This is a genomic window from Actinomadura pelletieri DSM 43383 (assembly GCF_003634705.1).
Taxonomy (GTDB): domain Bacteria; phylum Actinomycetota; class Actinomycetes; order Streptosporangiales; family Streptosporangiaceae; genus Spirillospora; species Spirillospora pelletieri.
This window is the reverse complement of the sequence record NZ_RBWU01000003.1, coordinates 170,654-285,996: the sequence shown is the minus strand read 5'-3', so window position 1 is coordinate 285,996 and position 115,343 is coordinate 170,654. Positions and strand designations below refer to the sequence as shown.

The 115,343-nt window shown below is 70.3% G+C and carries 96 protein-coding genes, 1 tRNA gene and 2 pseudogenes (2 of these 99 running past the window's edge); 59 read left to right on the top strand and 40 right to left on the bottom strand.

Features of this window, described 5'->3' with window-relative positions:
- The 4 genes from BZB76_RS14470 to BZB76_RS14455 form a co-directional block, all read left to right on the top strand.
- Positions 1 to 483, top strand: the 3' portion of a protein-coding gene (locus BZB76_RS14470; protein WP_121434890.1) for a hypothetical protein. Its footprint begins 309 nt before the window's first position; the window shows 483 of its 792 coding nt (coding positions 310–792); its start codon lies beyond the left edge, outside the window; the stop codon is at positions 481 to 483.
- An 11-nt stretch (positions 484 to 494) separates the two neighbouring features.
- Positions 495 to 1,595 carry a hypothetical protein gene (locus BZB76_RS14465; RefSeq protein ID WP_121434889.1) on the top strand — a complete coding sequence of 367 codons (1,101 nt, stop codon included), beginning with the start codon at positions 495 to 497 and terminating at the stop codon, positions 1,593 to 1,595.
- A 192-nt stretch (positions 1,596 to 1,787) separates the two neighbouring features.
- Complete coding sequence (gltB, locus tag BZB76_RS14460; protein ID WP_121434888.1) at positions 1,788 to 6,380, top strand: glutamate synthase large subunit; 4,593 nt, start codon at positions 1,788 to 1,790, stop codon at positions 6,378 to 6,380.
- A 19-nt stretch (positions 6,381 to 6,399) separates the two neighbouring features.
- Entirely contained in the window at positions 6,400 to 7,863 is a 1,464-nt protein-coding gene (locus tag BZB76_RS14455) for a glutamate synthase subunit beta (protein WP_121434887.1), read from the top strand.
- Between the two features lie 4 nt (positions 7,864 to 7,867).
- Here BZB76_RS14455 and BZB76_RS14450 read toward each other — a convergent pair whose 3' ends face one another.
- Positions 7,868 to 9,295 (bottom strand): pyridoxal phosphate-dependent decarboxylase family protein, encoded by a 1,428-nt coding sequence (locus BZB76_RS14450; protein WP_121434886.1) that lies wholly within the window; start codon positions 9,293 to 9,295, stop codon positions 7,868 to 7,870.
- Between the two features lie 324 nt (positions 9,296 to 9,619).
- Between BZB76_RS14450 and BZB76_RS14445 the strand changes: the two genes are divergently transcribed.
- Positions 9,620 to 10,498, top strand: coding sequence for a hypothetical protein (locus tag BZB76_RS14445; protein ID WP_121435482.1), 879 nt, complete (start codon positions 9,620 to 9,622; stop codon positions 10,496 to 10,498).
- A 470-nt stretch (positions 10,499 to 10,968) separates the two neighbouring features.
- Here BZB76_RS14445 and BZB76_RS14440 read toward each other — a convergent pair whose 3' ends face one another.
- Complete coding sequence (locus BZB76_RS14440) at positions 10,969 to 11,670, bottom strand: DUF6597 domain-containing transcriptional factor (RefSeq protein WP_121434885.1); 702 nt, start codon at positions 11,668 to 11,670, stop codon at positions 10,969 to 10,971.
- A gap of 67 nt (positions 11,671 to 11,737) precedes the next feature.
- Here BZB76_RS14440 and BZB76_RS14435 point away from each other — a divergent pair, with 67 nt between their 5' ends.
- Positions 11,738 to 12,295 (top strand): type 1 glutamine amidotransferase domain-containing protein, encoded by a 558-nt coding sequence (locus BZB76_RS14435; RefSeq protein ID WP_121434884.1) that lies wholly within the window; start codon positions 11,738 to 11,740, stop codon positions 12,293 to 12,295.
- Between the two features lie 107 nt (positions 12,296 to 12,402).
- Positions 12,403 to 13,833: a pyruvate kinase gene (pyk, locus tag BZB76_RS14430; protein ID WP_121435481.1), complete on the top strand. Its 1,431-nt coding sequence runs from the start codon at positions 12,403 to 12,405 to the stop codon at positions 13,831 to 13,833.
- A 137-nt stretch (positions 13,834 to 13,970) separates the two neighbouring features.
- On the opposite strand, the gene BZB76_RS14425 is transcribed toward pyk, so the two are convergent.
- Positions 13,971 to 14,043 (bottom strand) — tRNA-Leu (locus BZB76_RS14425).
- 118 nt (positions 14,044 to 14,161) lie between these two features.
- On the opposite strand from BZB76_RS14425, the gene BZB76_RS14420 reads away from it, so the two are divergent.
- From BZB76_RS14420 to BZB76_RS14395, 6 genes are all read left to right on the top strand, one after another.
- The gene (locus BZB76_RS14420; RefSeq protein ID WP_246007019.1) at positions 14,162 to 14,788 is read left to right on the top strand and encodes an ANTAR domain-containing response regulator; all 627 of its coding nucleotides are present in this window, start codon (positions 14,162 to 14,164) and stop codon (positions 14,786 to 14,788) included.
- 287 nt (positions 14,789 to 15,075) lie between these two features.
- Positions 15,076 to 16,251, top strand: a complete 1,176-nt coding sequence (locus tag BZB76_RS14415) for a branched-chain amino acid ABC transporter substrate-binding protein (RefSeq protein WP_211343015.1) — start codon at positions 15,076 to 15,078, stop codon at positions 16,249 to 16,251.
- Positions 16,252 to 16,360: 109 nt separating this feature from the next.
- The gene (locus tag BZB76_RS14410; protein WP_121434882.1) at positions 16,361 to 17,326 is read left to right on the top strand and encodes a branched-chain amino acid ABC transporter permease; all 966 of its coding nucleotides are present in this window, start codon (positions 16,361 to 16,363) and stop codon (positions 17,324 to 17,326) included.
- Positions 17,323 to 18,498, top strand: a complete 1,176-nt coding sequence (locus tag BZB76_RS14405) for a branched-chain amino acid ABC transporter permease (RefSeq protein ID WP_121434881.1) — start codon at positions 17,323 to 17,325, stop codon at positions 18,496 to 18,498. Before BZB76_RS14410 ends, BZB76_RS14405 begins: the two co-directional genes overlap by 4 nt.
- A 17-nt stretch (positions 18,499 to 18,515) precedes the next feature.
- Positions 18,516 to 19,286, top strand: a complete 771-nt coding sequence (locus BZB76_RS14400) for an ABC transporter ATP-binding protein (protein ID WP_121435480.1) — start codon at positions 18,516 to 18,518, stop codon at positions 19,284 to 19,286.
- Entirely contained in the window at positions 19,276 to 20,058 is a 783-nt protein-coding gene (locus BZB76_RS14395; RefSeq protein ID WP_121434880.1) for an ABC transporter ATP-binding protein, read from the top strand. Before BZB76_RS14400 ends, BZB76_RS14395 begins: the two co-directional genes overlap by 11 nt.
- Before the next feature lie 106 nt (positions 20,059 to 20,164).
- On the opposite strand, the gene BZB76_RS14390 is transcribed toward BZB76_RS14395, so the two are convergent.
- Together BZB76_RS14390 and BZB76_RS14385 are read right to left on the bottom strand one after the other, a co-directional pair.
- Positions 20,165 to 20,722, bottom strand: a complete 558-nt coding sequence (locus BZB76_RS14390; RefSeq protein WP_121434879.1) for a DUF4352 domain-containing protein — start codon at positions 20,720 to 20,722, stop codon at positions 20,165 to 20,167.
- A 264-nt stretch (positions 20,723 to 20,986) separates the two neighbouring features.
- A complete protein-coding gene (locus BZB76_RS14385) occupies positions 20,987 to 21,406 on the bottom strand; it encodes a PaaI family thioesterase (protein ID WP_420534789.1) in 420 nt (139 codons plus the stop codon).
- 14 nt (positions 21,407 to 21,420) lie between these two features.
- Here BZB76_RS14385 and polA point away from each other — a divergent pair, with 14 nt between their 5' ends.
- The gene (polA, locus tag BZB76_RS14380; RefSeq protein WP_121434878.1) at positions 21,421 to 24,111 is read left to right on the top strand and encodes a DNA polymerase I; all 2,691 of its coding nucleotides are present in this window, start codon (positions 21,421 to 21,423) and stop codon (positions 24,109 to 24,111) included.
- 1,115 nt (positions 24,112 to 25,226) lie between these two features.
- Here the strand turns inward: polA and BZB76_RS14375 are convergent.
- Positions 25,227 to 26,633, bottom strand: a complete 1,407-nt coding sequence (locus BZB76_RS14375) for an MFS transporter (protein ID WP_121434877.1) — start codon at positions 26,631 to 26,633, stop codon at positions 25,227 to 25,229.
- 81 nt (positions 26,634 to 26,714) lie between these two features.
- On the opposite strand from BZB76_RS14375, the gene BZB76_RS14370 reads away from it, so the two are divergent.
- The 7 genes from BZB76_RS14370 (at position 26,715) to BZB76_RS14340 (ending at position 34,198) form a co-directional block, all read left to right on the top strand.
- Complete coding sequence (locus BZB76_RS14370) at positions 26,715 to 27,245, top strand: winged helix-turn-helix transcriptional regulator (RefSeq protein ID WP_121434876.1); 531 nt, start codon at positions 26,715 to 26,717, stop codon at positions 27,243 to 27,245.
- A 249-nt stretch (positions 27,246 to 27,494) separates the two neighbouring features.
- Entirely contained in the window at positions 27,495 to 28,571 is a 1,077-nt protein-coding gene (locus BZB76_RS14365) for a polysaccharide deacetylase family protein (RefSeq protein ID WP_121434875.1), read from the top strand.
- Between the two features lie 237 nt (positions 28,572 to 28,808).
- On the top strand, positions 28,809 to 30,299 hold the full coding sequence (rpsA, locus tag BZB76_RS14360) for a 30S ribosomal protein S1 (protein WP_121434874.1): 1,491 nt from the start codon (positions 28,809 to 28,811) through the stop codon (positions 30,297 to 30,299).
- 136 nt (positions 30,300 to 30,435) lie between these two features.
- Positions 30,436 to 32,400, top strand: coding sequence for an endonuclease/exonuclease/phosphatase family protein (locus BZB76_RS14355; protein WP_246006948.1), 1,965 nt, complete (start codon positions 30,436 to 30,438; stop codon positions 32,398 to 32,400).
- A 37-nt stretch (positions 32,401 to 32,437) separates the two neighbouring features.
- On the top strand, positions 32,438 to 32,929 hold the full coding sequence (locus BZB76_RS14350) for a GNAT family N-acetyltransferase (protein WP_121434873.1): 492 nt from the start codon (positions 32,438 to 32,440) through the stop codon (positions 32,927 to 32,929).
- 17 nt (positions 32,930 to 32,946) lie between these two features.
- Entirely contained in the window at positions 32,947 to 33,537 is a 591-nt protein-coding gene (coaE, locus tag BZB76_RS14345) for a dephospho-CoA kinase (RefSeq protein WP_121434872.1), read from the top strand.
- A gap of 241 nt (positions 33,538 to 33,778) precedes the next feature.
- Positions 33,779 to 34,198, top strand: a complete 420-nt coding sequence (locus BZB76_RS14340; protein ID WP_121434871.1) for an SSI family serine proteinase inhibitor — start codon at positions 33,779 to 33,781, stop codon at positions 34,196 to 34,198.
- Positions 34,199 to 34,211: 13 nt separating this feature from the next.
- Here BZB76_RS14340 and BZB76_RS14335 read toward each other — a convergent pair whose 3' ends face one another.
- Positions 34,212 to 40,055 carry a WD40 domain-containing protein gene (locus tag BZB76_RS14335; RefSeq protein ID WP_121434870.1) on the bottom strand — a complete coding sequence of 1,948 codons (5,844 nt, stop codon included), beginning with the start codon at positions 40,053 to 40,055 and terminating at the stop codon, positions 34,212 to 34,214.
- 149 nt (positions 40,056 to 40,204) lie between these two features.
- On the opposite strand from BZB76_RS14335, the gene BZB76_RS14330 reads away from it, so the two are divergent.
- Positions 40,205 to 41,428, top strand: a complete 1,224-nt coding sequence (locus BZB76_RS14330) for an ArsB/NhaD family transporter (protein ID WP_246006947.1) — start codon at positions 40,205 to 40,207, stop codon at positions 41,426 to 41,428.
- Between the two features lie 7 nt (positions 41,429 to 41,435).
- Here BZB76_RS14330 and BZB76_RS14325 read toward each other — a convergent pair whose 3' ends face one another.
- From BZB76_RS14325 to BZB76_RS14315, 3 genes are read right to left on the bottom strand one after another with little or no spacing between them, the layout of a single operon-like run.
- Complete coding sequence (locus BZB76_RS14325; RefSeq protein ID WP_121434868.1) at positions 41,436 to 42,296, bottom strand: inositol monophosphatase family protein; 861 nt, start codon at positions 42,294 to 42,296, stop codon at positions 41,436 to 41,438.
- The gene (locus tag BZB76_RS14320) at positions 42,293 to 43,075 is read right to left on the bottom strand and encodes a hypothetical protein (RefSeq protein ID WP_211343014.1); all 783 of its coding nucleotides are present in this window, start codon (positions 43,073 to 43,075) and stop codon (positions 42,293 to 42,295) included. Before BZB76_RS14320 ends, BZB76_RS14325 begins: the two co-directional genes overlap by 4 nt.
- 46 nt (positions 43,076 to 43,121) lie before the next feature.
- Positions 43,122 to 44,141, bottom strand: coding sequence for a hypothetical protein (locus BZB76_RS14315; protein ID WP_121434867.1), 1,020 nt, complete (start codon positions 44,139 to 44,141; stop codon positions 43,122 to 43,124).
- A gap of 184 nt (positions 44,142 to 44,325) precedes the next feature.
- Between BZB76_RS14315 and BZB76_RS14310 the strand changes: the two genes are divergently transcribed.
- Positions 44,326 to 45,477: a sensor histidine kinase gene (locus tag BZB76_RS14310; protein ID WP_121434866.1), complete on the top strand. Its 1,152-nt coding sequence runs from the start codon at positions 44,326 to 44,328 to the stop codon at positions 45,475 to 45,477.
- A 93-nt stretch (positions 45,478 to 45,570) separates the two neighbouring features.
- A complete protein-coding gene (uvrB, locus tag BZB76_RS14305) occupies positions 45,571 to 47,697 on the top strand; it encodes an excinuclease ABC subunit UvrB (RefSeq protein WP_121434865.1) in 2,127 nt (708 codons plus the stop codon).
- 356 nt (positions 47,698 to 48,053) lie between these two features.
- Here the strand turns inward: uvrB and BZB76_RS14300 are convergent, their stop codons facing one another.
- The gene (locus BZB76_RS14300) at positions 48,054 to 48,629 is read right to left on the bottom strand and encodes a hypothetical protein (protein WP_246006946.1); all 576 of its coding nucleotides are present in this window, start codon (positions 48,627 to 48,629) and stop codon (positions 48,054 to 48,056) included.
- A 519-nt stretch (positions 48,630 to 49,148) separates the two neighbouring features.
- Between BZB76_RS14300 and BZB76_RS14295 the strand changes: the two genes are divergently transcribed.
- The 3 genes from BZB76_RS14295 to BZB76_RS14285 are packed head-to-tail and all read left to right on the top strand — an operon-like array spanning position 49,149 to position 51,779.
- The gene (locus BZB76_RS14295) at positions 49,149 to 49,661 is read left to right on the top strand and encodes a GNAT family N-acetyltransferase (protein WP_246006945.1); all 513 of its coding nucleotides are present in this window, start codon (positions 49,149 to 49,151) and stop codon (positions 49,659 to 49,661) included.
- A gap of 56 nt (positions 49,662 to 49,717) precedes the next feature.
- On the top strand, positions 49,718 to 50,752 hold the full coding sequence (locus BZB76_RS14290; protein ID WP_121434863.1) for an SGNH/GDSL hydrolase family protein: 1,035 nt from the start codon (positions 49,718 to 49,720) through the stop codon (positions 50,750 to 50,752).
- A 58-nt stretch (positions 50,753 to 50,810) separates the two neighbouring features.
- Entirely contained in the window at positions 50,811 to 51,779 is a 969-nt protein-coding gene (locus tag BZB76_RS14285; RefSeq protein ID WP_121434862.1) for a CapA family protein, read from the top strand.
- A gap of 9 nt (positions 51,780 to 51,788) precedes the next feature.
- On the opposite strand, the gene BZB76_RS14280 is transcribed toward BZB76_RS14285, so the two are convergent.
- The 11 genes from BZB76_RS14280 to pip form a co-directional block, all read right to left on the bottom strand.
- Complete coding sequence (locus BZB76_RS14280; RefSeq protein ID WP_121434861.1) at positions 51,789 to 52,700, bottom strand: SDR family oxidoreductase; 912 nt, start codon at positions 52,698 to 52,700, stop codon at positions 51,789 to 51,791.
- Positions 52,697 to 53,293 (bottom strand): TetR/AcrR family transcriptional regulator, encoded by a 597-nt coding sequence (locus BZB76_RS14275; protein ID WP_121434860.1) that lies wholly within the window; start codon positions 53,291 to 53,293, stop codon positions 52,697 to 52,699. The genes BZB76_RS14280 and BZB76_RS14275 overlap by 4 nt, the downstream gene beginning before the upstream one ends.
- A 127-nt stretch (positions 53,294 to 53,420) precedes the next feature.
- Positions 53,421 to 54,293, bottom strand: coding sequence for an ectoine/hydroxyectoine ABC transporter ATP-binding protein EhuA (ehuA, locus tag BZB76_RS14270; protein ID WP_121434859.1), 873 nt, complete (start codon positions 54,291 to 54,293; stop codon positions 53,421 to 53,423).
- Positions 54,280 to 54,933 (bottom strand): ectoine/hydroxyectoine ABC transporter permease subunit EhuD, encoded by a 654-nt coding sequence (ehuD, locus tag BZB76_RS14265; protein ID WP_211343013.1) that lies wholly within the window; start codon positions 54,931 to 54,933, stop codon positions 54,280 to 54,282. The genes ehuA and ehuD overlap by 14 nt, the downstream gene beginning before the upstream one ends.
- The gene (gene ehuC, locus BZB76_RS14260) at positions 54,933 to 55,652 is read right to left on the bottom strand and encodes an ectoine/hydroxyectoine ABC transporter permease subunit EhuC (protein WP_121434858.1); all 720 of its coding nucleotides are present in this window, start codon (positions 55,650 to 55,652) and stop codon (positions 54,933 to 54,935) included. The genes ehuD and ehuC overlap by 1 nt, the downstream gene beginning before the upstream one ends.
- A gap of 3 nt (positions 55,653 to 55,655) precedes the next feature.
- Positions 55,656 to 56,549 carry an ectoine/hydroxyectoine ABC transporter substrate-binding protein EhuB gene (ehuB, locus tag BZB76_RS14255; protein ID WP_121435475.1) on the bottom strand — a complete coding sequence of 298 codons (894 nt, stop codon included), beginning with the start codon at positions 56,547 to 56,549 and terminating at the stop codon, positions 55,656 to 55,658.
- A 101-nt stretch (positions 56,550 to 56,650) separates the two neighbouring features.
- Positions 56,651 to 57,559, bottom strand: coding sequence for an ectoine hydroxylase (thpD, locus tag BZB76_RS14250; protein WP_121434857.1), 909 nt, complete (start codon positions 57,557 to 57,559; stop codon positions 56,651 to 56,653).
- Positions 57,556 to 57,951 (bottom strand): ectoine synthase, encoded by a 396-nt coding sequence (locus BZB76_RS14245; RefSeq protein ID WP_121434856.1) that lies wholly within the window; start codon positions 57,949 to 57,951, stop codon positions 57,556 to 57,558. Before BZB76_RS14245 ends, thpD begins: the two co-directional genes overlap by 4 nt.
- Before the next feature lie 79 nt (positions 57,952 to 58,030).
- Entirely contained in the window at positions 58,031 to 59,293 is a 1,263-nt protein-coding gene (gene ectB / locus BZB76_RS14240; RefSeq protein ID WP_121434855.1) for a diaminobutyrate--2-oxoglutarate transaminase, read from the bottom strand.
- A 50-nt stretch (positions 59,294 to 59,343) separates the two neighbouring features.
- Complete coding sequence (gene ectA, locus BZB76_RS14235) at positions 59,344 to 59,892, bottom strand: diaminobutyrate acetyltransferase (protein ID WP_121434854.1); 549 nt, start codon at positions 59,890 to 59,892, stop codon at positions 59,344 to 59,346.
- 625 nt (positions 59,893 to 60,517) lie between these two features.
- The gene (gene pip / locus BZB76_RS14230; protein ID WP_121434853.1) at positions 60,518 to 61,486 is read right to left on the bottom strand and encodes a prolyl aminopeptidase; all 969 of its coding nucleotides are present in this window, start codon (positions 61,484 to 61,486) and stop codon (positions 60,518 to 60,520) included.
- A gap of 354 nt (positions 61,487 to 61,840) precedes the next feature.
- Here pip and BZB76_RS34775 point away from each other — a divergent pair, with 354 nt between their 5' ends.
- From BZB76_RS34775 to der, 13 genes are all read left to right on the top strand, one after another.
- The gene (locus BZB76_RS34775; RefSeq protein ID WP_170180635.1) at positions 61,841 to 63,499 is read left to right on the top strand and encodes a coiled-coil domain-containing protein; all 1,659 of its coding nucleotides are present in this window, start codon (positions 61,841 to 61,843) and stop codon (positions 63,497 to 63,499) included.
- A gap of 433 nt (positions 63,500 to 63,932) precedes the next feature.
- A complete protein-coding gene (locus tag BZB76_RS14215) occupies positions 63,933 to 65,627 on the top strand; it encodes a CTP synthase (RefSeq protein ID WP_121434851.1) in 1,695 nt (564 codons plus the stop codon).
- Positions 65,624 to 66,253, top strand: coding sequence for an NUDIX domain-containing protein (locus tag BZB76_RS14210; protein ID WP_121434850.1), 630 nt, complete (start codon positions 65,624 to 65,626; stop codon positions 66,251 to 66,253). Before BZB76_RS14215 ends, BZB76_RS14210 begins: the two co-directional genes overlap by 4 nt.
- A gap of 5 nt (positions 66,254 to 66,258) precedes the next feature.
- Entirely contained in the window at positions 66,259 to 67,326 is a 1,068-nt protein-coding gene (locus BZB76_RS14205) for a site-specific tyrosine recombinase XerD (protein ID WP_121434849.1), read from the top strand.
- A gap of 145 nt (positions 67,327 to 67,471) precedes the next feature.
- Positions 67,472 to 68,338 (top strand): ParA family protein, encoded by an 867-nt coding sequence (locus tag BZB76_RS14200; RefSeq protein ID WP_121435474.1) that lies wholly within the window; start codon positions 67,472 to 67,474, stop codon positions 68,336 to 68,338.
- Positions 68,339 to 68,486: 148 nt separating this feature from the next.
- Complete coding sequence (locus BZB76_RS14195) at positions 68,487 to 69,017, top strand: SecDF P1 head subdomain-containing protein (protein ID WP_121434848.1); 531 nt, start codon at positions 68,487 to 68,489, stop codon at positions 69,015 to 69,017.
- A gap of 136 nt (positions 69,018 to 69,153) precedes the next feature.
- On the top strand, positions 69,154 to 70,038 hold the full coding sequence (locus BZB76_RS14190) for a segregation and condensation protein A (RefSeq protein ID WP_246007018.1): 885 nt from the start codon (positions 69,154 to 69,156) through the stop codon (positions 70,036 to 70,038).
- Positions 70,031 to 70,606 (top strand): SMC-Scp complex subunit ScpB, encoded by a 576-nt coding sequence (gene scpB, locus BZB76_RS14185; protein WP_121434846.1) that lies wholly within the window; start codon positions 70,031 to 70,033, stop codon positions 70,604 to 70,606. The genes BZB76_RS14190 and scpB overlap by 8 nt, the downstream gene beginning before the upstream one ends.
- Positions 70,603 to 71,334 (top strand): pseudouridine synthase, encoded by a 732-nt coding sequence (locus BZB76_RS14180; protein WP_121434845.1) that lies wholly within the window; start codon positions 70,603 to 70,605, stop codon positions 71,332 to 71,334. Before scpB ends, BZB76_RS14180 begins: the two co-directional genes overlap by 4 nt.
- A 41-nt stretch (positions 71,335 to 71,375) precedes the next feature.
- Positions 71,376 to 71,738, top strand: coding sequence for a chorismate mutase (gene aroH / locus BZB76_RS14175; RefSeq protein ID WP_121434844.1), 363 nt, complete (start codon positions 71,376 to 71,378; stop codon positions 71,736 to 71,738).
- A 116-nt stretch (positions 71,739 to 71,854) separates the two neighbouring features.
- Positions 71,855 to 72,973, top strand: a complete 1,119-nt coding sequence (locus tag BZB76_RS14170; RefSeq protein ID WP_420534778.1) for a prephenate dehydrogenase — start codon at positions 71,855 to 71,857, stop codon at positions 72,971 to 72,973.
- Positions 72,974 to 73,025: 52 nt separating this feature from the next.
- Positions 73,026 to 73,688 carry a (d)CMP kinase gene (cmk, locus tag BZB76_RS14165; protein ID WP_246006944.1) on the top strand — a complete coding sequence of 221 codons (663 nt, stop codon included), beginning with the start codon at positions 73,026 to 73,028 and terminating at the stop codon, positions 73,686 to 73,688.
- Positions 73,689 to 73,725: 37 nt separating this feature from the next.
- Entirely contained in the window at positions 73,726 to 75,114 is a 1,389-nt protein-coding gene (gene der, locus BZB76_RS14160) for a ribosome biogenesis GTPase Der (RefSeq protein WP_121434843.1), read from the top strand.
- Positions 75,115 to 75,125: 11 nt separating this feature from the next.
- On the opposite strand, the gene BZB76_RS14155 is transcribed toward der, so the two are convergent.
- Complete coding sequence (locus BZB76_RS14155) at positions 75,126 to 75,731, bottom strand: hypothetical protein (RefSeq protein WP_147449434.1); 606 nt, start codon at positions 75,729 to 75,731, stop codon at positions 75,126 to 75,128.
- A gap of 107 nt (positions 75,732 to 75,838) precedes the next feature.
- On the opposite strand from BZB76_RS14155, the gene BZB76_RS14150 reads away from it, so the two are divergent.
- From BZB76_RS14150 to soxR, 7 genes are all read left to right on the top strand, one after another.
- Positions 75,839 to 76,987 (top strand): nucleoside 2-deoxyribosyltransferase domain-containing protein, encoded by a 1,149-nt coding sequence (locus BZB76_RS14150; protein WP_121434841.1) that lies wholly within the window; start codon positions 75,839 to 75,841, stop codon positions 76,985 to 76,987.
- 94 nt (positions 76,988 to 77,081) lie between these two features.
- Positions 77,082 to 77,486 carry a TOBE domain-containing protein gene (locus BZB76_RS14145; RefSeq protein ID WP_121434840.1) on the top strand — a complete coding sequence of 135 codons (405 nt, stop codon included), beginning with the start codon at positions 77,082 to 77,084 and terminating at the stop codon, positions 77,484 to 77,486.
- 14 nt (positions 77,487 to 77,500) lie between these two features.
- Positions 77,501 to 78,280: a molybdate ABC transporter substrate-binding protein gene (gene modA, locus BZB76_RS14140; protein ID WP_121434839.1), complete on the top strand. Its 780-nt coding sequence runs from the start codon at positions 77,501 to 77,503 to the stop codon at positions 78,278 to 78,280.
- Between the two features lie 115 nt (positions 78,281 to 78,395).
- Positions 78,396 to 79,196 (top strand): ABC transporter permease, encoded by an 801-nt coding sequence (locus BZB76_RS14135; protein WP_121434838.1) that lies wholly within the window; start codon positions 78,396 to 78,398, stop codon positions 79,194 to 79,196.
- Positions 79,193 to 80,272, top strand: a complete 1,080-nt coding sequence (locus BZB76_RS14130) for an ABC transporter ATP-binding protein (protein WP_121434837.1) — start codon at positions 79,193 to 79,195, stop codon at positions 80,270 to 80,272. Before BZB76_RS14135 ends, BZB76_RS14130 begins: the two co-directional genes overlap by 4 nt.
- Positions 80,273 to 80,448: 176 nt before the next feature.
- Entirely contained in the window at positions 80,449 to 82,266 is a 1,818-nt protein-coding gene (locus BZB76_RS14125) for a phosphoenolpyruvate carboxykinase (GTP) (RefSeq protein ID WP_246006943.1), read from the top strand.
- A 133-nt stretch (positions 82,267 to 82,399) separates the two neighbouring features.
- The gene (gene soxR / locus BZB76_RS14120) at positions 82,400 to 82,939 is read left to right on the top strand and encodes a redox-sensitive transcriptional activator SoxR (RefSeq protein WP_121434836.1); all 540 of its coding nucleotides are present in this window, start codon (positions 82,400 to 82,402) and stop codon (positions 82,937 to 82,939) included.
- 109 nt (positions 82,940 to 83,048) lie between these two features.
- Here soxR and BZB76_RS14115 read toward each other — a convergent pair whose 3' ends face one another.
- Complete coding sequence (locus tag BZB76_RS14115) at positions 83,049 to 85,448, bottom strand: glycoside hydrolase family 65 protein (RefSeq protein WP_246006942.1); 2,400 nt, start codon at positions 85,446 to 85,448, stop codon at positions 83,049 to 83,051.
- On the bottom strand, positions 85,445 to 86,191 hold the full coding sequence (locus BZB76_RS14110; protein ID WP_121435469.1) for an HAD family hydrolase: 747 nt from the start codon (positions 86,189 to 86,191) through the stop codon (positions 85,445 to 85,447). The genes BZB76_RS14115 and BZB76_RS14110 overlap by 4 nt, the downstream gene beginning before the upstream one ends.
- A 141-nt stretch (positions 86,192 to 86,332) precedes the next feature.
- Between BZB76_RS14110 and gndA the strand changes: the two genes are divergently transcribed.
- The 4 genes from gndA (at position 86,333) to BZB76_RS14090 (ending at position 90,813) form a co-directional block, all read left to right on the top strand.
- Positions 86,333 to 87,754, top strand: a complete 1,422-nt coding sequence (gene gndA, locus BZB76_RS14105; protein ID WP_121434835.1) for an NADP-dependent phosphogluconate dehydrogenase — start codon at positions 86,333 to 86,335, stop codon at positions 87,752 to 87,754.
- Between the two features lie 191 nt (positions 87,755 to 87,945).
- Positions 87,946 to 88,827, top strand: a complete 882-nt coding sequence (locus tag BZB76_RS14100; RefSeq protein ID WP_121434834.1) for a helix-turn-helix domain-containing protein — start codon at positions 87,946 to 87,948, stop codon at positions 88,825 to 88,827.
- Positions 88,824 to 89,021, top strand: a complete 198-nt coding sequence (locus tag BZB76_RS14095; protein WP_121434833.1) for a DUF397 domain-containing protein — start codon at positions 88,824 to 88,826, stop codon at positions 89,019 to 89,021. The genes BZB76_RS14100 and BZB76_RS14095 overlap by 4 nt, the downstream gene beginning before the upstream one ends.
- Before the next feature lie 214 nt (positions 89,022 to 89,235).
- Positions 89,236 to 90,813: an alpha/beta hydrolase gene (locus tag BZB76_RS14090; RefSeq protein WP_121434832.1), complete on the top strand. Its 1,578-nt coding sequence runs from the start codon at positions 89,236 to 89,238 to the stop codon at positions 90,811 to 90,813.
- Here BZB76_RS14090 and BZB76_RS14085 read toward each other — a convergent pair.
- Together BZB76_RS14085 and BZB76_RS14080 are read right to left on the bottom strand one after the other, a co-directional pair.
- Positions 90,785 to 91,579 carry an SDR family oxidoreductase gene (locus BZB76_RS14085; RefSeq protein WP_121434831.1) on the bottom strand — a complete coding sequence of 265 codons (795 nt, stop codon included), beginning with the start codon at positions 91,577 to 91,579 and terminating at the stop codon, positions 90,785 to 90,787. The two genes, BZB76_RS14090 and BZB76_RS14085, sit on opposite strands and share 29 nt — an antisense overlap.
- Positions 91,576 to 91,761, bottom strand: coding sequence for a hypothetical protein (locus tag BZB76_RS14080; RefSeq protein WP_121434830.1), 186 nt, complete (start codon positions 91,759 to 91,761; stop codon positions 91,576 to 91,578). The genes BZB76_RS14085 and BZB76_RS14080 overlap by 4 nt, the downstream gene beginning before the upstream one ends.
- Positions 91,762 to 91,905: 144 nt before the next feature.
- Between BZB76_RS14080 and BZB76_RS14075 the strand changes: the two genes are divergently transcribed.
- From BZB76_RS14075 to BZB76_RS14060, 4 genes are all read left to right on the top strand, one after another.
- Positions 91,906 to 96,084: a wHTH domain-containing protein gene (locus tag BZB76_RS14075; protein ID WP_147449433.1), complete on the top strand. Its 4,179-nt coding sequence runs from the start codon at positions 91,906 to 91,908 to the stop codon at positions 96,082 to 96,084.
- 9 nt (positions 96,085 to 96,093) lie between these two features.
- Complete coding sequence (locus tag BZB76_RS14070; protein ID WP_121434828.1) at positions 96,094 to 96,690, top strand: HD domain-containing protein; 597 nt, start codon at positions 96,094 to 96,096, stop codon at positions 96,688 to 96,690.
- A 302-nt stretch (positions 96,691 to 96,992) separates the two neighbouring features.
- Positions 96,993 to 99,500 (top strand): DEAD/DEAH box helicase, encoded by a 2,508-nt coding sequence (locus tag BZB76_RS14065; RefSeq protein WP_121434827.1) that lies wholly within the window; start codon positions 96,993 to 96,995, stop codon positions 99,498 to 99,500.
- Positions 99,501 to 99,521: 21 nt separating this feature from the next.
- On the top strand, positions 99,522 to 100,322 hold the full coding sequence (locus BZB76_RS14060; protein ID WP_121434826.1) for a carbon-nitrogen hydrolase family protein: 801 nt from the start codon (positions 99,522 to 99,524) through the stop codon (positions 100,320 to 100,322).
- 9 nt (positions 100,323 to 100,331) lie between these two features.
- Here BZB76_RS14060 and sigJ read toward each other — a convergent pair whose 3' ends face one another.
- The 6 genes from sigJ to BZB76_RS14030 all read right to left on the bottom strand — a co-directional run bounded on the left by sigJ (position 100,332) and on the right by BZB76_RS14030 (position 105,973).
- Positions 100,332 to 101,273: an RNA polymerase sigma factor SigJ gene (gene sigJ / locus BZB76_RS14055; protein ID WP_121434825.1), complete on the bottom strand. Its 942-nt coding sequence runs from the start codon at positions 101,271 to 101,273 to the stop codon at positions 100,332 to 100,334.
- Between the two features lie 90 nt (positions 101,274 to 101,363).
- Positions 101,364 to 102,743 carry an FAD-binding oxidoreductase gene (locus tag BZB76_RS14050; protein WP_121434824.1) on the bottom strand — a complete coding sequence of 460 codons (1,380 nt, stop codon included), beginning with the start codon at positions 102,741 to 102,743 and terminating at the stop codon, positions 101,364 to 101,366.
- A 38-nt stretch (positions 102,744 to 102,781) separates the two neighbouring features.
- Positions 102,782 to 103,327, bottom strand: coding sequence for a Clp protease N-terminal domain-containing protein (locus tag BZB76_RS14045; protein WP_121434823.1), 546 nt, complete (start codon positions 103,325 to 103,327; stop codon positions 102,782 to 102,784).
- A gap of 4 nt (positions 103,328 to 103,331) precedes the next feature.
- Positions 103,332 to 103,565, bottom strand: coding sequence for a helix-turn-helix domain-containing protein (locus BZB76_RS14040; protein WP_121434822.1), 234 nt, complete (start codon positions 103,563 to 103,565; stop codon positions 103,332 to 103,334).
- A gap of 60 nt (positions 103,566 to 103,625) precedes the next feature.
- Positions 103,626 to 104,639 (bottom strand): hemolysin family protein, encoded by a 1,014-nt coding sequence (locus tag BZB76_RS14035; RefSeq protein WP_121434821.1) that lies wholly within the window; start codon positions 104,637 to 104,639, stop codon positions 103,626 to 103,628.
- Entirely contained in the window at positions 104,636 to 105,973 is a 1,338-nt protein-coding gene (locus BZB76_RS14030) for a hemolysin family protein (RefSeq protein ID WP_121434820.1), read from the bottom strand. Before BZB76_RS14030 ends, BZB76_RS14035 begins: the two co-directional genes overlap by 4 nt.
- A gap of 168 nt (positions 105,974 to 106,141) precedes the next feature.
- Between BZB76_RS14030 and BZB76_RS14025 the strand changes: the two genes are divergently transcribed.
- Positions 106,142 to 107,101 (top strand): MBL fold metallo-hydrolase, encoded by a 960-nt coding sequence (locus BZB76_RS14025; RefSeq protein ID WP_121434819.1) that lies wholly within the window; start codon positions 106,142 to 106,144, stop codon positions 107,099 to 107,101.
- A 243-nt stretch (positions 107,102 to 107,344) separates the two neighbouring features.
- Here the strand turns inward: BZB76_RS14025 and BZB76_RS14020 are convergent, their stop codons facing one another.
- Both BZB76_RS14020 and BZB76_RS14015 read right to left on the bottom strand, forming a co-directional pair.
- Positions 107,345 to 107,674, bottom strand: a complete 330-nt coding sequence (locus tag BZB76_RS14020; RefSeq protein WP_121434818.1) for a histone-like nucleoid-structuring protein Lsr2 — start codon at positions 107,672 to 107,674, stop codon at positions 107,345 to 107,347.
- Between the two features lie 16 nt (positions 107,675 to 107,690).
- Positions 107,691 to 108,047 (bottom strand): histone-like nucleoid-structuring protein Lsr2, encoded by a 357-nt coding sequence (locus BZB76_RS14015; RefSeq protein WP_121434817.1) that lies wholly within the window; start codon positions 108,045 to 108,047, stop codon positions 107,691 to 107,693.
- Positions 108,048 to 108,415: 368 nt separating this feature from the next.
- Between BZB76_RS14015 and BZB76_RS36675 the strand changes: the two are divergent.
- A pseudogene (locus BZB76_RS36675) lies at positions 108,416 to 108,744 on the top strand (catalase); the annotation flags it as partial.
- A gap of 43 nt (positions 108,745 to 108,787) precedes the next feature.
- Positions 108,788 to 108,877: pseudogene (locus tag BZB76_RS36670) on the top strand (catalase); the annotation flags it as partial.
- Positions 108,878 to 109,252: 375 nt separating this feature from the next.
- Here BZB76_RS36670 and BZB76_RS14005 read toward each other — a convergent pair.
- From BZB76_RS14005 to BZB76_RS13995, 3 genes are all read right to left on the bottom strand, one after another.
- Complete coding sequence (locus tag BZB76_RS14005) at positions 109,253 to 109,639, bottom strand: nuclear transport factor 2 family protein (protein ID WP_121435468.1); 387 nt, start codon at positions 109,637 to 109,639, stop codon at positions 109,253 to 109,255.
- Positions 109,640 to 109,734: 95 nt separating this feature from the next.
- Positions 109,735 to 110,922 (bottom strand): zinc-dependent alcohol dehydrogenase, encoded by a 1,188-nt coding sequence (locus BZB76_RS14000; RefSeq protein ID WP_121434816.1) that lies wholly within the window; start codon positions 110,920 to 110,922, stop codon positions 109,735 to 109,737.
- Between the two features lie 105 nt (positions 110,923 to 111,027).
- On the bottom strand, positions 111,028 to 111,480 hold the full coding sequence (locus tag BZB76_RS13995) for a YbhB/YbcL family Raf kinase inhibitor-like protein (RefSeq protein WP_121434815.1): 453 nt from the start codon (positions 111,478 to 111,480) through the stop codon (positions 111,028 to 111,030).
- 150 nt (positions 111,481 to 111,630) lie between these two features.
- Here BZB76_RS13995 and ctaD point away from each other — a divergent pair, with 150 nt between their 5' ends.
- The gene (gene ctaD, locus BZB76_RS13990) at positions 111,631 to 113,343 is read left to right on the top strand and encodes an aa3-type cytochrome oxidase subunit I (RefSeq protein ID WP_121434814.1); all 1,713 of its coding nucleotides are present in this window, start codon (positions 111,631 to 111,633) and stop codon (positions 113,341 to 113,343) included.
- Here ctaD and qcrB read toward each other — a convergent pair.
- Both qcrB and BZB76_RS13980 read right to left on the bottom strand, forming a co-directional pair.
- Positions 113,267 to 114,892, bottom strand: a complete 1,626-nt coding sequence (qcrB, locus tag BZB76_RS13985) for a cytochrome bc1 complex cytochrome b subunit (RefSeq protein ID WP_121434813.1) — start codon at positions 114,890 to 114,892, stop codon at positions 113,267 to 113,269. The genes ctaD and qcrB overlap by 77 nt on opposite strands.
- Before the next feature lie 80 nt (positions 114,893 to 114,972).
- Positions 114,973 to 115,343, bottom strand: the final stretch of a protein-coding gene (locus BZB76_RS13980) for a PrsW family intramembrane metalloprotease (protein WP_121434812.1). It continues 718 nt past the right edge of the window; 371 of the gene's 1,089 nt are visible here — the last part of the coding sequence; its start codon lies off the right edge, out of view; its stop codon occupies positions 114,973 to 114,975.

The following is a 115,343-nucleotide window of genomic DNA, read 5'->3' as shown; positions in this document are numbered from 1 at the left end:
TCCGCCAAGAGCCTGAAGTCCGGGGCGTACTCCTTCACGCTCGCCGCGTCCGACCTGACGTCCGACTGCAAGGCCGCGACATGGGGCGCCCGGTTGCAGGGCGACCTCGCCAAGTACGGGTGCACCCAGATCGCCCGCGCCGCGTACGTGAGCTCGGACAAGAAGCACGTCGGCCACTTCGTCGTGATCAACCTGGTGAGCCAGGAGGGCGTCACACAGATCCTGCGCGACCTCGACCCGCGCACCGAGGCCGGCTGGCCGACGCTGCTGAAGGCGCCCGGTGTGCCCGCGTCCGGGGCCGGGTTCAGCGCCGCCTACGCCAAGACCTACGGCCACTACGCGGTGATCACGCTGGTGGAGCGGGCCGGTGGGACCCGGCCCGGCTCGCTCAACGAGATGATCGACGTGAGCCTGGCCGTGGAGAACGCCGCGGACTTCCTGTACGGGCGGCTCAACCTGGCCACCGGGAAACCCGGCCAGTAGCCGGCGCGTCCGTGGACCCCGACGAGCACCGCCGCGGCGGCGGCCCCCGGCGAGCGCCGGGCGGCCGTCAGGGCGGCCCGTCCTCCCGGGGGCGGTCCGGTCCGCGCCGCGCGGCCCCCGGGCGCGCGGGCACGTCCCGCCCGCGTACCCCGTCCCGCCGCCCGCAGCGACCTGAACGCACCCCTCCACCGCCGCCGTACCTGGCCGCAGAGGACGAGATCGGCGCGTACGACCCGCCCAGGGACGCCCCGCCGCCACGCCCCCGCAAGACCCGCAAGGGTCGGCGCAGGGGTGGGTTCGGACCGAAGCTCTACTTCGGCGCGGCGGCCGTCCTCGGCCTGCTCGTGCTCGCCGGCCTGGGCGCGGTCGTCCTCCAGGGCGACGAGGACGGCGCCGCGCCACGTCCCACACCCCACGCGAGGATCGGGAAACCGGTCGGGAACGGGCCGTCGCCGGACTCCTACTCCAACTCCCCCTCGACCTCGGCGTACGCGGGCATCGCGTCCCGCGGTTCGGACGCCGCGCCGCTGACGGTCGGGGAGGCGTTCCCGGCGTCGGTCGCGGAGCTGTCCGCCCCGGGCGGTGACGGGGAGAAGACGGTGACGGTGAAGCTGCGCGCCACCCGGCTGGACGCCGACTGCGCCGCCGCCGTGTGGGGCACGACCATCGGGAACGTCCTGGGCAAGGGCGGCTGCACCCAGGCCGCCCGGGGGATCTACTCCGACACCAAGAACGGTTACGCGCTGGCCGTCACGGTGTTCAACCTGGCCGGGTCGGCGGACGCGGACCGGTTCGTCGCGGCGCTGGAGGAGACGCTCGGCGCCGGTTTCGTCCGGCCGCTGGAGGCGCCCGCCCCGCTGGACGGGTTCGGCCGCGGCTACGGGATGGCGCGCGGTCTGGCCATGGGCCACTTCGCCGTGATCACGTGGGCGGAACGCCTGAACGACGAAGGCGGCGAAGGTGGCGGAGCGGGCGAGCGCACCGGCAGTCCGTCCGCCCAGGCCACGGACCAGGTAAATATCGGGGCAAGGAACGAGACTCTGCTCTCGCTGCTCATCGAGGGCGGCAAGGCTCCCGCGGTGCTGGGTAGGGCCGCCCGCGCTTCAAACTGACCTTCCCGGGTAGAATGGTCTAAACCATTGTGAGATGACGCACCGTCGGATCGACGCCTGGAAGTTTCGCGATCTGGGGCGGTCGGGCATGATCCCGGCAGTGCTGTAATGTCATCTCACCGCAGCAGGGCCAACGTCGTCCCGAGCCTGCACTGACATCGAAGCAGTGACACGACGACGACGGGAGGGTTGATGGCCTCTGCTGCCCTCACACCTGCTGCCCGCACGCCCGGCGCTACGGCCCGTCCCCGCGCCCAGGGCCTTTACGACCCGGCGAACGAACACGACGCCTGCGGCGTCGGCATCGTGGCCGACCTGCACGGCCGCAAGAGCCACGACATCGTGCAGAACGCCCTGACCGTTCTTAAGAACCTCGACCACCGCGGCGCCGTGGGCGCGGAGCCGGACGACGGCGACGGCGTCGGCATCCTCGTCCAGATCCCGGACGCGTTCTTCCGCGAGGTCTGCGACTTCACGCTCCCCGAACCCGGCTCCTACGCGGCCGGTACCGCGTTCCTGCCGCGGGACGGCGCGGAGCGCGCCGCCGTGACCGCCCACATCGAGGCGCTGTGCGCCGAGGAGGGCCTGACGGTCCTCGGCTGGCGTGAGCTTCCGCACGATCCCGACTTCACCGGCCCCGCCGCCCGGCGGGTCATGCCGCAGTTCGCGCAGCTGTTCGTCGCCGCCGCCCCGGACGGCCCGCACGCCGGCAAGACCGGCCTGGAGTTGGACCGTGTCGTGTTCTGTATGCGCGAGCGCGCCGAGCAGGACGTGCCGGTCTACTTTCCGAGCCTGTCGAGCCGGACGATCGTCTACAAGGGGATGCTGACGACCCCGCAGCTGGAGCCGTTCTTCCCCGACCTGTCGGACCGCCGCTTCACCAGCGCGATCGCCCTCGTCCACTCCCGGTTCTCGACCAACACGTTCCCCGCCTGGGAGTTGGCGCACCCGTACCGGTTCATCGCCCACAACGGCGAGATCAACACGGTGAAGGGGAACCGGAACTGGATGCGGGCCCGGGAGGCGCTGCTGGCGTCGGACCTGATCCCCGGCGACCTGTCCCGGATCTACCCGGTGATCGACATCGAGGCCAGCGACACCGCCTCGTTCGACGAGTGCCTGGAACTGCTGCACCTCGGCGGCCGGTCGCTGCCGCACGCCGTGCTGATGATGATCCCGGAGGCGTGGGAGAACCACACCGAGATGGACCCGGACCGCCGGGCCTTCTACGAGTTCCACTCCACGCTGATGGAGGCGTGGGACGGCCCCGCCAGCGTCAGCTTCACCGACGGCACGGTCGCCGGCGCCGTCCTGGACCGTAACGGGCTGCGCCCCGGCCGGTACTGGGTGACCGACGACGGCCTGGTCGTGCTGTCCAGCGAGGCGGGCGTCCTGGACATCCCGGCGGCCAAGGTCGTCCGGAAGGGCCGCCTCCAGCCCGGCAAGATCTTCCTGGTGGACACCGCCGCCGGACGGATCGTCGAGGACGACGAGGTCAAGGCCCAGCTGGCCGCCGAGCACCCGTACGGCGAGTGGCTGCACGAGGGCCTCGTACGGTTCGAGGAGCTGCCGCACCGGGAGCGGGAGATCCCGACGCACGAGACGCTCGTGAAGCGGCAGCAGTCGTTCGGGTACACCCTCGAAGAGCAGCGGATCATCCTGACGCCGATGGCGCGGACCGGCGCCGAGCCGATCGGGTCCATGGGCACCGACACGCCGATCGCGGTGCTGTCGGAGCGGCCGCGGCTGCTGTTCGACTACTTCAAGCAACTGTTCGCGCAGGTCACGAACCCGCCGCTGGACGCGATCCGCGAGGAGCTCGTCACCTCGCTGCAGTCCACGCTCGGCCCGGAGGGCAACCTCCTGGACCCCGGCCCGGACTCGTGCCGGCGGCTGGTCCTGCCGACCCCGATCCTCGACAACGACGAACTCTCCAAGATCATCCACATTGACGACGAGGGATCGCTGCCGCATCTGCGCGCCCATGTCGTCCACGGCCTGTACGACGTCGCGGGCGGGGGAGCGGCGCTGGCGGCCCGGCTGGAGGAGATCAACGCCGAGGTGAGCCGGGCGATCGAGGCGGGCGCCCGGATCATCGTGCTGTCGGACCGCGGCGCCGACCCCGGCCGCGCCGCCATCCCGTCGCTGCTGCTGACCGGTGCCGTCCACCACCATCTGATCCGCGAGAAGACCCGCACCCGGGTCGGTCTGGTGATCGAGACGGGCGAGGCCCGCGAGTGCCACCACATGGCGCTGCTGATCGGGTACGGCGCCTCCGCGATCAACCCGTACCTGGCGATCGAGACCGTCGAGGACCTGGTCCGCGGCGGCGCCGTCGACGGCCTCGACCCGGCGCAGGACGTGGGCCGGGCCGTCCGCAACCTCGTCAAGGCGTACGGCAAGGGCGTCCTGAAGATCATGTCGAAGATGGGCGTGTCCACGGTCGCGTCCTACACCGGCGCGCAGATCTTCGAGGCGATCGGGCTCGGTGAGGAGGTCGTGTCCCGCTGCTTCACCGGCACCACGTCCCGGCTCGGCGGCGTCGGCTTCGACGTGCTGGCCCGGGAGGCGGCCGAGCGGCACGCCCGCGCCTACCCGCCGGGCGGCAACGACCTCGCGCACCGGACGCTGGAGGTCGGCGGCGAGTACCAGTGGCGCCGGGAGGGCGAACCGCACCTGTTCGACCCGGAGACGGTGTTCAAGCTCCAGCACGCCACCCGCACCCGCCGCTACGAGATCTTCAAGGAGTACACCTCCACGGTCGACTCGCAGGCCGAGCGGCTGATGACGCTGCGCGGTCTGTTCCGGCTGAAGGAGGGCGAGCGGGAGCCCGTGCCGCTGGACGAGGTCGAACCCGTGTCCGAGATCGTGAAGCGGTTCTCCACCGGCGCGATGTCGTACGGGTCCATCTCCGCGGAGGCCCACGAGACCCTCGCGATCGCGATGAACCGGCTCGGCGGCAAGTCCAACACCGGCGAGGGCGGCGAGGACCCCTCCCGCTTCACCCCCGACGCCAACGGCGACCTGCGGCGCAGCGCCATCAAGCAGGTCGCGTCCGGCCGGTTCGGGGTGACGTCGGAGTACCTCACCAACGCCGACGACATCCAGATCAAGATGGCGCAGGGCGCCAAGCCCGGCGAGGGCGGCCAGCTGCCCGGCCACAAGGTGTACCCGTGGATCGCCAAGACCCGGCACTCCACGCCCGGCGTCGGCCTCATCTCGCCGCCGCCGCACCACGACATCTACTCCATCGAGGACCTGGCGCAGCTCATCCACGACCTGAAGAACGCCAACCCGGCGGCGCGCGTGCACGTCAAGCTCGTCGCCGAGGTCGGTGTCGGCACCGTCGCGGCCGGGGTGTCCAAGGCGCACGCCGACGTGGTGCTGATCTCCGGGCATGACGGCGGCACCGGCGCGTCGCCGCTGACGTCGCTGAAGCACGCGGGCGCGCCGTGGGAGCTGGGCCTCGCCGAGACGCAGCAGACGCTGCTGCTGAACGGGCTGCGTGACCGCATCGTCGTGCAGACCGACGGGCAGATGAAGACCGGCCGGGACGTCGTCGTCGCCGCGCTGCTCGGCGCGGAGGAGTACGGCTTCGCGACCGCGCCGCTGGTGGTGTCGGGCTGCGTCATGATGCGGGTCTGCCACCTGGACACCTGCCCGGTCGGCGTCGCCACCCAGAACCCCGTCCTGCGGCGGCGGTTCTCCGGCAAGCCGGAGTTCGTCGTCAACTTCTTCGAGTTCGTCGCCGAGGAGGTCCGCGAGTACCTGGCGGCCCTCGGGTTCCGGTCCCTGGACGAGGCGATCGGGCATGTCGAGATGATCGACACGCGGGACGCCGTGGAGCACTGGAAGGCGGCCGGGCTGGACCTGTCCCCGATCCTGCACGCGCCCGAGGTCACGGACGGCGCCGCGCTGCGCCGCACCACCGACCAGGACCACGGTCTGGAGAAGGCGCTCGACAACACGCTGATCCAGCTCTCCGAGGGCGCCATCGAGCACGGCACCCAGGTGAACCTCGAACTGCCCATCCGCAACATCAACCGCACGGTCGGGACGATGCTCGGGCACGAGATCACCCGGGCGCGCGGCGCGGACGGGCTGCCCGACGACACCATCAACATCACGTTCACCGGCTCGGCGGGCAACTCGTTCGGCGCGTTCGTGCCGCGCGGGATCACGCTGCGGCTCGTCGGCGACGCCAACGACTATGTCGGCAAGGGCCTGTCGGGCGGGCGGCTGACGCTGCGTCCACCGGCCGACGCCGGGTTCGCCGCCGAGGAGCAGATCATCGGCGGGAACGTCATCCTGTACGGCGCGACGTCCGGTGAGCTGTTCGCCCGCGGGATCGTCGGCGAGCGGTTCTGCGTCCGCAACTCCGGCGCCACCGCCGTCGTGGAGGGCGTCGGCGACCACGCCTGCGAGTACATGACCGGCGGCCGTGCCGTGATCCTCGGCCCGACCGGACGTAACCTCGCGGCCGGGATGTCCGGTGGCATCGCCTACGTCCTGGACCTGGTGCCCGAGCGGGTCAACGGCGAGATGGTCGACCTGGAGCCGCTCGACGGCGGCGACGTGGAGTTCGTCCGGACGCTGGTCGAACGGCACCTCGCCGAGACGGGTTCCACGGTGGCGCGCCGCCTGCTGGACGACTGGGACGCCGCCGCCACCCGCTTCACCAAGATCATGCCGCGTGACTACCGGCGTGTCCTGGACGCCATGGCCAGGGCCGAGGCCGAGGGACGCGACGTGGACGAGGCCGTCATGGCCGCCGCGCAGAGCTGAGAGAGGGGGACTTCCTTCAATGGCCGACCCGAAGGGTTTTCTGACCGTCCGGCGGGAGCTCCCGAAGCGCCGTCCGGTCGACGTGCGGATCCGCAGCTGGTCCGAGGTCTACGAGGACTTCGGCCGCGACCGCGTCGAGAAGCAGGCGAGCCGCTGCATGGACTGCGGCATCCCGTTCTGCCACCAGGGCTGCCCGCTCGGCAACCTCATCCCCGAGTGGAACGACCTCGTCTACCGCAAGGACTGGCACGAGGCGATCGAACGGCTGCACGCCACCAACAACTTCCCGGAGTTCACCGGGAGGCTGTGCCCCGCCCCGTGCGAGAGCGCCTGCGTCCTCGGCATCAACCAGGACCCGGTGACCATCAAGCGGGTCGAGGTGGAGATCATCGACCGGGCGTTCGCGGAGGGCTGGGTGCGCCCGCAGCCGCCCACCGTGCGGACCGGTAAGACGGTCGCGGTCGTCGGCTCGGGGCCCGCCGGCCTCGCCGCCGCGCAGCAGCTCACCCGCGCCGGGCACGAGGTCACCGTGTACGAGCGCGCCGACCGCGTCGGCGGCCTGCTGCGCTACGGCATCCCCGAGTTCAAGATGGAGAAGCGGCACCTGGACCGGCGCCTGAACCAGATGCGCGCCGAGGGCACCGTCTTCCGGACGTCGGTGAACGTCGGCGTCGACATCACCGCCGACGAGCTGCGCGCGGGGCACGACGCCGTCGTCCTCGCGGGCGGCGCCACCGCCTGGCGCGACCTGCCCGTCCCCGGACGGGAGCTGAACGGCGTCCACCAGGCGATGGAGTACCTGCCGCCGGCCAACCGGGTGCAGGAGGGCGACTTCGACGAGTCGCCGATCTCCGCGACGGGCAAGCACGTCGTGGTCATCGGCGGCGGCGACACCGGCGCCGACTGCATCGGTACCGCGATCCGGCAGGGCGCCGCGTCCGTCACCCAGCTGGAGATCATGCCGCGCCCGCCGCGGACCCGGCCGGACGCGCAGCCGTGGCCGACGTACCCGATGCTGTTCAAGGTGGAGAGCGCCCACGAGGAACTCGCCGACCTGGGCGGCGACCGCGTGTACGCGGTGTCCACCACCGAGTTCGTCGACGACGGGAACGGCAACGTCCGCGCGCTGCGGCTCGTGGAGGTCGGCGGTCCGCAGACCGGGTTCCAGCCGGTCGAGGGCACCGAACGGGAGATCCCCGCCGAACTGGTCACCCTCGCGATGGGCTTCGTCGGCCCGGAGCGGGAGGGGCTGCTCGACCAGCTCGGCGTGGACCTGGACCAGCGCGGCAACGTGGCCCGCGACCGCGACTACGCCACGTCCGTGGACGGCGTGTTCGCCGCGGGCGACATGGGCCGCGGCCAGTCGCTCATCGTGTGGGCCATCGCCGAGGGCCGCGCCGCCGCGCACGCCGTCGACGCCTACCTCACCGGCCACACGTCGCTGCCGTACCCGATCCCGCCCACCGCCCGTCCCATCGCCTGACCGTTCAGCCGTTCAGGTCCGCGCCGAGTTCCCGGACGACGTCGACGAGGAGTTCCACGTCCGACTTCGTCGTCCGCCAGTTCAGCGGCGCGGGCCTGAACACGGTCATGCCCCGGTAGGTGCTCGTCCCCGCGAAGACACGGCCGTCGGCGAGGAGGGCCTCGCCGAGGCGGGCGTTCAGCTCGTTCAGTCGATGCTCCGGGACGCCGTCCGGACGGTACCGGAAGCACACGATGCACAGCTGCACCGGCGCGAGCAGCTCCAGGTCCGGTGCCGCCTCGACGAGTTCACCCAGGTGCAGGGCGACGTCCAGGTGCCGCTCCACCATCGCCCGGTAGCCGTCGCGCCCGTACGCGCGCAGCGTCGCCCAGATCGGCAGGGCCCGCGCCCGCCGCGACGACTCCGGGCCCAGCATGTTGTAGTTGATCCGCTCGTCGTCCGCGTCCGGCAGGTACGCCGCGCCCCACGCGCCGAACGCGCGGGACAGCAGCTCCCCGTCCCGGACGAACGAGAAACCGCTCTCGTACGGCACGTTCAGCCACTTGTGCCCATCCGCGGTCACCGAGTCGGCACGTTCCACACCACGCGCGAGATGCGCCGTCCGCGGCGACAGCGCGGCGAACATCCCGAACGCGCCGTCCACGTGCAGCCACGCGCCGTGCCGCTCCGCCAGGTCGGCGAGCTCGTCGATCGGGTCGGAGTCGCCGGTGTTGACCTCACCGAGGTTCGCCACGATCACCGCCCGGCCGCCGACCCGTTCCAGCGCCTCCTCCATCGCGGCGAGATCGACCCGGCCCGCGTCGTCCCGCGCGAACGTGCGGAGCGTGTCCCGGCCGCAGCCGAGGATCTGCAGTGCTTTACGGGTGCTCACATGCACCAGCCCGCTGCTGAACACCGGCATCACCGGGAGCCCGCCGAGGCCCCGTGACGTCACGTCCACGCCGTAGCCGTCCGCCCACCAGTACCGGGCGCACGCCAGACCCGTGACGTGCGCGAGCGTCGCGCTCGGGGTCAGCACGCCCCCGAACGAGGCGGGCAGCCCGAACAGCTCCTTCAGCCAGCCCAGCACGACCGTCTCCGCCCGCGCGGCGAACGGCGACAGCACCCACAGGCCCGCGCCCTGGTCCAACAGCGACGTCGTCCAGTCGCCCGCCATCGCCGCCGGGGTCGCCCCGCCGACCACGAAGTGGAAACACCGCGGCCCGGACGAATGCGTCGCCGCGCCCGTCCCCACCCGCACCAGCCGTTCCAGGGCGGCGACCGACCCGTCGCCCTCCTCCGGGAGCGGGCCGCCGAGTTCGTCCAGCAGGACGTCCTGCGCGGGGTCGTGGACCGGGCGCTCGCCGAGCCCGTCCAGGTACGGGCCCGCCGCCCGCGCCACCACGGCGAGCGGCTCGTCGGCCACGTCACGTTCGTCAAGCGGATCACTCATGTCGGACAGCAGACCACATACAGCCCCTCTCCGGGAACGGGGTCCACCACTCGTGCAACCAGCAGATCACGGACACATCCGGCCACCCCGCACCCACTTGTGGACTGCCGGTCGGTCGACTACCGTCCGGCCCAGGTTCACCGAACGGCGGCCGGACGGCCTGAGCCTTGTCACGCCACCGCGAACCGCCTGCTCCCGCCCCATACGCGGGACATCAGGGGCCTGGCCACTCACCGCTGGGGTGGCCGGGCCCACCCCCTGACCGGGATACCGGTGTCCGTTTCCTGCAAGACCGGCCGGATGCGGCCGTCCTACGGTGACGGCATGAAGGTTCTGCCCGACAGCGGCGTCGACCGTGCCGCCGAGTTCCTGCGCCTCAACGGCCGTCTCATCGACCGGCGCCGTTTCGCCCTCCACTTCCGCGGCGGGCCCGCCGGACCCGTCCTGGCGGCCCTGCACGCCTACGAGAACCCCGACGGCGGATACGGGCACGCCCTCGAACCCGACCTACGCGGCGAGGGCAGCCAGCCCGTCCCCGCCCAGCACGCCCTCGACGTCCTGCACGAGTGCGGCGCCGACGACGACCCGGCGGTCGAGCGCATCGGCGACTATCTGGCGTCCATCACCGCGCCGGGCGGGGGAGTTCCGTTCGTGCTGCCGAGCGTCCGCGACACCCCGCACGCGCCGTGGTGGCAGACGCCCGACGACCCGCCCGGCTCCATCAACCCCACCGGGACGCTCGCCGGAATGCTGCACCGCGCGGGCTCCCGTCACCCCTGGCTCGGCCCCGCCACGGACTTCTGCTGGCGTTACCTGGAGAACGCGGACGCCGAACCGGGCCCCTACGACGCCCTGTCCATCCTCACGTTCCTCGACCACGTCCCCGACCGGGACCGCGCCGAAGCCGTCTTCACCCGCCTCCGCGACGCCCTCGCCGCACCCGTGACCCTGGACCCGCACGCCGCCGGAGCCCAGCACTTCCCGCTCGACTTCGCCCCGACCCCGCACGGGTACGGCCGCCGCCTCTTCACCGCCGACGTCATCGACGCCCACCTCGACGCCCTGATCGACGCGCAGGACGACGACGGCGGATGGAACGTCCCCTTCCTCATCTGGACGCCCATCACCCGCCCCGAATGGCGCGGCCTCATCACCGTCGAACGACTGCGAACCCTACGCGCCCACCACCGCCTCAAGCCCTAGGGGCCTTTTCGAGAAGGCCTCAGCCCACACCCAAACACGTGACCCACCCGGCGCAGCAACGCCGAAGACAAGCAAAACCGCGCGGCTCACGAGCGATGTCGCGTTCGCCCCAGGAACGGTCACGTAGCGAGCCGCAAGGCGAGCGCAGTGGGCGGGAACCTCTAGGGCCTGCCCCGCCTGGTGCAGCGATGCCGGAGGCGAGGAGCGCAACCTGGCGGATCGCTTAGCGATACCGCGTTCACCCGAGCCCGGTCACGTAGCAAACCAAGGCGAGCGCAGTGGGCCGGTCCTGCAAATAACGCAGCGACCTCAGCCCGCGCGCGAACGCGTTACCCGCCCGGTGCAGCGACGCCGAAGGCGAGCGGAGCCGGGCGGATCGCGAAGCGATGTCGCGTTCGCCCCAGGAACGGTCACGTAGCGAGCCGTAAGGCGAGCGCAGTGGGCCGTTCCTGCAATAAACACGCCTGTCATTAACACAGGAGGTTGCGAACGGGTTCGCCCGCGAGTGCGCGGACCTCGTGCGCGAAGTGCGTCTGGTCGGCGTAGCCCGCCGCGAACGCCGCCCCCGCCAGGGGCTCGCCCGCGCGGGCCAGTCCCAGCGCCCGTTGGAAGCGCAGCACCCGCTGGAGAGTCTTCGGCCCGTACCCGAATGCCGCGAGTGAACGCCGTCGGAGCTGCCGCTCGCTGATGCCGAGACCGTCCGCCACGTCCCGCACCGAACGCTCTTGGAGCCCGACCACCACCGCCGGGACGAGCGGATCCGCGGGCCGCATCCGCTCCCGGACCGCCGCGACCAGCGCCGCACGCGGGTCGCGGGCCGTGCCGACGGTTTCCGCCAGCCGGTCGGCCTCCCCGCCCCACAGTTCCCGCAGCGGCAGCCGCCCGTCGCGGATCGCGTCCGCCGGGACGCCCAGGACTGGTGGCGCAGTCCCTGGCGCGAACCGCACCGCCGCCACAGCGGTGCCCGGCTCCATCACCGCGGGGATCGGCCCGGTGTCCGGGCCCGCGACGAGGATCCCTGACGCCGACCACATCAGGTCCACGCACCCGTCGGGCACGACGCGCTGTGTGAAAGGGGCGGCGTCCCGCGGCAGCGCCGCCGTCCACGAGCACGCCAGTCCCGGCGCCGGATATTCGCGATAACTCGGCCGAACCGTGCCCGTTCCCTTCACCTCTCCTGCATATCACCCGCGCTCTCGGGCAGGGCCACGGAAGACCCCTTCGAACAGGAGCACGACCATGCCGAACAACGATCTTCACGGCAGGACCATCGCCTTCCTCTGCGCGCCCGAGGGCACCGAGCAGGTCGAGTTGACCGAACCCTGGACGGCCGTCGAGCAGGCCGGCGGGACACCCCGGCTGATCTCCACCGCGTCCGGGGAGATCCAGGCGTTCGACCATCTCGACCGGGCCGACACCTTTCCCGTGGACGCCACCGTCGCCGAGTCCGATCCCGGCGCGTTCGACGCGCTCGCCCTGCCCGGCGGCGTCGCCAACCCCGACTTCCTGCGCACCGACCCGGACGCCGTCGCGTTCGTCAGGGCGTTCTTCGACGCCGGCAAGCCCGTCGCGGTCATCTGCCACGGCCCGTGGACGCTCATCGAGGCGGACGTCGTCCGTGGCCGAACCGTCACCTCGTGGCCGAGTCTCCAGACGGACCTGCGCAACGCGGGGGCGACGTGGGTGGACGAGGAGGTGCGGATCTGCGAGGACGGGCCCAACGTCCTGGTCAGCAGCCGCAAGCCCGACGATCTCAAGGCGTTCTGCCAGGCCGCCGTCGAGGCGTTCAAGGGCTGACCGGAACCGTGTGGTCTAGACCTTGAGCTAGACCACTCGGTGAACCCCGGACGACCATATCCTGCATGAACATATCTACTCGCTGGTAACTAAGTACGGTTGTGCACGTGAACCGTCGAGCGAAGATAGTCAGCACCATCGGCCCCGCCTGCTCCGGCAGCGAGCAGATCCACGCCCTCGTCGAGGCCGGCATCGACGTCGCGCGCCTCAATATGAGCCACGGCGACCACGCCGTCCACGAGGAGGTCTACCACCGGATCCGTGCCGCCGCCGACGCCACCGGACGCGGCGTCGGCATCCTCGCGGACCTGCAGGGCCCCAAGATCCGCATCGGGCGCTTTCCCGACGGCCCCGTGCGCCTCACCCTCGGCGACGAGTTCACCATCACCACCGACGACGTTCCGGGCACCCGGCGCGAGGTCTCCACCACCTACCAGGGCCTGCCCGGCGACGTGAGCCCCGGCGACACCGTCCTCATCGACGACGGCCGTGTCGCCCTGGAGGTCACCGGCGTCGAGGGCGCCCGCGTCCACACCACCGTCACCGTCGGGGGCATGGTCTCCGACAACAAGGGCCTCAACCTCCCCGGCGTCCCGGTCAGCGTGCCCGCCCTCACCGACAAGGACGAGCGCGACCTGCGCTGGGCGCTGCGCCTCGGCGTCGACCTCGTCGCCCTGTCGTTCGTCCGCACCCCCGCCGACGCCGACATCTGCTACCAGATCATGGAGGAGGAGGGGGTGCGCGTCCCCCTCATCGGCAAGATCGAGAAGCCGCAGGCGGTCGAGCGGCTACCCGAGATCGTCGCCGCCTTCGACGGCATCATGGTCGCCCGCGGCGACCTCGGCGTCGAACTTCCGCTGGAGCAGGTCCCGATCGTCCAGAAGCGCGCCATCGAACTCTGCCGCGAGAAGGCCCGCCCGGTCATCGTCGCCACCCAGATGCTCGAGTCGATGATCTCCGCGCCGCGGCCCACCCGCGCCGAGACCTCCGACGTCGCCAACGCCGTCTTCGAGGGCGCCGACGCCGTGATGCTCTCCGGCGAGACCAGCGTCGGGCAGTATCCCGTCGAGTCCGTGCTGACCATGAGCCGGATCGTGCGGACCGCGGAGGAGGCCGCCCTCCAGGCCACCCACACCCTGGAGCGCATGCCCGAGACGGTCGGCGGCGCCATCGCCCGCGCCGCCGCGGAGGTCGGCGCCATCGTCCGCGCCGAGGCGCTCGCCGCGTTCACGATGTCGGGGGAGACCGCCCGGCGCCTGTCGCGCTACCGGTCGCCGATCCCGCTGCTCGCCTTCACGTCCGTGCCCGCCGTCCGGGGACGCCTCGCCCACGTCTGGGGCGTCGAGACCTTCGTCGTCCCGCACGCCGACCACACCGACGCCATGTTCGCCCAGGTCGAGCAGGCCCTTCTCGAACTCGGCCGCTGCCAGAAGGGCGACAAGGTCGTCGTGGTCGCCGGTTCGCCCCCCGGCACCCCCGGCTCCACCAACGCGTTGCGCGTCCACAGCATCGGCGACGCCATCGCCGTCCAGCACTGACCGGGCCCGGATCACTAATCGATCTCGTTTCCACGTCACTCCGGAAACGTGCGCCCGGCGGCGGGGACGACCGCCCATAATGCGCCGCCACAACGCTCGAAGCCGCCGCCCGGATCGGGCGGCGGCTTCGTGGTCTGTGCCCCGAGTGGGATTCGAACCCACACTAGATGGTGTTTGAGACCATTTCCTCTGCCGTTGGGATATCGGGGCGTGGTCCGGTGAAAGCGGACGACGAAGGCGATGATAGCCGGGCGGTGCCCTGGCAGGGGCGGCACAGGACAGGGTAGCGGGTTTCGGTAGGCTCGTGGGCGTGGAGAGCGCTCGGCGAGTGGTGATCGCGGAAGACGAGGCCCTGATCCGGCTGGACCTGAAGGAGATGCTTCAGGAGGACGGATACGAGGTCGTCGGAGAGGCCGGAGACGGCGAGGCCGCCGTGCGGCTGGCCGGTGAGCTACGCCCCGACCTGGTGATCCTCGATGTCAAGATGCCCGTGCTGGACGGGATCTCGGCGGCGGAGCGGATCTCGGCGGAGCGGATCGCGCCGGTGGTGATCCTCACCGCGTTCTCCCAGCGCGAACTCGTCCAGCGCGCGACGGAGGCGGGCGCGATGGCCTACCTCGTCAAGCCGTTCTCCAAGACCGACCTCGCGCCCGCGATCGAGATGGCCGTCAGCCGGTACACCGAGCTGCGGGCGCTGGAGGCGGAGGTCGCCGGCCTGCAGGAACGCCTGGAGACCCGCAAGGTGGTCGACCGCGCGAAGGGGCTGTTGCAGCAGGCGCACGGGTGGTCGGAGCCGGACGCGTTCCGGTGGATCCAGAAGACGTCCATGGACCGGCGACTCACGATGCGGGCCGTCGCCGAGGCGGTCGTGGCGGGAGCGGCCGGGGCGGCGGAAGGCGAGTCGCGAAACCACGGAACGGGGTCGCGGGGGCCGGACGAGTCGACCGCAGGTTGACATTTCAACCCTGTTATTTATCACGTTGTCAAGAGCCAAACCGAAGTCTTCGGACTGGGCCTGACCGATTACATAGAGTAATTATGCCTGGCAATGCCCGGATTCGGATGAGCACGGGGTCGTAACGAACGAGTAACCCTTCTATCCGAGGGTCCTGTTCTGGGGCGGGTCGACGGTGTACGACATACCTGGTCCCCGGTTGCCCGATTCCTCCAACCGAGAGCTCGGCATCGGGGCACGACTCGTACCCGATCCTCTCCTGGATCCGGATGGAAAGGTTGGGCACCTTGCGGCGCAACAAGATGAGGATCACCGGCGCGGTGGTGATGGGCGTGACGCTCGCACTCAGCGCCGTGGCCTGCGGTGGCGACGATGACGGGGGTAGCGGCGGCGGTGACGGAGTCACGATCGGGTTCATGGGGGACCTGACCGGTGAGAACTCGGGTCTGGTGATCCCGCCCAAGCAGGGCGCCCAGCTGGCCATCGAGCAGTACAACGCCACCAACCCCAAGGTCAAGATCAACTTTAAGACATATGACAGCCAGGGCAAGGCGGAGCAGGCGACGCCCCTGGCGCAGGGCGCGGTCAAGAACGACAAGATCGTCGGTTTGATCGGGCCCGCCTTCTCCGGTGAGTCCGAGAGCGTCGGCCCGATCCTGGAAGAGGCCAAGGTTCCGAGCGTGTCGCCGTCCGCGACGAGCATCACGCTGGCCGAGAAGGGTTGGAAGTACTGGCACCGTGTGGTCGCCGACGACGCCGTGCAGAGCGACGGCGCCGCGAACTTCCTGGTGAACTCGGTCAAGGCGAAGAAGATCTACCTGGTGTCCGACAACCAGGCCTACGGCAAGGGCCTCACCGACGCCATCGCGAAGGCGGCCGGAACCAAGGGAGCCCAGACCCAGACGGACGCGGTGGACGACAAGGCCACGGACTACTCCTCGACCGTCAACAAGATCAACCAGTTCAAGCCCGACGCGGTGTACTTCGGTGGCTACTACGCGGTGGCCGGACGGCTCTTCAAGCAGCTCCGCGAGGGCGGCTACAAGGGCAAGATGATGTCGGGCGACGGCTCGCTCGCCGCCGGGCTGATCGAGGGCGCCGGCCAGGAGAACGCGCAGGGCGCGCTGCTCAGCTGCGGCTGCCTCATCGACGCCGAGGGCAAGACGAACGAGAAGGCCAAGAAGTTCGCGACCGACTACAAGACGAAGTTCGGCTCCGAGGTCGCGATCTACTCGACCGAGGGCTACGACGCCGCGACTGCCTTCATCGAGGCGGTCAAGGCGGGTCACACCGAGCCGGAGGCGATCAACAACTTCCTGAAGACGCTCGACACCCAGGGCGTCGGGAAGCCGATCAAGTTCGACGGCAAGGGTGAGCTCGCGGCACAGGACATCTTCATCTACGAGGTGAAGGGCAACACGATCCCCCTCCTCGGAAACAGCAACGAAGCGAAGGTCTCGTAGGCGTCACCACGCCAGTACAGACCTGACCGTCCCCCGTTCCGGGGGCCCTTGATGGCGCGGGAGCGGGAGCGCTACAGCGCTCCCGCTCCTTTGACGAAGGCGACCGAAGGTGCTCGACGACTTCATCAATCAATTCTGGCCGTCGACCATCGACGGGCTGGCGCTGGGCGCGATCTACGCGCTCCTGGCGCTCGGCTACACGATGGTCTACGGCGTGCTCAGGCTGATCAATTTCGCGCATGCCGACATCTTCATGGTCGGTACGTTCGCCGCGCTGTGGACGGCGCGGACCATGGGCGTGTCCGACGTGGGGGGCATCACCCTCATCGGCGTCGTGGTGCTGATGGCCGTGGTGGCCGGCGCGGTCTCGGGCGGCGGCGCGATGCTGCTGGAGGCGACCGCGTACCGGCCGCTGCGCAAGAAGGGCGCGTCCCGGCTCGCGGCGCTGATCTCCGCGATCGGCGCGTCGATCTTCATCCAGCAGCTGATGGGCACGGTGGGCGTCCGCTGGATCTTCGGTACCTCGAAGGAGGGAGGCAAGCTCGACGTCAACGAGCACTTCAAGGATCTGTCGAACGTCGTCGACACCGGCGGGATCGTGATCCGCAACGATCAACTGATCATCTTCGTCGGCGCGGTGCTGATGATGATCGCGCTGGACCAGTTCGTGAACCGGACGAGGCTCGGCCGCGGAATCCGCTCGACGGCGCAGGACCCGGAGACCGCGGTCCTGATGGGCGTCAACATCGACCGGGTGGTGTCGGCGACGTTCCTCGTCGGCGGCATCATGGCGGGTGTCGCCGCCGCGCTGTACTTCCTGCGGTTCGAGACCACGAACTACTTCGTCGGATTCCTGCTCGGCATCAAGGCCTTCACCGCGGCGGTGCTCGGCGGCATCGGCAACATCCGTGGCGCGTTGGCCGGCGGCTTCACCCTGGGGCTGCTGGAGATGTACGGATCGAGCATCTTCGGATCTCAGTGGCGGGACGTCGTCGCGTTCACCCTGCTGATCCTCGTCCTGATGTTCCGTCCCACCGGCATTCTCGGTGAATCTCTCCAGCGGGCGCGCGCATGAACCTCACAAAGAACGGAAACGGAAACGGCGGCCTCGGCCAGGTCCGCGACAGGCTCTCCCTCGATCCGCTCCGCGACGCCTGGGCCGGTGCCCCGGCCGCGGTGCGCTGGATCGTGTACGGCGTGCTCATCATCTTCGGGCTGCTCCTGCCGAGCGAGTCGATCGGCTCGTTCATGGCGCCGAGCGGCGTCGACTGGGCCGGGATGCTCAGCACCCAGATCGCGATCTACGTGTTGCTCGCGATCGGCCTGAACGTCGTCGTCGGCATGGCCGGCCTGCTCGACCTCGGATACGTGGCCTTCTACGCGGTCGGCGCCTACACGATGGCGATCTTCGCGACCAAGTACGACTGGACGTTCTGGGAGTCGCTGGTCCTGGCGATCGCGTTCTCCGCGCTGGCCGGAGTGATCCTCGGGGCGCCCACACTGCGGCTGCGCGGCGACTATCTGGCGATCGTCACGCTCGGCTTCGGTGAGATCGTCAAACGGACCGCGAACAACAGCGACTACGTGAACGGACCGCGCGGTGTGCAGGGAATCCCGCACCCGCCGTCGCTGTCGGAGTGGGAGATCTTCGGCGTGCAGCCGCTGAAGTACGGGCTGCTGGACGCCCGGCCGTACTACTACCTGCTGCTGCTCTTCATCATCATCTCGATCATCTTCGTGAAGCGGCTGGAGAGGTCGCGGGTGGGGCGCGCGTGGGCGTCGATCCGCGAGGACGAGGACGCGGCGGAGCTCATGGGCGTGCCGACGTTCAAGTTCAAGCTGGCCGCGTTCGCCATCGGCGCCGCGATCGGCGGCAGCGGCGGCGTGGTCTACGCCTCGCAGCAGACGTCCATCACCCCGCTGAACTTCGAGTTCATCGTGTCGGCGCTGATCCTGGCCGGTGTGGTGCTGGGCGGCTCGGGCAACCTGCCCGGCGTGATGCTCGGCGCCGCGCTGCTGGCCTGGCTGCCGGAACGGTTCCGGGAGCTGAAGGACTACCGGATGCTGATCTTCGGTGCCGCGCTGGTGGTCATGATGATCTTCCGTCCGGAGGGGCTGTGGCCGTCCCGGCAACGCAAGGCCGAACTGGCCGAAGGCACCGGCGGCATGGGCAGCCTGGGAGCCGAGGTCGCCGTACCGGAACATGACGGCCCCGGCCCGGTGGAGTCACGGGAGGAGGGCAAGTGAGCGGGACGAAGAACCCGATGCCCGTGCTCGAACTGCGGGACATCGTCATGCGGTTCGGCGGCGTGGTCGCGCTCAACAAGGTGAACATCACGATCGGCGAGGGCGAGATCTTCGCGTTGATCGGCCCGAACGGCGCCGGGAAGACGACGGTGTTCAACGTCACCACCGGCGTGTACCGGCCGTCCGAGGGCCAGGTCGTGTTCCGCGGCAAGCGCATCGACGGGAAGAAGCGGTACGTCGTCACCAAACTGGGTGTGGCGCGGACGTTCCAGAACGTGCGCCTGTTCCACAACATGTCGGCGGTCGAGAACGTCCTGGTGGGCGCGGACGCGCACCACCGGACGGGTTTCGTCGCCGCGGGCCTGGGACTGCCGTGGCATCGCCGCGAGGAGCGCCGCGGCCGGGAGAAGGCCCGTGAGCTGCTGGAACTGGTCGGCATCCCGCACCGTGGCGAGGAGGCCGCCAAGAACCTCCCATACGGCGACCAGCGGCGCCTGGAGATCGCGCGGGCGCTGGCGACCGACCCGAAGCTGCTGCTGCTGGACGAGCCCGCCGCCGGCATGAACCCCGCGGAGAAGGTGGCGTTGCAGGACCTGATCCGCAGGATCCGCGACACCGGCGTGACCGTGCTGCTCATCGAGCACGACATGAGCCTGGTGATGGGCATCAGCGACCGGGTCGCGGTGCTCGACTTCGGGCAGAAGATCGCCGACGGCCTTCCGGCCGAGGTGCAGAACGATCCGCGGGTGATCGAGGCGTATCTGGGGGCTCCGGCCGATGCTTCTTGAGATCGAGGACATCCACGTCCACTACGGAAAGATCGCGGCGCTGAAGGGCATCTCCGCGTCCGTCGACGACGGTGAGATCGTGACGCTGATCGGCGCCAACGGCGCCGGAAAGACGACCACGCTGAAGACGATCTCGGGCCTGCGGAACCTGTCCTCGGGCGCGATCCGCTTCGACGGCCAGGACATCAGCCGGATGCCCGGGCACAAGCGGGTCCTCGCCGGGATCGGGCAGGCCCCGGAAGGGCGCGGGATCTTCCCCGGGATGACCGTGGAGGAGAACCTCCTGATGGGCGCCTACGCCCGTAAGGACGACGCGTCCAAGGAACTGGCCGAGGCGTACGAACTGTTCCCGCGCCTGGCCGAGCGCCGGACGCAGGCGGGCGGCACGATGTCCGGTGGCGAGCAGCAGATGCTCGCGATCGGGCGCGCGCTGATGGCCAAGCCGAAGGTGCTGCTCCTGGACGAGCCGTCGATGGGCCTCGCGCCCATGCTCGTCCAGCAGATCTTCTCGATCATCGTGGAGATCAACCGGCGGGGCACCACGGTGCTGCTGGTGGAGCAGAACGCCCAGCAGGCGCTGCAGATCGCGCACCGCGCCTACGTGCTGGAGACGGGCCGGGTCGTGAAGTCGGCCCCGGCGCGCGACCTGCTCGACGACCCGCAGGTCCGCGCGGCCTACCTGGGCGGCGCGGCGGGCGACGACCTGGCCGCGGCCTCGGACGTCTCGTCCGCCGAGCCGGTGGACGACCCGGAGGAGGATTCCCCTTCGTAGCGGCTCCCCGTTCGCGTTACGCGCCCGTCCAGTCCGGTTCGCCGGGTTCTGGACGGGCGTGCCGCGTCATGGCGCTCTGGGCGCTTCTGAGCGCCGGGGCGGGGGGTCAGGGAAGGCGGATCTCGGTGGGGTCGGGGTCGCCGACGGCGCCGACGGGCGGGGAGCCGTAGAGAAGGACGGCCCGGACCCGCGCGCCGCGCGGCACGTCGAACCACAGATCGAACTCGACGCGCATGGACGCGCCGACCGACAGCCGCTCCGGCTGCCGTTTGATCATGGTGGCGTTGACGTCGGGGGAGTGGCCCCGGCCGTCGGTGGTGACGAGACGCTGCTTCCAGGTGTCGAAGACCTGGATGTCGCGGCCGGTGTTGACCGCCAGGACGCGGACACGGGTGAAGGTGCCCTTGGAGCCCATCGCGGTGTGGGTGCCCATGACCTCGGTCATGCCCTCCCGGAACCCGAGGACGGTGAAGTGCAGGTCGGCGCTGCGTCCGGTCTTGCCGCGCGGGACGGACTCGCCCTCGCGGGCCCGCTCGGCCGGAACATGGTAGGTGGGCGGCGCCTCGGCCCGCTCCGAACCGGAGCAGCCGGGCAGCGCGACGGCGGCGGCGCCGAGCGCGATCGCGGCGGCCGCGATCCGCGGACGAGGGGCACGCAGGCGCATACCCGGACGGTACGGCCGATCGCGGCACGGCTGAAGGCACCGGGACGATTCGCAACCCAACCGAAACCACCAACAGCCTCATGCCGGTGTCGTATCGTCCCCGGACACACGTTGACCCGGGGTCACCTTTGGGGCCGTACGAACCTTCCCCGGGCGCGTACGTTGTCTACTCGGTGACCCCGGGCCGTTCCGATCCACGCTACAGACCCCGAGGCGCACACCGCAAAGGAAGGACGACCGGCCGCGCACGCCGGCCAGGGCCCGTCAGGCCTGGGGGGCGTCCCGGATCATGCAGGTCAGGCGCGCGGTGCAGACCCGCCGGTCCCGGTCGTCGGTGATGACGATGTCGTAGGTGGCGAGCGTCCGGCCGCCGTGCACCCGGGTCGCCACACCGATGACATGCCCCTCCGTGGCCGACCGGTGATGGGTGGCGTTGATCTCGATGCCGACGGCGATGCGGCCCTCCCCGGCGTGCATCATCGCGGCGATGGAGCCGAGCGACTCCGCCAGGACGCACGACGCGCCACCGTGCAGCAACCCGTACGGCTGGGTGTTGCCCGCGACGGGCATCCGCCCCACCACGCGTTCCGCCGAGGTCTCCAGGTACTCGACGCCCATGGTCCTCGCCAGGTCGCCGTACTCGTCTCCGGTCACCGCACCTCCGAGAAAGTGTCGTCCACGCAGACTAGAGTCCTGGTGTGGCGACGAAAGCAGCGACCCCTGACAAGCGTGAACGGCTCCTCCTGCTCGACGGGCACTCCCTGGCCTACCGGGCGTTCTTCGCGTTGCCCGTGGAGAACTTCTCCACGACCGACGGCCAGCCGACGAACGCCGTGTACGGCTTCACCTCGATGCTCATCAACGTCCTGCGCGACGAGGAGCCGACCCACATCGCCGTGGCGTTCGACCGCTCCGAGCCGACGTTCCGGCACGAGCAGTACGTCGAGTACAAGGCGGGACGGCAGAAGGCCCCCGACGAGTTCCGCAGCCAGATCAGCCTGATCTTCGAGGTGCTGGACGCGCTGCGCATCCCGCGGCTGTCGGTCGCCGGGTTCGAGGCGGACGACATCATCGCCACCCTGTCCGTCCAGGCCCAGAACGCGGGCATGCAGACCCTCATCGTCACCGGCGACCGGGACGCCTTCCAGCTCGTCAACGACGACGTCACCATCCTGTACCCGGTCCGCGGCGTCTCCGAGCTCTCCCGCATGGACCCGGCCGCCGTCCAGGCCAAGTACGGCGTCCCGCCCGAGCGGTACCGCGAACTCGCCGCGCTCGTCGGCGAGACCAGCGACAACCTGCCCGGCGTCCCCGGCGTGGGCCCGAAGACCGCCGCCAAATGGCTCACCAAGTACGGCGACCTCGACACCCTCGTCGCCCGCGTCGACGAGATCAAGGGCAAGGCCGGCGACAGCCTCCGCGAACACCTCGCCGGAGTGCTGCGCAACCACCAGATCAACAAGCTCGACACCGAGGTCGGCCTGGAACTGACGCCGCCGCAGCTCGCGATGGGCCAGTGGGACCGCGAGGAGATCCACACCCTCTTCGACTCGCTGCAGTTCCGCGTCCTGCGCGAACGCCTGTACGCCTCCATCTCCGCGGCCGAACCCGAGGCCGACGAGGGCTTCGACGTCCACCTCGACGCCCTGGAGCCCGGCGCGCTCGGCGCCTGGCTCGACGCCAACGCCGACGACCGCCTCGGCATCGCCGTCACCGGCACCTGGGGCCGCGGCACCGGCGAGATCACCGCCCTGGCCCTGGCGTCCAAACACGGCCCCGCCGTCCACCTCGACCCCGCCGAGCTGATCGAGGACGACGAACGCGCCCTCGCCGCCTACCTCGCCGACACCCGCCGTCCCAAGGCGATCCACGACGCCAAGGGCCCCATGCTGGCCCTCGCCGCCCGCGGCATCACCCTCGCCGGCGTCACCAGCGACACCGCCCTCGCCGCCTACCTCGCGCTCCCCGGGCAGCGCACCTTCGACCTCGCCGACCTCGTCCTGCGCTACCTGCACCGCGAACTGCGCACCGAAACCGAGGACAACGGCCAGCTCACCCTCGACGGCTCCGGCGAGGAAGAGGCCGCCCAGGCCCTCGCCGTCCGCGCCCGCGCCGTCACCGAACTCGCCGACGTCCTCGACATCGACCTCGACAAACGCGGCGCCACCCGCCTGCTCCACGACGTGGAACTCCCGCTCGTCGGCGTCCTCGCCGGCATGGAACGCGCCGGGATCGCCGTCGACACCGACCACCTCGCCGGGCTCTCCGCGTCCCTCGGCGCCCAGGTCAAAGAGCAGGAACAACAGGCACACGAGAAGGTCGGCCACGAGTTCAACCTCGGCTCGCCCAAACAGGTGCAACAGGTCCTCTTCGACGAACTGAAACTCCCCAAGACCAAACGCACCAAGACCGGCTACACCACCGACTCCGAGGCCCTCACCAACCTCCAGGAGAAGGACCCCCACCCCGTCCTCGACCACATCCTCCGCTGGCGCGAGGTCGCCAAACTCAAGAGCATCGTCGACTCCCTCATCCCCATGGCCGACGACGCCGGACGCATCCACACCACCTTCAACCAGATGATCGCCGCCACCGGCCGTCTCTCCTCCACCGACCCGAACCTGCAGAACATCCCGATCCGCACCGCCGAAGGCCGCCAGATCCGCGAGGCGTTCGTCGTCTCACAGGACTACGAGACCCTCCTCACCGCCGACTACTCCCAGATCGAACTGCGCATCATGGCGCACCTCTCCGAAGACGACGCCCTCCTCGAGGCCTTCAACTCCGGCGCCGACTTCCACACCATCACCGCCTCCCGCGTCTTCGGCCTCCCACCCGACCAGATCGACTCCGAACTCCGCGCCCGCATCAAGGCCATGAACTACGGCCTCGCCTACGGCCTGTCCGCCTACGGCCTCTCCCAACAACTCCGCATCTCCCCCGACGAGGCCCGCGGCCTCATGGAGGAGTACTTCCAACAGTTCGGCGGCGTCCGCGACTACCTCCGCGACGTCGTCGCCAAAGCCCGCCACGACGGCTACACCGAAACCATCCTCGGCCGCCGCCGCTACCTCCCCGACCTCAACTCCGACAACCGCCAACGCCGCGAAATGGCCGAACGCATGGCCCTCAACGCCCCCATCCAGGGCTCCGCCGCCGACATCATCAAAGTCGCCGGCCTCAACGTCGACCGCGCCCTCACCACCGCCGGCCTCACCTCCCGAATGCTCCTCCAGGTCCACGACGAACTCGTCTTCGAAGTCGCCCCCGGCGAACTCGACGACCTCAAAACCCTCGTCCGCACCGAAATGGCCGGCGCCTACGACCTCCGCGCCCCCCTCAGCATCTCCACCGGCACCGGCCGCACCTGGCAGGAAGCAGCGCACTAGTTTTTTTGTATTTTTCTCCTCCTTCGGCCCTGGCGGGCCTCCATCGTCGAAAAACACGGTGCGATCGCTGGCATCGCTTCGGCTCGCCTGGCGGCTCGCTGCGCGATCAGGTTCTCGCTTCGCTTGAACCTGCCTTCGGACGCGATCGCAGTGGCTCAGGTTGTTGCGTGGTTGCGGAGGCGGGCTGGGGTTGTCGCGTCCGGGTGGTTGCGGTGTTTATGGCAGTGCATACTCCTCTTTCGGGCGCTGCGCGCCCTCTATCGTCGTGAACTGCGGTGCGATCGCTGGCATCGCTTCGGCTCGCCTGGCGGCTCGCTGCGCGATCAGGTTCTCGCTTCGCTTGAACCTGCCTTCGGACGCGATCGCAGTGGCTCAGGTTGTTGCGTGGTTGCGGAGGCGGGCTGGGGTTGTCGCGTCCGGGTGGTTGCGGTGTTTATGGCAGTGCATACTCCTCTTTCGGGCGCTGCGCGCCCTCTATCGTCGTGAACTGCGGTGCGATCGCTGGCATCGCTTCGGCTCGCCTTGCGGCTCGCTGCGCGATCAGGTTCTCGCTTCGCTTGAACCTGCCTTCGGACGCGATCGCAAACCTTGAGGTTGTTGGGGGGTTGCTGTGGTGGCTGGGGTGGGTGGGTAAGGCGGGTTGCTGTGTTTATTGCAGTGCACTCCTCCTTCGGGCCCGGAGGGCCCTCCATCGTCGTGAACTGCGGGCGATCGCTGGCATCGCTTCGGCTTGCCTGGCGGGTCGCTGCGCGATCAGGTTCTTGCTTCGCTTAGACCTGCCTTCGGACGCGATCGCCAACATTGGGGTTGTGGCGGGGGCGCTGTGGTGGCTGGGGTTATTGGATAGGGCTAATTTCGGGCTCGTGTGCTTTTGTGGTGCCTCCTCATTCGGGCGCTGCGCTTTTCTAGCGTTGTGACCTGCGTGCGATCGGTGGCGTTGCTTCGGCTCGCTGCGCGATCGGGTTCTGGGTTCGGTTGAAACTGCCTTCGGGGGCGATCGCGAATCCTGAGGTCGTCGCGTGGTTGCGGTGCGATCGCTGCCTCGTTGTTCTCGCGGGCTGGAAGGTGGCACGGTGTGTCGTGGCTCGGCGGGGGTGGTGAGTTGTGGGGTGTGATCAGGGGCGGTTGTGGGTGGGGGGTGGGGGCTTGATGCCTAGGGCGGTGGTGGCGCTCAGGGACGCTGTCAGGGCGATGAACCACCAGGCGTTTTCGAAGACTGCTCGGGTTTGGTCGGGGGAGGAGTGGAGCGTTCCTATGACGGCGACGAAGATGGCGACGCCCAGGACGTAGCCGAGTTGGCGGCTGGTGTTGACCACGGCGCTGCCGGTGGCGGCTTGAGCGGGGGGCAGGCCGGTGGTGGCTGCACCCAGCAGGGTGGGGAGGGCCAGACCGATGCCGGCGCCGATGACGATCCACCCGGGCAGGATCTGGGTGATGTAGTTCACGTTGAGGGACGTGGCCAGCATTGCGGCGCCGGCGCCGAACAGGAGGTTGCCCGAGGCGATCAGGGTGTTCGGGGGGACTCGTCGGAGGAGTCGCTGGCCGATGATCGCGAAGATCGGGACCATGAGTGGGCCCGGCATGATCGCTAGGCCGGTGTCGATCGGGCTGAGTTCCGCCATGTTCTGCAGGCACAGCACGATGCAGGGGAAGGCCGCGCCGAACGCCGTGCAGAACAGTAGGACCGTGGTGTTGGCCCAGGCGAAGGTCGGCACGCGGAACAGAGCGGGGTCGATGAACGGGGTCGGATGCCGTTTGATTCGTGTGAGGAAGAGCGCCAGTCCGATTAGGGCGGTGGCGGAGGCGCTCAATGTCTTCGTGTCGGTCCAGCCCCACTCGTCGCCCTTCACCAAGGCGAGTGCGGCCACGCTGAGGGTGATGGCGAGCAGTGCCCCGCCGGTGAGGTCGGGGGTCTTTCCCGAGTCGTCGCGCGACTCGGGGAGGAGATACTTCGAGGCGGCGAAGACCAGGATTCCTATTGGCAGGTTGATGAGGAACACCCACTGCCAGGACAACTGCACCAGCGCGCCACCGGTCACCGGGCCCAGCGCGCCGGCCAGGGAACTGGTGGTCGCCCACAGCTTCACCGCGCCCGCGCGCCGTTCGGGAGGAAGGGCGGTGAGCAGCAGGCCGAGGCTGGCGGGCGTGAGCGCGGCGGCACCGGCGGCCTGCAGCGCGCGGAAGGTCACCAGCCACCACAGCGTCGGTGCCGTTGCGCAGGCGGCGCTTGCGAGGGTGAAGAGGGCGAGTCCGGCGAGGAACCCGACCTTCCTGCCGTGTCGGTCGGCGAGGCGTCCGGCCGGGATCAGCAGCGCCGCGTAGACGATCGTGTAGGCGTTGAGGACCCAGCTGAGGTCGGGCAGGGACGAGCCGGGGAAGCTCCGGCCGATGTCGGTGAACGCGACGTTGACGACGAAGACGTCGAGCATGGCCATGAACGCGGCCGCGCAGAGCACGAACACGATGGCCGTCGAGCGGTCGCCCTGCGTTCGTCGGGTGGTCGTCGGCGCTTCTGAAATCATGCGAGCGTCCCATCTGACTTCACTTTTGTATAGGCAGGCTGACTATACATTGGTGAAGTCGTTGGCGGATACCATGGGTCCATGTCCGCTGTGATGGAGGGTCCCCTCGCGGACCTCGGTTCGTGGAAGACCGACCACTGTTCGCTGGTCAAGGCCCTGGAGATCGTGGGGACCAGGTCGTCGCTGCTGATCCTGCGGGAGGCCTACTACGGCACCACCCGCTTCACCGGCTTCGCGCGACGCGTCGGGATCACCGAGCGCATCGCGGCCAGGCAGCTGCGCCATCTCACCGAGGCCGGACTGCTCGCCAGGCGTCCCTACCGCGACGAGGGCGGCCGCACCCGTGACGAGTACGTGCTCACCGAGATGGGACGCGACCTGCTGCCGGTCGTCCTCGCCCTGATGCAATGGGGTGACAAGTACCTTCAGGGCGGGGAGGCGCCGCTTCTGTACGTCGAACATGACACCGGTGCTCCTGTGCGGGTCGAGCTGCGCAGCGACACCGGGAACGAGGTCGGGCTCGAGAACCTCGGGGTGAGGCGTAATCCGCGCTGGCGCAGGCCCCAGCCGGCGGCGGACGGGAGTCGAGCCGAGAAGGATCCGTCGGAGTGACTTTGGGCGCGAATTGGTGAGGTGCGGGTCAGTGTGGGGTTTGGGTCCGTCAAGTCTTGGCTCTGGTTGAGGGTGCCTCGGTCGCCTTGACAGGCGTCTGGCCGGTGGAGCCGGCGTCGTGACGGAGGGTTGGGGCGTAGTGTCGCAGGGTTAATGGGGATCATGCGGGTATTCGGGTGGGTGTCCGTAGATGTCAGGGGGCCGTACTGTGTCCCCGGGTCCTGTTCGGGTTGACCGGCGGGGGGTAGCGTGCCTCTGCTTCACAAGATCGCTGGAGTTGTGGTCGTCTGCGCGGTGGTGCTGGGGCTGGTGCTTCCGGCGGTTCGGCCGGAGGGGAAGCGGGCCGGGGCTGCGGCGGGGGCGGTCGCCAAGGTGAGTCGGACGCCTCGTGCGCCCGTGGTGGCCGTGACGCCCAGTGGGCCGGTTCCGGGGGCGGCGCCGGGGGCTGTGGCCGTCAAGGCGAACGAGTTGGGGCAGATTCCGGTGTTGATGTATCACCGGATCGTGCCGAAGGCCGAGACGCCGCTGGATCGGTCGACGAAGGAGCTGTACGACGAGTTGACGCGGTTGGCCAAGGGTGGGTACACGCCGATCACGGCGGCGGAGTTCGTCGGTGGGCGGTTCGATGTGCCGGCCGGGCGGCATCCGGTGGTGCTGACGTTCGATGACAGCACGCCCGGACACTTCGCGCTCGATGCCAACGGGTGGCCCAAGGCCGACACGGCGGTCGCGATCATGCAGCGGGTCGCGCGGGAGAACCCCGGGTTTCGGGCGGTGGCGACCTTCTATCTGAACAAGGACCTGTTCGGGATGGCGGAGGCGCAGGCGGCGGTGGGGCTGAAATGGCTCGTCCAGCGGGGGTTCGAGCTCGGCAACCACACGATGTCGCATCCGAGCCTGGCGGGGCTGTCGCAGGGTGAGGTGCGGGCGGAGATCGGTGGGCTGGAGGAGCGGGTCGTCCGGCTGGTGGGACGGCACACCTCGACGCTGGCCTACCCGTACGGGGCGGTTCCGCGGAAGGTCGCGTGGGCGCGCGCGGACGGTGGCCGGTACGGCTTCCAGGGGATCTTCCTCGCGGGGTGGCGGCCCTCGCCGTCGCCGTTCCATGAGGACTTCGATCGGTGGAACATCCCGCGGGTGCGCGCCGAGGACAAGATTAAAGAGAACGACTGCACGAAGTTCTGCTCGGCGGCGTGGCTCGAATATCTGGACAAGAATCCTGATGAACGGTACACATCTGACGGAGATCCCGGCACCGTGACGTTTCCCAGGGCTGTCGAGGGGCGGCTCGCGAAGGAATTTCGCGGCAGGGCCCGTGCGTACTGAGCGGCGCCCTCCGCAGCGGATTGACCCCGGGAGGCTGGTCCCATATCCTGATCGCTGCGCTGTGGGCCTGCGCGCGCTTCGGACGGAGCAGGCTCGCGCTCGGTCAGGTCGGCGACAACGGTTCGGTTCACCGACGCGGCGGCGTCCGCGTCCCATTCCGGTCTTCGGCAGGGCGGATAACGGCCCTCCGCGCACAACCCATACGACTTCCATGTCCGTAGCGGAGCCAGCCGACACATGACGAGCAGCACCGAGGCCACCTCGACCACCCCGCAGGTAGCGGTCAACGACATCGGGTCCGAGGAAGCCTTCCTCGCCGCGATCGACGAGACCATCAAGTACTTCAATGACGGCGACATTGTCGAAGGCACTGTCGTCAAGGTCGATCGTGACGAGGTCCTCCTCGACATCGGCTACAAGACCGAGGGGGTCATCCCCTCGCGTGAGCTGTCCATCAAGCACGACGTCGACCCGAACGAGGTCGTGTCCGTCGGGGACCACGTCGAAGCCCTCGTCCTCCAGAAGGAGGACAAGGAGGGACGGCTGATCCTGTCCAAGAAGCGCGCCCAGTACGAGCGCGCCTGGGGCACGATCGAGAAGATCAAGGACGAGGACGGCATCGTCACCGGGACCGTCATCGAGGTCGTCAAGGGCGGTCTCATCCTCGACATCGGGCTGCGCGGCTTCCTGCCCGCCTCGCTGGTCGAGATGCGGCGCGTGCGTGACCTGCAGCCGTATGTGGGACGCGAGCTCGAAGCCAAGATCATCGAGCTGGACAAGAACCGCAACAACGTGGTGCTGTCGCGGCGCGCGTGGCTGGAGCAGACGCAGAGCGAGGTCCGCCAGACCTTCCTCAACACCCTGCAGAAGGGCCAGGTCCGCAAGGGCGTCGTGTCCTCCATCGTCAACTTCGGCGCGTTCGTCGACCTCGGCGGGGTCGACGGGCTGGTGCACGTCTCCGAGCTGTCCTGGAAGCACATCGACCACCCGTCCGAGGTCGTCGAGGTCGGCCAGGAGGTCACGGTCGAGGTCCTGGACGTCGACATGGAGCGCGAGCGGGTCTCGCTGTCGCTGAAGGCGACGCAGGAGGACCCGTGGCAGCAGTTCGCCCGCACCCACCAGATCGGGCAGGTCGTGCCGGGACGCGTCACCAAGCTGGTGCCGTTCGGCGCGTTCGTCCGCGTCGAGGAGGGCATCGAGGGCCTGGTGCACATCTCCGAGCTGGCCGAGCGGCACGTGGAGATCCCCGAGCAGGTCGTCCAGGTCGGCGACGAGATCTTCGTGAAGATCATCGACATCGACCTCGACCGGCGCCGGATCAGCCTGTCGCTCAAGCAGGCCAACGAGGGCGCCGCCGGGATCGAGGAAGAGGACTTCGACCCGACCCTGTACGGCATGCCCGCCGAGTACGACGAGCAGGGCAACTACAAGTACCCCGAGGGCTTCGACGCCGAGACGGGCGAGTGGCTGCCGGGCTTCGACGAGCAGCGGGAGACGTGGGAGCGGCAGTACGCCGAGGCCCGGTCCCGGTTCGACGCGCACCGCAAGCAGATCGAGGAGGCCCGCAAGGCCGAGGCCGAGGCCGGCGGGGAGTCCGCGGGCGGCGGCGGCGGTGGCGGCGGCGAGACCTCCTACTCCGGCGGCGGGGAGAGCGAGTCCGGGGGCGGCGCGCTCGCCACCGACGAGGCGCTCGCCGCGCTGCGGGAGAAGCTGTCCGGAGGCCAGTGACCCCGGGGCCGATCATCGGCCTGTGACGTCCCGAACACGGCCGGAGAACGATCTTGACGGATCGGCCTCCGGCCGTGCTCGGTTGCGCTGTTCTTTTCGGTAGTCTCGCCGTTCCGTCCCGGGAGCACTCGTTCAATTGGCCAGCACAGACGCCGACACCGTCACCGGCGCCAGGACCGGCGGTCCCGCCGAGGGCGCGCCGCCGATCGTTCCGCAGGGCCCCGCGAGACTCGCGCTGATCGCGGTCACCGTCGCGGTGCTCGCGCAGACGCTGCGGTTCTCGCCGCCCCAGCTCGACCACTTCGCCGACGAGGCCGGGACGGCCGCCGCCACACTGGGCGTGCTGGTCGTGTGCCTCGCCGGGTTCGCCGCGCCGCTGATCCGCCGGTACGCCGGCCCCCGGGGGCTGCTGCTGGCAGGGATCGGCGGGCTGTTCGCCGTCCGGCTCCTCGCCCAGGCCATCGAACCGCGGACATGGCTGGCGTTCGCGGGCTCCGCCATCGGCATGATCGCCGTGGCGGCGCTGTACGAGGGCGCCCGCGGCCTGTCCGGTGTCGGGTTCGCCACCGCCACCGTCGCGGGCCTGTCGATCGACACCGCCGTACGAATGTGCTTCGCCACCTGGGACCCGGTGTGGCGGTCCGGCATCGGCCCGTGGGCGGCGTGCCTGGCGTTCGTCGGCGTCGGTGTCGCCGCGCTGTACCGGGAACTGGCGTCCGGGCCGGTCGCCGCGCCCGGGATCTCGTGGCGGGACGCGCTCGGCGCCGCCGCGTTCGGCCCGTTCCTGGCGTTGCAGGTCCTCGTCCTGTCCAGCCCCGCGTTCGTCGCGTCGTCCGGATGGCGGTCGTTGACCGTCGCGCACATCGTGATCGTCGTCGGGCAGGGGCTCGCGCTGGCGTTCCTCGCGTCCGGTCTCGCGGTCCGGGCGGTCCCGGGCGGTGTGTGCGTGCTCGGCGGCACCGTCCTCGGGGTCGGCGCGGGCGCGGTCGCGGGAACGTACGCGATCTCCGGTGTCGAGATCGTGCCCATCGTGATCGTCGGGCAGGTGTTGTCGGCGTGGCTGCTGGCGGTCGCGTGCCGGGCGCCGCTGCGGCGCGCCGGAACCGGTGGCCCGGTGTGGCGGATCGACGCGGGTGCCGCGCTCGGCGGCCTGCTCATCGTCGTCGTTCTCGTCCCGTACCAGGTCAGCGCCGTCTCCCCGCTGCCGTTCCCGAACAACCTGCTGCCCGGCCTCGCCGGGATCCTGCTCGGCGCGCTCGCCGCGATCGCCGCCGCCCGCGGCGGGCCGCTGCCCGCCCGCGCGCCGCTGCGGGCCCTCACCGCCGGGGCCGCCGCGCTCGGCCTCCTCGCCGGGACGCTCGTGTTCACCGTCGCCGCGCCGGACGGCAAGGCCCAGGCGGCGCCCGTCCCCGGACAGGTGCGGGTGCTCAGCTACAACATCCACGACGCGGTCGACCAGTCGGGACGGCTCGACCCGGAGGGCGTCGCCCGCGTCATCGAGGGGCAGCGCGCCCAGGTCGTCCTGCTCCAGGAGGCCGGCCGCGGGTCCCTGCTGTCCGGCACCGCCGACGTCGGCGTGTGGCTGTCGCGGCGCCTCGGCATGACGCTGATCTGGGGCCCGGCCGCCGACGGCCAGTTCGGCAACGCGATCCTCACGTCCCTGCCGGTGCGCAGCTCCGGGACGGGACGGATGTCGCGCGGCGACTGGTCGCAGATCCGCGGCTACGTGTGGGCGCGGCTCGGTGTCGGCGGCACCACGATGGACGTGTGGTCCACGCACCTCGAAGGCGGCGACGACCAGGCCGACGAGCGCGCCCGGTCGATCGCGGTGCTGTTGCGGGCCTGGGGCGGCGCGCCTCGCACGCTGATCGGCGGGGACTTCAACGCCGAGCCCGGCAGTCCCGAGCTGACGGCGCTGACCGAGGGCACCGACCTGCGCAGCGCCGCGATCGGCGACGACTCGTCCCCGACCAGGTCCGACGGCGCCCACGTCGACTGGATCTTCGGGTCGGACGGAATCCTCGTCACCGACTACGACGTGCCCGTCTCCGACGCCTCGGACCACTATCCCGTCGCCGTCACCGTCCGGATCGGCCGCTGACCGGACCCGGCCTCCGCTCCGCCGCTAGGGTCATGGCATGAGCGAACCGACGGTCTCGATCGAACGGGCCGGACCGCAGGACGCGGGGGAGCTGCTGACCGTTCAGCGCGCCGCCTACGTCACGGAGGCGCAACTGTACGGTGACCCGTTCCTCCCTCCGCTGGTCGAGTCGGTCGAGCAGCTCCGGAACGCTCTGGCCGGTGACGCGGTGTTCCTGAAGGCCGTGCTGGACGGACGTGTCGTCGGCGCCGTCCGCGCCCAGTTCAGCGACCACACGTGCCTGATCGGTCGGCTCGTCGTCGTCCCCGACCTGCAGGGCCGGGGCATCGGCGGGCGGCTGCTGGCCGCGCTGGAGGCCGAGGTGGGCGGGCGCGCCGACGCGTGCGTGCTGTTCACCGGCCACCTCAGCGAGACGAACCTGCGCCTGTACCGCCGCCTCGGCTACACCGAGACGCACCGGGAACGGGTCGCGGCGCACCTCACCCTCGTGCACATGCGCAAACCCCTCGTCCCCGTCGAAACCGCCTGACCGTCTAGGGTGGGCCCGTGCTGAAAGTGGGGCTCACGGGTGGGATCGGGTCGGGCAAGAGCGAGGTGGCGCGGCGCCTCGCCGAACACGGCGCCGTCGTCATCGACGCCGACCGGATCGCCCGCGAGGTGGTGGAGCCGGGCACGCCGGGCCTCGCCGCCGTCGTCGCGGAGTTCGGCGCGGACGTGCTGCTGCCGTCCGGCGCCCTCGACAGGGAGAAACTCGGCCGCATCGTGTTCGCCGACCCCGACCGGCTCGCCGCCCTGAACGCGATCGTCCACCCGCTGGTGGCGGAGCGGGCGAAGCAGGTGATGGACGAGGCGCCCGCCGACGCCGTCGTCGTCCACGACGTCCCGCTGCTGACGGAGAACGGCCTCGCGTCCCAGTACGACGAGGTCGTGGTCGTCGACGCCCCCGAGGACGTCCAGCTCGACCGTCTCGTCGCCCGGCGCGGCATGACCGAGGAGGACGCCCGCGCACGCATGTCCGCCCAGGCGTCCCGCGAGGACCGTCGCGCCGTCGCCACCCACGTCATCGACAACTCCGGCTCCCTCGACGCTCTGAAAGCCCAGGTCGACGCCCTCTGGGACGCACTGACCCGCCGGTAGGACGACTGAGGTCGTTATCACGTACCTCGTGTGGTCGTCGTGATGCGTTCCGTGACGAGCGGTGTGGTCGCGTCGCCGTTTTTCGACGTCTCCGTGAGTGAATGATTCTTCGGATGGCTGCGGAATCTTCCTGGGGACATCGAAAATGGTAAAAATGGTCTTTCGGGGACCCCATTGTGTGCGGATATAGGCCTGGACAGAATTTTTGTCGGTGGTGCAATGAGGCCAATCACTCCTGATCATGGAGGTGTTCATGGCTTCCGTAGCGATTCGTCTGTTCATGGGATTGAGCCTGGTCGTGGGCGGTGTCGCGGCGACGGCTCCCGCCGTCGCCGCGAGCACTCCGCCCACGTCGCTGACGGAGATCGAACTCACGGTCACACCCCAGAAGGGCGGCAAGCCCCGTACCGCGACGCTGACCTGCGAACCGGCCGGCGGGACCCATGCCAATGCCGAAGTCGCCTGTGCCGAGCTCGCCATGGTGAACGGGCGCATCAAGGATGTTCCCTGGAGAAAGGGACGGTTGTGCCTTCAGTACTGGGAACCGGTGGACGCGACCGCGACCGGCTATTGGCGGGGCAGGCCGATCGAGCCGTACTTCGGGACCGTCACCAACGACGGTTGCGCCCGGATCCTGCACGGCCACGTCCTGGACTTCTGATGGCCGAACGGCCTCAGAAAGGGGCGTCCAAGGGGAGCCGGTGGACGTCGCGGAGGTAGGGGTCCAGTTCTCCCGGCTCGAAGCGGCACATCCCCACGGCGTACCAGAATTCGGCGGTGACGTTGCCCTCCCACTTGTAGCGGCCGTCCGGGGCCAGCGCGGCCCACCCCTCGGCCAGACCGAGCAGGGTCGCGCGGTGCGTGGGGGGCGCATCCTCCGGGACGTCCCAGAGGATGATGGCGCCGTCGTCGCCCGCCGTGGCCATGAGGGTGCCGTCGGGGCTGAAGGCGACCGACCAGACGCGGCGGGTGTGGCCCGTGAGCGTGTGGAGGGTTTCACCGGTCGACGGATCCCACAGACGGACGACCATGTCGTCGCCCGCCGTGGCGAGGAGCCTGCCGGACGGGTGGAACGCGGTCGTCCACAGGCGGCCGGTGTGGCCGGTGAGGGTGTGGACGGTCTCGCCGGTGGACGGGTCCCAGAGTCGGACGGTGCCGTCGTTACTCGCCGACGCGAGCGTTTCCCCGGACGGTGAGAACGCCACGCGGTAGACGCGGTCGGTGTGGCCGTGGAGGGTGGCCCTGAGTTCGCCCGTGCGCGGGTGCCACAGTCGGACGAGGCCGTCGTCGCAGCCGGTGGCGACCAGGGTGCCGTCCGGCCGGTAATCGATGGAGCGGACACGGCCCCGGTGGTCGGCGAGGTTGACGGTCTCGCGGCCGGTCGTCCAGTACCAGAGTCGGACGGTGTCGTCGTCGTTGGCGGTGGCGAGGACGTCCCCGGCGGGGGAGAAGGCCTGCGCCCACACATGGTCGGTCTCCGCGTTCAGTTCGCGTTCGAACGTGCCGGTCCCGGCCTGCCACAGGTGGACGCCGCCGTCGTTGGTGGCGGTGGCGAGCTGGGAGTCGCGGGTGTTGAACACCGCGGAGGTGAGGTTGTCGGCGACACCGCGCAGTTCACGGATCATCCGGCCGGTGCGCGGGTCCCAGAGCCGGACGAGGCCGTCGTTGCCGCTACTGGCGAGCATCCCGCCGTCCGGGCTGAACGTGACGCCGGTGACGCGGCGGCCGTGGCCGCGCAACACGACGCGGCACTGACCGGTCTCGGCGTCCCAGACGCGGGCCGTTCCGTCGTTGCTGCTGGTGGCGAGTTGGGCGCCGTCGGGGCGGAACGCGAACGGCCACACCGCGCCGCGATGCCCCGCCAGTTCGAGGTGCTGCCCGCCGGTCTCGGGATCCCACAGGCGGACGGACCCGGAACTGTCCGCGGTCGCGAGTCGGCCGCCGTCCGGGCTGAACGTCGCCTGGTAGATGGCGCCGCCGTGGCCCTGGAGGTTCCGGTGGTCGTGCCCGTCCTTCCAGAGGCGGACGGAACCGACGGTGTCGCCGGTGACGAGGATGTGCCCGTCCGGGTGGAAGGCGATGGCGTAGACGCGGCCGGTGTGGCCGCGGAGTTCCCGCCTGATCTCGCCGGTGCGGATGTCCCAGAGCCGGACGGCGCCCGCCTCGTCCCCGGCGGCGAGGAGGGAACCGTCCGGGTGGAACACGGCCCGGTACACGGCGCCGCGATGGCCGGTCAGTTCGCGGCGCAGTTCGCCGGTGGCCGTGTCCCAGACGCGCAGGGTGCCTCCCCTGTCGCCGGTGACCATCAACGGACCGGCGGGGTCGAACACGGCCGTGTAGACGGGCGCGGTGTGTCCGGGCAGTTCGTGCAGGAGGTCGCCGGACGTGGCGTCCCATACGCGCATGGTGCCGTCGGCCGCGCCCGCCGCGACGAGTTCGCCGCCCGACGGGGAGCGTCCCCCGACGACGACCGGCCATACCCCTTCGGGGTGGACGGTGAGCGTGTGCGTGGCGTGGCCCGTGGCGAGGTCCCACAACCGGACGGTGCCGTCCGCGGAGCCGCTCACCAGAAGGTTGCCCCGCGAGTCGAACACCACCGCGTAGGCGCGGTCGGTGTGGCCCTGGAGCGTGCGCAGAGGAGTGCCGGTGACGGCGTCGCAGACCAGGACGCCGCCGTCCTCGCCGCCCACCGCCAGGACGGAGCCGCCCGGACTGTACGCCAGGGGCTGTGGCAGGCGACTGGTCTGGAAGTGGAACCCGTACGGGACGCCCACGGCGGCCGGGCGGACCTGGATGTCGATGGGCCGGCCGGGCGCGATCGCGGCCTCACGCAGTTCCGGCGCGTGCGCGACGCGGTCGGGCAGGACGGCGTCGACCAGGGCCGCGCGCGTCCAGCGGCTGCCCTCGATGGTGACGTCGTGGAGGTCGGCGCGGGCGAGGCGGGCCCGGGACAGGTCCGCGCCGCGCAGGTCGGCGCCCGTCAGCGTGGCCTCGTCGAGGCGCGCCCCGGCCAGGGACGCGTCCCGCAGGACGGCGCGCGACAGGTTGGCGCCGACGAGCTGCGCGTCGGTGAGGTCGGCCCCGGTCAGGTCGACCTCCTGCAGGTCGCGGTAGGACAGGTCCTCGCCCTGGAGGCGGGCGCCGCGCAGGTCGGTGTGCGCGGGGGTGCGCAGCCGGGTCGTGACGCGGATCGCGTTGGCGCGGGCGATGTCGTCGGCGTCGGGGTCGGCGAGGACCCCGGCCGCCCACTCCTGGCAGGCGCGGGTGTCGGCGAGGTCGCAGAGGAAGTCGACGGCGAGCTGGGTCAGCGCGCGGCGGGCCAGCGCGGCGGGCGCCGGGTCGTCGGCGAACTCGTCCGCGATGTGGCGGGCGACCAGCCATTCCATGACCGACGTGTGGATGAACCCGAACAGGCCCTCGTCGGTGCGGACGAGCAGGCTCCCCGCGCCGACGGCATGCGTCACCTGGTGCGGGGACAGGCGTCCCCCGGCCAGACCGGTCAGCGTGTCCGCGACGTCCGCGAGTTCCGCGAGCCGCAGGAACTGTTCGTTGCCCTCCCACAGGCGCAGCGCGAGTGTGCCCACGGCGCGCCACATGTCGTCGACCTTCAGCCCGGACGGGCCGCCCGCGCCGCCGACCCTGTCGGCCTCGTACGAAAGCCACGCCGACAGGATCTCGTGGTACAGGTCGGCGGGGCTGACGGCGCGGCGGGCCCGCGCGACGGCGCGGAGCCGGTCCTCGGGCAGGTCGGCGATGAACGACAGCATCCGCGGGTTGGACGTCAGCGCCAGCAGTTCCTCGATGCCGGACAGCAGGTCCAGCCGCGCCTCCGCGGTGCCCTCGTCCCCGTACCGGTTCACCAGGTACGAGCGGACCTGCGGCGGCGCGAAGTCCTCCAGCCCGAGGACGCGCCGGTGCGGCAGGACGCCCACCTTCTCGCCGAGCGCGGTCAGCACCTGCGCCTGCGACTTGAAGTGCTGCGTGCGGCTCGCCACCACGATCTTCGCCTTGTCCTGGGCGGCCTGGAGGAGCGTGTCGAGGTGGTCGGCGGCCCGGTCGTAGGTCATCCGCGTCACCAGCTCGTCGAACCCGTCGAAGAGCAGCACGATGCGTCCCTGCCGGAGCATGTAGTGGAACGCCTTGAGGTCGATCAGCTCCTCGCCGTGGTTGGCCAGGTGCGCGGCGACGAGGCCGTCCACGGAGTGCGCCTTGTCCAGCGCCCGCAGCTCGATCAGGATCGGGATGACGTGCGGCAACTCCGTGGGGATGCGGCGGGCCAGTTCCCGCAGCGCGAACGTCTTGCCGCGCCCGAAGTCGCCGAGCAGCAGCAGGAACCGGCCGTGGTCGGCGGCCAGGAGACGCAGCATCTCGCCGACCACGTCGTCGAGGACGTCGGTGGTGGAGCCGGCTCCTTCGCCGGACGGGGTTTCCGTTCGGAAACGGTCGAGTTCCCGGTAGCGCTGCGGAACGTACAGGTTCGGCGGGTACAGGCCCCCTGCCGAGAGGCGTCTCGTCTGGGCGGTCACGTACTCGGACAGGTCGACGAGCCCCTGGAACTCGGTGAGGCTGCGCACGCGGATGCCGCGGCGGAGGGCGTCCTCCCGCAGTGACCGCGCCGGGGCCGGGCCCAGGTACACCAGTTCCGACCCGTGGTCGGTGCCGTCGGCGTGGACGTGCCGGACGAACGCGTCCACGTCCGCCTCGGTCACCTGCCCCACGTGGGCGCCGATGCGGTACTGGCGGACGAATCCGTCCTCCAGGTGGGTCAGTAGCAGGTGCGGCGGGTCGGAACGGCCGTCCCCGCGCGGCGGTGGGACGATGCGCCGGATCGTCGCGCGTTCGAAGCGCGTCTCGCACGCCTCGGTCAGCCGGTCGAGCAACTGGGCGGTCGGCTCGGTCACCGGATCGACGACCCTGTCCGATCCCGGGCCGAGTTCCGGTACGGGCGGCGCCGGTGGGATCTCCGCGGCCGGTGGGGGGAACGTTCCGTGCACGCCCGGCCAGGCCACGTCGAGGACCTCCGGGCCGCGCCGTTCGGCGTCCTCGGGGATCCACCGGTCCAGGCCGTCCCGTCGCAGCACGACGATCTGGTGGCGTCCGGGCCCGAGCGCCGGGACGGACGGGACGCCGTTCCCGAGCAGCGGAACGGCGCCGAACTCCGACTCCGTCCCCTGGAAGAACAGGTTGACGTGACCGCCGAGCAGCATCTCGACGGTCTCGGGGTCGCGCAACGCGCCCGGCTCACCGGAGATGGGTGTATGCTCGACCGCCCCCAGCCGGAGCCACCCCTCGTCCTTGAAATGCCGCAGGCGTTCGTTGAACCACGCGGCCTGCGCGCGGCCGACCATCCCGTACCGGTCCGCCTCGCGGTGGGACTGCGGCAGCGTCGAGTTGAGCCCCGCCACGGCGACCCGTAGATCGGGGACGGGGAACAGCGTCCACGGCTGGGCGCTGTCGAAGATGAGCGCGTCGATGCCCTGGTAGAACTCCTTGAACAGCCCCGCGTAGTGCCGCCATTTCGGCCAGTACGGCGGCTGCGGTTCGATGTCGTCGGCCTCGCAGCTTGAGAAGTACGCCTGACACGCCGCCCGGGTCACGTCGTGCGTGCCGGGCACCAGGACGACGCGCTGCGCCTCCAGGCCCAGCAGCGCGCGCAGGCTCGTCAGGAACGACAGCGCCTCGGCGAACTCCCTGCGGCTCCCCGAGTGGGTGAGGTTGCCGGTGACGACGAGCAGGTCGGGGCGTGGCACGCCGGAGTCGGCGAGCCGCGTCACGTCACTCCAGATGCGGTCCTGCAACTCCGCAGCCGTGGTGGGCTCGCCGGGCTCGGCGAGCGTCCGGCCGAACCGCGGGCCCGAGACGTGCAGGACGCTGAGTCGCTCGCGCGGCCCGTCGTCACCGCCCGCGGCCGGGAAGACCGGCGCCGCCACCGGCGCCCGCCGGACGGGCCGCTCCCCGGCCGGGATGTGCTCCGCCGGCCCCTCAGAGCCCTCCAGGCGCCCGGGGAGCGGCGGCCTGGCACTCGGGAGGCTCCGGCCCGGTCCCGGGAAGCCAGGGCCGTTCTCCGGCCGCGCGTGGCCCGCCAGGGCCTCCTCGATGCGCCGCATCAGCAGCCCGCGCGCCTCGTCCGGGTCGTCGATCCCGACCAGGTCCACATAGGTGATCGTGGACAGCAGCCCGTCGATCGGGCAGTCCTCGATCCGGACCGTGACCAGCTTGCGGGCCGGGTCGTCCGGGTCGGCCCGCAGCGCCGCCATCCACTCCAACCGCCCGTACCGGGAGCGCAGGTAGTTGCTCGACAGCACCGCGACGACGGCCTTGGCCTCCGACAGGCCGCGGTCCATGAAGTCGATGAAGTTGGTGCCGGGCACGAAATCCCACGCCTGCATCATCGTCCGGTGCCCCGCGGCCTCCAACTGCCAGGCGATCCAGGACGCCCACCGCTCGTCCGCGGGCGAGTAGCTGATGAAGAAATCGGTGGGACGCTCCTGCCTGGTGTGGCCGCCGGGGGGTGTCATGCCGTCAGTATCGCCCGCGGGACCGTCGAACACAGCGCGAAATGCCGCCCACCGTGTTGTCCACCGTGTTGCCCGCTGTGTTGCCCGCCGTGTTGCCCATCGCGCCACCCGGGGACGCCTTCCTCGGCACCTATGGGATCATTGCGCGCGTGTCACCCCGGATCGAGTTCGCGCACCGTGCGGCGCGCGCGCTGGGCGTTCTCGACTGGATCCGTATCGGCGTCCTCGCCGTCGGTGTCGTGTTCGTCGCCACCGGGCTGCTGCCCGCCGACACGGCGCGTTCCAGCCTCGAACGGGTCGCGCCCCTGCTGCTCTTCCTGTTCAGCGTCATCGTCCTGGCGGAACTCACCAAAGAGGCCGGGGTCTTCGACGCGATCGCGCAGCGGATGGCGCGGGCCGGGCGCGGCAACTATGTCGCGCTGTTCCTGCTCTGCGTGGCGTTCGCGTCGGCCACGACCATCTTCCTGAACCTGGACACGACGGCCGTGCTGCTGACCCCGGTCATGCTGGCGCTCGCGGCGCGCGCGCACATCGCGACCCTGCCGCTGGCGATGACGACGGTGTGGCTCGCCAACACGGCCAGCCTCCTGCTGCCCGTCTCGAATCTGACGAACCTGCTCGCCGCCGACCGGGTCGCGTTGCAGACCCGCGCGTTCGCCGCCCGCATGTGGGCGCCGCAACTGGCGGTCCTGGCCGTCACGATGGCGCTGTTGTGGGTGTTCTACTGGCGGCGGCGGATGCGCGGCGCGGACTCCTACGACCCGCCGGAACCCGCCCCTGTCAAGGACCGTGTGCTGTTCTCCGCGACCGGGCTGGCGTGCCTGGTCTTCATCGGCGCGATTCTCGGGGGCGTGCACACCGGGATCCAGCTCGGCGTCGCCGCGACGGTCGCCGCCGCCGTCGCCGTGGCGGCCTTCGTCGTCCGCGACCGGTCGGCGCTGCGTCCCGCGCTGATCCCGTGGCAGCTGATGGTGTTCGTCACGGGCCTGTTCCTGGTCGTGCCCACGCTCGAACGGTTCGGTCTGGACGACGCCATGCGCGCCCTGGTGGGCGGAGACGACGGCGTCGCGGGGGCGTTCCGGGCCGCGTTCTCAGGTGCCGGACTGTCGAACGTCCTCAACAACCTGCCCGCCTATGTGGCGGGCGAGTCCGCCGTTCCCGCGTCCAACAAGGACCAGCTCCTGTCACTGCTCATCGGCGCGAACGTGGGGCCCGTCATCACGCCGTGGGGATCGCTGGCCACGCTGCTGTGGTTCGAATGGTGCCGCCGCTGGGACGTCCGCGTGCCCATCCGCAAGTTCGTCGTCACCGGGACGGTTCTGGCCGTGGCGGGCTGTGCGGCCGCCGTCCCCACGCTGCTACTGACCGGGTGACGGTTCGCTAGCCGTCCTGGAACTTCTTCGTGGTGGCCAGGAGACGGTCGAGCAGTTCCGGGCGTGCCGCGACGAAACCGAGCTCGGACGCGGGACGGTCGATGCCGAGGCGATACGGCCGCCCGTCCAGGCGCCGGAACTCCGCGCCCGCCTCGGCGGCCAGCAGCGCCCCCGCCGGAAGGTCCACGATCTCGGGCAGGTAGCCGACCATCCCGTCGATGTCGCCGCGCGCCAGCATCGTCCACGCGACCAGCGGCGCCCAGAGCTGGAGCATCCGCGCGCATCGTCCCTCCAGCGCGGACCGGAGGCCCATCGCGACCGGGTCGCCCGCTGAGACCTGATGCCCCTGCGTCCACGCCAGGACGGGGTTGCCCTCGCGTTCCGGCCGGGGACGGCCCGCGAGCCTCAGCGAGGCGCCGTCGGGCCCGACGGCGCCCTCACCCCGCACCGCCGACCACGTCCGTCCCGTCACCGGGTCGTGAACGACGCCCAGTACCGGCTCGGCGCGCGCGCACAACGCCAGGCCCACCGCGTACACCGGCATGCCGATCGCCACGTTGTTGGTGCCGTCGAGCGGATCGACGAGCCACACCATCTCCTCACCCGGCGCGCCGTCGAGGATCCCGGACTCCTCGGCGATGATGCGATGCCCCGGATACGCCGCCCGCAGCCGTCCCAGGATCACCTTCTCGGCGGCCATGTCGAGATCGGTCACCACGTCCCCGGCCGTGCCCTTCGCCCGTACCGTCAGGGGCCCGGCCACACCGGCGCTGAGCAGGGCGCCCGCGGCCTCGGCCGCGTCCACGGCCACACGGCGGGCCGCGGACAGATCGACCGGACGGGCCGACGACGGCGGCAGGGGGCTCATGGGGCCTCTCCAGTCGGATCCGGTGGCCGGCCCGCCGGCGAGCCACAGCGGGCCCCGAACGGCGCCGCCGCGCACGCGCGCGCGGACGCGGGATGCGCGGACGCGGGATGCGCGGACTCGGGATGCGCGGCCGCGATGCGCCGGGCGGAGCGCCGCAGCGCGCGCACGGTGTCGGCCGGGTCGGAGCGCGAGCGGCGCACCCGGTGCGTGGGCGCGTCGAGCGGGCCGAGCGACAGGTCGCCGCCACCGGGCGTCTCGCGCCCGAGCGCGACCGTCGCCGCCTCCAGGCCGCCCTCGATCAGCGTGGTGTGGAACACGCCCGCCGGGAGCGTGTACGAGTCACCGGTGCGATGCGTGCTGGAGCGGCCGGGGGAGTGGCGGACGAGGCGTCCGGTGGCCCGCAGCTCGTCCACGTCGCCCCGGCTGACGACCTCGAAGATCTGCCGTGTCGCCTCTCCGGGAGCCGCCCCTGCCCGGACGTCCATGCGTACGTTCCGGACCGTCCCGTACAGGACGAAGCTGAGCAGGTCCCAGCTGTGGCAGTGCACCGGCGACGTCGTGGACGGCGCCGGACTCACCTCGGGCGTCCAGATGTGCAGGCACACGCCGAGATCTCCGTCGCGCTCCACCGGAAGGCACACGAACCCCAAGGGGTGACGCACGGCCGGGACGGCGGAACGGCCCGCCGCGACGTCGTCCAGGACACGCCCGGCCCATTCCGGCAGCGTCCGCGCCGCCGTTCCCGCGTCGATCTCCCGGCGGATCTCCTCGTACCTCACCCGGTCACCCGTTCACGGTCTCTCGTGGATCAGGGGCTCTGGTGGTTCACGGTCTCTCGTAGGGGTCCTTGGCCCGCAGCGCCTTGCGGATGATCTCGATGACGTCGCGGTCGGTGTAGTGGCGGGCGAGATCGATCCCGATCACCTCGAAGAGCTTGCGGACCTCCTCGACCGTGGGCTCGTCGTCCAGCGGCGCCAGCCTCGCCTGCTCGATGGGGACGCGGCGCGCCTGGTCCAGGCTGGTCTGCAGCTCCGCGCTCACCCAGCTGTAATAGAACTTGGTGCTGTCGACGACCAGCGCCTCACCGCGCGGGTCGTCCCGCGTGACCACGACCCGCGACGCCGCCAGGTCGTAGCGCAGCGTCGTCATCGTCCGTGCCAGGCCGATGTCGATGTCGAGCATCGCGAACCGCTGTTTGTGCCAGCACGCCGCCAGGATCGTGGCGTACGCCTCCTTGCGGGTGCGTTCCAGCGTCCACGGCTCGCCCGTCGCGTCCGGGCCGTCCGACACCGAACGGCGGTGCCGCGCGTACGCCTCGCACACCTCCACGTCGGTGGGGTCGAGGATCTCCAGGCGGAACAGCAGCGTCCGGCGCTCCCGCCGGGCCGTCGCCACGCACTCGGGAAGCGTCCGCGCCCTGATGTAGGTGCCGGTCCCGCCCTTGAAGAACCACCGGTCGGTGTCGCGGCGGGCCTCTTCGAGGACCTGTGCGACCTGCACGCCGTTGATGACGCGGACGACCGTGCTCTCGTCCAGGGCCCGCTTGGTGTCGGACAGGACGTTCTCGAACCCCTCGATGTGCGTGAGCCTGCCGCTCAGATCGTCCAGGGTGGACGACGACGCCCGCAGCGTGTCGCGCACCTCCGCCTCGACGGGGGCGCGGCGCCCGCGGTCGCGGAGCACCGATGTCGCCAGCAGACCGATCACGGCGAGGATCGCGCTGTTGGTGATCTCTGCCTCGTTCTCCAGCTGCACCCCGAGACCGATCACCGCGACCACGATGGCCAGCACGAGCGCGATCACGGCGTCGGCGTTCTTCCCGAGCCAGTTGGCGAAGCGGCCCATGTTCTGTAGTCGTCCCGTCCTCGTCCGGCGGCGTCGTCATCGTAACCACAGCCGCCGGAGCGCGGGATAGTCCCGCGGACGGGACGAAATCGCGTGTCTCGCCGCGCGAACCGCCCCGACGGCGGCCGTCACCCTCCCCACCTGGACGTCCTTGGCCGCCCAACGGTCGCTATAGGCTCGACGCATGCGTGTGCGGGGCTGGTGGTCGACGGCGTGGCCTTCGCCGCGCTCACGGGCGTTCGACGTCCTGATCGCGCTGGCACTCGCCGTGGGCGACGGCACCTTCCTGTGGTTCGCGAAACAGGAGTTCTGGCTTCCGCCGCCCGTCACCGCGGCGAGCAGCGTCCTCATCGGTCTGTCCCTGGTCGTGAGGCGCGTCTACCCCGTCCACCTCACGGTGTTCGTCCTGGTCGTCGGCACTATCACCGGTGGCGGCGCGTTCGCCCCCCTCGTCGTCCTGTACTCGCTCGCCGCGTACACCTCGTCCCGTCGAACCGTTCTGGTGCTCGCGGTCGCCTGCTACGTCGTCCTGCTCGCCTTCCCCGCGCCGACGGCGGGGACGGAGCCGTTCGCCGTGCAGGCGATCTCCGGCATCGCGCTCATCGCCGTCCCGGTCCTGCTCGGCCTGTACATGGGAGCGCGGAAACAGCTCTTGGCGTCCCTCCAGGAACGGGCGGCGCGTCTCGAACGGGAACAGCACCTCCTCGCCGAACGCGCGCGGGGAGAGGAGCGCACCCGCATCGCCCGGGAGATGCACGACGTGGTCGCCAACAGGATCAGCGTCATGGTCGTGCACGCCGGGGCGCTCAAGGCGATCGCCGTCCGCGACCCGTCCCGGGCCGCCGAGACGGCCTCCGTCATCGGTGACATGGGGCGGCAGGCGCTGGAGGAGCTCCGCCACGTCATCGGCGTCCTGCGTCAGGGCGAGGAGGCGCTGCCCCAGGAGGCCGTGACCCTCGCGCACGTCCGCGAACTCGTCGGGCAGTCCGGCGCGGCGGGCCTGCGCGTCGACCTGTCGATCCGCGGGGACGAACGTCCCATGCCCATCGCCGTCGGACGGACGGTCTACCGCCTCGTCCAGGAGGCGCTCACCAACGTCCACAAGCACGCGGGCTCCGCCGACACCCGGGTGGGCCTCGACCTGCTCCCCGAGGCCATCGAGGTGGAGATCGCCAACGATCGGCCCGTCGCCGGACCCGACCACCGGCTGCCGAGCGGCGGGAACGGCCTGGTCGGTCTCCGCGAACGCGTCACCGCCCTCGGCGGCAGTTTCGAGGCCGGCCCCGACGGGGGCGGCTACGCCGTCCGTGCGAGGATCCCGCTTCCCGCGTCCTGACCTGCGTCGATACGGAATGTCGGAGGGTGTGCGTAGTGTTGGGACGCAGCGGGGGACCACCGAACGAAACCGATCATGAGGGAGGGGCGACGAATGCGGCCGATCACTGATCTGCGGCGGCGCGTGGCGCCGTTCGAGGTCGTCACCGAGATGACGCCGTCGGGCGACCAGCCGCAGGCGATCGCCGAACTCGCCGCCCGGGTCGAGGCGGGCGAGAAGGACTCGGTGCTGCTCGGCGCCACCGGCACCGGAAAGACCGCCACGATCGCGTGGCTGGTGGAGAAGGTGCAGCGGCCCGTCCTGGTCATGCAGCCGAACAAGACGCTCGCCGCCCAGTTCGCCAACGAACTCCGCGAGATGATGCCGCACAACGCCGTCGAGTACTTCGTCTCGTACTACGACTACTACCAACCCGAGGCGTACATCCCGCAGACCGACACCTACATCGAGAAGGACTCCTCGATCAACGACGAGGTCGACCGGCTGCGGCACTCGGCGACCAACTCGCTGCTCACCCGCCGCGACACCGTGGTCGTCGCGTCCGTGTCCTGCATCTACGGCCTCGGCACCCCGCAGGAGTACGTCGACCGCATGGTCCGCCTCACCGTCGGGCAGGAGATCGAACGCGACGATCTGCTCCGGCAGCTCGTCGGCATGCAGTACACCCGCAACGACCTGGCGTTCACCCGCGGCACGTTCCGCGTCCGCGGCGACACCATCGAGATCATCCCGCAGTACGAGGAACTCGCCGTCCGCATCGAGATGTTCGGCGACGAGATCGAGAAGCTCGCCACGCTGCATCCGTTGACCGGCGAACTGATCACCGAGGACGAGGAGCTGTACGTCTTCCCCGCCTCCCACTACGTCGCCGGGCCCGAGCGCATGGAGCGGGCCATCGCCGACATCGAGGCCGAACTGGCCGACACCCTCGCCGTGATGGAACGGCAGGGCAAGATGCTGGAGGCGCAGCGCCTGCGGATGCGCACCACCTACGACATCGAGATGATGCGGCAGGTCGGCACCTGCTCCGGGATCGAGAACTACTCCCGGCACATCGACGGCCGAGGCCCCGGCAGCGCCCCCAACACCCTCCTCGACTACTTCCCGGAGGACTTCCTCCTCGTCATCGACGAGTCCCACCAGACCGTCCCGCAGATCGGGGCGATGTACGAGGGCGACGCGTCCCGCAAACGGATGCTCGTCGAGCACGGGTTCCGGCTGCCGTCCGCGATGGACAACCGTCCCCTCAAGTGGGAGGAGTTCCTCGACCGCATCGGCCAGACCGTCTACCTGTCCGCGACGCCCGGCTCCTACGAGATGAACCGCGTCAAGGGCGACGTCGTCGAGCAGGTCATCCGCCCCACCGGCCTCATCGACCCCGAGATCGTCGTGAAGCCGACCAAGGGCCAGATCGACGACCTCATCCACGAGATCCGCGAACGCGCCGACCGGGACGAGCGCGTCCTGGTCACCACCCTGACCAAGAAGATGGCCGAGGACCTCACCGACTACCTCCTCGAACTCGGCATCCAGGTCCGCTACCTGCACAGCGAGGTCGACACGCTGCGCCGCATCGAGCTGCTCCGCGAGCTGCGCGCCGGCGAGTTCGACGTCCTGGTCGGCATCAACCTGCTCCGCGAGGGCCTCGACCTGCCCGAGGTGTCCCTGGTCGCGATCCTGGACGCCGACAAGGAGGGCTTCCTGCGCTCCGAGACCTCGCTGATCCAGACGATCGGCCGCGCGGCCCGCAACGTGTCCGGCCAGGTCCACATGTACGCCGACACGGTCACGCCGTCCATGGAACGCGCGATCGAGGAGACCAACCGCCGCCGCGCCAAGCAGCAGGCCTACAACGCCGAGCACGGCATCGAGCCGCGGGCGCTCCGCAAGCGCATCGCCGACATCCTCGACTCCCTCGCCCGTGAGGACGCCGACACCGAGACCCTCATCGGCGGCGCCGGACGCCAGCAGAGCCGCGGCAAGGCCCCCGTCCCCGGCCTGGCCTCCCGCTCGGCGCGCGGCGGCGAGGTCGGCCGCCACGCCGCCGACCTCGTCGGCGAACGCCCCCGCGAGGAGCTGGAGGCCCTGATCGAGCAGATGACCGCCCAGATGCACCAGGCCGCCGCCGACCTCCAGTTCGAACTCGCCGCCCGCCTTCGCGACGAGGTCAAGGAACTCAAACGCGAACTCCGCGAAATGAAGGAGGCCGGCGTCAAATGACCACCGGCCAAGACCGCTGACCTGACCGAATCGGGGAAAGCGCCCAGCAAGGCACGCACACGGGCCGCCTCGAAAGCGGACCAGGCCGCGTCCATGCCCGGGGGGGTACTTCAAAAACCCCGCCGGTCACGCGATCGAGCTGATCACCCGCCCGTACCTGTAACCGGGACAATGCCTGGTCGGGCCGTCGAAACGGCGCCCGACCAGGCACCTCCGGGGCGCTACGTTGATCAGGCGGCTTGGCCCCGCCCTTCGTGCCGTCGACGCGAGACAGCACGTCGAGTAGTCGGCCATCGTTGGCCTGCGCCGCCAGGCCGGAGGCTCACTCCTCGGCCTCCGGCCGATTGGCCGGAGCTTCACGAGAGCGGCGTCCGCGTCCGCCGGAGGTAGTAAGCGACGGTCGCGACGGCCAGCAGCGGCCCCCAGAGCACCAGCGGGCCGTAGGACACGACGAACAGACCGAGCCTCCATCCTTCGAGATGGACCGTGCCACCGTCCGGCGCGGAGAACTCGTCGAACCCGGGCACCGACGCAAGGGACCCAACCGTCAGTACGGCGGCGCCCAAACCCGCGGGAATCACGGCCGTCGGCGTCGGCACCCGGCGTCCACGCAGCAGCGGGACCCACCGGGGGAACACTTCGCCCCACTGGCTTACCAGCCCGACCGCCAGGAAGGCCAACGCCTCGCTGACGATGCTCAACAGAAGCGTGTAGGCCCACACCGGCACCCAACCGGGCAGGTCCCCGCTCATGTCACCGGTGTCACCCGTGAACGGACCGATCGGAGCGCCGAACCCGAGCGCGATCCGCCAGAGACAGGACGGCAGCACGATGAGGCTCGCGGCATAGGCCGCGATCACCGCCCACCGAGGCGCGTCCTCAACCGTCCGCCCATGCACCCGCCGCACGATCGCCACGAGGTTGTTCGTCACTGCGCCGACCCTTCGTTCTGTGCTGTTCCGGGCCCGTGAGGGGGCCGGGAGGATGTCAGGGCGGTGGGGTCGGTGGTGTTGGCCTTCATCAGTGTTCGTCGAGGGGCGTTTTCGATCGTTCGTCCATGCGCCCGCCGCACGATCGCCACGAGGTTGTTCGTCACTGCGCCGACCCTTCGTTCTGTGCTGTTCCGGGCCCGTGAGGGGGCCGGGAGAATGTCGGTGGTGTTGGCCTTCATCAGTGTCCGTCGAGGGGCGTTTTCGATCGTTCGTCCATGCGCCCGCCGCACGATCGCCACGAGGTTGTTCTTCACTGCGGAAGCCCTTCGTTTTGAGTCGGTCAAGGCCAGTGAAGGGCTCGGGGGTGGTGTCTGGCCTCCCTCGTGCGTGGGATCCGTCTCCCCTGTGTGGGTGAATACGGTGTGTCCGTGGGGTGGGGACGGAAGGGTGCGCGAGCCTGGGCGTCTGAGTCGCCTTACGGGTGGGGACGGTCCGCCGCGGACGACTTACGATCATGGGGTGGAGTACGGGGTTCGGATGGCGCGTCCGGTGGATCTGTCGGGGCTGTCGGCGATCGAGCACTCCGGCGACGCGATGTTCGCCGCGGTCGGAATCGTGTTCCCGCCCGGTCCGGCCGTGGTGGACGACATGGTCGACAAGGGTGGAGAGATCTTGGTGGCCGGGGATCCGCCGGTGGGCTTCGCGGCGGTGGACGAGGTCGACGGGGCGGTGCATCTGGAGCAGATCTCGGTGCGCGCCGACCTGGTCGGCCGGGGGATCGGCACCCGGCTGTTGGACGCGGTCAAGGCGAGGGCTGCGGGCGCGCCGGGGGTGAGTCTGCTGACGTTCCGGGACGTCCCGTGGAACGGGCCCTGGTACGCCCGGCACGGATTCGCCGAACTGCCCGCGGAGCGGTGGGGTCCGGGGATCCGGGCGCACTGGGACGCCGAGATCAAGGCCGGGCTGCATGAATTGGGGGTGCGGGTCGTGATGTGGGCGCCCACTGACAACGGGAAAAGATCTACAATGTAAAGGGCGGAACCGGTGCGGCGTTTCGGGCGTCTCGCTCTTGGACGCGAAGGAGGACGATGCATAACCCGGTGACGTGGGTTCGAGGCCGCCTCGGTGAGCGTGGGCTCGGCGTCGCCCTGCTCGTGGGGTTGCTGGCGCTGGCCGTCGTGCCGCTCGCGGTGTTGCCGGCGACGCGGTGCGAGGTGTTCGGCGGCGGCTGTCCCGAGCCTGTGCCGGAGGTGCGCGCCGATCCGGTCGTGGCCAGGAAGGCGCCCACGCCGGTCGAAGCGGCGACGCGGGGGGCGTACGTGGCGCTCGGTGACTCGTACTCGGCGGGGCTCGGCGCGGAGGCGAGCGTGGCGGACAAGAACCCGCTCGACCGGTGTCACCGCACGTCGAAGGCGTACTACCACGAGGTCTCGCGGGCGTTCCGGTTCGCGGGGGGCAGCGCGTTCTGGGCCTGCTCCGGTGCCACCATCCCCGACTTCCTGAAGGGGCGGGGCGGGGAGCCCGCGCAGCTCGGACGCATCGGCCCCGAGACGAGCCTGGTCACCCTGAGCATCGGCGGCAACGATGTCGGGTTCTCCCGGGTCCTGGCGGGCTGCGTCATCAAACTGCCGTGGAGCAAGAGCTGTATCCGGCAGGGCGAGGACGTCGCCGAACGGATGGCCGTGCTCCGGCGGACCCTGCCCGATCTGATCGGACAGATCACCGCGCGGGCCCCGCGGGCACGGGTGATCCTCATGGGTTATCCGAAGGCGTTCTCCGAGGTCGACGGCGTGGACGGCGACAACATCACCGTGGCCGACCAGCGTTGGCTGAACGCGCGGGCGTATGACCTCGGCCGGTTGATCCGCCAGTCGGCCGAGGAGGCCGACGCGCGGATCGCCGCCCGGCGCGGCCAGGGCAGTGTGGAGTTCGTCGACGCCTACAGCGCGTTCGCGGGGCACGAGGTCGGCAGCAGGGACGCCTACATGAACGGTCTGCTGGTGAACCTGCCCGCGTTCGTGGCGGAGCCGCGCAGCTACCACCCGACCATCGCCGGGCAGCAGGCCCTGGCCCGGCTGTTCGTCGAGCAGGTCAAGAAGGGGCCGGGTCGCCCGCTCTCCTAATGGTGCACGCGGTTCGTAGGGTGGAGGGCGGAAGTCCCGTCGATCCGAGGGGGGACCGATGGCCGTCACCATGGCGCTCGCCGGGGACACCATGCTCGGACGCGGCGTGGCGGAGGAGATCGCCGCGTTCGGCCCGCGCGGGCTCTTCTCCAGGGGCGTGCGCGACGTGTTCGCCGAGGCCGACCTCGCCGTGTTGAATCTGGAGTGCTGCGTGTCCGTCCGGGGCCGCCGGTGGGAGGCGCCGGGCAAACCCTTCCATTTCCGGGCGCCTCCGGTGGCGGTGGAGGCGCTCACCGACCTTGGCGTGGACTGTGTGACGCTTGCCAACAACCACGCGCTCGACTACGGCCCGGACGCACTGGACGACACGCTCGACCATCTGGACCGGGCGGGTGTGCGGAGCGTCGGCGCCGGACCGGACGAGGAGGCGGCGCGGCGGAGCGTCGTCCTGGAGGCCGGGGGAGTGCGGGTCGCGGTGGTGGGCGTCACCGATCACCCGTCCGACTTCGCCGCGGGGCCGGGGCGTCCGGGTGTCGCGTTCGTCGAGTTGGAGCGGGGAGTGCCCGACGATCTGGTGGAGCGGGTCCGGCGGCTCCGCGCGGGCAACGATGTCGTGCTCGTCCTGCCGCACTGGGGCCCGAACATGACGTGGGAGCCGCTCCGCCATGTGCGGCGCGCGGCGCGGACGCTGCTGGACGCGGGCGCGACGCTCGTCGCGGGGAGTTCGGCGCACGTCTTCCACGGCGTGGCCTGGCCGGTCATCTTCGACATGGGCGACTTCATCGACGACTACGCCGTGGACGAGGTCCTCCGCAACGACCTCGGGCTGCTGTTCCTGGTCACGCTGGACCGGGCGGGCCCGTCCCGGATCGAGGCGGTGCCGTTGCGCCTCGACCACTGCCACACCCGCCTGGCCGAAGGCGCCGACCACCGGTGGATCGCCGAACGCTTCACCCGCGCGTGCGCGGCGTTCGGCACGAACGTCGACGCGCGTGGCGACCGGTTGGTCATCGACGCGCCCGTCTGACCGGGGTCGTCACAGGGGATCGCCGAGCGGCCCGTACTCGTCGACGAGGGCTTCGGCCCAGTGGGCGGCGAAGTCGGGCTGCGTGCCGTCCAGGTCGGTGAACCCGTACTCCTTGTAGAGGCCCCAGGTGGCGAGGGCCCGGCCGGTCTTGGCCATGACGTCGGGGTCGGCGGCGAGGGCGGCGACTGCCCGGCCGAGGTAGGCGGGGGTCTCGGAGTAGGCGAAGTGCGGGTCCTCGGTGACGGCGTCCCGCCAGGTGTCCTCGGTGACGCCGAAGTGGTCCAGGACGGCCTCCGACCGCAGGAACCCGGGGGTGAGGGCGACGGCCGCGACGCCGTGGGGCTTCAGTTCCGCGGCCTGGGCCACGGCCAGCCGGATCACCGTCGACTTGGCCAGGTCGTAGAAGAACGAGCCCCGGTAGCGGGCGGTGTTCCCGTCCGTCACCTCGACCACCAGTCCCCGGCCCCGCGCGACCATCAGCGGCAGGGCGAACCGGCTGGTGATCACGTGGGTGTCCACCGCCTGCCGCAGGAGCCGGAACCCGTCGTCGAGGTCCTGTTCCCACAGCGGATGCGTCCAGTCGGTGAGCGGGTCGCCGCCCCAGACGGAGTTGACGAGCACGTCGAGACGCCCGTCGCGCTCCGCCGCGATCCGGTCGACGAGTGCGCGGACCTCGTCCGGACGGCTGTGGTCGGTGCGGACGGCGATGCCCTCCCCGCCCGCGGCGGTGACGAGTTCGGCGGTCTCCTCGATGGTCTCCGGCCGTCCGAGGTGGGAGCGGCGCGAGCCGCTGCTGCGGCCCGTGACGTACACGGTCGCGCCCGCGGCCCCGAGCTGGACGGCGATGCCCCGTCCGCCGCCTCGGGTGCCGCCCGCGACCAGGGCCACGGCGTCGCTCAGCGGTCCTTTCCGCATGGTCATGTCCTCCTCCGGGTGTGGGGCGCCAGTACGGTGTCGATCTGTTCCCGGAGCCGTTCGGGGAGCGTGCCCCGGCGGTCGAGCGCCCAGGTGAGCCCGGCTCCGGCGATGGCGGTCTGGACGGTCCCGGCGAGGGCCGTGGTGTCCGTTCCGTCCCGTAGCTCACCGGTGGACACCGCCGCCCGCAGCAGCGTCTCGATGGCCCGCCCGCGGGTCTGGTGGACGGCCAGCGCGTGTTCGTGCAGCTCCGGGTCGGTGAGGTCCATGCACAGGAACGCCAGATGGTTGGCGTAGGTCTGCGGAGTGCTGACGTCCGCCATCGAATCGACGGCGAGCGTTCGCAGTGCGGCCAGGGGCGACTCGTGCCTCTCGCGCACCCGCTCGTGCAGCGTGCCCGCGTCCTGGACGGCCCGGACGGCCAGCGCCAGGAGCAGCCCGCGCTTGGACCCGAACCGCTGGACGAGCGTGCCCGGCACCAGCCCCACCTCGTCGGCCACCGCCGCGAGCGTGAGCCCGGCCGGGCCCACGCGCCCGATCACCTCGACCGCCGCCCGCAGGATCACCGAGTCGTCGACCCCGCGTGGCCGCCCCGCCATCGACCCTCCCACATTAATAAATGAACGTACATTTACTAATAGCCTAACACGCTCCCACCGTCGGGAACGCGGACCGCCCGCGCCCCCGAGGCGACGGGGACGCGGGCGGACGGGCCGGAACCCCCCGTCAGGTCGCCAGGACGGCCTGCAGGAAGTCCCGGGTTCGCTGCTCGGACGGCTCACCGAAGATCTGGTCCGGTGGCCCCTCCTCGACGATCTGGCCCTGGTCGAACATCAGGACCCGGTCGGAGATGTCCCTGGCGAACGTCATCTCGTGGGTGACGCACAGCAGCGTCAGGTCGCTCTGCCGGGCGATGTCGCGCAACAGGTCCTGGACACCGACGACGAGCTCGGGGTCCAGGGCCGAGGTGACCTCGTCCAGCAGCAGGACCTTCGGCTGCATGGCGAGCGCCCGCGCGATCGCGACGCGCTGCTGCTGGCCGCCCGACAGCCGGGACGGATGAGCGTCGATCTTGTCGGCGAGCCCCACCATGTCCAGGAGGCCGCGGGCGCGCTCGACCGCCTCGTCCTTGGACAACCCCAGCACCCGCATCGGCCCCTCGGTGAGGTTGCGCAGCACGTTCATGTTGGGGAACAGGTTGAACTGCTGGAACACCATGCCCACCTGCTTGCGCATCTCGTGCAGGTGTTTCTGGTTCGCCGGGACGCGTTTGTCGCCGCGTTTCATGTGCCACAGCGTCTCGTCGCCGATCCAGATGAGGCCCTCGTCGAGCTTCTCCAGCGTCATCAGCAACCGCAGGATGGTGGTCTTGCCCGACCCGCTCGGCCCGATGAGGGTCACCCGCTCGCCCGGCGCCACGGTGAAGTCGAGTTCGCGGAGCACCACGTTGTCGCCGAACCGCTTCACCACCTTCTCGAAGCGGATGCCGGGCGCGGCGCCGTGCGGTGGCTTCGTCGACGCCCCGCCGGACTTCGCTGTCGTCGCCCCGCCGGACTCCTCGGGCGTGGGGGATTCGGCTGTCGTGTCAGGTGGTGGCATAGCGCCTCTCCAAACGGCGGACGAGTATCGACGAGATCACGCTGACCACGACGAACAGGACGCCGACCACGGTGATGGGCTCCAGGTACTGGTAGGTCCGTCCGCCCTCCTTGTAGGCGACGAGGAGCACCTCGGAGACATTGATCACCAACAGCATCGGCGAGTCCTTGAACATCGCGATGAGGTAGTTGCCGAGCGTCGGGATCACCCGGCGGATCGCCTGCGGGAGGATCACGTCCAGCCATATCCGCGATCTCGGCAGGTTGATCGCCGTGCACGCCTCCCACTGCCCCTTCGGGACGTCGGCGATCCCGGCCCGGTACACCTCGGCGGTGTAGGTCGAGTAGTGGATGCCGAGGGTGATGATCCCGGCGGTGAGGGGACCGATGGTCAGCCCCCAGGACGGCAGGACGTAGAACACGAAGAACAGCTGCGGGATCAGCGGCGTCGACCGGATGAACTCGGTGACCCACCGGACGGTCTGGTTGAGGATCCAGAAGGGCGAGCGGCGCAGCAGCGTCCAGACCAGGCCGAGGGCCAGCGCGATCACGTAGCCGAGCAGTGTCGCGATGACGGTGGTGCGCAGCCCCTCCAGCAGGTCGGGGAGGATCTCCCAGGTGAAGTCCCAGTTCCAGTCCATCAGCCGCTCACCCCCGCTCCGGGCGCGCCGGCCGCGACCGTCGACACCGACGGTTCGCGGGACGGGCGGCGGCCGAGCATGCGGTCGACCCGCCACTCGGCGTAGCGGATGAACAGCTGCAGCACCTGGGCGATCACGAAGTACAGGACCAGGACCGCCAGGAAGGGCGCGACCGTCTCACCGGAGAAGCCCTGGATGTTCTTCGAGACCTTGGTCAGGTCGACCATGCCGATGGTGTAGACGATGGCCGTGCCCTTCATCAGCTCGATGACGAGGTTTCCGAAGGGGGGCAGCATGAGCGCGAACGCCTGGGGGAGCAGGACGCGCCGCATTCGTTGGAAGGGCGTGAAGTTCAGCGCGACCGTCGCCTCGTACTGCGCCTTGGGCACGGCGTTGATCGAGCCGCGCACCACCTCCGCGCCGTAGGCGCCGACGTTCAGGCCGAGCGCCAGCACCGCCGTCATCATCGGTGAGGTGATCTTGAGGCCGACGAGGGGCAGCGCGTAGAAGAACCAGTACAGCAGGACGAGGGTCGCCGTGCCGCGGAAGAACTCCACGTAGATCCGGTTCAGTACGCGCACCCACCGGCGGCGGCTGGTGCCCGCCAGGCCGAAGGCCAGGGCGAGCACCAGCGCCAGCGCGCAGCCGTAGACGGTGAGCTGGACGGTCACCCACGCGCCGTCCAGCCACTGTTCGTAGCTGTCCAGGACGGTGGACACGGATCAGGCCTTGCAGAACTTGGCCGCGGTGTCGTCCGGTCCGGGCATCTCCGCCTGGGTGAAGCCGAACGGCTGCAGGATCGGCAGCAGCCCGTTCTCCTGCTTCAGCTTGGCGAGTTCGGCGTTCCAGGCGTTCAGCAGCTCGCCGTCCGCCTTGCGGAACACGAACGCGCCCGCGCCGAACTGCTCCTTGCCGTCGATCACCGGGGTGAACGCCTCGGTCACCTCGAAGCCCTCGCCCCGGTGCTTGGCCAGCAGGTCGGCGAGCGAGATGCGGGTCAGCCAGATGCAGTCGACCCGCTTGGACTTCAGCCCCTCGTAGGCGCTCGGCTGGTCGGGGAAGGAGATGATGTCGCCCTTCGCCACGCCGGTCTTGGCCGCGTAGTCCGCCTCGACGGCGCCCTGCAGTACCCCGACCTTGACGCCCTTCTTGCCCGGGTCGGTGTAGGTCTTGAGGCCCTTCGGGTTGCCCTCGGGCACCATGAAGGCGCTCTTGGCGACGTACTCTGGGTTCGCGAACGCGGCCGAGGCGCAGCGCTCCGGGGTGATGAACATACCCGCGGCGATCGCGTCGAACCGCCGGGCGTTGAGGCCGCCGATCAGCCCGCCGAAGTCGACCTGGACGCCCTTGACCTCGTCGATCCCGAGCCTTTTGAAGATGGCGCGGGCCAGTTCGGGCGCCTCCCCGGTCAGTTTGCCGGACTTGTCGGTGTAGCCGTAGGGCGCCTCGTTGGCGAACCCGACCGTGATCGACCCGGCGTCCCTGGCCTTTTGCAGCGTTCCCCCGCCGGAGCGCTCCTCCTCCGGGTCCGTCGTGGAGCAGCCCGCCGCGGCCAGCGGTACCGCGGCGGACAGCAGCACGGCGGTGCGCAGGAAGTCGCGTCTCGAGGAAGTCATCATTGAACTCCTGGATGTGTGACTCCGCGCCCGCCAGGAGGGGCCTGAGCCCCCCGGCGGGCGCGGGGATTGACGTCGGGTTATCGAATTGTTGTGATCATTCAGCCGCCCACGGGAGTGAAGTCGCGGGCACCGATGAACTCCGGACGCGGTGCGGGGGCCGAGAACGGCTCGACGCAGGTGTTCTCGACGCTGTTGAACACGATGAACACGTTCGAGCGCGGGAACGGGGTGATGTTCCCGTTCGAGCCGTGCATGCAGTTGCAGTCGAACATGGTGGCCGAGCCGGCGGGCCCGGTGAACAGCTCGATCCCGTGCTTGTCGGCGAGGATCGACAGGCTGGCCGGGTCAGGCGTCCCGATCTCCTGGCCCCGCAGAGACTCCTTGTAGTGGTCGTCCGGGGTCTCCCCGACGCACGCCACGAAGGTCTTGTGCGAACCAGGCATGATCATTAGCCCGCCATTGTGCACGAAGTTCTCCGTCAGCGCGATGGATATGCTCACAGCGCGCATCCGGGGCATGCCGTCCTCCGCGTGCCAGGTCTCGAAGTCCGAGTGCCAGAAGAAATCCTTACCGGTGAATCCTGGCTTGTAGTTGACCCGGCTCTGATGGACGTAAACCTCCGAGCCGAGAAGTTGCCGGGCCCGGCCGACGACGCGGGGGTCGCGGACGAGCCCGGCGAACACCTCACTGATCTTGTGGATCTCGAAGATGGAGCGAACCTCGTCCGAACCGCGTTCGGTCACGGTGCGCTCGTCGGCGAGGATCCGCGGGTCCGAGGACAGCCGGCGCAGTTCGGCGCGGTAGTCCTCGACCTCCTCCGGGGCGAGCAGCTCGTCGACGGTGAGGAAACCGTTCGCCTCGAACCCGTGGAGGGCGGCCTCGTCGACCGGACCGTCCCCGACACCGCCGTACACCACCGGGTCCTGCCGGTACAGCAGGGCCGCCTCGGCGCCCTTGCGGGTCGGGTAGGCGTCGTCGATGGTCGGGTGGGACTCGATGATGCTCACGCGTCCTCCTCGGTCAGCAGCGGATACACCCCGTTCTCGTCGTGGACCTCCCTGCCGGTGCAGGGCGGGTTGAACACGCAGACGGTCCGCACGTCCGTGTGAGCGCGCAGCGTGTGGTGCTCGTGACCGTCCAGCAGGTACATGACGCCGGGCTCGATCTTGTGCTTCTCGCCGGTCTCGTCGTTGGTCAGCTCTCCCGAGCCCTCGATGCAGTAGACGGCCTCGACGTGGTTCGCGTACCACATCTTCGTCTCGGTGCCCGCGTACAGGATCGTCTCGTGCAGCGAGAAGCCGACGCCCTCCTTGGCGAGCACGAACCGGCGGCTGGACCAGGTCGGTGCCTGCACGTCGCGTTCGGTGCCGATGATCTCGTCAAGGGAACGAACGATCATGAATCTCCTCTTTTCGGATGTGCCCGGCCGGGCCCGTGGGAAGGGAGGGCCGGCGCGCCGGGCGGCATGGCCGGCGGGGTCAGACGCTGACCTTCTGGCGGACGGCCTCCAGCGAGTCCGCGATGATCTCCAGACCGCGGTCCAGTTCCTCCTCGGTCGTGGTGAGCGGCGGCAGCAGCTTGACCACCTCGCTCTCCGGGCCCGAGGTCTCCATCAACAGCCCGCGCCGGAACGCCTCGTTGCACACCTGCGGCGCCATGTCGGGGTCGCTCATCACCAGGCCCCACGCGAGCCCCCGGCCGCGGACGCCGTCGACGGCGCCGGCGTGCCGCAACGCGATCGACTCCAGCGCCGACTGGACCTGCTGGCCCTTGGCGACGGTCTCCTTCTCCATGCCGTCGCCGGTCCAGTAGGTCTCCAGCGCGGCGACGGCGGTGACGAACGCGGGGTTGAAGCCGCGGAAGGTGCCGTTGTGCTCGCCCGGGTCCCACACGTCCAGGTCGCGCTTCATCAGCGTGACCGCGAACGGCAGGCCGTAGCCGCTGAGGGACTTGGACAGGCAGACGATGTCGGGGACGATCCCCGCCTCCTCGAAGCTGAAGAACGGGCCGGTGCGGCCGCAGCCCATCTGCACGTCGTCGACGATGAGGAGGATGTCGTGGCGGCGGCACAGGTCCTGCAGGCCGCGCAGCCACTCGGCGGTGGCGACGTTGACGCCGCCCTCGCCCTGGACGGTCTCCACGATCACGGCGGCGGGCTTGTCGAGGCCGCTGCCGCTGTCGTCCAGCATCGTCTCGAACAGCAGGAAGTCGGGGGTCCGGCCGTCCAGGTAGTTGTCGTACGGCATCGCGACGCCGTGGCCGAGCGGCACGCCGGCCCCGGTGCGCTTCATGGAGTTCCCGGTGACCGCGAGGGCACCGAGCGTCATCCCGTGAAAGGCGTTGGTGAAGCTGACAACGGTCTCGCGGCCGGTGCACTTGCGCGCGAGTTTCAACGCGGCCTCGACCGCGTGGTTGCCCGCCGGACCGGGGAACTGAACCTTGTAGTCGAGACCCCGGGGCCGCAGAACGTACTCGCTGAATCGTTCCAGGAACTCTCGTTTGGCCGCGGTGTACATGTCGAGACTGTGAACGATGGCGTCACGGCTCAGATAGTCCAGCAGGCGCTGTTTCAGCTGAGGGTTGTTGTGCCCGTAGTTGAGAGTTCCAGCACCGGCGAAGAAATCGAGGTAGGTTTTGCCGTGCTCGTCGGTCATGTGGCTGCCACGCGCGGTGGTGAACACCGTGGGCCAACCTCGGCAGTAGCCGCGGACTTCCGATTCCATACGGTCGAAGACGTCCATTTTCTGCCTCCAGGCAGGTAGCTGTGGGCGGCGGACAGGCGGGTGGAGGGTCAGTTCCCACGGACGATCGGGCCGATCCGGTAGAGCACCTCGGGCGCGTGTCCCTTCTCGGGGAAGTGCTCGGAGCCGAAGAGCGGGCTGCGGGTGACCTCGCAGCCACGGCCACGGGCGAACGCCTCGAACATGGCGGTGGAAGCGGCGTTGTCCGGCGTGACCGTGGCCTCCATGAACCGGTGGCCACGAGGCGCGAGCCGGTCGGCGAGACGGTCGAGCATGCGGTGGGCGAGGCCGCGGCCCCGGTGGTCGGGACCGACCGCGACCTGCCACACGAAGAACGTGTCGGGTCGGGACGGGCGGACGTATCCGGTGACGAATCCACAGGGAACACCGTCCTCGCGTGCCACCACGGAAGTGTCCGCGAAATCGCGACACCAGAGCGTGTAGCTGTAAGGAGAGTTGACGTCCAGCACTCGTGAGTCGCGGGCCAGACGCCATAGCTCTGGGCCGTCGGCGAGGTTAGGCTCCTGGAGTTGCACGTCCGCGTTCGTCTCGTTCGCGCCGGGGCGTCGGGTCGGTCTTTCCAGGGGTTGCGTTGCCATGTCCAGGCAACTTAGCGAATCTCGTGCCGTGATCGCAGAGTAATGTTATCGGCGGGATGTTTAGCGACGCGCCACCCTGGGTAGGGTTAATGGCTTTGCCGAATTCGGTGCAATTCTGGGCGGGTTCACGACGGCACTTGTTCGCTATTTCCCGTGTTACGCAGGAGGTACTGCCGACCTCGGCCGCGGCCCTGCCAGGACGCTACCTGAACGCCACCTTAATGTTCCGTCGTGGCGGTGGGAGCCAATTTGTGTATCGGTTGTGTGAGGTAAGTCACTCGGATTTCATGTCAACGGGTCGGGTGCGGCGGACGTCACGTCGCATCGGACGAGGTCGTCCGCTCGTGAGTGCGCCGATGCGGGTGCGGACCACGGTGCCGACGCGTGTTCTGTGAGGTCGACTCGGCTTACCGACAAGGGGCCTGTTTACCGGCGGAACGGTAATGCATGGGTAGCTCAAAAGTAAGTTTTGCGACATTTCGGCCGCCCATTGATGGCCTGGAATGCAACACTGAAACCGGATTTCGACCCCTTTTTCGGTCAAGTCCACCCCGAGGTTGTGGTCCGTCCGCTTAGGGTGCACGGGCGGGCGGCCCGTCCTGGCCACCCGCCCGGGCGGATCCGTTCAGGGCTTCCCGGCGAATCGGTCGGTCGCCTCGATCAGACGGTGCAGGATCCCCGGTTCGCTGTAGGCGTGCCCGGCGTCGTCCACGATGTGGAAGTCCGCTTCAGGCCACGCGCGGTGCAGGTCCCACGCGGTCGCGACCGGCGTGCACACGTCGTAGCGGCCCTGGACGATGACCGCCGGAATGTGGCGGATCTTGTCCACGTCCCGGATCAGCTGCCCCTCCTCGAAGAACCCTCCGTTGACGAAGTAGTGGTTCTCGATGCGGGCGAACGCCACCGCGTAGTCGGGCTCACCGAACCCGGCGGTCAGATCCGGGTCGGGCAGGAGCGTGACCGTCGACCCCTCCCATGTCGCCCACGCCTTGGCCGCGGCGATCCGCACGTCCCGGTCCGGGGACTCCAGCCGCTCGCGGAACGCGGTCATGAGGTCGTCCCGCTCGTCCTCCGGGATCGGCTCGACGAACTTCTCCCACAGATCCGGGAAGAGCAGCGAGGCGCCCTCCTGGTAGAACCAGTACAGCTCGAACGCCCGCATGGTGAAGATGCCCCGCAGCACCAGCTCGGTCACCCGATCCGGATGCGTCTGCGCGTACGCCAGCGACAGCGCGCTGCCCCAGCTCCCGCCGAAGACCTGCCACCGGTCGATCCCCAGATGCTCGCGCAGCCTCTCCATGTCGGCGACCAGGTTCCAGGTGGTGTTCGCCTCCAGCGACACCTCGGGATCCTTCGCGTGCGGCAGGCTGCGCCCGCAGTTGCGCTGGTCGAACAGGACGATCCGGTACGCCTCCGGGTCGAACTGGCGCCGGTGCGCGGGGCTGCATCCCCCGCCGGGGCCGCCGTGCACCATCACCGCGGGCTTGCCGTCGGGAGCGCCGCACACCTCCCAATAGATCTGGTCACCGTCACCGACGTCGAGCAGCCCGGAATCGTACGGTTCGATCGGCGGGTACAGGGTGCGAAGGTCCATGGACGGCGATTCTCCCACCCGCCCGCCGGATGTGACCCACGGCACCGCCGGACGGCCCGTTCCACCCCCGACCAGGCCTCCTGCGTGCGCGAACACCCCGCGACCGTCGGGAAAGCAAACCCCAAACTGGGCAAACGCTCCGCTGGTCGGGGCTAGAGTGCCTTCAGTGAGCGAAGCGACGAGGCTCAGGGCCGGTAGCGGAGCGATCGAGATGTGCACACCCACCCCCGCGAACACGGCCGGGCGCCGCCGGGCGAGGAGACACGTGAGCGAGATGACGCGCCGTCGGGCGAGGAACGCGGGCACCACGATGAGCGGGGCCGCGGGGCTCCGCGCCGCGAGGCGGGCAGAGCAGTGAGCGAGCTGAACGGATCGGGCGGCGCCCGCGGGCTCCCGGACGCCGCGTCCCCCTGGCCCGCCCTGGGCCGCGACCCGGGCCGCGCGTCCGAGACGACGCCCGTGCCCGCCGCCCAGCAGCCGATCCAGCTGTCCAAGCCGGGCGGCGACACCGCGCGCACCGAGGTCGAGCAGCCCGAGGCCCAGCCGTGGGACATCGTCGAGCGACTCCGCCAGATGGCCGACCTCATCGGCGACGCGCTCGCCGCCGGAGAACGCAAGGTCAGCGAGGCGCAGAACGAGATCGCGGCGCAGGTCGCCGCCGTCACGGCGGAGAAGGAGTCCGCGCAGCGCGACGCGGCCGCCGCGTGGGGTGAGGTGCAGCGTGCCCGTGGGCAGGCCGAGCAGGCCGAACGCCGCGCCGTCGAGGCCCAGAACGAGAGCGCCGCGCAGGTCGCCGCCGTCACCGCGGAGAAGGAGTCCGCGCAGCGCGACGCCGCGGCCGCGTGGGGTGAGGTGCAGCGTGCCCGTGGGCAGGCCGAGCAGGCCGAACGCCGCGCCGTCGAGGCCGAGCGGCAGTTCGCCGAGGCCGACCGCCGCGCCGCCGACGTCCAGAAGGAGGCGGTCGCGCAGATCGCCGCCCTCCAGACGGAGAAGGAGAACGCGCAGCGCGACGCGGCCGCCGCGTGGAACCAGGCCCAGCAGGGACGGGTCCAGGCCGACCAGGCCCGCGCCCAGGCCGACCAGGCCCGCGCGCAACTGGAGCAGGTTCAGGCGCAGGTCGAACAGGCGGAGCGCCGCGTCGCCGAGACCGAGGCCACCGTCCGGCAGGCCATCCAGCAGCGCGACGCCATGAGCGAGGCCCGCGACGACGCGCTGCGCGCCGTCGAGGACGCCGTCGGCGGGCGCCGCTCCGCCGAGTCCGAACGCGACCGCGTCGCCGAGCAGGCCGCGGAGCTGTCCCGCGGGCTGGAGGCCGCGCACGCCGAACTGTCCGCCCTGCGCGCCAAGCTCACCGACGCCGAGATGACCGCGCAGAACCTCCAGCACGCCGTCGTCGCCGCGGGCAAGGAGGCCGACGAGTCCCGGCGCCGCGCCGAGATCGCCGAGCGCCGGGCCCAGGAGAACGAGCGCCGCGCCCAGGACGCCGACCGCCGGGCGCAGGACGCCGACCGCCGCGCCAAGGACGCCGCCGCGCGCGCCGACGCCGCCGAGGCCGAACGCCAGCAGGCCCTCGCCGCAGCCGCCCAGTCCCTGGAAGCCGCCAAGAAGGCCGAACGGGAACGCGACGGCAACGCCAAGGCCCGGGAGACCGCCGAACGCGCCCGTGAGGCCGCCGTCCAGGCCCAGGCCCGCGCCGAGTCCGAGCTGACCCTGGCCCGCGGCCGCGCCGACCAGGCGGGCCGCGAACGCGACAAGACCGTCGCCGCCATGCGGCAACTGGCCGCCGAACGCGACGCCATCGCCGAGAAGCTCGCCGAACGCGACCAGTGGGTCGACCAACTAGCCCAGGCCGTCACCGAACAGCGCGCCCAGATCGCCGAACTCTCCCAGGAACGCGACGCCGCCCGCAACGCCGCCGACCAGGCCCGCTCCCTGATCGACGAACTGACCCGCCAACTCCGCACGATCATGCCCGCTGGATCTAACGCACTGCCCTCCTCCTTCGGCCCCTGAGGGATGAGGGGCTTGCACGCAACGACACCACAACCACGCGAGAACCCCCTGGTCTAGAGAAAACCCGGCCGGGGGGTTGAGGCGCGAACGAAGCAAGAACCAGCGAGCCGCCAGGCGAGCTTGAAACCCGCCTTGCTCACCGCCCCCAGCCCGCCTCCGCAACCCTGCAGCGACCTCGGCCACTGCGATCGCGTCCGAAGGCAGGTTCGAGCTTGCGAGAACCTGATCGCGTAGCGAGCCGTTAGGCGAGTCGGAGTCGATGCCAGCGATCGCCCGCAGTTCACGACGATGGAGGCCCGCCAGGGCCGAAGGAGGAGTGCACTGCAATAAGCACAGCCTGGGCAAATGTGGTTTCGTCGTTCGTGGCTGTTATTCTGGTGGCCCGTGGACAGGCAGCTTTGTCCGCCTCGCAACGACCACGGGAGCGCCCTCTTTGCCTTCGGCAGACACTGGTAGATCACGTCCCACCAAACACCTGTTCGTCACCGGCGGTGTCGCCTCCAGCCTCGGCAAGGGGTTGACGGCTTCCAGCCTGGGACGGCTCCTCACTCTCCGTGGCCTCCGGGTCACCATGCAGAAGCTCGACCCGTATCTGAACGTCGATCCGGGGACGATGAACCCGTTCCAGCACGGGGAGGTGTTCGTCACCGACGACGGCGCCGAGACCGACCTGGACGTCGGGCACTACGAGCGGTTCCTCGACACCGAGCTGCACGGGTCCGCGAACGTCACGACCGGACAGGTGTACTCGAACGTGATCGCCAAGGAGCGGCGCGGCGAGTACCTCGGCGACACCGTCCAGGTGATCCCGCACATCACCAATGAGATCAAGGACCGCATCCGGGGGATGGCCGCCGACACCGAGGTGGACGTCGTCATCACCGAGGTCGGCGGGACGGTCGGCGACATCGAGTCGCTGCCGTTCCTGGAGTCGGTGCGGCAGATCCGGCACGAGATCGGGCGCGACAACTGCTTCTTCCTGCACGTGTCGCTGCTGCCGTACATCGGGCCGTCCGGGGAGTTGAAGACGAAGCCGACGCAGCACTCGGTCGCGGCGCTGCGTTCCATCGGCATCCAGCCCGACGCGATCGTGTGCCGGTCCGACCGGCCGATCACCGACGGGCTCAAACACAAGATCAGCCTGATGTGCGACGTGGACCGGGAGGCCGTGGTGTCCGCGGTCGACGCCGCGAGCATCTACGACATTCCGAAGGTGCTGCACGCGGAGGGCTTGGACGCCTACGTCGTGCAGCGGCTCGGTCTGCCGTTCCGCGACGTGGACTGGGGGGCGTGGAACGAGCTGCTGCGCCGCGTCCACAAGCCGGCCCGCGAGGTGACGATCGCGCTGGTCGGCAAGTACATCGACCTGCCCGACGCGTACCTGTCGGTCACCGAGGCGCTGCGGCACGGCGGGTTCGGCAACGACGCCAGGGTCCACATCCGCTGGGTGAAGAGCGACGACTGCGAGACCCCCGAGGGCGCCAGGCGGGAGCTGGACGGTGTCGACGGCGTACTCATCCCGGGCGGGTTCGGGGTCCGCGGGATCGAGGGGAAGATCGGCGCGGTGCGGTACGCCCGGGAGAGCCGACTGCCGCTGCTCGGGATCTGTCTGGGGCTGCAGTGCATGGTGATCGAGGCGGCGCGGACGCTCGGTGGGCTCGCCGGGGCCGACAGCGCCGAGTTCGATCCGACCGCCGCCGACCCGGTGGTCGCGACGATGGCCGAACAGGTCGACGTCGTCGCCGGTGAACGGGACATGGGCGGGACGATGCGGCTCGGCCTGTACCCGGCCGACCTCGCGGAGGGGTCGGTCGTCCGGGCCCTGTACGGGGAGGCGAAGGTGTCCGAGCGGCACCGGCACCGGTACGAGGTCAACAACGCCTACCGCGACCGGCTGGAGAAGGCCGGGTTGCGGTTCTCCGGTCTGTCCCCGGACGGGCGTCTCGTCGAGTACGTGGAGTTGCCGCGCGAGCAGCATCCCTTCTTCGTCGGGACGCAGGCGCACCCGGAGTTCCGGTCCCGTCCGACCCGTCCCCACCCGTTGTTCACGGGCCTCGTCTCGGCGGCCCTCGACTACGCCGCTGCCCGCGCGGGCGACGGCGCCACGGGGAACGTGACCGCGCCATGACCCCGGACGACGTGCGCGACCGGCCCGAGCGGTGGACGGTCGTGGAGCAGTCCTCGGTGTTCCAGGGCCGGGTGTTCGGCGTCCGCCGCGACGCGGTCGAGATGCCGCGCGGCGACGGCACGGAGGTCGTCGACCGGGACGTGATCGAGCATCCCGGGTCCGTCGGCGTCCTCGCCCTCGACGGCCGTGAACGGGTGCTGCTGCTGCGGCAGTACCGGCATCCGGTGGGGCGGCTGCTGTGGGAGTCGCCCGCCGGGCTGCGGGACGTGGCGGGCGAGCCGCTGCACAAGCTCGCCGAGCGGGAACTGCTGGAGGAGGCCGGATACCGGGCCGACCGCTGGGACACCCTCGTCGACGTGTTCACCTCGTCCGGCATGTCCGACGAACGCGTCCGGATCTTCCTGGCCCGCGATCTCACCGAGGTGCCCGCCGACCAGATCGACTTCGAGCGCGTCCACGAGGAGGCCGACATGCCGGTCGTGTGGGTGCCGCTGGACGAGGCGGTCCGCAAGGTGCTGGCCGGCGAGGTGCACAACGCGATCGCCTGCATCGGGATCCTCGCGGCGAACGCCGCCCGCGCCTCCGGATTCGCGGACCTGCGCCCGGTCGACGCGCCGGAGGGCTGAACCCGATGAGCGCCCCCTCCGGCCGCCGGAGGGGGCATGATGGGCACGTCCCCGGAGCCACGGCCGGAAGAGGTGCCCCGCTGTCCCCGACGCCGACCCCCCGGAGCACCACGCGGCCCCCCGCGCACGACGCCGACACCGGTTCCGCGCTCGGCTCGGCCGTGCGCACCTACCTGGGGCATCTGGCCGTCGAACGGGGACTGGCCGCCAACACGCTCAGCTCCTACCGCCGTGATCTGCGCCGTTACGTCCAGGTTCAGGACGGGTGGGGCCGCGCCGCCATCGGCGACATCACCGAGGACGACGTCCGCGCGTTCCTGGTCCGGCTGCGGGAGGGCGACGACGAGCATCCTCCGCTGTCGGCGGGGTCGGCGGCGCGCGCGCTCGTCGCCGTCCGGGGGCTGCACCGCTTCGCGTTCCGGGAGGGGCTCGCGTCCCGTGACCCGGCGTACGAGGTGAAGCCGCCGACGCCGCCGCGGCGGCTGCCCAAGGCCATTTCGCTGGACGCCGTCGAACGCCTCCTGGCCGCGGCGGCCGGGCCGCCCGGCGACCCGGGCAGCGCCCGGGGCCTGCGCGACCGGGCGCTGCTGGAACTGCTGTACGGGTCGGGCGCGCGAATCTCCGAGGCCGTCGGTCTGGACGTCGACGACCTCGACCCGCGGGAGGGGTTCGTCCGGGTGGCGGGCAAGGGCGGCAAGGGCCGGGTCGTGCCGATCGGCGACTACGCCCGCGAGGCCGTGGACGCCTACCTGGTGCGCGCCCGTCCCGAACTCGCCGCGGCGGGGCGGGGCGGCCCGGCGCTGTTCCTGAACGCCCGCGGTGGTCGGCTGTCGCGTCAGGGCGCGTGGATGGTGCTGCGCGCCGCCGCCGACCGGGCGCAGCTGTCGGAGGTGTCGCCGCACACGCTGCGGCACTCGTTCGCCACGCACCTGCTGGACGGGGGCGCCGACGTCCGCGTCGTCCAGGAGTTGCTCGGGCACGCCTCCGTGACCACCACGCAGGTCTACACGCTGGTGACCGTGCAGATGTTGCGGGAGGTTTATGCCACCTCGCACCCTCGTGCCCGGACTTGACGAATCCATACGATCGGCGCGCGTCGGCTTGAGCCTCGGCAGGGACGGCCCTAGAGTCCCCGTTCTGGACGGCATTTCCGCGCCACCCGGGAGGGATCTGGTGACCAGCACTGACGGTGCGGACGGAGTCCTGTCCTCCGCCACCATCGAGACCGATCCGAGCCGCGCCCTCGGCCCCACCCAGCGACCCGTCCCGGTCTTTCCGGAGCCGGAGCCGCTGGACGAGCACGGACCCGCGCGCATCGTGGCCGTCTGCAACCAGAAGGGCGGCGTCGGCAAGACCACCACGACGATCAACCTGGGCGCCGCGCTCGCCGAGTACGGCCGCCGCGTCCTGCTCGTCGACTTCGACCCGCAGGGCGCCCTGTCGGTCGGCCTCGGCAAGGGGGATCCGCGTCAGCTCGACGTCACGATCCACAACCTGCTGCTCGAGCGCGACACCGAGTGGGAGGACGTCGTCATCGAGTCCGGTGTCGACGGGATGGACCTGCTGCCGAGCAACATCGACCTGTCGGGCGCCGAGGTGCAGCTCGTCCACGAGGTCGGCCGCGAGTACATCCTTCAGGGGGCCCTGAAGTCGGCCGTCGCGCACTACGACTACATCCTCATCGACTGCCAGCCGTCCCTCGGCCTGCTCACCGTCAACGCACTGGCCGCCAGCGAGGGCGTGCTGATCCCGCTGGAGTGCGAGTACTTCGCGATGCGCGGTGTCGCGCTGCTGATGGAGACGATCGAGAAGGTGCAGGGCCGCATCAACCCGGGCCTGGCGATCGACGGCGTCCTCGGCACCATGTACGACTCGCGGACCCTGCACACCCGCGAGGTCCTCGGACGCATCGTCGAGGCGTTCGGCGACAAGGTCTTCCACACCGTCATCAACCGCACCGTGCGGTTCCCGGACGCGACCGTCGCCGGGGAGCCGATCACGTTCTTCGACCCGAACTCGATGGGCGCGAACGCCTACCGCTCCCTCGCCCGCGAGGTGCTCGTCAGATGGGCCGAGGCCGGATAGCCGTCGCACCACCCTCCCGGACGAACCGGACACCCCCATGACCCAACCCCCGGGACCCCCGCAGGGTCCTCCGCCCGGACCGCACCATGGCGTGGCCAAGGGCGCGTTTCCGCCACCGCCACCGCCACCGGGGACCGGAGGCGGGCGCGTGGTCGTCGTCGTCGCCGTCGTCGCGCCGCTCGTCCTCGTCCTGGTGGGCCTCGCCATCATCCTGGTGGTCAACGCCTCCCGCGGCGACGACTCGGACGGCGGCCCGGCGGTGCTGCGGGAACCGTTGACGTTCTACCAGGTCGCGGAGGTCGCCACCGCGCCGTGCGCGGCCGGGACCGTGCCCGAGGTCGACGGGCCCACCTGCTACCGCCTCGGCGACAGGCGCATGACCATCGGCCGGGTCCAGTCCATCCGCGCCACCTACAACGGGGCGAGCGGGCAGACCGACTGGTCCGTCGAACTCACGCTCACCAAGGCCGACGCGACCGCGTTCGGACGGCTCACCGGGGAGGCCGCCGCGCAGCCCGAGGGCTCACCCGGTCGGCAGATCGCCATCGTCGTCGGCGGCAGGGTCATCTCCGCGCCGTCCGTCGAGGCGCCCATCCCCGGCGGCACCGTGATGATCTCCGGAGGGTTCGACCGGGCGAAGGCGGAGACGTTCGTCAAGCGCATGACGGGAAATCCCTGACCGCGCGGACCACCCGTACCGCCATGTTCACGCCCGGCCCCCGGCGGCCCCATGCATGGCCCGAGCACGCGCCACGCATGGGACGATGGGGCCGGTGAGCACAGTGCGGGAGACGCCCTCCGCTACCGTGAGCGACGTGGACGAGACGCCGCCCGAGCCGGGTCAGGGAGCCGAGGAGGAGCAGCAGGGCTTCCACGTCCACCTGGACAACTTCGAGGGCCCGTTCGACCTGCTCCTCGGGCTGATCTCCAAGCACAAGCTCGACATCACCGAGGTGTCCCTGCACAAGGTCACCGACGACTTCATCGCGCACATCCACGCCCACGGCAAGGACTGGGACCTCGACCAGGCCAGCCACTTCCTCCTCGTCGCCGCGACCCTCCTGGACCTGAAGGCCGCCCGGCTGCTGCCGTCCGGCGAGGTCGACGACGAGGAGGATCTGGCGCTGCTGGAGGCCCGCGACCTGCTGTTCGCGCGACTGCTGCAGTACCGCGCCTACAAGGAGGTCGCGCGGATGATGGCCGCGCGGATCGCCGACGCGAACCGCCGGTTCCCGCGCCTGGTGCCGATGGAGCCGCGGTTCGCCAACGTGCTCCCGGAGGTGCTGCTCGGCCTCGGCCCGGACGAGTTCGCCCGGCTCGCCGCGAAGGCGCTCACCCCCAAAGAGCCGCCCTCGGTGTCGGTCGAGCACATCTACCAGCCGAAGGCCAGCGTCAAGGAACAGGCCGCGATCGTCGTGGAGAAGCTCCGTCGGCTCCGCCGGACGACGTTCCGCGTCATCGCGTCCGACGCCGACGGCCTCTACGAGGTCGTCGCGCGGTTCCTGGCGGTGCTGGAGCTGTACCGCGACCGGAACGTCACGTTCGAGCAGGACGAGCCGCTCGGCGAGCTGCACATCACATGGACCGGCGCCGACGAGGGCGACGTGGAGGTCGGCGACGACTACGAGGGCGCCCCCACCAAGGGCCCGGGCGGCGAGAAGGACGAGAAGGACGAGAAGAACGAGGAAAGCGATGACTGACGGACCCGGCGTGGACGCGCCGGAGCTTCCGGGGCTGCGCGCGTCGATCGAGGCGATCCTGCTGGTGGTGGACGAGCCCGTCACCGAGATGACCCTCGCGCAGCTGCTGGAACGCCCCCGCGGCGAGATCGCGGAGATTCTGCGCGAGTTGGCCGCGGAATACACCGCCCAGGGCCGCGGGTTCGATCTCAGGGAGGTCGCCGGAGGCTGGCGGTTCTACACCAGGGACGTGTGCGCCCCGGTCGTGGAGCGGTTCGTCACCGACGGGCAGCAGGCGCGGCTCACCCAGGCCGCGTTGGAGACGCTCGCCGTCGTCGCCTACCGGCAGCCGGTGAGCCGGGCCCGGGTGTCGGCGATCCGCGGCGTCAACAGCGACGGGGTCATGCGCACGCTGATGCTGCGCGGCCTGATCGAGGACGTCGGTCAGGACCCCGAATCGCAGGCGCACCTCTACCGCACCACCGGGTACTTTCTGGAACGGCTCGGGCTTCGTGACCTGGACGAGCTGCCCGAGCTGGCCCCCTACCTGCCCGACGACCTGCCAGAAGACATAGTTGAGGACACGTGAGCGACAGAGAGGGCGTGCGGCTGCAGAAGGTTCTGGCCGAGGCCGGGATCGGCAGCCGCCGCCACTGCGAGGAACTGATCGGCGAGGGCCGCGTCACCGTCAACGGGAAGAAGGTGTTCCGGTTCGGTGAGCGCGTCGACCCGCAGCGCGCCATCATCCATGTGGACGGCAAACGGGTCGAGACCCGCGCCGAGATGCGCTATTACGCGATCAACAAGCCGCGCGGCGTGGTGTCCACGATGTCGGACGAGCGGGGCCGCAAGTCCCTCGCCGACTACGTGGAGGTGCCCGAGCGGCTGTTCCACGTCGGGCGGCTCGACACCGACACCGAGGGCCTGATCCTGCTGACCAACGACGGGGAACTGTCGCACCGGCTCACACATCCGTCCTACGGGGTCACCAAGACGTATCTGGCGGAGATCCACGGCCCGATCCCGCGTGATCTCGGCAAGCGGCTCAGGGCGGGCGTGACCCTGGACGACGGGCCCGCCAAGGCCGACCGTTTCCGGGTCTTCGACCAGGTGGGCAAGCGCGTCCTGGTCGAGATCGCGCTGCACGAGGGACGCAAGCACATCGTCCGGCGGCTGCTGAAGGAGGTGGGGTTCCCCGTCCAGCAGCTGGCCCGCACCGAGTTCGGGCCGATCAAGCTGGGCTCGCTGCGCCCCGGCACGATGCGGGCGTTGACCGTGCAGGAGATCGGGGAACTGTACAAGGCCGTCGGGCTGTAGCGCGGCGCACGAGGCGAACAGGGACGAGGAGGACGACGGCTGTGGCGGTACGCGCGGTCCGTGGGGCGACGCAGATCGACGCCGACGACCGGGACCAGATCCTGGAGGCGACGACGGAGCTCGTCGCGGAGGTGATGGCCCGCAACGGGCTGAGCACCGACGACGTGATCAGCGTCATCTTCACGGTGACACCGGACCTGACGGCGGAGTTCCCGGCGCTCGCCGCCCGCAAGCTCGGCTTCCACGAGGTGCCGCTGCTGTGCGCGACGGAGATCGGCGTCCCCGGCTCCCTGCCCCGCGTGATCCGGCTGATGGCGCACATCGACACCGACCGTCCCCGCTCGGACGTCCAGCACGTCTACCTGAGGGGCGCGACGGCGCTCCGCCTGGACATCGCGCAGTAACGCCCGAGCGTAGCGAGGCGTTGGTGGGGCGCAATGGCGCCCGAGCGTAGCGAGGCGTTGGTGGGGCGCAATGGCGCCCGAGCGTAGCGAGGCATGGACAGGGGCACAGTAGGGTTTTGGCCGTGACTGAGGACGTGGAGGTGCGGCGTGTCGTCGTGGTCGGGACGGGCCTGATCGGGACGTCGATCGCCCTGGCGATGCGGGAGCGCGGCGCCGATGTGCTGTTGACCGACCGGGACGCGGCCGCGCTGCGGCTGGCGGTCGAGCTCGGCGCCGGTGAGCCGCTGCCGGACGCGGCGCGCGCGGAGCCCGCCGACCTGGCGGTGCTGGCGGTGCCGCCCGCGGCGGTGGCGGTGACGCTGTTGGACGCGCAGAAACGCGGCCTGGCCACGGCCTACACCGATGTGGCGAGCGTGAAGGCGCTGCCGCTCAAGCAGGCGGCGGAGCTGGGGTGTGACCTGTCGACGTTCGTGGCGGGGCATCCGCTGGCGGGCAGTGAACGGTCCGGGCCGGGCGCGGCCCGCGCCGACCTGTTCCTCGGGCGCCCGTGGGCGTTGTGCGCGACTCCAGAGGCTTCGCCGGAGACGGTCGCGGCCGTCCGGGCCCTTGCGGAGGCGTGCGGCGCGATGCCCGTCGAGGTCGAGGCCGCCGAGCACGACCGGGCGGTGGCGCTGGTGTCGCACGGCCCGCACGTGGTGTCGGCCGCGGTCGCGGCACGGCTCACCGGCGCCGACGACGTGGCGCTCGGTCTGTCCGGTCAGGGCGTCCGGGACGTCACCCGGATCGCGGCCAGCGACCCGCGGCTGTGGATCGGCATCCTGTCGGCGAACTCCGCGCCCGTCGCGGAGGTGCTGGAGGCCGTCGCGACCGATCTGGCGGTGGCGGCGTCGCTGCTGCGCGACGGCAGCGACGAGGCCGCCGCGCATGTGGCGGACCTGCTGTTGCGCGGGAACGCGGGCCGGTCCCGCATTCCGGGCAAGCACGGCGGTGACCAGTCCGCGTACGCGATCGTCCAGGTCGTGATCCCGGACCGTCCCGGCGAGCTCGCGATGGTCTTCCAGGCGGCGGGGGTCGCGGGGGTCAACATCGAGGACGTGACGATCGAGCACTCGCCGGGCCGTCCCGTGGGTGTGCTGGAGATCGCGGTGGTGCCGGAGGAGGCGGAGCGGCTCGCGGCGGAGTTGCGGGGCCGCGGCTGGTCCGTCCCGTCCCCGGCCGGAGGCGCCGGGCCGTGACGGTACCGCGAGGCCGGTAGCCTGATCTGACGAACTAGAGAGGGATTCGATCGTGTCGCTCGTCATCGCCATGGACGGACCCTCCGGGTCGGGCAAATCCAGCGCGTCCAAGGGGGTCGCCCGCGCGCTCGGCCTCCGCTACCTGGACACCGGCGCCATGTACCGCGCCGTGACGTGGTGGATGCTGGAGCACGGGGTTCCGGTGGACGACGCGGGCGCCGTCGCGGCCCGCGCGGCGGAGCCCGTCATCGTGTCCGGCACCGACCCGGACGCGCCGACGATCACGGTGGACGGCGCGGACGTGTCCGGCCCGATCCGCACCCGCCCGGTGACGAACGCGGTCAGCGCGGTCAGTTCCGTCCCGGCGGTCCGCGCCCGGATGGTCGAACTCCAGCGCGAGATCATCGGCGCCGGGGGGATCGTGGTGGAGGGACGCGACATCGGCACGGTCGTCGCGCCGGACGCGCCCGTCAAGGTGTACCTGACCGCCAGCGAGGAGACGCGGGCCCTGCGCCGGGCGAAGGACCTCGCGGCCGATCCGGGCGCGACGGTGACCGTCACGCGGGCGGAGCAGGCGCGGCGGGACCGGCTCGACTCGACCAGGGCGGCGTCGCCGTTGACCAGGGCGGGCGACGCGCATGAGATCGACTCGACGGACCTGAGTCTCGCCGAGGTCATCGAGGCGGTCGTCCGCCTCGCCAAAGAGCATGAGTGAAACGGGCGGCCCGGGCGGCCCCCGCGGGGATGTCACAGTGAGCGAATACGAGATCGAGACCGTCGACGTCGTCGAGGACGTCGCCGCCGACGAGGGCCCGGCGCCGGTCGTGGCGGTGGTGGGGCGGCCGAACGTCGGCAAGTCCACCCTGGTCAACCGGATTCTGGGCCGCCGCGAGGCGGTCGTGGAGGACGTTCCGGGCGTGACCCGCGACCGGGTCGCCTATGACGCGGCGTGGAGCGGCCGCCGCTTCACCGTCGTCGACACCGGCGGGTGGCTGCCGGACTCGGTGGGCCTCGCCGCGGCGATCGCCGAGCAGGCCCGGCTGGCGGTCGACCTGGCCGACGTCGTGATGTTCGTGGTGGACGCCACCGTCGGCGCCACCGACGTGGACGAGGCCGTGGTGGAGATCCTGCGCCGGTCCGGGAAGCCGGTGGTGCTGGTCGCCAACAAGGTCGACAACGTCGCCGTCGAGTCGGACGCGGCGCTGCTGTGGTCGCTCGGCATCGGCGAGCCGCACCCGGTCAGCGCCCTGCACGGGCGCGGCAGCGGCGACCTGCTCGACGCCGTCCTCGCCGCGCTGCCCGAGGAGGCGCCGCCGGAGGGGTTCGACGTGGAGACGGGTGGGCCGCGCCGGATCGCGCTGCTCGGCCGTCCGAACGTCGGCAAGTCGAGCCTGCTGAACAAGGTGGCGGGGGAGACCCGCGCGGTCGTGGACTCGGTGGCGGGCACGACCCGTGACCCGGTCGACGAGCTGATCGATCTCGGCGGCCGGACGTGGCGGTTCATCGACACGGCCGGGATCAGGCGGCGGCATCGCGAGAACCAGGGCGCCGACTTCTACGCGACGCTGCGGACCCGGTCGGCGCTGGAGCGCGCCGAGGTCGCGGTGGTGCTGGTGGACGCGTCGGAGCAGCTCGCCGAGCAGGACCTGCGGATCGTGTCCATGGTGATCGAGTCGGGCCGTGCGCTGGTCATCGCCTACAACAAGTGGGATCTGCTGGACGAGGAACGCCGCCTCTACCTGGAGCGCGAGATCGACCGGCAGTTGCACCACGCGCGGTGGGCGCCGCGCGTGAACGTCTCCGCCAAGACCGGACGGCACATGGAACGGCTGGTCCCCGCGATCGAGACGGCCCTGGACGGTTGGAACACCCGCGTCCCGACGTCCAAGCTGAACCAGTTCTTCGCCGACCTGGTCAGCTCGCACCCCCACCCGGTGCGGGGCGGGAAGCAGCCGCGGGTGCTGTTCGCGACGCAGGCGGGGGTGCGGCCACCGCGGTTCGTGCTGTTCACCTCCGGGTTCCTGGAGGAGGGGTACCGCCGGTTCATCGAACGGCGGCTGCGGGAGGAGTTCGGTTTCCCCGGGACGCCGCTCGACATCGCCATGAAGATCCGCGAGAAGCGGTTCAAGGCCAAGAAGTAGTGCCGGGGCCCTCAGCCGTCGAAGCGCGTCTCTCCGGCGATGCGCCGGTCACCGTGCGAGGGTTCCTTCGCGGGCGGTACGTTCTCCCGCGCGTAGCGTCCGTAGACGAGTGGCCGGGTGGTGTTCGACTCGGCCGGTCCGTGCCCGTCCATGGTCATCTTCTCCCGGGCGCCGATCACGGCGAAGCGGCCGAGCGCGAGCCCGGCGAGGAACGCGATGGCGACACCGAGGCCGGTGAACCCGGCGACGTGTTCGGCGACGCGTTGCGTTTCGCCGGATCCGAGCGGGGCGCCGATGCCGGGCACGTCCCAGAGTGTGGCGATGGACGAGCCGACCGCGAACCAGGCGCCGCCGAGCGCGGCCAGCCAGGCGCCGAACACGGCGAACACGCGGTTGGCGGCGGCGAGCAGGATCAGCCCGCCGAGCACCACGGCCACCGCGGGCGCGATGGTGAGTTGCAGCCGGTCGGTGTCGTACACCCAGGGGTCGTCGGGGGCGAAGCCGAAGTCGAAGTAGGGGCCGACGAAGGGCAGCAGGCCGCCCCAGAGACCGAGCAACACCAGAAGCGTTCCGCTGAGGCCGCCGCGGGAGCGTGGTGCGCGCATGGTCCCAGTCATGATCATTCCTCCTGACCGGGCGTTTGGTTTTCGGTTGTTTTCGGTTTCAACGACCCCTACCCGGACGAGACCACTCCACACGGTGGTGGTGAGAGGAGCGAACCCGTATGGGAGCCGACAGCGCGGTGACCGGCGTGGACGTCGTCCACACGCAGGAAAAGCCGCCGGAACGATGGGAGGCCGCCGTCTTCCTCGCCGGGCCGACGCCCCGGTCGTCCGAGGTCGCGTCGTGGCGCCCGGCGGCGGTCGCCGCCCTGCGTGAGCGCTGGGATCCGGCCAACGGGCTGCTCGTCGTGTTCGTCCCGGAGCACCGGCACGGCGTCCACGACGACTACACGGGTCAGATCGAGTGGGAGGAACGCTGCCTGAACCTCGCCGACGAGGTGATCTTCTATGTGCCGCGTGACCTGACGACGATGCCCGCGTTCACGACGAACGTGGAGTGGGGGATGTGGCACGACAGCGGCCGGGTCGTCTTCGGCGCGCCGCCGGACGCCCCGAAGAACCGCTATCTGCTGCACTACGCCGACAAGTCCGGTGTGCCGACGGCGACCGACCTCCCGGCGACGGTGGCGGCGGCGCTCGACCGGATCGGTTCGGGCGCGTCCCGGGCGGGCGGGGAACGGGAGATCCCGCTGCTGCTGTGGCGCGACAGGGCGCTGCGGCACTGGTACGCGGGCCAGCGGGCGGAGGGGAACACGCTGCTCGGGGCGCGGGTGGTGTTCCGGTTCGGCACGCACTGGGGGCTGCACGTCCGGATGCACGTGGCGTCCGAGAACCGGGTGAAGGACAACGAGATCGTGTTCGGACGGCCGGACATCTCCGTCGCCGTGCTGTACCGGCCCGCCGAGACCCTCGACGAGACGGAGATCGTCCTGGTACGGGAGTTCCGGAGCCCGTGCCCGAACGGGTTCGTCCACGAACTTCCGGGCGGTTCGGGCACCGGGGAACCGGCGGAGGTCGCGCTGGCGGAGATCGCGGAGGAGACCGGGCTCGAGGTGGAGTCGGCGCGGTTGCGCGCGCACGGGCCACGGCAGGTGAACCCCACGATGTCCATGCACCGGGCGCATCTGTTCTCCGCACAGATCACCGCCGAGGAGGTGGCGCGGCTGCGCGCGTCCGGGCCGCACGGCGTGGCCGCCGACAGCGAGCGCACCTACGTCGAGGTGGTCACATTCGGGCGGATCATGCGGGAACGTCTCGTGGACTGGGCCTGCCTCGGCATGATCACCGAAGCCCTGCATCCGCCGCGCTGACCGCATCTGCGACCGCATTCCGGTCTCTCGGCGGGCATCAGCTGTCTCGTACGCGTTCCACTCCTCGATTTTGCGACGGGTTATCCTGGGCGGCGTGACGACGTTCAGGATCAGTGAGGCGGCGGCGCTCCTCGGCGTCAGCGCGGACACCGTCCGGCGATGGGTGGACGGCGGGCGGCTCCCCGCGTCCCGCGACGATCACGGGCACCGTCTCGTCCCGGCGGCCGAGCTGGCGTTGTTCGTGCGCGAGCAGGCGCGCCGCGCCGCCGACCCGGACGAGCGGAGCGAGCGGTTCTCCTCGGCGCGCAACCGGCTGCGGGGCATCGTGACCGACGTCGTCCGGGACGGGGTGATGGCGCAGGTGGAGATCCAGGCGGGGCCGTTCCGCGTCGTGTCCCTGATGAGCCGCGAGGCGGCCGACGACCTCGGGCTGCAGGTGGGCGTGGTCGCCGAGGCCGTGGTGAAGTCCACGAACGTCGTCGTCGAACTCCCCGACTGAGGGAAACCGTGCACATGTGGATCGCGCGGGTCGCCGCACTCCTCCTGCTGACACTGCCCCTCGCGGCCTGCGGGGACGTGGGCGACGGGGCATCCGGGACGGGCGGCGACGGCGATGCCGGTGGGACGCTGACGGTGTTCGCCGCGGCGTCGCTGACCGAGACGTTCACCGAACTCGGCGAGACCTTCGAAAAGGGGCGTCCCGGCGTCCGGGTCAGATTCAACTTCGGCGGAAGCTCGTCACTGGCGCGGCAGATCACCGAGGGCGCCCCGGCGGACGTGTTCGCGTCCGCGAGCCCCGCCACGATGAAGCCGGTGACGGACGCCGGTGACGCCACCGGACGGCCCCGGATGTTCGCCGCGAACCGCCTGGTCATCGCCGTTCCCAGGGACAACCCCGGCAAGATCCATGCCGTGCGGGATCTGTCCAGGCCGGGCCGCAAGGTCGTGCTGTGCGCGGCGCCGGTGCCGTGCGGGGCCGCCGCCCGGACGGCGCTCGGCGTGGCGGGCGTCGACGTCGAGCCCGTGTCGCTGGAGCAGGACGTCAAGGCCGTCGTCACCAAGGTCGGCCTGGGGGAGGCGGACGCCGGGCTCGTCTACCGCACCGACATCGCGGCGGCGTCCGGCAAGGTCACCGGAATCGAGTTCCCGGAGGCGGCACGCGCCGTCAGCGAGTACCCGATCGTGGAGGTCGCCGACGCGCCGCGCCCCGCCCTCGCCAGGGAGTTCATCGGACTCGTGCTGAGCCCGGCGGGCAGGGCGGTGCTGAGCCGGGCCGGTTTCGAGGCGCCGTGAAGGACACCGATCCGTGAAGGACATCGATCCGTGAAGGACATCGATCCGTGAAGGACATCGATCCGTGAAGGACAGCGGCTCGTGAAGGACAGCGGCTCGTGAAGGACAGCGGCTCGTGAAGGACGTCGACAGGCCCGTCGGTCGGCCGCCGTGGATCCTGCTGCTGCCCGCGCTGGCCGGTCTCGTCTTCCTTGTCCTGCCGCTCGCCGGGCTTCTCGTCCGCGCCCCGTGGTCGACGCTCGGCACCCGGCTCATGCAGGACCAGGTGCTCGACGCACTGCGGCTGTCGCTGGTCACCGCGACCCTGGCGACCTGCCTGTGCCTGCTGCTCGGCGTCCCGCTGGCCTGGACGCTGGCGCGGGTCCCGTTTCCCGGCGTCCGGCTCGTCCGGGCGCTGGTGACCGTGCCGCTGGTGCTGCCGCCGGTGGTCGGCGGCGTCGCGCTGCTGCTCGTGCTCGGCCGCCGCGGTCTGGTCGGCGGGTGGCTCGACAGCACGTTCGGGATCACGTTTCCGTTCACGACCGCCGGGGTCGTGCTGGCCGAGGCGTTCGTGGCGATGCCGTTCCTGGTGATCAGCGTCGAGGGCGCGTTGCGCGCCGCCGACCCGCGCTACGAGGAGGCCGCCGCCACGCTCGGCGCGGGCCGCTGGACGGTCTTCCGGCGGGTGACGGTGCCGCTCGTCGCGCCCGGGATCGCCGCCGGGGCCGTGCTGTGCTGGGCCCGGGCGCTCGGCGAGTTCGGCGCGACGATCACGTTCGCGGGCAACTTCCCGGGCCGGACGCAGACGATGCCGCTGGCCGTGTACCTGGCCCTGGAGACCGACCCGCAGGCCGCGATCGTGCTGAGTCTCGTCCTGCTGGCGGTGTCGGTGGTCGTGCTGGCGGCGCTTCGAGATCGCTGGATGAACCCGACATGACCGGCGAGGCGAACCGCGGGACGAGAGGCCTGGACGCGCGGCTGGTGGTGCGGCGTGCCGCGTTCGATCTCGACCTGACGCTCACCGCCGCGCCCGGCGAGGTCGTGGCGCTGCTCGGCCCTAACGGGGCGGGCAAGAGCACCGCGCTGCGCGCCCTGGCCGGGCTCGTCGCGATGGCCGGCGGCCACATCCGGCTGGACGGCGAGGACCTGCGCCCGCTGCCGCCCGATCGCCGCGCCATCGGCATGGTCTTCCAGGACTACCTGCTGTTCCCGCATCTCAGCGCGCTGGACAACGTCGCGTTCGGGCCGCGCTGTCAGGGCGCGGGCCGCCGCGAGGCCCGGCGCCGCGCCGCCGGGTGGCTGGACCGCGTCGGGCTGGCGGAGTTCGCCTCCGCCCGGCCCGGGGCGCTGTCAGGCGGGCAGGCGCAGCGCGTCGCCCTCGCCCGCGCGCTCGCCGTCGAGCCGGGGCTGCTCCTGCTGGACGAGCCGCTCGCCGCCCTCGACGTCCACACCCGCATGGAGATCAGGGCCGCGCTGCGCCGCCACCTCGCCGGATTCCCCGGCGCGGCCGTGCTGGTCACCCACGACCCCCTGGACGCGATGGTGCTGGCCGACCGCATCGTCGTCGTCGAGGGCGGCCGTCTCGTCCAGGACGGGACGCCCGCCGAGGTCGCCCGCAGGCCCCGCACCGACTATGTCGCGCGCCTGGTCGGGCTGAACCTGTATCGGGGACGCGCGGAGGCGGGCACGGTCACGCTCGGAGACGCCGCCACCGGGCCCACCTGGACGCTCGACACCGTGGACTCACTCGAAGGTGAGGTCTTTCTGGCTTTCGCGCCGTCCTCGGTGGCGCTGTACCGGACGCGTCCCGACGGCAGCCCCCGCAATCTGTGGCACGCCCGCGTCGGCGCGATCGAGCGGCACGGCGACCGGGTCCGGGTCCGACTGTCCGGGCCGCCTTTCGACGCCGTCGCCGAGGTGACCCCGGCGGCCGTCGCGGAACTCGAACTGTCCGAGGGCCGCGCGGTCTGGGCGGCCGTGAAGGCCACCGAGACCCACGTTTACCCAGCTTGAGCGCGTCCGGGCCCGGAGTTCGCGGTGTGACGCAAGTCCCGTCCCCCGCCAGTGAGATCAATCACAAATCGGGCATGTAGCACCAAATACGGGCGGGATTGGTCCAGACCAAATGGCAAAAACAGCGCGTCTTGTTCATCATGCAAACATCCTGCGAACAGCTGAAGGAGTTGCCCGTGTCCAACCAGGTCCCCGGCCTAGATGAACCCCCTACCGGCCACAGCGAACTGACGGAGTGGGTACGCGGGATCGCCGAGCTGACCAAGCCGGACCGCGTCGAATGGTGCGACGGCTCGGACGCCGAATGGGAGCGGCTGACGGGTCTCCTCGTGGAGCAGGGCACGCTCACGCGGCTCGACCCCGCCAAACGGCCCAACAGCTTCTACGCGGCGTCCGACCCGACCGACGTGGCCCGCGTCGAGGACCGCACGTTCATCTGCTCCGAGAAGGAGGAGGACGCCGGTCCCACCAACAACTGGATCGCGCCCGCCGAGATGCGCGAGACCCTCGGCGGCCTGTTCGACGGCTGCATGAAGGGCCGCACCATGTACGTGGTGCCGTTCTGCATGGGCCCGCTCGGCGGCAACATCTCCCAGCTCGGCGTCGAGATCACCGACTCCGCCTATGTCGCCGTCTCCATGCGGATCATGACGCGGATGGGCACGGACGCGCTGCGACTCATCGAGGAACGCGGGACCTTCGTCAAGGCCGTCCACTCCGTCGGCGCGCCGCTGGAGCCCGGCCAGGCGGACGCGAAGTGGCCGTGCAACTCCACCAAGTACATCACCCACTTCCCCGAGACCCGTGAGATCTGGTCCTACGGCTCCGGGTACGGCGGCAACGCGCTGCTCGGCAAGAAGTGCTACGCGCTGCGCATCGCGTCCACGATGGCGCGCGACGAGGGCTGGATGGCCGAGCACATGCTCATCCTGAAGCTGACGCCCCCGACCGGCGAGACCCGGTACGTCGCCGCCGCGTTCCCCTCCGCGTGCGGCAAGACGAACCTCGCCATGCTGGAGCCGACCATCCCCGGCTGGAAGGTCGAGACGATCGGCGACGACATCGCCTGGATGCGGTTCGGCGACGACGGCCGCCTCTACGCCATCAACCCGGAGGCCGGGTTCTTCGGCGTCGCGCCCGGCACCGGCGAGAGCACCAACTCCAACGCCGTGAAGACGCTGTGGGGCAACAGCATCTTCACCAACGTCGCGCTCACCGACGACGGCGACGTGTGGTGGGAGGGCCTCACCGACGAGCCGCCCGCGCACCTCACCGACTGGCGCGGCAACGACTGGACCCCGGACTCCGAGACCCCGGCCGCCCACCCGAACGCCCGCTTCACCACCCCGGCCGGGCAGTGCCCGATCATCGCCGACGAGTGGGAGGACCCGAAGGGCGTCCCGATCTCGGCGATCCTGTTCGGCGGGCGGCGCGCGTCCGCGGTCCCGCTCGTCACCGAGTCGTTCGACTGGCAGCAGGGCGTGTTCCTCGGCGCCAACGTCGCGTCCGAGAAGACCGCCGCCGCCGAGGGCACGGTCGGCGAGCTGCGCCGCGACCCGTTCGCCATGCTGCCGTTCTGCGGCTACAACATGGGCGACTACTTCGGCCACTGGCTGAAGATCGGCAAGGCCACCGACGCCGAGAAGCTGCCGCGGATCTACTACGTCAACTGGTTCCGCAAGAACGCCGACGGCAAGTTCATCTGGCCCGGCTTCGGTGAGAACAGCCGCGTCCTGAAGTGGATCGTCGAACGGCTCAACGGGCAGGCCGACGCCGTCAAGACCCCGATCGGGCACCTGCCGACCCGGGAGGCGCTCGACACCGACGGCCTCGACCTCGACGACGCCGACCTCGACACGCTGCTGTCCGTGGACACCGAGGTGTGGAAGCAGGAGGCCGCCCTGGTCCCCGAGCACTTCGAGAAGTTCGGCGACCACATGCCGAAGGCGCTGTGGGACGAGTACCACGACCTCGTCCGCCGCCTGGAGCACTGACCCTCCACCTCTCCTAGGCAGGGGCCGCACCGGAGACCGGCACGCCGCCGCGCGCCCGCCCACCGACGATCTCGGCGGGCGGGCGCCATCCGCTGAACCTCGACCTCGGTTGAGGTCACATAGGATGCGGTGCATGACGCGGCTTGAGCACCGGTTGCACGAACTGACCGTCGGACAGCTCGCCGAGCGGAGCGGCGTGGCCGTCTCGGCGCTGCACTTCTACGAGTCCAAGGGACTGATCCGCAGCCGCCGCACGGCGGGCAACCAGCGGCGCTTCACCCGCGACACGCTCCGCCGGGTGTCGTTCATCAGGGTCTCGCAGCGCGTCGGCATCCCGCTCAGCGAGATCCGCGACGCGCTCGCCACCCTTCCCGAGGAACGCACCCCCACCGTGGAGGACTGGGCACGGCTGTCGGAGATGTGGCGCGGCAGCCTCGACGAGCGGATCCGGCAGCTCGAACGGCTCCGCGACGACCTCACCGAATGCATCGGCTGCGGCTGCCTGTCCATCCACAAGTGCGCCCTCGCCAACCCCTACGACCAGCTCGGCGACCAGGGGCCGGGGCCGCGACGGCTGCTCGCACGGCGCGGCGCGTCCCGCCCGCCCGGTGAGACACCGGGCGCACGCAACGCGCCGAACCCCTGCCGGGCCGCCGCCTGCACCGCCGACTGACCCCGCCGACTGACCCCGCCGACTGACCCCGCCGACTGACCCCGCCGACTGACCCCGCCGACCGACCCCGCCGACCGACCCCGCTGACCGGACCCGCCGACCGAACCCGTCAGTGGCGGCGCGGGGCCCGTCCGTGGGGGTCGATGCGGCGCGGCATCGGCTCCCGCCCGGACGGCTGCGCGGGCGCCGGACGCACCGGGATCGGCTCGATCGGCAGCTCGATCGGCTCCTCCCCGAGCGTGAACGGCTCACCGTGGTGCCACAGTTTGATCCCGGGACCGTCCAGCAGCTCGTACGAGGCGGCCTCCGCCGTCACGTTCACCTTGATCAGCGTGCCGCGGTACCGCATCCGGAACGCCAACCGGCTGATGCCGCCCGGCAGCCGCGGCGCGAACCGCAGCTCACCGCCGCCCGCCCGCATCCCGCCGAACCCGGCGACGAGCCCGCTCCACGCCCCCGCCATCGACGCGATGTGCAGCCCGTCGCGGGTGTTGCGGTTCAGGTCGTGCAGGTCCATCAGCGCGGTCTCGCCGAGATAGTCGTGCGCCAGTTCCAGCTGCCCGACCTCGGCCGCCACCACCGCCTGCGTCTGCGCCGACAGCGAGGAGTCCCGGACGGTCAGCCCCTCGTAGTACGCGAAGTCGCGGGCCTTCTGCTCCTCGGTGAACGCCTCACCGCACAGATGCAGCGCCAGCACCAGGTCGGCCTGCTTGACGACCTGCTTGCGGTACAGGTCGAAGTACGGGAAGTTCAGCAGCAGCGGATAGTGGTCGGGTTTGGTGGCGGCGAAGTCCCAGCGGGCGTGGTTGGTGAACCCCTCGCTCTGCGGGTGGACCCCGAGCCGGTCGTCGTAGGGGATCAGCATCGCCGCCGCCGCGTCCCGCCACGACGCGGCCTCCTCGGCGTCCACCCCCAGCCGGTCGGCCACGTCCGGATGGCGCATCGCCATCTCCGCGGCCTCCTGGAGATTACGGCGCGCCATGAGGTTGGTGTAGACGTTGTTGTCCACGATCGCGCTGTACTCGTCGGGGCCGGTGACGCCGTCGATGCGGAACACGCCGCCGACGTCGTGGTGGCCGAGGCTCCGCCACAGCCGGGCGGTCTGCACCACCAGGTCCAGGCCGATCTCCCGCTCGAACTGTTCGTCCCGCGTCGCGTCGACGTACCGGACGACGGCGTCGGCGATGTCGGCGTTGATGTGGAACGCGGCGGTCCCTGCCGGCCAGTATCCGGAGCACTCGTGGCCGCGGATCGTCCGCCACGGGAACGCGGCGCCCTCCAGGCCGAGCTGTGTGGCGCGCTCGATCGCCAGCGGCAGCGTCATGTGCCGCCACGCCAGCGCGTCCGCCGCCGCGCCCGGCGAGGTGTAGGTCAGGACCGGCATGACGAACGTCTCGGTGTCCCAGAACGTGTGGCCGTCGTAGCCGGGGCCCGTCAGCCCCTTCGCCGGGATCATGCGGCGTTCGGCGCGCGCCCCCGCCTGCATGACGTGGAACAGCCCGAACCGGACGGCCTGCTGGATCTCCGCGTCGCCCTCGACCTCGACGTCCGCGCCCTCCCAGAACTCGTCCAGGTACGCGCGCTGCTCGTCGAGCAGCCCGTCCCAGCCGGTCTGCCGCGCGCCGGCCAGCGCCCCGACCACCTGGTCGTGCAGCGCCGGACGCGACCGCCGGCTCGACCACCCGTACGCGATGTACTTGACGATGCGCAGCTTCTGCCCCGGCTCCAGGCGGGTCGCGACCGTCAACCGGCCCACGTCGGCGGAGCTCTCGGTGTCGATCGCCATCGACTTCGGGCCCTCGATGTCGTGGGACATGCCCGCCGCCATCCGCAGCCCGCTGCGCCGCGTCCGGTGCAGCAGCAGGACCTTCGTGCCGTTGGCGACGTGCTCCTCGCTGACGAGGGGGCTCTCCAGGATCGCCGACGCCCGCGGGTCCTTCCCGCCGCCCGGCAACGCCTCGTTGGCCACCAGCTCCGACTGCGCGACCACCCGGACCGCGCCGTCCACCGGTTCGACCTCGTAGCAGATCGCCGCCACGGCCCGCTGGGTCAGCGACACCATCCGGACCGACGTCACCTTGATCGTCTTGTCGGCCGGGGACGTCCACTCCACCTGCCGGGTGAGCGTCCCCGCCCGCATGTCCAGGACCCGCTCATGGTGCAGGACGCGGCCGTACCGCACGTCGAGCGGCTCGTCGTCGACCAGCAGCCGGATCACCTTGCCGTTGGTGACATTGATCACCGTCTGGCCCGACTCCGGGTACCCGTAGGCGGTCTCGGCGTGCGGCAGCGGACGCTGCTCGTAGAAGGAGTTCAGGTAGGTGCCCGGCAGCCCGTGAGGTTCTCCCTCGTCGAGGTTGCCGCGCATCCCCACATGGCCGTTGGACAGCGCGAACACCGACTCGGTCTGCGCCAGCCGGTCGAGCCGTAGTTCCGGCTCGCGCACGCACCAGGGCTCCACCGTGAACACAGGCCGGTCGGCCCCGCTCAGCCCTTCATGCTCGGTCACTTCACCTCCAGGAGTTCGGACAGGTCGGAGACCACGATGTCGGCGTGCTCGGCGAGGGCATGGGCATGGGCGCCGTCGACCCGGTTGACGCCGACCACGTAGGCGAACCCACCGGCCCGCCCGGCCTGGACGCCCGCGATGGCGTCCTCGAACACCACCGCGCGCTCCGCCGGGACGCCCAACTCCCGCGCGCCTTCGAGGAACATGTCGGGCGCGGGCTTGCCCGGCAGCCGCCGCTCGGCCGCGATCACACCGTCGATGCGCGCGTCGAACAGGTCGGTGATGCCGACCGTCCGAAGCACCTGGACGGTGTTGGCGCTCGACGACACGACCGCTGTTTTCAACCCTGCTTCCCGCGCGGCGCGCACGTAGTCGATCGAGCCGTCGAACGTCTCGACGCCCTTCTCCTCGATGAACTTGAGGACCAGCGCGTTCTTTCGGTTGCCGAGGCCGCGGATCGTCTCGCGCTCCGGCGGATCGTCCGGCGCGCCCTCCGGCAGCTCGACGCCGCGGGACTCAAGGAAGGAACGCGTCCCGTCCTCGCGCTTCTTCCCGTCGACGTACCGGCCGTAGTCCTTCACCACGTCGAACTCGGTGAAGGGCTCGCCGGACCGTTCCGCGCGCTCGCGGAGGTAGCCGTCGAACATCTCCTTCCAGGCCGCGGCGTGCACCGCCGCCGTCCTGGTCAGCACCCCGTCGAGATCGAAGAGACACGCTGCCGCCTCGTCCGGCAGTCCCAGCATCCGCACCCCCTGAAAGAATGTCACCATTGAAGAGATTCCCAACGCCCACGCGCGGGCAGGCGAAAGCCGACGCTCGAACGAGGGATCGGGATTCCGCGTACAACCCCTTGATCAGGGTGGCATATGAGAAGGAGCGAGCCAATGGAAACGGCACGTATCGGCGTCACCGGACTCGCGGTCATGGGTCGCAACCTGGCCCGAAACCTCGCCCGGCACGGACATTCCGTCGCCGTGCACAACCGTAGCCCCGCCCGCACCAAGTCCCTCGTGGACGAGTTCGGCCACGAGGGTACCTTCCTTCCCGCCGAGACCGCCGAGCGGTTCGTGGCCTCCCTGGAACGTCCCCGCCGCCTGGTCATCATGGTGAAGGCGGGCGACCCGACCGACGCGGTGATCGACGAGTTCGCGCCGCTCCTGGAGCCCGGCGACATGATCGTCGACGGCGGCAACGCCAACTTCGTCGACACCCGACGCCGCGAGTCAGCCCTGCGCGAACGCGGCGTCCACTTCGTCGGCACCGGCATCTCCGGCGGCGAGGAGGGCGCGCTGCACGGCCCGAGCATCATGCCGGGCGGCTCCGCCGAATCCTATGCCGCCCTCGGCCCCCTGCTGGAAGACATTTCCGCCAAGGTCGACGGAACCCCATGCTGCGCCCATGTCGGCCCTGATGGCGCTGGACATTTCGTAAAAATGGTGCATAACGGCATTGAATACGCTGACATGCAGTTGATTGCCGAATCTTACGATTTGCTCCGTCATGGCGCGGGGCTGGAGCCCGCCGAGATCGCCGAGGTCTTCCGCACCTGGAACACCGGCCGCCTGGAGTCCTACCTCATCGAGATCACCGCCGAGGTCCTCGCGCACACCGACGCCGCGACCGGCCGCCCGTTCGTGGACGTCGTCCTCGACCAGGCCGAGCAGAAGGGCACCGGCCGTTGGACCGTTCAGACCGCCCTCGACCTCGGCGTCCCCGTGGGCGGCATCGCCGAGGCCGTCTTCGCCCGCTCCGTCTCCGGCCACGCCGCCCTCCGCGAGGCCGCCCAGAACCTCCCGGGCCCGTCCCGCGGCGCCGCCGCGTCCACCCTCCCCGACGCCGTCGAGAAGGCCCTGTACGCCTCCAAGATCGTCGCCTACGCGCAGGGCTTCCACGAGATCCAGGCGGGCAGCGCCGAGTACAACTGGAACATCGACCTCGGCGCGATGGCCACCATCTGGCGCGGCGGCTGCATCATCCGCGCCCGCTTCCTCGACCGCATCCGCGCCGCCTACGAGGCCGACCCGCAGACCCCCACCCTCCTCACCGACCCCCACTTCACCGAAGCGGTCGGCGACGCCCAGGACGCCTGGCGCGAGGTGGTCGCCACGGCCGCGAAACTGGGCATCCCGGCCCCCGGCTTCTCCACGGCCCTCGCCTACTACGACTCGCTCCGCGCGAAGCGCCTCCCCGCCGCCCTCACCCAGGGCCAACGCGACTACTTCGGCGCCCATACCTACCGCCGCGTGGACCGCGAAGGCACGTACCACACCCTCTGGGGCGCCGACCGTACCGAAGTCACGTCCTGACCCGTAGGCGCCCCGCCCTCGCGTCCCCACAGACGCGAGGGCATTCGGCCCATTAACACCATTTGTCCAGTGTTCGAAAGAATCCATTGCCATGTTCGGCCTGACAATCCGCTGATTCCTCCGCGCGAGAAGCGCATCTCGTGTACATAGGGTAGTGAGACGATTACGTTCCTGCTCCCCGGGGGTTCGCCATGGTCAGCCCGTACGTACGCCGCCTACAACTCGCCGCCGAGCTGCGAGCGCTCCGCGAGGAGCACGGCATCCTCACCGAGGAACTCGGCAAACGCCTCTACTTCTCACGTGCGAAGATCAGCCGTCTCGAAACAGCCGCCGGTCGCCCCGACGTCGCCGTCGTCATGTCGATACTCGACATCCTCGGCGTCACAGGTGAGGAGTGGGAGAGAATCGTACGCCTCGCCCACGAGGCCGCGGTCAAAGGCTGGTGGGACCGCTATGGACAATCCATGGGCCCCCGCCAACGACTCTACGCCGACCTCGAGTTCGGCGCGGACACGATCCGCGAGTTCAACCTCAGTTCGATCCCCGGCATCCTGCAGACGCCCGAATTCACGCTCGCCCTGGTCGAAATCGCAAAGAACGAAGGCGCTCTCGACTACCACCCGGACAAGATGGCGAAGGCCCGGCTCCAGCGCCTGGAGACGGTTCTACGCCCGGGCGGCCCGACCTACGAGGTCATCATCGATGAGGTGATCACTCGCCGCCTCAACGTGGCGCCATCGATCATGGCTGCTCAGCTGTCCCATATAGCCGATCTGGTCGCGGCAGAGCCCAGGCTGGCTGTGCGGGTACTTCCTGTGGACGCGTATATCGCCGACGCGCTTCTCCCGAAGGTGACGTTCTCCCTGTTCACCTTCCCGGACCCGGCAGACCCGCCAATGGCTGTCATCGCGACGCACACCACGGACTTGGTTCACACCGAGCGCCGCGAGGTGAAACGTTATAGACAGAGGTATGAGGGTCTCGCTCAGGCAGCGCTTGCCCCCGAGGACAGCCTGGCGCTACTGACCGAGACCGCAAAGCGGCTAACTGACAAGATAGGGCCCCCTGTATGACCGAGAAGTACGCTCATTGGCGCAAGTCACGGCACAGCGATCCCGGCGAATCCTGCGTCGAGGTGGGACACTCGGCGGACGGCATGATCGGTGTCCGCGATACCAAAGCTCAGGGCGCTGGGCCGATCCTGGAGTTGACTCGCGACGAGTGGGCGGCTCTTCTCAACAGTCTCCGGTCGCCACTGGACAACTGATCGGCACCACGCCCGCCGCGAGGTGTGTGAGTACGGCGGCGGCTCTCACCCCTCGCGCCGATCCCGCCTACGCGAGGGGTCCAGCCTCCTGTGGGCGACGCAACCCGTCTGGTACGCCTGGGCCTTCAAAAGTTCGGGCACTACAGCTGGCTGTAGGGACGTGGGGCAGTAGGCGCCATGTCCGTCTCGACCTGCCCGACCTAGCGTCGCTGCCATGACCAAGACGACACGTCCCCGTGCCCTGATACGCGGGTTGGGGGTTCCCGGCATCGCGTTGACCTTGGCGGTTCCGGTCACCGCGGTGTCCGCCACAAGCGGACCCTCCCTTGCCCCCTACCAACGCCAGCACGTTCACTGGGCGGACTGCCGACAGGTATGGAAGGACGACGTAGGCGCCGCCCTGGCCCGGGCCAGGGTCGAGTGCGCGCAGATCACCGTGCCACTGGACTATGCCCGTCCTGACGGCCGCACCATAAAGATCGCCCTGTCACGGATACGCGCAACCGACCGGACCCACCGGATCGGCACCCTGATGCTGAACCGCGGCGGCCCCGGCGAACCGACGCTCGGCATGCCCGTGGACACCCGGCGCCATATGGGGAAACTCGCCGAACGCTACGACATCATCGGCATGGATCCGCGGTTCGTCGGGCACAGCACACCGCTCGACTGCGGCTGGCCCGTGGGCCTCTGGATACGCTCGGCGGGCACCGACCGGGCCGGGTTCGACCGTCAGACCGCCTTCCAGAAGGACCTGGCCGAACGATGCGGGCGGCGGCACGGCGACGTACTGCCCCACGTCAACACCCGCAACACGGCCCGGGACATGGACATCGTCCGCGCTGTGCTCGGCGAACGCCGGATCTCCTACCTCGGCTACTCCTACGGCGCCTATCTCGGCGCCGTCTACACGCAGTTGTTCCCCGGACGAACCGACCGAGTGGTCCTCGACAGCGCCGTCGATCCGCGCCGGGCGGGCCCGGGGATGCTGTGGGGTCACGAACCAGCCCTGGAACGGGCCTTGCACGCCTGGGCGACCTGGGCTGCGAAACGGCATGGGGAGTACGGTTTGGGCGCGAGCCGGTCGGCGGTACTCACTACCGTGCAACAGGTCGTCCAAGCGGCGTCGGTATCGCCCCTGCGCGTGGGCGATTACTCGTTGGACGAACACGTCGTCCCGTACCTGATCTACGGCGGCGTCGGCAACGACCGTGAGGAGGCGCGCGCCTCGTTCTCCGCCACCATGAAGGTCCTGAACCAGGCGACGAGCGGGGACGTCGTGGCGCCGACACCGGACCTTGAGGGAGCCCTGAGCTTCCTGCTGAACGGTGAGAACTCGCGCTTCGCCAGCCCGGCCGCTGCGATCATCTGCGGGGACCGGGCAGCGCCGCGTGACCCGGAGGTCTACTGGCGCGACATCGAGCGCCGCAGGAAGCGCCATCCCCTCTTCGGTCCCATCACCTCGAACCTCTTCCCCTGCGCCTTCTGGCCGCAGGCGCCGCGCGAGGCGCCACCCGCGATCGGCAACGCGACACCGGCGTTGATCGTTGCCGCGACCGGTGACACGGCCACCACGTATCGCAGCAGCCGCGCCATGCACCGGCACATGTCCGGCTCTCGCCTTCTCACCTTGCGCGGCACCGTCGCTCATGGGATCTACGGCGAGTACGGCGACCCCTGTGTCGACAAGAAGGTGAACGCTTATCTGGAGTCGGGAGGGCTCCCCGCCGGAAACCTCACCTGTCCACCGCACGCGGCGTCTCTCACCCCTCGCGCCAATCCGCCGACGTGAGAGCTCCGGCCGCCTGCGGGCCCATGAGGACGAGTCCGCCGTCCACGAACAGGGAGGCACCCGTGATGTAGGACGCCTCGGGGGCGGCGAGGAACGCGATCGCGTCCGCGACCTCGCGGGCGTGGCCGGGCCGGGCCAGCGGATACCCGGCCCGGCTGTCCGGCCTCGGCGGTTCGTCATGCTGCCCGGTCATCGGCGTCGCGATTTCGCCCGGCGCGACTGTGTTCACGGTGATCCCGTGTTCGGACAGCTCCAGTGCCAGGGTTCTCGCCAGCATCTTCAGCCCGCCTTTGGCGGCGCAGTACGGCCCGGCGCCGATGCGTGGGTACTCCTCGTGGACGCTGGTCACGTTGACGATGCGGCCGCCCTCGCCTCTCCGCACCATTCGTCGGGCGGCCCGCTGCGAGCACAGGAACGCGCCGTCGAGATCGACGGAGATGACCTCTCGCCACTCCTCGAAGTCCATGTCGAGGAGGTGGCGCATGCTCCCCGTTCCGGCGTTGTTGACGAGGACGCCGAGGCCGCCCAGTTCGTCGGCCAGTTCGTCCACGGCCCCGGCCGCCCGTTCGGGATCTGTCAGGTCGTGCTGCCGGACGGCGGCGCGCCGTCCCTCCGCCTCGACCTCCCGTGCCGTCCCCTCGGCCCCTTCACGGTCGGACCGGTAGGTGATCCCGACATCGAACCCCTTCCGCGCCAGGGCGACGGCCGTCGCCTTGCCGATGCCGGAGTCGGCGCCGGTGATGATGGCGGTGCGGTCGTAGGTCACGACTCGTCCGGATCGCGCTCGACCCCGGCGATCGGGTCGCCCTCACGGGTGCCGCTCTCGGCGTCGGACTCGTAGCCCTCCTCGGCGCTTTCGGTACCCGGGACGACCCGCTCGTGCGGCTGGTCCTCCAGCCCCGAACTGGCCCCGGGACCCCGATCGTTCGCCTCGTCCTTCTTGCCCATGGCTGTTCCCCCTTGTGATCAGTGGCTGTTCCGTCCAGCAGGTTGTTGCCGAACGGTGCGTCCCTAATCGGCCGTTGCGCGGTTCCGGTGGTCCGCCGCCTACGGGACGTGTAGATACGTTTTGGACGGCGTTGGGAGGCGTACGTGACGGGCGGACATCGGATCGATCGCACGGCCTGGCCGGAGGACGGCCCGTACCGGCGACTGTTGGAACTGCTCGACACCGTCCATCAGGACAACGGTCGAAAGAGCCTCCGCGAAATCTGCGCCGAGATGAGCCTCTCGTCGGCGTCCCGGGTCAACGACATCCTCCGTGGACGGAGCCGTCCGGTCGACGACCGTCAGCTTTCCGCCCTCGTCCGCGCCCTCGGTGGGGGAGTGGACGACGCGCGCGCTGCCGTACGCCTCTTCGAGCAGGCGCCGCCCGCCAAGGTGGCCCCTGCTTCCTCGCACCCGTGGGCCGATCACATCTCTGAGCACATCGCGTGGACGCTGGTCGACCCGCAGCGCGACGCCTCCCCCTTCAGGGACGCGAGCATCGGCCTCGCCGGGCGCTTGGGCGTTCTGAGCGGCGAGAGTGAGGCGGCCCTGGCCGACGACCCCTGGCTCGACCAGGAACTGGCCGCCCGCTTCAGCAAGCGGACGGACTGGCTCCTGCGCACCCGGTTCGCGGAGTCCCTGTGCGATCTTTCTCCGGCCGAGGCGGCACTGCTCGTGCTCGTTCCGCTTCTGCACCATACGCACATGGCCAGAACGCTCGCCGCGCATCGCGGCATCCGCCCGCTCGATCTCGGCTCTACTGGCGGTGACGGGGCGCGTCGCGAGTACGAGACCTTCCTCGGCGGACAGCGTGAACTGGTGGACCGTGCGCGTGCCCGCACTCTCCCCGACCGCGACTCCGCGGCCACGGAGATCGGCTGGTGGTTGTTCCACCGCTGGGCGGCCCGCCATCCGCAGGCGTACGCACTAGGGGCCGTCCGTGACATGTTGAACGAAACGGAGATCGGCGACGACCGTCTGCGGGACGAGGTACTGGACGAGAAGACCGTCCAGCGGTTCCTCGCCGCGCTGCGCCGCGACCTCTCCGAACTGGGGGACACCGACCGGAAGAACGCCCCACAGTTCGAGTCGGTCCTGTTCGTGGGCGAGCCCTACGAACAGCGGGTCAGGGAACTGTTGATCGGGCAGGTGCTCACGGTCGCCTACGCCCTCACACTCGATCTCGTCCGACTTCCGGACGTCGTCGTCCGCCACCTGGGCATTCCGCATCCCGTCGACTTGGCCGAGCTGCGGAGAACCGCCATGAGCCGAGCGAAGTGGGTGCTCCAGACGGATTGCCTCGTCCTACGCGCCGACTGTCACCACGCCGCCGAACTCGAAGGACTGCGCCAATACGCCAGCCAGGTCGACGCCCTGCTGCACACGGTCAGGCAGAGTTGCGGGGACCACTCCACGATGCAGGGGCTCACGGGACTGCCCGCCCGTGCATCCGCCGATGATGTCAGGCCCGGCACCGACGATGACGGGCGTCTCCTCTTCCAACGTGTCAGCCGATTCCGGTTGGACGAGCGGCGCGTCCAGGAACTGCTGATGGGGGAGCAGCTCTACCAGGACCGTGGCCTGGCCATTCGCGAGCTGTACCAGAACGCGCTCGACGCCTGCCGGTACCGCCGCGCCCGCCATGCCTATCGCAGCCAGGGCGACTGGCTGGACCGCTGGGAAGGCCGCATCCAGTTCACCCAGGGCGTGGACGCGGACGGTCGCCCCTACCTCGAATGCCGCGACAACGGAATCGGAATGACCGAGTCCGTCCTCACCGACGTCTTCTCCCAGGCAGGCACCCGCTTCACCGACACCACCGAATTCCTGGTCGAGTCGGCCGACTGGAAGAGCGCCGACCCGCCCGTCCCGTTCCACGCCAACAGCCGCTTCGGTATCGGCGTCCTCAGCTACTTCATGATCGCCGACGAGATCGAGATCGTCACCCGCCCCCTCGACCACGGCCACCGTTCCCACCCCACGCTGAAGGTCTCGATCTTCGGCCCGGGGCATTTGTTCCGCATTGAGCACCTCCCCGCCGACCGTTCTTCGGGCACCACGGTGAGGCTCTACCTGCGGGAGAACGAGGCCGCTCCGTCCTGTGTCGACGAACTGCGTCGCCTCCTCGGGGTCGCCGAGTTCGCGACCGTCGCCGAGCACGGTTCTCAACGGGAGACCTGGGACCCGGGCCTGTTGCGGCCTCGTGCCCGCCCGTCCTGGGAGACCGACGGCCTCGACGTGCACGGCAAGCTCGTGCCGTGGAAGGACGATGACGGTGGACAGGTGGTCTGGTGCGAAAAGGGTGGAGGTCTTCTCGTTGACGGCATCTACGTCCGGCCGAGCGTTCGGCGCGGAGTCTTCGCCGGGCTAGGGGACGGAACCCTGCACGGTGTGGTCGTCAACCTCACCGGCAAACATGCGCCCGAACGGCTCTCAGTAGACCGAAGAACAGTCCTTTCCGATGTTTCGGACGACGTTGAACGACTGCTGCGGTCGGCAGTGGACGAGCTTTTGACCGCGGGGAAAGAGCTGCTTGATGTGCGCTGGCTGAGCAATGTCACGGAAGCCAGTCCTGGGCTCGGCGACCTCATCAGCGAGACCGCCGCCGAGACCGGCCCGGTTTTCACGACGAGAGTGAGCACGTTGGACATCGCTCGGCACGGATGTTTTCTGCAAGACTCCCATCTTATCCTGCACGGCGACGAAGGCGAACAGCGGTCGATAGACGAGGCCCCCAGCTATTGGTTGTCCAACTTTGGGCCTTATGTGGACGATCACGTGCTGCTATGGCGACTCGCGGCCCACGGGGGGCTGTGGCGGCTTACCGAGGCCACCCGGATCGATAGTCGGAGGGTACTGCGTGCGCTGCCGTCCGACTCGATTCTCCTAGGTTTCAACGACGCTCCTATCCAGCCGGACCGCCGTCCGAACCCGAATGACTGGAGTTGGAAGCCAGGGAGAATCGGCGCCAGCCCAGGACACATGCTTTGGAATGCGTATCTCACCGGAACCACGCCCCGTCAGGTCGCCAGGCGGGCCGCCAGCCTGGGGATTGATGAGATCGAGCCAGAGCGATTCCCCGAAACCGCCGTGTCCGAAATCGATCTCGCTCTGCTCAGCGAACGACGCGACGGCAGGCCCAAGTGGCTGGACGCGGTCGACGTCGTTCCCCTCGGGCATCTCGTCGCTGTGGCCCTCCAGTTCGGCCATGGGATGCGAGAGTTGGCGGCGCGGCTTGAGGAATACGGTCACAGGCTCCCTTCCCGTGACCTGCCGACGGGACCACTCTCGACCCAAGACCTGCGCCTGCTGTGTTGGGACGCGGAAGCAGATGACCCGATCAACAGCAGGCCGCTGTCACTGCCGAGCAGTCACGTGGTCAGAGCGGCACGAGAGTTGGGAATATCGACTGAGGATGCCTGTGAAAGGTTGCGGGAGTTCGGCTTTAGAGTCGAAAAACTTGCGTTGCCCTCTCGGCCTTCGGAAGACGATTATCAGTTGTTCGACTGGAAGCTCGGCTACTACGAACGAGATGAGTTCGAGTCCGGTCTTCCTCTTTCTCCTGCTCATCTTGTTCGTGCGTCACTCGCCTCGGGCCTGCCTGTTCGGCAAGTCGCCGCCCGTCTGGCGGCATACGGAATCCTCGTTTCCGAACAATTGCCCGAGCGTGTTTCCGGTGTGGACATGAAGCTGCTCAGTCGAGACGGTGATGGCCTTCCACCATCGTTCTCGTTCAGCACAAGAATCACGCTGCCGGAATTGCTTGCCGCGAGTAGCCATGCAGCAGTCGAGCCCGCCTATGGGGCGGCGCGCCTCAGCGCATACGGTTTGGAGGTTCCGAATGGACCGCTTCCCGAGAAGATCGACGAACCGATGCTTCGGTTGCTTTCCAAGGACTTCTTTCCACGGGGAAGGAGGCTCGACCCGGACCGTCCCGTCACCAGGTTCCATCTGATCAGGGCATCCGTTGAACTGGGGATGAGCCCGCGAGCAGCCGCCGAGTGGCTGGCCGAGTGCGGGATGACTCTGCCGCCCGGGGACATCGACGAGGTGGCGGATCCGATGGATCTTGTGCTGACGCGTCACCGCTGGAACGCCACGGATGTGTGGCTTGACGTGGACGAACCTGTGCCGCTGTTCCATCTGCTGTGGGTGACAGGGAAGGTGAAGATGTCGTTGCGGCGGGTGGCCGAGCGGTTGCGATGGTTGGGTATGGAGGTTCCGGACGTGGACGAAAGCATCGCGGCGGCACTGGAGAGAGTTCCATGGATTTCTGCGCCGTAGGCTTGCCGGGTGCGTGTTCCAGGGGATGACGAGATCCGGGCGTTGCATGAGAGGTATGCGCCGAGTCCGGGGGCGTTCGAGCTTGTTTGGACGCATTGTGTGATCGTGTGCGAGATCGCCGAGCAGATCATGGACGGGGCCGGGCTCGACGTGGACAAGGATCTCGTCCGGGCCGGGTGTCTGCTGCACGACATCGGCGTCTACCGGCTGTACGACGTCACCGGGGAACTCGACCACAAGAGCTACGTCCGGCATGGGGTTCTGGGGCACGAGATCCTCCGGGCGGAGGGCTTCCCCGAGGAGATCTGCCGGTTCTGTTCCCGCCACACCGGTGTGGGCCTTACACGGGACGACATCGAGCGGCAACGACTGCCGCTGCCCGTCGGAGACTATGTGGCCGAAACCGGCGAGGAACGACTCGTCATGTACGCCGACAAGTTTCACAGCAAGACCGATCCGCCCACGTTCGTCACCGCCGACTCCTACGCCGTCCACGTGCGGCGGTTCGGGGGAGGCAAAGTCGCGGCGTTCACCGCCATGCGCGAGCAGTTCGGGGAGCCCGATCTCGTGTCGCTCGCGGCCGACCACGGGCACGCCATCGCGTGACGTCGGGTGTGCGCCCGTGTGCGCTCGTCCCGCAGAACCACGCAGGTCAAAGGTGTGACACGAGGGGCACGACCAACGCGGCACGGCAGCGCACACGCAGCCTCCGCAGTGCCCGGAGAACCTGATCTCGTTCGTCGGAGACGGAACGGAGTGAGGGTCATGCAGACGGTCGCGGAGCTGGCGCCGGTGATCGGCGGGGTGCTCAACGTGGTGGCGGCGGGGATCGGGATCGCGGCGGCGATCGTCACGGGGTGGCGGAGGCGGTGACACGGGCAGTGGGTGATCGGGGGCAGGATGGAGGGGTGAGCCTTATCGATGAGCTTCCGTCCGGGAACGACACCGACCCCGATTCGCTGTTCGAGGCGTTCGAGCGGTGGGTGTCGGGGCGCGGGATCACGCTGTATCCCGCGCAGGAGGAGGCGCTCATCGAGGTCGTGTCCGGCGCCAACGTGATCCTCTCCACGCCGACCGGGTCGGGGAAGAGCCTGGTGGCGGCGGGGGCGCTGTTCGCCGCGATGGGACGCGACCAGGTCGGGTTCTACACGGCGCCGATCAAGGCGCTGGTGTCGGAGAAGTTCTTCGACCTGTGCGAGATGTTCGGACGCGACAACGTCGGCATGATGACCGGCGACGCCAGCGTGAACGCCGACGCGCCGATCATCTGCTGTACCGCCGAGGTCCTCGCCAACATCGCCCTGCGGGACGGCGCCGACGCCGACATCGGCGTCGTCGTCATGGACGAGTTCCACTTCTACGCCGAACCCGAACGGGGATGGGCCTGGCAGATCCCGCTGCTGGAGCTGCCGCAGACACAGTTCCTGCTGATGTCGGCGACCCTCGGGGACGTCACGTTCTTCCAGAAGGACCTGACCCGCCGGACGGGCCGCCAGACCGCGCTGGTCACGTCGGCGGAACGGCCCGTCCCGCTGATCTACGACTACCGGGTCACGCCGCTGCACGAGACCATCGAGGAGCTTCTCGGCGAGCAGAAGGCCCCGATCTACCTCGTCCACTTCACGCAGGCGGCGGCGATCGAGCGCGCCCAGTCGCTGATGAGCATCAACGTGTGCACGAAGGCGGAGAAGGCCCGTATCGCGGAGCTGATCGGCAACTTCAGGTTCACGACGAAGTTCGGGCGGAACCTGTCGCGGTTCGTCCGGCACGGGATCGGTGTGCACCACGCGGGGATGCTGCCCAAGTACCGGCGGCTGGTGGAGCGGCTCGCGCAGGCCGGGCTGCTGAAGGTGATCTGCGGGACGGACACGCTCGGCGTCGGCGTCAACGTGCCCATCCGGACGGTCGTGTTCACGGCGTTGAGCAAGTACGACGGGCACCGGGTGCGGCGGCTCCGCGCGCGGGAGTTCCACCAGATCGCCGGACGGGCCGGACGGGCCGGGTTCGACACCGTCGGGTTCGTCGTGGCGCAGGCGCCCGAGCACGTGGTGGAGAACGAGAAGGCACTGGCGAAGGCGGGCGACGACCCGAAGAAGCGGCGGAAGGTGCAACGCAAGAAGCCGCCCGAGGGGTTCGTCGGCTGGGACGAGGACGTCTTCGCGAAGCTTCAGGACGCCGAGCCGGAGATGCTCCGGTCCCGGTTCCAGGTCAGTCACGCGATGCTGCTGTCGGTGATCGCCCGGCCGGGCAACGCGTTCCAGGCGATGAAACGACTGCTCACCGACAACCATGAGGAACCGGCGGCGCGGCGGCGGCACATCTCGCGGGCCATCGCGATCTACCGGTCGCTGCTGGCGGGCGGTGTCGTGGAGGTCCTGCCGGAGCCGGACGACATGGGCCGGTACGCGCGCATCACCGTCGACCTTCAGGAGGACTTCGCGCTCAACCAGGCGCTGTCGACGTTCGCGCTGGCCGCTTTCGACATCCTGGACCCGTCGTCGCCGTCGTACGCGCTGGACGTCCTGTCGATCATCGAGGCGACGCTGGAGGACCCGCGGCAGATCATCGCGGCGCAGGTCAACAAGGCGCGGGGCGAGGCCGTCCAGGAAATGAAGGCGGAGGGCATCGAGTACGAGGAGCGGATGGAGCTGCTCCAGGACGTCGAGCATCCGAAGCCGCTGGAGGACGAGCTCGACGCCGCGTACGAGATCTACCGGGCCGGGCATCCGTGGGTCGGTGACCATCCGCTGCGCCCCAAGTCGGTCGTGCGCGACATGTACGAGCGGGCGATGACGTTCACCGAGTACATCGCGTTCTACGAGCTGGCCAGGGGCGAGGGGCTCGTCCTGCGGTACCTGTCGGGCGCGTACAAGGCGCTGCAGCAGACCGTCCCGGAGTCGATCAAGACCGATGATCTGATCGACCTGATCGAATGGCTGGGGGAGCTGGTGCGGCAGGTCGACTCCAGCCTCCTGGACGAGTGGGAGCAGCTCGCCAACCCCACCGAGGAGAACCTGGACCAGCCGATCGAGGAGCGGGTCACGAAGGTGACGGCGAACTCCCGCGCGTTCCGGGTGCTGGTCCGCAACGCCATGTTCCGGCGGGTGGAGTTGGCGGCGCTGGAGCGGTTCCAGGAACTCGGCGCGCTCGACCCCGACTTCGGCGCCGACGCCTGGGCGGACGCGATGGACGCCTACTTCGCCGAGCACGACGAACTGCTCACCGGCGCCGACGCGAGGGGCCCGAAGCTGCTGCAGATCGAGGAGGTCCCCGAGGACGAGCTGTGGCGCGTCCGGCAGGTCTTCGACGACCCGGCGGGCCACCACGACTGGGGCATCAGCGCCGAGGTCGACCTGGCGGGCTCCGATCAGGCGGGTGAGGCGGTCGTCCGCGTCACCGGCGTCGACCGGTTGTGAACACACGGAAAGGGGAGCGGCATGGTGCAGGTCGCGGTGGCGCAGTTCGCGCCGGGCGTCGACAAGGACGAGAACCTCGCGACGATCGGCAAGCTGACGGATGAGGCGGTCGGGCACGGCGCGGACGTCGTCGTGTTCCCCGAGTTCGCCATGTTCACCGCGCCGAAACTGGACGAGCGGTTCCTCGACTCGGCGGAGTCCCTCGACGGCCCGTTCGTCACCGGCCTCGGCAACCTGGCGACACGGCATGGAATCTACGTCGTCGCGGGTGTGAACGAGCGGCTGGACGACCCGGGCCGCATCTCCAACACGCTCCTCGCGTTCGGTCCCGGCGGGAACATCGTCGCCGAATACCGCAAGATCCACCTCTATGACGCGTTCGGCTACAAGGAGTCGGCGCTGGTGCGGCCCGGCGACCTCACCGACCCGGAGACGTTCACGGTCGACGGTGTCACGTTCGGCATGCAGACCTGCTACGACGTCCGGTTCCCCGAGGTGACGCGGCGGATCGTGGACGCGGGCGCCGACGTGCTCGCGTTGCCCGCAGACTGGGTGCCGGGCCCGTTGAAGGAGGACCACTGGCGGACGCTCGTCCGGGCCCGCGCGATCGAGAACACCGTCTATGTGGCCGCCGCCGGGCAGTGCGCCCCGACCGGCGCGGGCAACAGCATGATCGTCGACCCGATGGGTGTGGTGACGGCCGGGCTCGGGGAGAGCGCGGGCGTCGCGTCGGCGGAGGTGTCGCCGGAGCGGGTCACGGCCGTCCGGAAGGTGAACCCGGCGCTGACCCTACGCCGTTTCGCCGTCACCCTCGCCGAGTGACCGCGCCGGTCACACCGCCGTCCAGGGGCGGAGCTTCTCGGGGTTGCGCACCGCCCAGATGTCGGTGATGCGGTCGTCCGCGACGTCGAACGCCAGGACCACCAGGGTGGTGCCGTCCAGCCGGGCCGTCAGACCGGGCTGGCCGTTGACGGTGCGTTCCAGGATCGTGACGTCGGCCGGCATGCGGGTGGCGAGGTCGGCGAAGAGGCGCGCGACCGGTTCGGCGCCCTCGACGGGGTGGGGCGTGGCGCTGACCAGGCCGCCGCCGTCGGCGACGGTGGTGGCGTCGGGGTCGAGGAGGTTGACGAGGGCGGCGATGTCGCCGGCCTCCCACGCCCGTTTGAAGTCCCGGACGATCCCGGCCCGCCGGTCCGGCGGGGTCGTCTCCCTCGCCCGCGACGCGCGGACACGGCGGCGCGCCGCGGTGGCCAGCTGGCGGCACGCTTCGGGGCTGCGGCCGACGATCTCCGCGACCTCGGCGAACGGGTACCGGAACACGTCGTGCAGGACGAACGCGACGCGCTGCGCCGGGGTCATCGACTCCAGCACGACGAGGAACGCCATGCTGATCGACTCGTCGAGCGTGACGCGGTCGGCGGGGTCGGTGGCGGCGCCGCCCGGCCGCGCGGTGATCCAGTCGGTGCGGTCCGGCAGCGGCTCCGGGACCCATTCGCCCACGTAACGCTCCCGCCTGGCCCGTGCCGACCCGAGCAGGTCCAGGCAGATGCGGCCCGCGACCCGCGTCAGCCAGGCCGCCGGTGACTCGATGGCGTCCTGCTGCTCCCGGGACAGGGCGTACCAGCGGGCGTACGTCTCCTGGACGACGTCCTCGGCGTCCACCACGGAGCCGAGCAGCCGGTAGCCGAGGTTGATCAGATGACGCCGCTCCTTCATGATCGCGCCAAGGGTCGGGTCGGTCCCGTCGCGCTCCGGCCCGGATCCGGTGCTCATGGTGCTCGTCCCCCCTTGGTCGTGTCCGTCCTCACCGGTTCGACGAAACATCCCACCGGAATGTGAGGCCGGTCCGCCTGCGAAGCGGCGTCACGGCGTGCCGACGACCTTTCCCGGGTTGAAGATGCCCGCCGGGTCCAGCGCGTTCTTGACGGCGTGGTGCATGGCGATGACGGCCGGGTCCAGTTCGTCGCGCAGGCCACGGCGTTTGATGAGCCCGATGCCGTGTTCACCGGCGACGGTGCCGCCGAGCGCGATGGCGTCCGCGATGATCTGGTCGAAGGCGCGTTCGGCTCGGACCCGGGCGGCGTCGTCGCCCTTCGGGGTGACGATGACGGGGTGCAGGTTCCCGTCGCCCGCGTGCGCGACGTTCGCGATGTGGACATCGTGGAGCGCGGCGGCGGCCTCGACGCGTGTCAGCATCTCCGGGAGGAGGCCACGGGGGACGCACACGTCCTCGGTCAGGAGGTCGCCGAGGCGTTCCAGCGCGGGATGGCTGAGCTTGCGGGCGGAGAACAGCGACTCCGCCTCGGCCTCGTCGGACGACCGGGCGGCCCATGTCGCGCCCGCCTCCTCGAACAGCCGCACCATCGCGTCGGCCTCCGCCTCCCCGGCCTCGCCCGGCAGGTCGGTGCGACCGAGGAGCAGGACGTTCGCGTCCGCCGACAGGCCCATGTTCCGCCACGCGTCGACGGCCTCCAGGACGTGCCGGTCCATCAGCTCCAGCGCGCTCGGCACGATCCCGGCGGCGGTGACCCCGCTGACCGCCGCGCCCGCGTCCCGGAGACTGTCGAAGTACCCGACGACGGTGCGCTCGGGGGAGCGGGCGCCGCGCAGCCGCACGGTCACCTCGGTGATCACGCCGAGCGTTCCCTCGGAGCCGACCATGAGCCCGCACAGGTCGTATCCGGCGACGCCCTTGGCGGTGCGGCGGCCGAGCCGCACCACCTCGCCGCGCCCCACGACGGCCTCGACGGCCAGGACGTAGTCGCGGGTCACCCCGTACTTCACGCAGCACAGCCCGCCCGCGTTGGTGGCGACGTTCCCGCCGATCGTCGACCAGGGCGCGCTGGACGGGTCGGGCGGGTACCAGAGGCCGCGTTCGGCGCAGGCCAGCCGGAGCGTGTCGTTCACCACGCCCGGCTGGACGACCGCGAGCCGCTCCTCGGTGTCGACCTCGACGATCTCGTCCATCGCCTCCAGGGACAGCAGCACGCACCCGTCGAGCGCGTTCGCGCCGCCGACCACCCCGGTGCCCGCGCCGCGCGGCACGATCGGCACGCCCGCCTCGGCGCAGGCCGCCACGACGTTCCGCACGTCCTCCGTGGATTCGGGGCGGACGAGGACGGCGGCCGTCCCGTAGGGCGCCCACGCCGCCTCGTCGTGCGCGTAGGAGGAGATCACATCGGGGTCGGTGACGATTCGGTCGGGGGAGACCAGGGTCCGTAGCGTGTCCACAATTTCCGGCATGGTGCTAAACAATCACACGGACCATCGCCCGCCACAGGTCAGGCCGCCCTGGCGGTCATCAGCCGGTCGATGTGGCCACGGAGGGCGTCGACGTCCACACCGGCCTCCGTCGCGATCCGTACCGACATGAAGGCGTCGTCGTGCAGGACGCCGAGCAGGATGTGCCCTTCGTGGATCTCCTTCTGCTTGAGGCGGATCGCGTGCCGCAGGCTCAGCTCCAGGGACTTCTTGGCGGACGGGGTGAACGGCAGGTGCCGTCTCGGTCCGCGGCGCTCGCCCGCGGGACGATCCAGGGCGCCCGGCCCGAAAGTCCGCTCGGTCGCCGCCCGGACGGCGTCCAGATCGATGCCGAGCGTGCTCAGTGCCTCCGGGTCGAGCGGATCCTCGTTCGTGCGGGCGAGCCGGGCCCGGACGGCGGCCCCGTCCAGCCCGTGCTCGGCGGTCGTTCGCGCGATCGGGCCACCGTCGTTCAGCAGGGAGAGCAACAGATGCTCGGTGCCGATGTGGTGGTGCCGCAGCTCCCGCGCCTCCGCCTGGGCGTCGACGACGATCCTTCGCGCGCCGTCGGTGAAACGCTCGAACATCGCGCTAGTCCTCCTTCCTGAGAATGCGGCGCCTGCCGCCGTGCTTCTTGTGGACGGCCTGCCTGCTGACGCCGAGGCAGACCGCGATCTCCTGCCAGGACCAGCCCTGTTCGCGGGCGCTGGCGACCTGGAGGGCCTCCAGCCGTTCGGACAGTTCGCGCAGCGCCCGCACGGCCCGCAGGCCGACCGCGGGATCGCGGCTGCTCGCCTCTTGGGCGAGGGTCACTCCATCGCTCATGGCGTCAATGTAGGTTGACATCTGAACCGGTGTCAACCTACGTTGACAGTCGATGGGTGGTCAGCGGACGGGGAGGAGGGTCGTCAGCAGGTCGTCGAGGTTGACGAGCCCGGCGACGCGTCCGTCCGGGGCCATCGCCAGGCCGAGATGGCTGTGCCGGTTCCTGAGGACGGCGACGGCCTCGCCGACGGGCGTGCCGACCGGCACCGTGGGCACCGGATGCGCCAGCTCCCGCGCCGGTGTCGCCCGGCCGCGCGCCCGCGCCAGATAGGCGTCGCGGACATGCACCATGCGAGGCTCGCGGTCCCCGTCGCGCAGCATGATCCGGAGGCTGCCGGTACGGGCGGCGGCGTCGATGACCTCCTGCGGCGTCGCCTCGGCCGGGACCGACACGATCCGGGAGACCGGCACGACCAGACCCGCCAGCGGGGTGCGCGGCGCGTCCAGCGCGGCGGTGAGCAGCGACAGCTCGGTGTCCTCGATCAGCCCGAGGCGCCGCGAGTCCTGCGCGATGCTGCGCAGCTGCTCCGGGGTCCGCGACCTCTCCCGCGTGTCGGCGGGCTCCACGCCCACCACGCGCAGCAGCAGGTTCGTCGTGCCGTTCAGGACTGCGAGCAGCGGACGGACGACGGTGGCGAACGCGCGGAACGGCAGCCCGAGCAGCGTCGCCGACCGCTCCGGATCGGTGATCGCCCACGACTTGGGCGCCATCTCGCCGACGACCATGTGCAGGAACGTGACCAGCGCCAGGGCCAGGACGAACGCGACCGCGTGCGCCGCCCCGTCCGGCAGGCCCACGGCGTGGATCGCCGGCGCCAGCGTGTCGGCGATCACCGGCTCGGAGACCAGACCGAGGCCGAGCGAGCACATCGTGATGCCGAGCTGCGCCCCCGCCAGGGTCAGGGACAGCTCGTCGATCCCGGCGACCGCGGCCGCCGCGGCCCGCCCGCCCCGCGCGGCGGCCCGTTCCAGACGCGGTCGCCGCGCCGCCACCAGCGCGAACTCGGTGGCGACGAAGAAGCCGTTCCCGACCAGCAGCGCGAGGGTGACGGGCACGCCGAGCGACAGGTTCACCGGTCCCCACCCTCCTCCTCCGGGACGGCGCGCACCCGGATCAGCTCCGGCACGTGCCGGTGCACGGTCAGGACCTCGATGACCGCGGTCCGGGCGGGCTGGTCCAGCCGGTTCGGCGGCAGGTCCACGACGACGACGTCCCCGGGCCGCGCCACCCGGCCGAGCCGCTTCAGCAGCAGGCCCGCGACGGTCTCGTAGTCGCCCTCGGGCAGTTCGATGCCGGTCTCGTGGGCGATCTCGTCGGTGCGCAGGGCGGCGTCGGTCGTCCACCACTCGCCGGTGCGGATCGCGAGGTCGTCACCGGGCTCGTTCTCGTCGGCGATCTCCCCGACCAGCTCCTCGGCGACGTCCTCCCAGGTGAGCAGGCCCGCGAACCCGCCGTACTCGTCCACCACGCAGGCCATCGACTCCCCGGCCGTCCGGAGCCGCTGCAGCACGTCGGGCAGCGGCAGCGACGACGGCAGCAGCAGCGGCGCCCGCGCGATGTCGCGGACGGTGGTGCGGTCCGCCTCGCCCGGGTCGAGCCGGACCAGTTCCTCCAGGCCGACGACGCCGACGAGGTCGTCGACGCTGTCGCCGACGACGGGATAGCGGGAGTGACCCGTCGCGGAGATCACCTCGCTTAGCTCGGTCACCGGCGCCGACGCGGGCACGGTCACCGTGTCGACACGCGGGATCATGACCTCCTCGGCGTCGCGTTCGGAGAAGACCAGCGCCCGCTCCAGCAGGTCCGCGTGACCCGCCTGGAGCTTCTCGCCGGACTCGTCGATGATGTGCGCGAGCTCCTGCAGCGTCGCCCCGTGGTGCAGTTCCTCCGCCGGCTCGATCCCCGCGGCCCGGACGAGCCGGTTCGCGGACGCGTCGAACAGCCTGATCAGCGGGCCCGCCACCACCAGGTAGGCGAGGGTGGACGCGGCGAGCACCCGCGCCATCGACTCGGCCCTGACCAACGCCAAATTCTTCGGGAACAGCTCGCCGAGGATCATCTGCACCACGGTGGCGAGACCGAACCCGAGCGCCACCGCCACCCCGCCGGACGCCGCGTCCGGCACTCCCGCGGCGCGCAGAACCGGGTCGATGAGATCGGCCAGGGCGGGTTTGGCGATGAACCCGACGACCAGCGCGGTGACCGTGATACCGAGCTGCGCGCCGGAAAGCATGAACGACAGCCGTCCCATCACCTGCAGCGCCCGCGCCGACGCCCGGTCGCCGTCCGCGGCCCGCTGCTGGAGGAGGGGCCGGTCTGCGGTGACGAACGCGAACTCCTGCGCCACGAAATAGCCGGTCGCGCCCGTCAGCACGAGGATGGCGAGCAGCCCGAGCACGGCGGTCACCCGGCCCTCCCTCCCTCCACGGCGCGGCCCATGCATGATCCTCTTACCCGCCCGGTACCTCACCCCACCAGGCGTTCGAACCGTTTCCGGGCGGTTATCACCCGCACGGCGTGGAATGATCCCTGGACGAGCAGAGGCCGTGGCAACGAGGTTCTCGGGGGGACGCCCATGCCCAGACCGTTCGCGTCGTCCGCAGATCTGGGCGACAAGACGCAGACGCTGGAGGTCCTGGCCGACGGCGTCTACGCGCTCACCGCGGAGGGCGACCCGAACGTCGGGGCCATCGAGGGGGAGGACTTCCTCGTCTGCTTCGAGGCCCTCGCGACCCCGGCCGCGGCCCGCGACTGGCTCGCCGTCCTGCGCGAGCACACCGACAAGCCGATCCGGTACCTGGTCCTGTCGCACTACCACGCCGTCCGGACCCTCGGCGCCAGCGCGTTCGGCACGCCGGTGATCATCGCGCATGACCGGACCCGCGCGCTGATCGCCGAACGCGGCAGTCAGGACTGGGAGTCGGAGTTCGGTCGGATGCCCCGGCTGTTCAAGGACCCGGACGGCATTCCCGGCCTCACCTGGCCGACCCTGACGTTCTCGCGCACGCTCACCATCGACCTCGGCGGCGACCGCGGCGACCTCCACCTGGTGTACTGCGGGCGCGGCCACACCGAGGGCGATCTCGTGGCGTGGCTGCCCCGGCACCGGATCCTGTTCGCCGGGGACCTCGTGGAGACCCAGGCCGCGCTGTACACCGGCGACGCCTTCCACCGCGAATGGGCCACCGGGACGCTCGACCATGTCTCCTCGTTCGGCGCGCGGACGCTGGTCGGCGGGCGCGGCGCCGTCGCGCACGGCGGGAACGCCGCGGACGCCGCCGTCGGCCAGACCCGCGACTTCCTGAACACGATGATCCGGGAGACCCGCCGGGTCCGGGCGGACGGCGGAACGCTCAAGGACGCGTTCGACGCCGTCCACGCCGCGCTCGCGCCCACCTACGGACGCTGGCCGATCTTCGAGCACTGCCTGCCGTTCGACGTCTCCCGACTCTGGGACGAGCTCGACGGCGTCGAGCGCCCCCTCGTCTGGACGGCCGAGCGCGACCGCGCGGTCTGGGCCGAGCTTCAGCGGTAGTCGAAGCCCGGCGAGTGTTGCATTTTGCGCGTCCGTGGCATTCCCGACATTCCCCACCGTTCCGGGGCGGGTGTCGGCGGTGTCCGGGGCGTGACCCGACGGCGGTTCTCCGGGAACCGCGACCCCGGCCAATGCCGGATGGAAAGGCGATTTGCCCGATGCGCACGTAAGGGCCGGGGTGCGGACAAATCCGCCCCCGGCCCCTGGCGTCCGTGCCGGAACTCCTCCGGCGCGTGGCGACCGCTAGTGCGCGGCCTCGTACTGCTCGATCACATTGGCGGGGATACGACCCCGCTCATTGACCTTGATGCCGCGGCTCTTCGCCCACTCGCGAATCTCGGCCGAGCGCTCGCGGCTGCCCGCCGTCCGTGCGGCGCGACCGCCGCGACCGGAGGGCTTGCGCGCCTTGCGGGCGCTGGCCACGAACGGCTCCAGGCCGTTGCGCAGCTTGCTCGCGTTCTTCTTGCTCAGGTCGATCTCGTAGGACGTGCCATCGATGGAAAAGCTGACGGTCTCGTCGGCCTCACCACCGTCGATGTCATCCACGAGAAGGACTTCGACCTTCTGTGCCATGCGGGGACTCCCCTAACTATGCGTCCGGCTTCGCGTCCGGATGTGCCTTGATGAATGCAGCATAGACCTCATCCGATATCTTGCCACGTTCAGAGACTTCGATGTTACTGCGCAATGCCCACGCGCGGACATCACCGTTCGTGTAGCCCTTGATCTTCGCGGCGCCGGACTTGCGGCCCTTCCGGGCGGGCTTCACCTCGGCGGCGTTCTGGATGAAGGGCTCGAGCGCGTCCAGCATCTCGTTCAGACGCTTGAAGTTGTCGTCGCTCAAGTCGATCGTGAACGTCCGGTCCAGGACTTCGAAGTCCCGCTTTGCGACATCGGCTCCTTCGGAGCCGTCGATGTCGTCCACCCGAATGACCTTCTCGGCCATGTGTACCCGTGTTCCTTCCCCTCGCCTGCGCGGCGATCCTTGACCGTAGCGGATTCCGGCGCCCCGTACGCCACCGGGACGCGCGAGCCGGCCGGAAGGCGTCGCCCGCACCGGTCGCGTCCGTGTCACATTCCCATCGCCTTCCCGCCGCGCCCCAGGTCACCGCCCAGATCGCGACCCGGGTCCCGTCCCCTCACGACCTCGTCAAGGCGGCGCGACCCGCTCCCGCCGGGACGACCGCGCCGGGCTCCGGATCGGATCGCCCACGGCACCGCACGGAAATCGAGTTACGGTCAAAGCGCGCATGTCCCTCGGTTCGCCGGGAGCGGCCGTCACCACTGCCCAATTCGCCATGAGGGAGTGGAAAGATGGTCAACTCCCGCCGACCGCGCGGACCGCAAGCGGGAGCGACTCGGGCGTCCGCGTGGGCCGGACGGCGCGCGGATCACCACCGATCAGGAATCCGCGTCCACGGCACCGACAACGCGCCGTCCGCGGGTGAACGCGGCCCGTCCATGATGGACGACTTCCCCGTCCCCGAGAAAATCACCCATTTCGGCCATGAGCGGATACCGAGCGGGTCGTGCACGCGCGCGGTTCGGGCGCCCACGGCCATTTCCGGCTGCCCGAGTCCCGCGCCGAGTACACGACCGCCGACTTCCTGTGCGACACGTGGCCGACGGCACACGTGTTCGTGTGCTTCTCCCGTCACGGGATCGTACGGCTAGGCCGACACTGTACGGGATGTTCGCGGCTTCGTGACGAAGTTCTCCACACGACAGGACGACTTCGACCTCGTCGGCAACAATATGCCGGTCTTCTCATCCTAGGACGGCATCAAGTTCCCCGACTTCGTGCACGCGGTCAAGCCCGAACCGCCAAGGAGATCCCGGAGGCGTCGTCCGCGCGTCCACACTCTGGACTTCGCGCGGTCCAACCCGATGATGGGGTTGATGACGGACCGGGCGCTTCTCCGCGATGAGGCCGAGGTTCGGCCCGCGCGCCTTCCGGTTCGCCAATGCCGAGGGGCGCACCACGTTCGTGGAGTTCCACGGGAAGCCTCGGCCCGACGCCCATTCGCCCGCCGGGGAGGCGACCCGGAAGATCGCCGTAAGCCCCGGACTTCGACCCCCGAGATCTGCGGAACCGGCACAACGACGGCGACATTCCCGAGCACGCGACGTCGCGCACTTCCGGGGCGGACCTCAGGCCAGGCCCATCTCCCGCCGGACGGCCTCCAGCTCGACCGCCATCGCGTCGGAGAGCGCGCGGGCGCCCGAGAGCGGCCGCACCATCACGCAGAACTCGTCGATGAGCCCGTCGTCGTCATGGTGCAGGAAGTCGCAGCCGTGGATCTCGCGGTCCCCGACCCTGGCCGTGAAGACCAGCGCGTGGTCGCGGCCCGCGCCGATCTCGCGGACGTAGCGGAAGTCCGCGAACACCCGGGTCACCGCGCGCAGGATCGCCGCGACCGCCTCCCGCCCCTCGCAGGGCGCGTACGCGACCGGGCTGAGGAAGGTGACGTTCTCGGCCAGCAGCGCCGGGAGGGCCGCGATGTCGCCCCTCTCGACGGCCGCGCGGAACGGGTGCATCGGGCCCACCTCCATGCTCGGCTTCCCGGCTCGCCCGGAGGCGACGCGGGAAAGCCTAGGGCCCGTGGGCCCCGGCCGCGATCACCGCGGCCGGTTCAGGCGCCGGGCTGCAACAGCACCTTGATCGCGCCGTCCTGCTTCTTCTGGAAGATCTCGTAGGCGTGCGGCGCCTTCTCCAGCGGCCAGCGATGCGTCGCCAGGTCCATCACGCCGAGCGGGTCGGCGTCGTCGGTCACGAGCGGCATCAGCTCGTCGATCCAGCGTTTGACGTGCGCCTGGCCCATGCGGAGCCCGATGCCCTTGTCGAACATCCGCAGCATCGGCATCGGGTCCGTCATACCGCCGTACACGCCGATGACGGAGATCGTCCCGCCGCGCCGGACGATCTCGACCGCGGTGCCGAACGCGGCGAGCCGGTCCACGCCGACGCGCGACATCAGCGGCGCGGCCGAGTTCCCCGGCAGCAGCCCGGCGAGGGTCTGCGCGAACTTGGCGCCCGGCGACCCGTGCGCCTCCATCCCCACCGCGTCGATCACCGAGTCGGTGCCGCGCCCCCCGGTGAGCTGCCGGACCGCGTCCGGAACGTCGTCGGCGTCATCGGAGTCGATCACCTCGATGCCGTGCCGCCGCGCCATCTCCAGCCGCTCCGGCACGAGATCCACGGCGATCACCCGGTGACCGAGATGCCGGGCGATGCGGGCGGCCATCTGCCCGATCGGTCCGAGACCGAGGACGGTCACCGAACCGCCCGCCGGGATCGCGGCCCAGTCGACGGCCTGCCGCGCGGTCGGCAGCACGTCCGACAGGTACACGAACCGCTCGTCCGGCGGGCCCTCCGGCACCTTGATCGGACCGAAGTGCGCCTGCGGCACCCGCAGGTACTCGGCCTGCGCGCCCGGGACCTGGCCGTACAGCCTGGTGTAGCCGAACAGCGCGGCGCCCATGCCCTCCTCGCGTACCTGCGTCGTCTCGCACTGCGCGTACATCTGCAACTCGCACATGTGGCAGTGGCCGCACGAGATGTTGAACGGGATGACCACCCGGTCGCCGGGTTTGACGTGGCTGACGTCCCGCCCGGTCTCCTCGACGATCCCCATGGGTTCATGGCCGAGGATGTCACCGGCGCTCATGAACGGTCCGAGCACCTCGTACAGGTGCAGGTCCGAGCCGCAGATCCCGGACGAGGTCACCCTGATGATCGCGTCGTCCGGCTCCTTGATCACCGGGTCGGGCACGTTCTCGACCCGGACGTCCCGCTTGCCGTGCCAGGTGACCGCCTTCATCGTGATCTCCTCCAGAACCCCCGCGGACTTCGGTGTCTGAGCCGCCCTACCCGGTCGACCGGCCCGAAACGTCACGTCCCGGGCCCGGCGGGCATCCCGGCGACCTCACCGGGAGTAGGTGCCGACGAGCGCCGCGGAGGCGAGCACGTCGTCCTTGAGGGCCGCGCGCAGGTCGTCCGCCGAGAAGCCGGACGTCAGCCCGGTCGGCCTGCGCAGCGCGTACAGCGTGAAGACGTAGCGGTGCGGTGGGTCGCCGACCGGCGGGTGCGGCCCGCCGTAGCCGAGCTGCCCGAAGTCGTTGCGGCCGCGGGCGATGCGGGGACGTTCCTCGCCCGCCGCGAGCCCGTCGCGCTCGGGCGGGATGCCGCCCGCCATCCAGTGGACGAATGTGCCGCCGGGCGCGTCCGGGTCCACGCAGGTGAGGGCGAGCTCCAGACACGCGGCCGGCACTCCCGACCACCGCAGCGCGGGGGAGAGGTCGCCCGACTCGTGCGAGTACATCGGCGGTATCGGCGCGTGGTCGGCGAACGCCGGGCTGCTCAGCGTCAACTCCTCCATGAGGCCGTCGTGCCCGGTGCCCGGCGATCGATGCGGCGGCCCGGCGGCGTTTGAAACGGGTCAGCTCGGCAAGTGCCTCGGTGGGCTCGGGTGAGGCGGGACCTCGGGTGAGGTGGGACCTCGGGTGAGGTGGGACGAGGAGGAAGCCGGATGTCGGCGGTTCGGGGCGGGGACGACACCAGTGTCGCCGACGCCCTCGCGCTGCACCGCAAGGGGACGAGGATCAGCGACGTCCTGGCGACCACCGACCACAAGGTGGTCGGCTACCTGTATCTCGGGACCTCGTTCACCATGTTCCTCATCGCCGGGCTGATGGCGATGCTGATGCGGGCCGAGCTGCTGGAGCCGGGCCTGCAGATGATGGACGAGCTCCGGTACAACCAGCTGTTCACGATCCACGGCACGATCATGATGCTGCTGTTCGCGACCCCGCTGTTCGCGGGGTTCGCCAACGTGATCGTGCCGTTGCAGATCGGCGCGCCGGACGTGGCGTTCCCGCGCCTGAACACGCTCACCTATTACCTGTTCCTGTTCGGGTCGTTGCTCGTCCTGGCCGGGTTCGTCACGCCGGACGGGGCGGCGGCGTTCGGCTGGTTCGCCTACGCCCCGCTGACACTGGAGACGTTCTCGCCCGGCTCCGGCAAGGACCTGTGGATCATGGGTCTGATCGTGGCGGGGGTCGGCACCACGCTGACCGCCGTCAACATGATCACCACGATCATCACGATGCGCGCCCCGGGCATGGTGATGTTCCGGCTGCCGATCTTCTGCTGGAACGTGATCCTGACCAGCCTGATGGTGATCATCGCGTTTCCGGTGCTGACCGCGGCGCTGTTCGCGCTGGAGGCCGACCGCAGGCTCGGCGCCCACATCTACGACCCGGCGCACGGCGGCGCGCTGCTCTGGCAGCACCTGTTCTGGTTCTTCGGACATCCCGAGGTCTACATCGTGGCGCTGCCGTTCTTCGGCATCGTCACCGAGATCATCCCGGTTTTCGCGCGCAAGCCCCTGTTCGGCTATCTCGGCATGGTCGGCGCGACCATCGCAATCGCCGGGCTGTCCATGACGGTCTGGGCGCACCACATGTTCGCCACCGGCCGGGTCCTGCTGCCGTTCTTCTCGATCACCACGTTCATGATCGCCGTGCCGACCGGCATCAAGTTCTTCAACTGGGTGGGGACGCTCTGGAAGGGGCATCTGACGTTCGAGGCCCCGATGCTGTTCGCGCTCGGGTTCCTCACGACGTTCCTGTTCGGCGGGCTGACCGGCGTGATCCTCGGGTCACCGGCCATGGACTTCCATCTCACCGACTCGTTCTTCGTCGTCGGCCACCTGCACTACGTCCTGTTCGGCACCGTCGTGTTCGCCATGTTCGGCGGGTTCTACTTCTGGTGGCCGAAGATGACCGGCCGGAAGCTGGACGAGACCTGGGGCAAGATCCACTTTTGGTCGCTGTTCGTCGGGTTCCACACGACCTTCCTCGTCCAGCACTGGCTCGGCTCGGCGGGGATGCCGCGCCGCTACGCCGACTACCCCGACGAGTTCGCCACGCTGAACCTCGTGTCGTCCGTCGGCTCGTTCGTCCTCGGCGCGTCCACGTTCGCGTTCCTGTGGAACGTGCTGCGCACCTGGCGGCGCGGCGAGAACGTCGGCGTGGACGACCCGTGGGGCGCGGGCGGTTCACTGGAGTGGGCGACCTCGTGCCCGCCGCCGCGCCACAACTTCACGTCCATGCCGCGGATCCGGTCGATCCGTCCCGCGTTCGACCTGCACCACCCGCTCGACGTCACCGGTCGTCGCTCTTCCGGCCGTCTCGGCGAAGGTCGCCCTGGCCGCCCCCGTGCGACTCGCTCTGGTAGTTGAGGTAGAAGCGGTTGACGCGGGTCCGCACCTGGGCGCGGGCGCGGTCCGGTGTCGGCAGCGGGATGAGGTGGCGCGGGTAGGGGGCGACGAGTTCCTCAGGCCGCCGGGTCCGCAGCAGGGCCTCCCGCTCGTCCGACGGCCGTTCGTGCCGCTCGTGGAACCCGCCCTCCGGGCTCCGGGAGATCAGGCCGCTCTCCACACCCTCCGCGCGCTGCCGGAGGTCGCGCCGTTGCAGGCTGAGACAGACCCGCCGGGTGATGGTGAACGCCAGGAGCGGCGCGACGAAGAACCCGACGCGAAAGAACCAGGTCGTCCAGAACAGCGGGATATCGAACGCCCAGGCGATGACGTCGTTGCCGCCCGCCGCCCACAGGTTTCCGTACCAGGCGATGACGGCGGCGCCGATCGCGGTCCTGGTCGCGGCGTTCCGGGGCCGGTCGAGGAGATGGTGGAGGCGTTCGTCGCCCGTCGCCCAGCGTTCCACGAACGGGTACAACGCGATGAACGTGAAGAACACCCCGGGCAGGACGACGGCGGGCACCAGCACGTTCCACATGATCGTGTGGCCGAACAGGTTCGTCTCCAACCTCGGCATGATGCGCAGGGACCCTTCGAGGAACCCGACGTACCAGTCGGGCTGGGAGCCGAACGACACCTCGTCCGGCTCGTAGGGCCCGTAGAGCCAGACCGGATTGACCTGCGCGAACGCCGCCAGCCCGGCGAGGACGCCGAACGTGAACAGGAAGTAGGCGGCGCTCTGCGCGGCGAAGTGCGGAAACGTCGGCTCGCCGTGCACCGCCCGTTCCCGCCTGCCCCTGCCCGGCCACTGGGTGTGCGTCTGGTGCCACAGGATCATCAGGTGCGCGGTGATGAGCGCGAGCAGCAGAGCCGGGATGAGCAGGATGTGGACGGTGAACAGTCGAGGGATGAAGTCTACGCTCGACGGGAACTGCCCGCCGAAGGCCCACAGGGCCAGATACGTCCCGACGACGGGGATGGACAGCAGGATGCCCTCGAAGATCCGCAGCCCGGTGCCGGACAGCAGGTCGTCGGGCAGCGAGTAGCCCGCGAATCCCTCGGCGAGCGCCAGCGCGAACAGCGTGGTGCCGATCAACCAGTTGATCTCCCGTGGCTTGCGAAACGCGCCGGTGAAGAAGATCCGCAGCAGATGGATCGTGATCGCGGCGAGGAACACGATCGCCGCCCAGTGGTGGATCTGCCGCATCAGCAGCCCGCCCCGCACGTCGAACGTCAGATGCAGCGCGGACGCGTACGCCTCGCTCATCCGCACGCCCTTCAGCGGCGCGTACGAGCCGTCGTAGATCAGGACGGCGCCGCTCGGCTTGAAGAACAGCGTCAGGTACACGCCGGTGATCAGCAGGATGACGAACGAGTACAGCGCGATCTCGCCGAGCAGGAACGACCAGTGCTTGGGGAACGCCTTGCGGAGGTTGGCCCGCAGGAAGGCGGTGGAGCCGAGCCGGTCGTTGACACCCCAGGCCAGACCTTCGAGCCGCCCGGTCTTCGCGCCGCCCTTCCGTCCCGCCATCGCCCACCCCCCGGCCGAGCACATGGAACCCGCAGCCCCGGTACCCCCGGCCGTACTCGGCAAACGCGGCGGTCGGCGGGTCAGGCGACGCGCGGCGGGGTGGGGGAGGAGGTGAGCCGGTGGCGCAGGTCGCGGATGTCGGCGCGGAGCCGGTCGGCGTTGCGGGGGTCGCGTTCCAGGCCGCCGAGACCGTCCTCGATCAGGTCGAGCTCGATGGCGCGCAGCCGCGCGAGCTGGCGCCGCGGCTCCCCGGAGGGCACGTCCCAGCGCTCCTTGCGGCGCCACTTGCGGTGGGCGAGGACATGGCTCTCGCCCGGTACCAGCACCCCGGAGGCGGTCTCGGCGTGCGCCGTCCGCCGGAAGTGCGACAGGTAACGCCGCCTCGACAGCCGGTACGCGAAGATCGCCATGAGAAGGATCGGGGCGCCCTTGAACGGCAGCAGCACCACGC

Bases quoted from the DNA above. Each gene is read 5' to 3' on its own strand.
- uvrB (WP_121434865.1), top strand. From the start codon at position 45,571: ATGCGGCCGATCACTGATCTGCGGCGGCGCGTGGCGCCGTTCGAGGTC.
- BZB76_RS14210 (WP_121434850.1), top strand. From the start codon at position 65,624: ATGACCCCGGACGACGTGCGCGACCGGCCCGAGCGGTGGACGGTCGTG.
- BZB76_RS14390 (WP_121434879.1), bottom strand. From the start codon at position 20,722: ATGCGCCTGCGTGCCCCTCGTCCGCGGATCGCGGCCGCCGCGATCGCG.
- BZB76_RS14005 (WP_121435468.1), bottom strand. From the start codon at position 109,639: ATGCACCCGTTCCGCGCGGCCGTCGAGAGGGGCGACATCGCGGCCCTC.
- BZB76_RS13995 (WP_121434815.1), bottom strand. From the start codon at position 111,480: ATGGAGGAGTTGACGCTGAGCAGCCCGGCGTTCGCCGACCACGCGCCG.
- BZB76_RS14445 (WP_121435482.1), top strand. From the start codon at position 9,620: ATGAAGGTTCTGCCCGACAGCGGCGTCGACCGTGCCGCCGAGTTCCTG.
- ectA (WP_121434854.1), bottom strand. From the start codon at position 59,892: ATGGCAACGCAACCCCTGGAAAGACCGACCCGACGCCCCGGCGCGAAC.
- BZB76_RS14060 (WP_121434826.1), top strand. From the start codon at position 99,522: ATGGTGCAGGTCGCGGTGGCGCAGTTCGCGCCGGGCGTCGACAAGGAC.
- gndA (WP_121434835.1), top strand. From the start codon at position 86,333: ATGGAAACGGCACGTATCGGCGTCACCGGACTCGCGGTCATGGGTCGC.
- rpsA (WP_121434874.1), top strand. From the start codon at position 28,809: ATGACGAGCAGCACCGAGGCCACCTCGACCACCCCGCAGGTAGCGGTC.
- modA (WP_121434839.1), top strand. From the start codon at position 77,501: ATGTGGATCGCGCGGGTCGCCGCACTCCTCCTGCTGACACTGCCCCTC.
- BZB76_RS14455 (WP_121434887.1), top strand. From the start codon at position 6,400: ATGGCCGACCCGAAGGGTTTTCTGACCGTCCGGCGGGAGCTCCCGAAG.
- ectB (WP_121434855.1), bottom strand. From the start codon at position 59,293: ATGGACGTCTTCGACCGTATGGAATCGGAAGTCCGCGGCTACTGCCGA.
- BZB76_RS14100 (WP_121434834.1), top strand. From the start codon at position 87,946: ATGGTCAGCCCGTACGTACGCCGCCTACAACTCGCCGCCGAGCTGCGA.
- BZB76_RS14395 (WP_121434880.1), top strand. From the start codon at position 19,276: ATGCTTCTTGAGATCGAGGACATCCACGTCCACTACGGAAAGATCGCG.
- BZB76_RS14275 (WP_121434860.1), bottom strand. From the start codon at position 53,293: ATGGCGGGGCGGCCACGCGGGGTCGACGACTCGGTGATCCTGCGGGCG.
- BZB76_RS14015 (WP_121434817.1), bottom strand. From the start codon at position 108,047: ATGGCCGAGAAGGTCATTCGGGTGGACGACATCGACGGCTCCGAAGGA.
- BZB76_RS14405 (WP_121434881.1), top strand. From the start codon at position 17,323: ATGAACCTCACAAAGAACGGAAACGGAAACGGCGGCCTCGGCCAGGTC.
- BZB76_RS14205 (WP_121434849.1), top strand. From the start codon at position 66,259: ATGAGCGCCCCCTCCGGCCGCCGGAGGGGGCATGATGGGCACGTCCCC.
- sigJ (WP_121434825.1), bottom strand. From the start codon at position 101,273: ATGAGCACCGGATCCGGGCCGGAGCGCGACGGGACCGACCCGACCCTT.
- BZB76_RS14045 (WP_121434823.1), bottom strand. From the start codon at position 103,327: ATGTTCGAGCGTTTCACCGACGGCGCGCGAAGGATCGTCGTCGACGCC.
- BZB76_RS14050 (WP_121434824.1), bottom strand. From the start codon at position 102,743: ATGCCGGAAATTGTGGACACGCTACGGACCCTGGTCTCCCCCGACCGA.
- BZB76_RS14130 (WP_121434837.1), top strand. From the start codon at position 79,193: ATGACCGGCGAGGCGAACCGCGGGACGAGAGGCCTGGACGCGCGGCTG.
- BZB76_RS14020 (WP_121434818.1), bottom strand. From the start codon at position 107,674: ATGGCACAGAAGGTCGAAGTCCTTCTCGTGGATGACATCGACGGTGGT.
- ehuD (WP_211343013.1), bottom strand. From the start codon at position 54,933: ATGGACTGGAACTGGGACTTCACCTGGGAGATCCTCCCCGACCTGCTG.
- gltB (WP_121434888.1), top strand. From the start codon at position 1,788: ATGGCCTCTGCTGCCCTCACACCTGCTGCCCGCACGCCCGGCGCTACG.
- BZB76_RS14325 (WP_121434868.1), bottom strand. From the start codon at position 42,296: ATGAGCCCCCTGCCGCCGTCGTCGGCCCGTCCGGTCGATCTGTCCGCG.
- BZB76_RS14080 (WP_121434830.1), bottom strand. From the start codon at position 91,761: ATGGGCAAGAAGGACGAGGCGAACGATCGGGGTCCCGGGGCCAGTTCG.
- BZB76_RS14280 (WP_121434861.1), bottom strand. From the start codon at position 52,700: ATGACCATGCGGAAAGGACCGCTGAGCGACGCCGTGGCCCTGGTCGCG.
- qcrB (WP_121434813.1), bottom strand. From the start codon at position 114,892: ATGGCGGGACGGAAGGGCGGCGCGAAGACCGGGCGGCTCGAAGGTCTG.
- BZB76_RS14435 (WP_121434884.1), top strand. From the start codon at position 11,738: ATGCCGAACAACGATCTTCACGGCAGGACCATCGCCTTCCTCTGCGCG.
- ehuB (WP_121435475.1), bottom strand. From the start codon at position 56,549: ATGACTTCCTCGAGACGCGACTTCCTGCGCACCGCCGTGCTGCTGTCC.
- BZB76_RS14090 (WP_121434832.1), top strand. From the start codon at position 89,236: ATGACCAAGACGACACGTCCCCGTGCCCTGATACGCGGGTTGGGGGTT.
- BZB76_RS14110 (WP_121435469.1), bottom strand. From the start codon at position 86,191: ATGCTGGGACTGCCGGACGAGGCGGCAGCGTGTCTCTTCGATCTCGAC.
- scpB (WP_121434846.1), top strand. From the start codon at position 70,031: ATGACTGACGGACCCGGCGTGGACGCGCCGGAGCTTCCGGGGCTGCGC.
- BZB76_RS14000 (WP_121434816.1), bottom strand. From the start codon at position 110,922: ATGAAGGCGGTCACCTGGCACGGCAAGCGGGACGTCCGGGTCGAGAAC.
- BZB76_RS14040 (WP_121434822.1), bottom strand. From the start codon at position 103,565: ATGAGCGATGGAGTGACCCTCGCCCAAGAGGCGAGCAGCCGCGATCCC.
- BZB76_RS14245 (WP_121434856.1), bottom strand. From the start codon at position 57,951: ATGATCGTTCGTTCCCTTGACGAGATCATCGGCACCGAACGCGACGTG.
- BZB76_RS14150 (WP_121434841.1), top strand. From the start codon at position 75,839: ATGGGAGCCGACAGCGCGGTGACCGGCGTGGACGTCGTCCACACGCAG.
- BZB76_RS14450 (WP_121434886.1), bottom strand. From the start codon at position 9,295: ATGAGTGATCCGCTTGACGAACGTGACGTGGCCGACGAGCCGCTCGCC.
- BZB76_RS14340 (WP_121434871.1), top strand. From the start codon at position 33,779: ATGGAGGTGTTCATGGCTTCCGTAGCGATTCGTCTGTTCATGGGATTG.
- soxR (WP_121434836.1), top strand. From the start codon at position 82,400: ATGACGCGGCTTGAGCACCGGTTGCACGAACTGACCGTCGGACAGCTC.
- pip (WP_121434853.1), bottom strand. From the start codon at position 61,486: ATGGACCTTCGCACCCTGTACCCGCCGATCGAACCGTACGATTCCGGG.
- ctaD (WP_121434814.1), top strand. From the start codon at position 111,631: ATGTCGGCGGTTCGGGGCGGGGACGACACCAGTGTCGCCGACGCCCTC.
- BZB76_RS14400 (WP_121435480.1), top strand. From the start codon at position 18,516: ATGCCCGTGCTCGAACTGCGGGACATCGTCATGCGGTTCGGCGGCGTG.
- BZB76_RS14315 (WP_121434867.1), bottom strand. From the start codon at position 44,141: ATGGGCCGCTTCGCCAACTGGCTCGGGAAGAACGCCGACGCCGTGATC.
- BZB76_RS14375 (WP_121434877.1), bottom strand. From the start codon at position 26,633: ATGATTTCAGAAGCGCCGACGACCACCCGACGAACGCAGGGCGACCGC.
- BZB76_RS14290 (WP_121434863.1), top strand. From the start codon at position 49,718: ATGCATAACCCGGTGACGTGGGTTCGAGGCCGCCTCGGTGAGCGTGGG.
- BZB76_RS14310 (WP_121434866.1), top strand. From the start codon at position 44,326: ATGCGTGTGCGGGGCTGGTGGTCGACGGCGTGGCCTTCGCCGCGCTCA.
- BZB76_RS14095 (WP_121434833.1), top strand. From the start codon at position 88,824: ATGACCGAGAAGTACGCTCATTGGCGCAAGTCACGGCACAGCGATCCC.
- BZB76_RS14370 (WP_121434876.1), top strand. From the start codon at position 26,715: ATGTCCGCTGTGATGGAGGGTCCCCTCGCGGACCTCGGTTCGTGGAAG.
- BZB76_RS14350 (WP_121434873.1), top strand. From the start codon at position 32,438: ATGAGCGAACCGACGGTCTCGATCGAACGGGCCGGACCGCAGGACGCG.
- BZB76_RS14285 (WP_121434862.1), top strand. From the start codon at position 50,811: ATGGCCGTCACCATGGCGCTCGCCGGGGACACCATGCTCGGACGCGGC.
- BZB76_RS14155 (WP_147449434.1), bottom strand. From the start codon at position 75,731: ATGACTGGGACCATGCGCGCACCACGCTCCCGCGGCGGCCTCAGCGGA.
- BZB76_RS14335 (WP_121434870.1), bottom strand. From the start codon at position 40,055: ATGACACCCCCCGGCGGCCACACCAGGCAGGAGCGTCCCACCGATTTC.
- BZB76_RS14025 (WP_121434819.1), top strand. From the start codon at position 106,142: ATGCCCAGACCGTTCGCGTCGTCCGCAGATCTGGGCGACAAGACGCAG.
- ehuA (WP_121434859.1), bottom strand. From the start codon at position 54,293: ATGCCACCACCTGACACGACAGCCGAATCCCCCACGCCCGAGGAGTCC.